Source organism: Rhizobium sp. C1 (assembly GCF_021026335.1).
GTDB lineage: Bacteria > Pseudomonadota > Alphaproteobacteria > Rhizobiales > Rhizobiaceae > Ensifer_A.
In genome coordinates this window covers 56,429-166,601 of sequence record NZ_JAJNCY010000010.1, presented here as the reverse complement: position 1 = coordinate 166,601, position 110,173 = coordinate 56,429, and the positions used below count along the sequence as shown (strand labels likewise).

General features: G+C 61.7%; 114 protein-coding genes, 2 tRNA genes, 2 pseudogenes and 1 riboswitch (2 of these 119 cut by a window edge). Of the genes and pseudogenes, 51 read left to right on the top strand and 67 right to left on the bottom strand.

Features of this window, described 5'->3' with window-relative positions:
* The 3 genes from LQK83_RS18930 to LQK83_RS18920 form a co-directional block, all read left to right on the top strand.
* Positions 1–3,030: the 3' portion of a peptidoglycan-binding protein gene (locus tag LQK83_RS18930; RefSeq protein WP_230838955.1), read on the top strand. The gene continues 561 nt to the left of window position 1, outside the view; 3,030 of the gene's 3,591 nt are visible here — the last part of the coding sequence; its start codon lies off the left edge, out of view; the stop codon is at positions 3,028–3,030.
* A gap of 230 nt (positions 3,031–3,260) precedes the next feature.
* Positions 3,261–4,184 (top strand): sulfite exporter TauE/SafE family protein, encoded by a 924-nt coding sequence (locus LQK83_RS18925; RefSeq protein WP_230838954.1) that lies wholly within the window; start codon positions 3,261–3,263, stop codon positions 4,182–4,184.
* On the top strand, positions 4,181–4,984 hold the full coding sequence (locus LQK83_RS18920) for a TIGR02186 family protein (protein ID WP_269065742.1): 804 nt from the start codon (positions 4,181–4,183) through the stop codon (positions 4,982–4,984). Before LQK83_RS18925 ends, LQK83_RS18920 begins: the two co-directional genes overlap by 4 nt.
* 2 nt (positions 4,985–4,986) lie before the next feature.
* Here LQK83_RS18920 and pdeM read toward each other — a convergent pair whose 3' ends face one another.
* From pdeM to LQK83_RS18885, 7 genes are all read right to left on the bottom strand, one after another.
* Entirely contained in the window at positions 4,987–5,682 is a 696-nt protein-coding gene (pdeM, locus tag LQK83_RS18915; protein ID WP_230838970.1) for a ligase-associated DNA damage response endonuclease PdeM, read from the bottom strand.
* 43 nt (positions 5,683–5,725) lie between these two features.
* Complete coding sequence (locus tag LQK83_RS18910; RefSeq protein WP_230838953.1) at positions 5,726–8,257, bottom strand: ligase-associated DNA damage response DEXH box helicase; 2,532 nt, start codon at positions 8,255–8,257, stop codon at positions 5,726–5,728.
* Between the two features lie 30 nt (positions 8,258–8,287).
* Positions 8,288–8,701: a tellurite resistance TerB family protein gene (locus LQK83_RS18905; RefSeq protein ID WP_230838952.1), complete on the bottom strand. Its 414-nt coding sequence runs from the start codon at positions 8,699–8,701 to the stop codon at positions 8,288–8,290.
* A gap of 118 nt (positions 8,702–8,819) precedes the next feature.
* On the bottom strand, positions 8,820–9,524 hold the full coding sequence (locus tag LQK83_RS18900; RefSeq protein WP_230838951.1) for a thermonuclease family protein: 705 nt from the start codon (positions 9,522–9,524) through the stop codon (positions 8,820–8,822).
* Between the two features lie 11 nt (positions 9,525–9,535).
* Positions 9,536–10,201 carry a S24 family peptidase gene (locus LQK83_RS18895; RefSeq protein WP_230838950.1) on the bottom strand — a complete coding sequence of 222 codons (666 nt, stop codon included), beginning with the start codon at positions 10,199–10,201 and terminating at the stop codon, positions 9,536–9,538.
* Positions 10,202–10,348: 147 nt separating this feature from the next.
* Entirely contained in the window at positions 10,349–11,002 is a 654-nt protein-coding gene (locus LQK83_RS18890) for a response regulator (RefSeq protein WP_230838949.1), read from the bottom strand.
* A gap of 87 nt (positions 11,003–11,089) precedes the next feature.
* Positions 11,090–11,521 carry a hypothetical protein gene (locus LQK83_RS18885; protein WP_230838948.1) on the bottom strand — a complete coding sequence of 144 codons (432 nt, stop codon included), beginning with the start codon at positions 11,519–11,521 and terminating at the stop codon, positions 11,090–11,092.
* 77 nt (positions 11,522–11,598) lie between these two features.
* On the opposite strand from LQK83_RS18885, the gene LQK83_RS18880 reads away from it, so the two are divergent.
* On the top strand, positions 11,599–11,946 hold the full coding sequence (locus LQK83_RS18880) for a DUF952 domain-containing protein (RefSeq protein ID WP_230838947.1): 348 nt from the start codon (positions 11,599–11,601) through the stop codon (positions 11,944–11,946).
* Positions 11,883–13,034 (top strand): quinone-dependent dihydroorotate dehydrogenase, encoded by a 1,152-nt coding sequence (locus tag LQK83_RS18875; protein WP_442966797.1) that lies wholly within the window; start codon positions 11,883–11,885, stop codon positions 13,032–13,034. Before LQK83_RS18880 ends, LQK83_RS18875 begins: the two co-directional genes overlap by 64 nt.
* A gap of 9 nt (positions 13,035–13,043) precedes the next feature.
* On the opposite strand, the gene LQK83_RS18870 is transcribed toward LQK83_RS18875, so the two are convergent.
* Genes LQK83_RS18870 through LQK83_RS18860 form a run of 3 tightly spaced genes read right to left on the bottom strand, consistent with a single transcriptional unit; the run spans position 13,044 to position 15,204 of the window.
* Entirely contained in the window at positions 13,044–14,381 is a 1,338-nt protein-coding gene (locus LQK83_RS18870) for an MATE family efflux transporter (RefSeq protein WP_230838945.1), read from the bottom strand.
* Between the two features lie 53 nt (positions 14,382–14,434).
* Positions 14,435–14,938: a CAP domain-containing protein gene (locus tag LQK83_RS18865; protein ID WP_230838944.1), complete on the bottom strand. Its 504-nt coding sequence runs from the start codon at positions 14,936–14,938 to the stop codon at positions 14,435–14,437.
* Positions 14,938–15,204 (bottom strand): DUF6460 domain-containing protein, encoded by a 267-nt coding sequence (locus LQK83_RS18860; RefSeq protein WP_230838943.1) that lies wholly within the window; start codon positions 15,202–15,204, stop codon positions 14,938–14,940. Before LQK83_RS18860 ends, LQK83_RS18865 begins: the two co-directional genes overlap by 1 nt.
* A gap of 159 nt (positions 15,205–15,363) precedes the next feature.
* Between LQK83_RS18860 and LQK83_RS18855 the strand changes: the two genes are divergently transcribed.
* The 3 genes from LQK83_RS18855 (at position 15,364) to LQK83_RS18845 (ending at position 17,737) form a co-directional block, all read left to right on the top strand.
* Positions 15,364–16,311, top strand: a complete 948-nt coding sequence (locus tag LQK83_RS18855) for a methyltransferase domain-containing protein (RefSeq protein ID WP_230838942.1) — start codon at positions 15,364–15,366, stop codon at positions 16,309–16,311.
* A gap of 120 nt (positions 16,312–16,431) precedes the next feature.
* On the top strand, positions 16,432–17,070 hold the full coding sequence (locus LQK83_RS18850) for a YitT family protein (protein WP_230838941.1): 639 nt from the start codon (positions 16,432–16,434) through the stop codon (positions 17,068–17,070).
* 22 nt (positions 17,071–17,092) lie between these two features.
* On the top strand, positions 17,093–17,737 hold the full coding sequence (locus LQK83_RS18845; protein WP_230838940.1) for a YitT family protein: 645 nt from the start codon (positions 17,093–17,095) through the stop codon (positions 17,735–17,737).
* A 62-nt stretch (positions 17,738–17,799) separates the two neighbouring features.
* Here the strand turns inward: LQK83_RS18845 and LQK83_RS18840 are convergent, their stop codons facing one another.
* Positions 17,800–18,627, bottom strand: a complete 828-nt coding sequence (locus LQK83_RS18840) for a transporter substrate-binding domain-containing protein (RefSeq protein WP_230838939.1) — start codon at positions 18,625–18,627, stop codon at positions 17,800–17,802.
* A 102-nt stretch (positions 18,628–18,729) separates the two neighbouring features.
* Here LQK83_RS18840 and LQK83_RS21785 point away from each other — a divergent pair.
* Positions 18,730–20,364 (top strand): annotated as a pseudogene (locus LQK83_RS21785) (glycosyltransferase family 2 protein); the annotation flags it as partial.
* Between the two features lie 288 nt (positions 20,365–20,652).
* Here LQK83_RS21785 and LQK83_RS18830 read toward each other — a convergent pair.
* Positions 20,653–21,954, bottom strand: coding sequence for an Nramp family divalent metal transporter (locus tag LQK83_RS18830; RefSeq protein ID WP_230838938.1), 1,302 nt, complete (start codon positions 21,952–21,954; stop codon positions 20,653–20,655).
* Positions 21,955–22,118: 164 nt separating this feature from the next.
* On the opposite strand from LQK83_RS18830, the gene mntR reads away from it, so the two are divergent.
* Entirely contained in the window at positions 22,119–22,577 is a 459-nt protein-coding gene (mntR, locus tag LQK83_RS18825; RefSeq protein WP_230838937.1) for a manganese-binding transcriptional regulator MntR, read from the top strand.
* 20 nt (positions 22,578–22,597) lie between these two features.
* On the opposite strand, the gene LQK83_RS18820 is transcribed toward mntR, so the two are convergent.
* Positions 22,598–22,671, bottom strand: a tRNA-Gly gene (locus LQK83_RS18820).
* 413 nt (positions 22,672–23,084) lie between these two features.
* Here LQK83_RS18820 and LQK83_RS18815 point away from each other — a divergent pair.
* Positions 23,085–24,272, top strand: a complete 1,188-nt coding sequence (locus tag LQK83_RS18815) for a GGDEF domain-containing protein (protein WP_230838936.1) — start codon at positions 23,085–23,087, stop codon at positions 24,270–24,272.
* A gap of 177 nt (positions 24,273–24,449) precedes the next feature.
* Here the strand turns inward: LQK83_RS18815 and LQK83_RS18810 are convergent, their stop codons facing one another.
* Genes LQK83_RS18810 through LQK83_RS18800 form a run of 3 tightly spaced genes read right to left on the bottom strand, consistent with a single transcriptional unit; the run spans position 24,450 to position 26,841 of the window.
* Complete coding sequence (locus LQK83_RS18810; protein ID WP_230838935.1) at positions 24,450–25,829, bottom strand: sensor histidine kinase; 1,380 nt, start codon at positions 25,827–25,829, stop codon at positions 24,450–24,452.
* An 8-nt stretch (positions 25,830–25,837) separates the two neighbouring features.
* Entirely contained in the window at positions 25,838–26,512 is a 675-nt protein-coding gene (locus LQK83_RS18805) for a response regulator (protein ID WP_230838969.1), read from the bottom strand.
* Entirely contained in the window at positions 26,512–26,841 is a 330-nt protein-coding gene (locus tag LQK83_RS18800; protein ID WP_230838934.1) for a PepSY domain-containing protein, read from the bottom strand. The genes LQK83_RS18805 and LQK83_RS18800 overlap by 1 nt, the downstream gene beginning before the upstream one ends.
* Before the next feature lie 132 nt (positions 26,842–26,973).
* Here LQK83_RS18800 and LQK83_RS18795 point away from each other — a divergent pair, with 132 nt between their 5' ends.
* The 3 genes from LQK83_RS18795 (at position 26,974) to LQK83_RS18785 (ending at position 28,352) form a co-directional block, all read left to right on the top strand.
* Positions 26,974–27,249, top strand: coding sequence for a PepSY domain-containing protein (locus tag LQK83_RS18795; protein ID WP_230838933.1), 276 nt, complete (start codon positions 26,974–26,976; stop codon positions 27,247–27,249).
* Positions 27,249–27,812: a cytochrome b/b6 domain-containing protein gene (locus tag LQK83_RS18790; RefSeq protein ID WP_230838932.1), complete on the top strand. Its 564-nt coding sequence runs from the start codon at positions 27,249–27,251 to the stop codon at positions 27,810–27,812. Before LQK83_RS18795 ends, LQK83_RS18790 begins: the two co-directional genes overlap by 1 nt.
* Before the next feature lie 171 nt (positions 27,813–27,983).
* Positions 27,984–28,352 carry a DUF4189 domain-containing protein gene (locus LQK83_RS18785; protein ID WP_230838931.1) on the top strand — a complete coding sequence of 123 codons (369 nt, stop codon included), beginning with the start codon at positions 27,984–27,986 and terminating at the stop codon, positions 28,350–28,352.
* A gap of 60 nt (positions 28,353–28,412) precedes the next feature.
* Here LQK83_RS18785 and LQK83_RS18780 read toward each other — a convergent pair whose 3' ends face one another.
* The gene (locus LQK83_RS18780; protein WP_230838930.1) at positions 28,413–28,808 is read right to left on the bottom strand and encodes a DUF805 domain-containing protein; all 396 of its coding nucleotides are present in this window, start codon (positions 28,806–28,808) and stop codon (positions 28,413–28,415) included.
* Between the two features lie 150 nt (positions 28,809–28,958).
* Complete coding sequence (locus LQK83_RS18775; RefSeq protein WP_230838929.1) at positions 28,959–30,053, bottom strand: 2'-deoxycytidine 5'-triphosphate deaminase; 1,095 nt, start codon at positions 30,051–30,053, stop codon at positions 28,959–28,961.
* 69 nt (positions 30,054–30,122) lie between these two features.
* Positions 30,123–30,201: riboswitch (SAM riboswitch) on the top strand.
* A gap of 45 nt (positions 30,202–30,246) precedes the next feature.
* Between LQK83_RS18775 and LQK83_RS18770 the strand changes: the two genes are divergently transcribed.
* Positions 30,247–31,431 (top strand): O-succinylhomoserine sulfhydrylase, encoded by a 1,185-nt coding sequence (locus LQK83_RS18770; RefSeq protein ID WP_230838928.1) that lies wholly within the window; start codon positions 30,247–30,249, stop codon positions 31,429–31,431.
* 199 nt (positions 31,432–31,630) lie between these two features.
* On the opposite strand, the gene LQK83_RS18765 is transcribed toward LQK83_RS18770, so the two are convergent.
* Together LQK83_RS18765 and LQK83_RS18760 are read right to left on the bottom strand one after the other, a co-directional pair.
* On the bottom strand, positions 31,631–32,464 hold the full coding sequence (locus LQK83_RS18765; protein WP_230838927.1) for an FTR1 family iron permease: 834 nt from the start codon (positions 32,462–32,464) through the stop codon (positions 31,631–31,633).
* 43 nt (positions 32,465–32,507) lie between these two features.
* Entirely contained in the window at positions 32,508–32,852 is a 345-nt protein-coding gene (locus LQK83_RS18760; protein WP_230838926.1) for a cupredoxin domain-containing protein, read from the bottom strand.
* A 210-nt stretch (positions 32,853–33,062) separates the two neighbouring features.
* Between LQK83_RS18760 and apaG the strand changes: the two genes are divergently transcribed.
* On the top strand, positions 33,063–33,455 hold the full coding sequence (apaG, locus tag LQK83_RS18755; RefSeq protein WP_112630659.1) for a Co2+/Mg2+ efflux protein ApaG: 393 nt from the start codon (positions 33,063–33,065) through the stop codon (positions 33,453–33,455).
* A 23-nt stretch (positions 33,456–33,478) separates the two neighbouring features.
* On the opposite strand, the gene LQK83_RS18750 is transcribed toward apaG, so the two are convergent.
* From LQK83_RS18750 to ppk2, 4 genes are all read right to left on the bottom strand, one after another.
* Positions 33,479–34,477 carry an Hsp33 family molecular chaperone gene (locus LQK83_RS18750; RefSeq protein ID WP_230838925.1) on the bottom strand — a complete coding sequence of 333 codons (999 nt, stop codon included), beginning with the start codon at positions 34,475–34,477 and terminating at the stop codon, positions 33,479–33,481.
* Positions 34,478–34,607: 130 nt separating this feature from the next.
* Positions 34,608–35,525, bottom strand: coding sequence for an ornithine carbamoyltransferase (gene argF, locus LQK83_RS18745; protein ID WP_230838924.1), 918 nt, complete (start codon positions 35,523–35,525; stop codon positions 34,608–34,610).
* 26 nt (positions 35,526–35,551) lie between these two features.
* Positions 35,552–36,736: an aspartate aminotransferase family protein gene (locus tag LQK83_RS18740; protein WP_230838923.1), complete on the bottom strand. Its 1,185-nt coding sequence runs from the start codon at positions 36,734–36,736 to the stop codon at positions 35,552–35,554.
* Between the two features lie 825 nt (positions 36,737–37,561).
* A complete protein-coding gene (ppk2, locus tag LQK83_RS18735) occupies positions 37,562–38,440 on the bottom strand; it encodes a polyphosphate kinase 2 (RefSeq protein ID WP_230838922.1) in 879 nt (292 codons plus the stop codon).
* Between the two features lie 132 nt (positions 38,441–38,572).
* Here ppk2 and phoR point away from each other — a divergent pair, with 132 nt between their 5' ends.
* The 4 genes from phoR to LQK83_RS18715 all read left to right on the top strand — a co-directional run bounded on the left by phoR (position 38,573) and on the right by LQK83_RS18715 (position 41,800).
* The gene (gene phoR, locus LQK83_RS18730) at positions 38,573–39,832 is read left to right on the top strand and encodes a phosphate regulon sensor histidine kinase PhoR (RefSeq protein ID WP_442966795.1); all 1,260 of its coding nucleotides are present in this window, start codon (positions 38,573–38,575) and stop codon (positions 39,830–39,832) included.
* Positions 39,833–40,033: 201 nt separating this feature from the next.
* A complete protein-coding gene (gene phoU / locus LQK83_RS18725) occupies positions 40,034–40,744 on the top strand; it encodes a phosphate signaling complex protein PhoU (RefSeq protein ID WP_230838921.1) in 711 nt (236 codons plus the stop codon).
* Between the two features lie 15 nt (positions 40,745–40,759).
* A complete protein-coding gene (phoB, locus tag LQK83_RS18720; protein ID WP_230838920.1) occupies positions 40,760–41,443 on the top strand; it encodes a phosphate regulon transcriptional regulator PhoB in 684 nt (227 codons plus the stop codon).
* A 165-nt stretch (positions 41,444–41,608) separates the two neighbouring features.
* Positions 41,609–41,800, top strand: a complete 192-nt coding sequence (locus LQK83_RS18715; RefSeq protein ID WP_230838919.1) for a CsbD family protein — start codon at positions 41,609–41,611, stop codon at positions 41,798–41,800.
* A 101-nt stretch (positions 41,801–41,901) separates the two neighbouring features.
* Here the strand turns inward: LQK83_RS18715 and LQK83_RS18710 are convergent, their stop codons facing one another.
* Entirely contained in the window at positions 41,902–42,429 is a 528-nt protein-coding gene (locus tag LQK83_RS18710; RefSeq protein ID WP_230838967.1) for a GcrA family cell cycle regulator, read from the bottom strand.
* 437 nt (positions 42,430–42,866) lie between these two features.
* Positions 42,867–44,717 carry a hypothetical protein gene (locus LQK83_RS18705; RefSeq protein ID WP_230838918.1) on the bottom strand — a complete coding sequence of 617 codons (1,851 nt, stop codon included), beginning with the start codon at positions 44,715–44,717 and terminating at the stop codon, positions 42,867–42,869.
* Positions 44,718–45,103: 386 nt separating this feature from the next.
* Between LQK83_RS18705 and LQK83_RS18700 the strand changes: the two genes are divergently transcribed.
* The 3 genes from LQK83_RS18700 to LQK83_RS18690 all read left to right on the top strand — a co-directional run bounded on the left by LQK83_RS18700 (position 45,104) and on the right by LQK83_RS18690 (position 47,478).
* Positions 45,104–46,066: an NAD(P)H-dependent flavin oxidoreductase gene (locus tag LQK83_RS18700; protein ID WP_230838917.1), complete on the top strand. Its 963-nt coding sequence runs from the start codon at positions 45,104–45,106 to the stop codon at positions 46,064–46,066.
* A gap of 41 nt (positions 46,067–46,107) precedes the next feature.
* Positions 46,108–47,208, top strand: a complete 1,101-nt coding sequence (locus tag LQK83_RS18695; RefSeq protein WP_230838916.1) for a DUF1176 domain-containing protein — start codon at positions 46,108–46,110, stop codon at positions 47,206–47,208.
* A 194-nt stretch (positions 47,209–47,402) separates the two neighbouring features.
* Positions 47,403–47,478, top strand: a tRNA-Thr gene (locus LQK83_RS18690).
* A 47-nt stretch (positions 47,479–47,525) separates the two neighbouring features.
* On the opposite strand, the gene LQK83_RS18685 is transcribed toward LQK83_RS18690, so the two are convergent.
* The 3 genes from LQK83_RS18685 to LQK83_RS18675 are packed head-to-tail and all read right to left on the bottom strand — an operon-like array spanning position 47,526 to position 50,450.
* Positions 47,526–49,487, bottom strand: a complete 1,962-nt coding sequence (locus LQK83_RS18685) for a pilus assembly protein TadG-related protein (protein ID WP_230838915.1) — start codon at positions 49,485–49,487, stop codon at positions 47,526–47,528.
* A gap of 4 nt (positions 49,488–49,491) precedes the next feature.
* Positions 49,492–49,914 (bottom strand): TadE/TadG family type IV pilus assembly protein, encoded by a 423-nt coding sequence (locus tag LQK83_RS18680; protein ID WP_230838914.1) that lies wholly within the window; start codon positions 49,912–49,914, stop codon positions 49,492–49,494.
* Positions 49,914–50,450 carry a TadE/TadG family type IV pilus assembly protein gene (locus tag LQK83_RS18675; protein ID WP_230838913.1) on the bottom strand — a complete coding sequence of 179 codons (537 nt, stop codon included), beginning with the start codon at positions 50,448–50,450 and terminating at the stop codon, positions 49,914–49,916. The genes LQK83_RS18680 and LQK83_RS18675 overlap by 1 nt, the downstream gene beginning before the upstream one ends.
* A gap of 198 nt (positions 50,451–50,648) precedes the next feature.
* On the opposite strand from LQK83_RS18675, the gene LQK83_RS18670 reads away from it, so the two are divergent.
* The 3 genes from LQK83_RS18670 to LQK83_RS18660 all read left to right on the top strand — a co-directional run bounded on the left by LQK83_RS18670 (position 50,649) and on the right by LQK83_RS18660 (position 52,779).
* Positions 50,649–50,999 (top strand): ArsC family reductase, encoded by a 351-nt coding sequence (locus LQK83_RS18670; protein ID WP_230838912.1) that lies wholly within the window; start codon positions 50,649–50,651, stop codon positions 50,997–50,999.
* Positions 51,000–51,002: 3 nt separating this feature from the next.
* Positions 51,003–51,476: a Cys-tRNA(Pro) deacylase gene (gene ybaK / locus LQK83_RS18665; protein WP_230838911.1), complete on the top strand. Its 474-nt coding sequence runs from the start codon at positions 51,003–51,005 to the stop codon at positions 51,474–51,476.
* A gap of 64 nt (positions 51,477–51,540) precedes the next feature.
* Complete coding sequence (locus LQK83_RS18660; RefSeq protein ID WP_230838910.1) at positions 51,541–52,779, top strand: aminopeptidase; 1,239 nt, start codon at positions 51,541–51,543, stop codon at positions 52,777–52,779.
* Between the two features lie 174 nt (positions 52,780–52,953).
* Here LQK83_RS18660 and LQK83_RS18655 read toward each other — a convergent pair whose 3' ends face one another.
* The 5 genes from LQK83_RS18655 to LQK83_RS18635 form a co-directional block, all read right to left on the bottom strand.
* Positions 52,954–53,829, bottom strand: coding sequence for a GNAT family N-acetyltransferase (locus LQK83_RS18655; RefSeq protein WP_230838909.1), 876 nt, complete (start codon positions 53,827–53,829; stop codon positions 52,954–52,956).
* 216 nt (positions 53,830–54,045) lie between these two features.
* The gene (locus tag LQK83_RS18650) at positions 54,046–55,761 is read right to left on the bottom strand and encodes an ATP-binding response regulator (RefSeq protein ID WP_230838908.1); all 1,716 of its coding nucleotides are present in this window, start codon (positions 55,759–55,761) and stop codon (positions 54,046–54,048) included.
* Between the two features lie 55 nt (positions 55,762–55,816).
* A complete protein-coding gene (gene lspA / locus LQK83_RS18645) occupies positions 55,817–56,308 on the bottom strand; it encodes a signal peptidase II (protein WP_230838907.1) in 492 nt (163 codons plus the stop codon).
* On the bottom strand, positions 56,308–57,162 hold the full coding sequence (locus LQK83_RS18640) for a TrmH family RNA methyltransferase (protein WP_230838906.1): 855 nt from the start codon (positions 57,160–57,162) through the stop codon (positions 56,308–56,310). The genes lspA and LQK83_RS18640 overlap by 1 nt, the downstream gene beginning before the upstream one ends.
* Positions 57,159–58,262 carry a class I SAM-dependent methyltransferase gene (locus LQK83_RS18635; RefSeq protein WP_230838966.1) on the bottom strand — a complete coding sequence of 368 codons (1,104 nt, stop codon included), beginning with the start codon at positions 58,260–58,262 and terminating at the stop codon, positions 57,159–57,161. Before LQK83_RS18635 ends, LQK83_RS18640 begins: the two co-directional genes overlap by 4 nt.
* A 277-nt stretch (positions 58,263–58,539) precedes the next feature.
* Between LQK83_RS18635 and LQK83_RS18630 the strand changes: the two genes are divergently transcribed.
* Positions 58,540–58,983, top strand: coding sequence for an SRPBCC family protein (locus tag LQK83_RS18630; protein WP_230838905.1), 444 nt, complete (start codon positions 58,540–58,542; stop codon positions 58,981–58,983).
* Between the two features lie 13 nt (positions 58,984–58,996).
* On the opposite strand, the gene LQK83_RS18625 is transcribed toward LQK83_RS18630, so the two are convergent.
* The 3 genes from LQK83_RS18625 to sppA form a co-directional block, all read right to left on the bottom strand.
* Complete coding sequence (locus LQK83_RS18625) at positions 58,997–59,344, bottom strand: LapA family protein (protein ID WP_230838904.1); 348 nt, start codon at positions 59,342–59,344, stop codon at positions 58,997–58,999.
* 109 nt (positions 59,345–59,453) lie between these two features.
* The gene (locus LQK83_RS18620) at positions 59,454–59,753 is read right to left on the bottom strand and encodes an integration host factor subunit beta (protein ID WP_109858354.1); all 300 of its coding nucleotides are present in this window, start codon (positions 59,751–59,753) and stop codon (positions 59,454–59,456) included.
* 123 nt (positions 59,754–59,876) lie between these two features.
* Positions 59,877–60,827 (bottom strand): signal peptide peptidase SppA, encoded by a 951-nt coding sequence (gene sppA / locus LQK83_RS18615; RefSeq protein WP_230838903.1) that lies wholly within the window; start codon positions 60,825–60,827, stop codon positions 59,877–59,879.
* A gap of 298 nt (positions 60,828–61,125) precedes the next feature.
* Between sppA and LQK83_RS18610 the strand changes: the two genes are divergently transcribed.
* From LQK83_RS18610 to LQK83_RS18580, 7 genes and pseudogenes are all read left to right on the top strand, one after another.
* On the top strand, positions 61,126–61,776 hold the full coding sequence (locus LQK83_RS18610; RefSeq protein ID WP_230838902.1) for an LPS export ABC transporter periplasmic protein LptC: 651 nt from the start codon (positions 61,126–61,128) through the stop codon (positions 61,774–61,776).
* Positions 61,777–61,779: 3 nt separating this feature from the next.
* Positions 61,780–62,346 (top strand): LptA/OstA family protein, encoded by a 567-nt coding sequence (locus tag LQK83_RS18605; RefSeq protein ID WP_230838901.1) that lies wholly within the window; start codon positions 61,780–61,782, stop codon positions 62,344–62,346.
* Positions 62,347–62,430: 84 nt separating this feature from the next.
* Positions 62,431–63,159, top strand: a pseudogene (gene lptB, locus LQK83_RS18600) (LPS export ABC transporter ATP-binding protein); the annotation flags it as partial.
* Between the two features lie 167 nt (positions 63,160–63,326).
* Complete coding sequence (rpoN, locus tag LQK83_RS18595) at positions 63,327–64,865, top strand: RNA polymerase factor sigma-54 (protein WP_230838900.1); 1,539 nt, start codon at positions 63,327–63,329, stop codon at positions 64,863–64,865.
* 199 nt (positions 64,866–65,064) lie between these two features.
* Positions 65,065–65,637, top strand: a complete 573-nt coding sequence (gene hpf / locus LQK83_RS18590; RefSeq protein WP_230838899.1) for a ribosome hibernation-promoting factor, HPF/YfiA family — start codon at positions 65,065–65,067, stop codon at positions 65,635–65,637.
* 67 nt (positions 65,638–65,704) lie between these two features.
* A complete protein-coding gene (gene ptsN, locus LQK83_RS18585) occupies positions 65,705–66,169 on the top strand; it encodes a PTS IIA-like nitrogen regulatory protein PtsN (RefSeq protein ID WP_230838898.1) in 465 nt (154 codons plus the stop codon).
* Positions 66,169–67,158 carry a zinc-dependent alcohol dehydrogenase family protein gene (locus LQK83_RS18580; RefSeq protein ID WP_230838897.1) on the top strand — a complete coding sequence of 330 codons (990 nt, stop codon included), beginning with the start codon at positions 66,169–66,171 and terminating at the stop codon, positions 67,156–67,158. The genes ptsN and LQK83_RS18580 overlap by 1 nt, the downstream gene beginning before the upstream one ends.
* Positions 67,159–67,220: 62 nt before the next feature.
* On the opposite strand, the gene grpE is transcribed toward LQK83_RS18580, so the two are convergent.
* Both grpE and hrcA read right to left on the bottom strand, forming a co-directional pair.
* Positions 67,221–67,850, bottom strand: a complete 630-nt coding sequence (grpE, locus tag LQK83_RS18575) for a nucleotide exchange factor GrpE (RefSeq protein ID WP_230838896.1) — start codon at positions 67,848–67,850, stop codon at positions 67,221–67,223.
* A 111-nt stretch (positions 67,851–67,961) separates the two neighbouring features.
* On the bottom strand, positions 67,962–69,056 hold the full coding sequence (gene hrcA / locus LQK83_RS18570; protein ID WP_230838895.1) for a heat-inducible transcriptional repressor HrcA: 1,095 nt from the start codon (positions 69,054–69,056) through the stop codon (positions 67,962–67,964).
* Positions 69,057–69,206: 150 nt separating this feature from the next.
* Here hrcA and rph point away from each other — a divergent pair, with 150 nt between their 5' ends.
* The 4 genes from rph to hemW are packed head-to-tail and all read left to right on the top strand — an operon-like array spanning position 69,207 to position 72,185.
* Positions 69,207–69,926 (top strand): ribonuclease PH, encoded by a 720-nt coding sequence (rph, locus tag LQK83_RS18565; protein WP_230838894.1) that lies wholly within the window; start codon positions 69,207–69,209, stop codon positions 69,924–69,926.
* A gap of 8 nt (positions 69,927–69,934) precedes the next feature.
* On the top strand, positions 69,935–70,354 hold the full coding sequence (locus LQK83_RS18560; RefSeq protein WP_230838893.1) for a VOC family protein: 420 nt from the start codon (positions 69,935–69,937) through the stop codon (positions 70,352–70,354).
* A gap of 2 nt (positions 70,355–70,356) precedes the next feature.
* Positions 70,357–71,001, top strand: coding sequence for an RdgB/HAM1 family non-canonical purine NTP pyrophosphatase (gene rdgB / locus LQK83_RS18555; protein ID WP_230838892.1), 645 nt, complete (start codon positions 70,357–70,359; stop codon positions 70,999–71,001).
* Positions 71,001–72,185 carry a radical SAM family heme chaperone HemW gene (hemW, locus tag LQK83_RS18550; protein ID WP_230838891.1) on the top strand — a complete coding sequence of 395 codons (1,185 nt, stop codon included), beginning with the start codon at positions 71,001–71,003 and terminating at the stop codon, positions 72,183–72,185. The genes rdgB and hemW overlap by 1 nt, the downstream gene beginning before the upstream one ends.
* A 9-nt stretch (positions 72,186–72,194) precedes the next feature.
* On the opposite strand, the gene tsaA is transcribed toward hemW, so the two are convergent.
* From tsaA to mutM, 4 genes are all read right to left on the bottom strand, one after another.
* Positions 72,195–72,719 (bottom strand): tRNA (N6-threonylcarbamoyladenosine(37)-N6)-methyltransferase TrmO, encoded by a 525-nt coding sequence (tsaA, locus tag LQK83_RS18545; RefSeq protein WP_230838890.1) that lies wholly within the window; start codon positions 72,717–72,719, stop codon positions 72,195–72,197.
* Positions 72,720–72,826: 107 nt separating this feature from the next.
* Positions 72,827–74,365 (bottom strand): chromosomal replication initiator protein DnaA, encoded by a 1,539-nt coding sequence (gene dnaA, locus LQK83_RS18540; protein ID WP_442966796.1) that lies wholly within the window; start codon positions 74,363–74,365, stop codon positions 72,827–72,829.
* 862 nt (positions 74,366–75,227) lie between these two features.
* Positions 75,228–75,494, bottom strand: a complete 267-nt coding sequence (gene rpsT, locus LQK83_RS18535) for a 30S ribosomal protein S20 (RefSeq protein ID WP_109855996.1) — start codon at positions 75,492–75,494, stop codon at positions 75,228–75,230.
* A 180-nt stretch (positions 75,495–75,674) separates the two neighbouring features.
* Positions 75,675–76,565 carry a bifunctional DNA-formamidopyrimidine glycosylase/DNA-(apurinic or apyrimidinic site) lyase gene (gene mutM, locus LQK83_RS18530; protein ID WP_230838888.1) on the bottom strand — a complete coding sequence of 297 codons (891 nt, stop codon included), beginning with the start codon at positions 76,563–76,565 and terminating at the stop codon, positions 75,675–75,677.
* A 173-nt stretch (positions 76,566–76,738) separates the two neighbouring features.
* Between mutM and ubiE the strand changes: the two genes are divergently transcribed.
* Both ubiE and ubiB read left to right on the top strand, forming a co-directional pair.
* Positions 76,739–77,515 (top strand): bifunctional demethylmenaquinone methyltransferase/2-methoxy-6-polyprenyl-1,4-benzoquinol methylase UbiE, encoded by a 777-nt coding sequence (ubiE, locus tag LQK83_RS18525; RefSeq protein ID WP_230838887.1) that lies wholly within the window; start codon positions 76,739–76,741, stop codon positions 77,513–77,515.
* 4 nt (positions 77,516–77,519) lie between these two features.
* On the top strand, positions 77,520–79,094 hold the full coding sequence (ubiB, locus tag LQK83_RS18520; protein WP_230838886.1) for a 2-polyprenylphenol 6-hydroxylase: 1,575 nt from the start codon (positions 77,520–77,522) through the stop codon (positions 79,092–79,094).
* 232 nt (positions 79,095–79,326) lie between these two features.
* On the opposite strand, the gene rlmN is transcribed toward ubiB, so the two are convergent.
* The 6 genes from rlmN to LQK83_RS18490 form a co-directional block, all read right to left on the bottom strand.
* Complete coding sequence (rlmN, locus tag LQK83_RS18515) at positions 79,327–80,553, bottom strand: 23S rRNA (adenine(2503)-C(2))-methyltransferase RlmN (RefSeq protein ID WP_230838885.1); 1,227 nt, start codon at positions 80,551–80,553, stop codon at positions 79,327–79,329.
* A 173-nt stretch (positions 80,554–80,726) separates the two neighbouring features.
* The gene (locus LQK83_RS18510; protein WP_230838884.1) at positions 80,727–81,317 is read right to left on the bottom strand and encodes an invasion associated locus B family protein; all 591 of its coding nucleotides are present in this window, start codon (positions 81,315–81,317) and stop codon (positions 80,727–80,729) included.
* A 284-nt stretch (positions 81,318–81,601) separates the two neighbouring features.
* Entirely contained in the window at positions 81,602–82,606 is a 1,005-nt protein-coding gene (locus tag LQK83_RS18505) for an alpha/beta hydrolase (RefSeq protein WP_230838883.1), read from the bottom strand.
* Positions 82,607–82,609: 3 nt separating this feature from the next.
* Entirely contained in the window at positions 82,610–83,110 is a 501-nt protein-coding gene (locus LQK83_RS18500; protein ID WP_230838882.1) for a DUF6622 family protein, read from the bottom strand.
* Positions 83,111–83,326: 216 nt separating this feature from the next.
* Positions 83,327–83,704 (bottom strand): YkvA family protein, encoded by a 378-nt coding sequence (locus tag LQK83_RS18495; RefSeq protein WP_230838881.1) that lies wholly within the window; start codon positions 83,702–83,704, stop codon positions 83,327–83,329.
* A 63-nt stretch (positions 83,705–83,767) separates the two neighbouring features.
* The gene (locus tag LQK83_RS18490) at positions 83,768–84,076 is read right to left on the bottom strand and encodes a 4a-hydroxytetrahydrobiopterin dehydratase (protein ID WP_230838880.1); all 309 of its coding nucleotides are present in this window, start codon (positions 84,074–84,076) and stop codon (positions 83,768–83,770) included.
* 39 nt (positions 84,077–84,115) lie between these two features.
* On the opposite strand from LQK83_RS18490, the gene LQK83_RS18485 reads away from it, so the two are divergent.
* On the top strand, positions 84,116–84,577 hold the full coding sequence (locus LQK83_RS18485; RefSeq protein WP_230838879.1) for a low molecular weight protein-tyrosine-phosphatase: 462 nt from the start codon (positions 84,116–84,118) through the stop codon (positions 84,575–84,577).
* Here LQK83_RS18485 and thpR read toward each other — a convergent pair.
* Together thpR and LQK83_RS18475 are read right to left on the bottom strand one after the other, a co-directional pair.
* Positions 84,529–85,122 carry an RNA 2',3'-cyclic phosphodiesterase gene (gene thpR, locus LQK83_RS18480; RefSeq protein ID WP_230838878.1) on the bottom strand — a complete coding sequence of 198 codons (594 nt, stop codon included), beginning with the start codon at positions 85,120–85,122 and terminating at the stop codon, positions 84,529–84,531. The two genes, LQK83_RS18485 and thpR, sit on opposite strands and share 49 nt — an antisense overlap.
* Positions 85,123–85,242: 120 nt before the next feature.
* Entirely contained in the window at positions 85,243–85,875 is a 633-nt protein-coding gene (locus tag LQK83_RS18475; protein ID WP_230838877.1) for an arylesterase, read from the bottom strand.
* A 93-nt stretch (positions 85,876–85,968) separates the two neighbouring features.
* On the opposite strand from LQK83_RS18475, the gene LQK83_RS18470 reads away from it, so the two are divergent.
* From LQK83_RS18470 to LQK83_RS18455, 4 genes are all read left to right on the top strand, one after another.
* A complete protein-coding gene (locus tag LQK83_RS18470) occupies positions 85,969–86,673 on the top strand; it encodes an ABC transporter ATP-binding protein (protein WP_230838876.1) in 705 nt (234 codons plus the stop codon).
* Positions 86,670–89,213, top strand: a complete 2,544-nt coding sequence (locus LQK83_RS18465; RefSeq protein ID WP_230838875.1) for an ABC transporter permease — start codon at positions 86,670–86,672, stop codon at positions 89,211–89,213. The genes LQK83_RS18470 and LQK83_RS18465 overlap by 4 nt, the downstream gene beginning before the upstream one ends.
* Positions 89,214–89,474: 261 nt before the next feature.
* Positions 89,475–90,242, top strand: a complete 768-nt coding sequence (locus tag LQK83_RS18460; protein WP_109855982.1) for a Bax inhibitor-1/YccA family protein — start codon at positions 89,475–89,477, stop codon at positions 90,240–90,242.
* A 129-nt stretch (positions 90,243–90,371) separates the two neighbouring features.
* On the top strand, positions 90,372–90,923 hold the full coding sequence (locus LQK83_RS18455; protein WP_230838874.1) for a GNAT family N-acetyltransferase: 552 nt from the start codon (positions 90,372–90,374) through the stop codon (positions 90,921–90,923).
* 8 nt (positions 90,924–90,931) lie between these two features.
* Here LQK83_RS18455 and LQK83_RS18450 read toward each other — a convergent pair whose 3' ends face one another.
* The 3 genes from LQK83_RS18450 to LQK83_RS18440 all read right to left on the bottom strand — a co-directional run bounded on the left by LQK83_RS18450 (position 90,932) and on the right by LQK83_RS18440 (position 93,220).
* On the bottom strand, positions 90,932–91,327 hold the full coding sequence (locus LQK83_RS18450; protein ID WP_230838873.1) for a DUF2794 domain-containing protein: 396 nt from the start codon (positions 91,325–91,327) through the stop codon (positions 90,932–90,934).
* Between the two features lie 77 nt (positions 91,328–91,404).
* Positions 91,405–92,145, bottom strand: a complete 741-nt coding sequence (locus LQK83_RS18445) for a DUF1223 domain-containing protein (protein ID WP_230838872.1) — start codon at positions 92,143–92,145, stop codon at positions 91,405–91,407.
* Positions 92,146–92,233: 88 nt separating this feature from the next.
* Positions 92,234–93,220, bottom strand: a complete 987-nt coding sequence (locus LQK83_RS18440) for a P1 family peptidase (protein ID WP_230838871.1) — start codon at positions 93,218–93,220, stop codon at positions 92,234–92,236.
* A 132-nt stretch (positions 93,221–93,352) separates the two neighbouring features.
* Here LQK83_RS18440 and LQK83_RS18435 point away from each other — a divergent pair, with 132 nt between their 5' ends.
* On the top strand, positions 93,353–94,051 hold the full coding sequence (locus tag LQK83_RS18435) for an orotate phosphoribosyltransferase (protein ID WP_230838870.1): 699 nt from the start codon (positions 93,353–93,355) through the stop codon (positions 94,049–94,051).
* 83 nt (positions 94,052–94,134) lie between these two features.
* The gene (locus LQK83_RS18430) at positions 94,135–95,061 is read left to right on the top strand and encodes a carbohydrate kinase family protein (RefSeq protein WP_230838869.1); all 927 of its coding nucleotides are present in this window, start codon (positions 94,135–94,137) and stop codon (positions 95,059–95,061) included.
* A gap of 6 nt (positions 95,062–95,067) precedes the next feature.
* Here the strand turns inward: LQK83_RS18430 and LQK83_RS18425 are convergent, their stop codons facing one another.
* Genes LQK83_RS18425 through LQK83_RS18415 form a run of 3 tightly spaced genes read right to left on the bottom strand, consistent with a single transcriptional unit; the run spans position 95,068 to position 96,415 of the window.
* The gene (locus LQK83_RS18425) at positions 95,068–95,433 is read right to left on the bottom strand and encodes a HepT-like ribonuclease domain-containing protein (RefSeq protein ID WP_230838868.1); all 366 of its coding nucleotides are present in this window, start codon (positions 95,431–95,433) and stop codon (positions 95,068–95,070) included.
* Positions 95,430–95,720, bottom strand: a complete 291-nt coding sequence (locus LQK83_RS18420; RefSeq protein WP_230838867.1) for a nucleotidyltransferase family protein — start codon at positions 95,718–95,720, stop codon at positions 95,430–95,432. Before LQK83_RS18420 ends, LQK83_RS18425 begins: the two co-directional genes overlap by 4 nt.
* Before the next feature lie 41 nt (positions 95,721–95,761).
* Positions 95,762–96,415, bottom strand: coding sequence for a glutathione S-transferase (locus LQK83_RS18415; protein ID WP_230838866.1), 654 nt, complete (start codon positions 96,413–96,415; stop codon positions 95,762–95,764).
* 96 nt (positions 96,416–96,511) lie between these two features.
* Here LQK83_RS18415 and LQK83_RS18410 point away from each other — a divergent pair, with 96 nt between their 5' ends.
* Positions 96,512–97,726 (top strand): polyhydroxyalkanoate depolymerase, encoded by a 1,215-nt coding sequence (locus LQK83_RS18410; protein WP_230838865.1) that lies wholly within the window; start codon positions 96,512–96,514, stop codon positions 97,724–97,726.
* A 54-nt stretch (positions 97,727–97,780) separates the two neighbouring features.
* Here the strand turns inward: LQK83_RS18410 and pgi are convergent, their stop codons facing one another.
* From pgi to miaB, 7 genes are all read right to left on the bottom strand, one after another.
* Positions 97,781–99,406 (bottom strand): glucose-6-phosphate isomerase, encoded by a 1,626-nt coding sequence (pgi, locus tag LQK83_RS18405; RefSeq protein ID WP_230838864.1) that lies wholly within the window; start codon positions 99,404–99,406, stop codon positions 97,781–97,783.
* A 190-nt stretch (positions 99,407–99,596) separates the two neighbouring features.
* Positions 99,597–100,016, bottom strand: a complete 420-nt coding sequence (locus LQK83_RS18400) for a helix-turn-helix domain-containing protein (protein ID WP_230838863.1) — start codon at positions 100,014–100,016, stop codon at positions 99,597–99,599.
* A gap of 160 nt (positions 100,017–100,176) precedes the next feature.
* Positions 100,177–101,757 (bottom strand): apolipoprotein N-acyltransferase, encoded by a 1,581-nt coding sequence (gene lnt / locus LQK83_RS18395; RefSeq protein ID WP_230838862.1) that lies wholly within the window; start codon positions 101,755–101,757, stop codon positions 100,177–100,179.
* Between the two features lie 76 nt (positions 101,758–101,833).
* Entirely contained in the window at positions 101,834–102,985 is a 1,152-nt protein-coding gene (locus LQK83_RS18390) for a hemolysin family protein (RefSeq protein ID WP_230838861.1), read from the bottom strand.
* A 12-nt stretch (positions 102,986–102,997) separates the two neighbouring features.
* Entirely contained in the window at positions 102,998–103,507 is a 510-nt protein-coding gene (gene ybeY, locus LQK83_RS18385; RefSeq protein WP_230838964.1) for an rRNA maturation RNase YbeY, read from the bottom strand.
* A complete protein-coding gene (locus LQK83_RS18380; RefSeq protein WP_230838860.1) occupies positions 103,504–104,568 on the bottom strand; it encodes a PhoH family protein in 1,065 nt (354 codons plus the stop codon). Before LQK83_RS18380 ends, ybeY begins: the two co-directional genes overlap by 4 nt.
* A gap of 30 nt (positions 104,569–104,598) precedes the next feature.
* On the bottom strand, positions 104,599–106,032 hold the full coding sequence (gene miaB / locus LQK83_RS18375; RefSeq protein ID WP_230838859.1) for a tRNA (N6-isopentenyl adenosine(37)-C2)-methylthiotransferase MiaB: 1,434 nt from the start codon (positions 106,030–106,032) through the stop codon (positions 104,599–104,601).
* A 165-nt stretch (positions 106,033–106,197) separates the two neighbouring features.
* Here miaB and metK point away from each other — a divergent pair, with 165 nt between their 5' ends.
* Positions 106,198–107,436 carry a methionine adenosyltransferase gene (gene metK, locus LQK83_RS18370; protein ID WP_230838858.1) on the top strand — a complete coding sequence of 413 codons (1,239 nt, stop codon included), beginning with the start codon at positions 106,198–106,200 and terminating at the stop codon, positions 107,434–107,436.
* A 1-nt stretch (position 107,437) separates the two neighbouring features.
* Positions 107,438–108,142 carry a tRNA (guanosine(46)-N7)-methyltransferase TrmB gene (gene trmB / locus LQK83_RS18365; protein WP_230838857.1) on the top strand — a complete coding sequence of 235 codons (705 nt, stop codon included), beginning with the start codon at positions 107,438–107,440 and terminating at the stop codon, positions 108,140–108,142.
* Between the two features lie 31 nt (positions 108,143–108,173).
* Here trmB and LQK83_RS18360 read toward each other — a convergent pair whose 3' ends face one another.
* Both LQK83_RS18360 and LQK83_RS18355 read right to left on the bottom strand, forming a co-directional pair.
* Positions 108,174–108,431 carry a DUF1150 family protein gene (locus tag LQK83_RS18360; protein WP_109856004.1) on the bottom strand — a complete coding sequence of 86 codons (258 nt, stop codon included), beginning with the start codon at positions 108,429–108,431 and terminating at the stop codon, positions 108,174–108,176.
* Between the two features lie 52 nt (positions 108,432–108,483).
* Positions 108,484–108,915 (bottom strand): Hsp20 family protein, encoded by a 432-nt coding sequence (locus LQK83_RS18355; protein WP_230838856.1) that lies wholly within the window; start codon positions 108,913–108,915, stop codon positions 108,484–108,486.
* A gap of 173 nt (positions 108,916–109,088) precedes the next feature.
* Between LQK83_RS18355 and LQK83_RS18350 the strand changes: the two genes are divergently transcribed.
* A complete protein-coding gene (locus LQK83_RS18350; protein ID WP_230838855.1) occupies positions 109,089–110,030 on the top strand; it encodes a nucleoside hydrolase in 942 nt (313 codons plus the stop codon).
* Between the two features lie 39 nt (positions 110,031–110,069).
* Here the strand turns inward: LQK83_RS18350 and LQK83_RS18345 are convergent, their stop codons facing one another.
* Positions 110,070–110,173, bottom strand: the final stretch of a protein-coding gene (locus tag LQK83_RS18345) for an NAD(P)/FAD-dependent oxidoreductase (protein ID WP_230838854.1). It continues 1,207 nt past the right edge of the window; 104 of the gene's 1,311 nt are visible here — the last part of the coding sequence; its start codon lies beyond the right edge, outside the window; it ends in the stop codon at positions 110,070–110,072.

Genomic DNA, 110,173 nt, shown 5'->3' with positions numbered 1-110,173 from the left:
CGCGCCATGGTCGGCGGGATGGCGCGTCAGGACGATCTGGCCGTCATCGTCGAACACTTCGAAGCGCTGCGCCAGGAAATGGCCGAGGCGGACAAGCGCGCCCACAATCACAATCTCGACAGCAAGATCGGCAGCCTTGCCGACGCGATCGAAATGCTCGTGTCGCAGATGTCGAACGCCGACCGCGACGTCAACAGCCAGATGCATGCGCTGGACGAGCGGCTTGCCGACGTCGTGGCTGCCATCGAAGCCAATGCCCAGGCCACGGCCGAACTCTCCGGCGATGCCGGTCTCGGCTCGCTGGAAGCGCGCGTCGCACGTCTCATCCAGGAGATCGACGCAGTCAACCTGCAGCCGCGCGACAATCTCGTCGCCGAGCGCATCGAAGGTCTCGCGACCCGGATGGAAGAGCTTGCCAAGCTGCAGGCGACGGAACATCTCGACCGCCGCTTCGACGAACTGGCCGCACTTCTCGCCCAGGGGAGTGCCGCACCGGCAGGCGAAGACCTGACCGCGATCGTCTCCGATATTTCACGCAAGATCGACGACATGGCGCGCGGCGCGGTGAGCAGCGAGCTGATCAACCGCTTCGACGATCTGGTGCAGCGCATCGACAGCCTGAACATCGCCGGCGCGACGGGCGGCCTGAGCGAGGAAATCCTGACCTGGCTCGAAGAGCGCATGAACGACATCGCTGCCCGCATCGACAGCAATGTCGACGCCAAGGGCAATCCGGCCGCCGATCTCGGCGCACTGGAAGAGCAGATCGCCACGCTGACCAAGCTGCTGAGTGAACCGCGCGTTGCCGAAGACCTCAATGCGGTGACCATGACCAGCCGCATGTCGGCGCTCGAAGACTACATGTCGACGAACGACGAATACATCGTCGAGGCGGCCCGTCAGGCTGCCGAAACCGCGCTGGAAGCCTATGTCCGCAATTTTGCCGGCAAGGGAAGCAGCGAAAGCGTTTCGCAGAGCGACCTGTCGACGATCTCCGATCTTGCCGCCGATCTTCATGCGCTTGAGGAGCTGACGCGGTCCGGCGAGGCGCGCAACCAGCAGACCTTCGAGACATTGCAGCAGACACTGGTGCAGATCGCCGACCGCCTCGACAAGCTGGGCGCGTCCGGCGAAGCAGCCCCTGCGGCCGTTGCCACGAAGGCAGCAGCCGCCAGCCGCCCGCGCCTGCGCACCGGCACGGGCGCCGACGCGGAGATGTTCAGCAGCGATTTCGACGACGACCTGTTCGACGACGACATCATGTTTGAAAACACCACGGCGCGCGAAAACGAGAAGCCGCTCAAAAGCATCCTGTCATCGATCGGCAAGCGCTTCCGTCCCAATGCGCAGGACCAGAAAGCGGAAGAGCCGCGCCGGGCGCTCGAAGCGGCCCCGGCCATCGACGCCGCCGACGACATCAGCCCGGATCTTGCCAACCAGCTGCTCGAGCCAGGTTCGGGCGCGCCGGACATCCGCCAGATTCTGGAAAAGGTCCGCACGGCACAGGACGGCAAGTCGGCCAAGAAGGACGGCGCTGCCACGCGCGAGGAAGACAAGAGCGATTATATCGCCGTTGCCCGCCGCGCTGCCCAGGCTGCTGCTGCCGAGCTCAACCCCGCCGACCATGACGGCCAGGACAGCGAAAGCCCGGCAAGCGTAATCGGCAAATACCGACGTCCGCTGCTGCTCGGCACCGGTCTCGTGCTTCTCTCCGTCATGGCATGGCCGCTGGTCACGACCATGTTCGGCAATTCCGGTACGCCGGCCGCGAAGGATCCCGCCCCGGTCACGCAGCAGACGCCCGCCACCGATGCTGCCGCGACGGACAAGGCCGCGGCTGACAAGGCTGCTGCCGACGCAGCAAGCGCCGACAAGGCCGCTGCCGATAAGGCTGCCGCTGACAAGGCTGCTGCAGACGCCGCGGCATCCGACAAAGCCGCTGCCGACAAGGCTGCTGCAGACGCCAAAACCGCAACGCCTGCTGCAAACGACGTGATCGCCGCACCGGCTGCTCAAGCCACGGCAACGGACGCCACACCGTCCGCCGCAGCGCAGACCGCCAAGCCGGAAGCCGCCGCTGCGACCACGGCACCGGCAGCTGCAGACGCCACCAAGGCAGACGCGAGCGCTCCGCAGGCTGCCAACAACACCGCCGCTCCGGCAGCAGGCACCGCCCTGACGGTTCCGGCCGGCATCGAGCCGCAGGCTCTGGTTGACGCGGCCAATGGCGGCGATGCACTTGCCATCTTCGAAATCGGCAACCGCATTTTCGACGGTCGCGGCGTCGCGGCCAATCCGGCAGCTTCGGTCGCCTGGTACAACAAGGCCGCCTCGCTCGGTTTCGTTCCGGCGGAATATCGTCTCGGCAGCCTCTATGAAAAGGGCGTCGGCGTTAGCATCGATCCCGCCAAGGCCGTCGAGCACTACACGGCCGCCGCCAAGGCCGGCAATATCAGCGCCATGCATAACCTCGCCGTGCTCTATGCAACGGGTACGCTCGGCGCTCCGGACTTCGCCTCCGCCGCCAAGTGGTTCACGGAAGCCGCCAACCATGGCGTTCGCGACAGCCAGTTCAACCTCGCCATCCTTTATGCCAAGGGCAGCGGCGTCGCGCAGGATCTGGTGCAGTCCTACAAGTGGTTCGGCATTGCCGCCAAGGACGGCGACACCGACGCCGCGCTGAAGCGCGACGAGGTGGGCAAGGTTCTCAACGCCGATCAGCTGACCAAGGCCAAGGCCGAGGTTGACGGCTGGAAGGCAACGACCGCTGATGACAAGGCAAATGCCACGATCATCCCGGACGCCTGGGCCGGCAAGGCCCAGAAGACCAACAGCGTCGACATGAAGAAGGCCATCACCTACATCCAGGCGATGCTGAACAAGAACGGCTTCGATGTCGGCCGCCCGGACGGCGTCATGGGTGCCAAGACGGTCGCCGCGATCAAGCAGTTCCAGTCCTCTGTCGGCCAGCAGCCGACAGGCGAAATCAACGACGCGCTGGTCAAGGAACTGATCGCCCGCAGCAAGTAAGTGAATTTGCAGCGCCCTGCCCAAATTGCAGCAGAATGAATTGACACCCTTCGCCCCCGGCGCAAGGGTGTCAATTCGTTTTGAGCCCGCAGTTCCGGCGATACCAGACCGTTGAAAGGCTTCGAGATGCGCGCCGATCCCCGCGCATCCGGAAGAAATAAAATATTCACGAGGCATGGGTTAAAGATACCTATCCAGCCGCAATTCGAGTTCCAGTCCGAGGCCCGTCGGTGACGATCTACCTGCCCATCGCCGAAATGTCGGTGAACATTCTGGTCATCCTGGGGATGGGCGCGGCCGTGGGCTTTCTCTCCGGCATGTTCGGCGTCGGCGGCGGATTTCTGATCACGCCGCTCCTGATCTTCTACAATGTTCCGCCCGGCATCGCGGTGGCGACCGGCGCCTGCCTCGTCGTCGCCTCTTCCGTTTCCGGCGCCATCAGCCATTTCCGGCGCGGAACGCTGGACCTGAAGCTTGGCACTTTGCTGCTTGTCAGCGGACTGCTCGGCTCGACAGCGGGTATCGGCGTCTTTGCAATCCTGCGCAGCCTCGGCCTGCTCGACCTCTTCATTTCGCTGGCCTATGTTCTTCTGCTCGGCACGGTGGGCTCGCTGATGCTGATCGAGAGCCTGCGGGCCATCCGCCGCGTCGCCAAGAACAAGGCTGTCGCGCTGAACCGCCCGGGCCAGCACAATTGGGTGCACCGCCTGCCCTTCAAGGTGCGTTTCAAGAAATCGAAGATCTATCTCAGCGTCCTTCCCGTGATCGCTTTGGGCTTTTCGCTCGGGGTTCTGACATCCGTCATGGGCATCGGCGGTGGCTTCATCATGGTGCCGGCCATGATCTATTTCCTGCGCGTACCGACCGGCGTCGTGATCGGCACATCGCTGTTCCAGATCGTTTTCGTGACGGCCTATACAACGATGATCCAGGCGACGCTGAACCATTCTGTGGACATCATTCTGGCGCTGCAATTGATGATCGCGGGCGTCGTCGGCGCGCAGTATGGCGTGCGCGTCGGCCAGCGGCTGCGCGCCGAGCAATTGCGGGCGTTGCTGGCCCTTCTCGTGCTGGCCGTGGGCGTTCGTCTCGCCGTCGATCTCGTCCTGACGCCGAAGGATATCTATTCCATCGTGACCGGAGGCCGCGCATGAGCCGCCTTCCGTTCGCGCGCGCGCTGTCCGCCCTCGTGATGGGGCTTTCGCTGCTGTCGACCGGCGCCGTTGCCGCCGAAAAGGTGCGCCCGCCGGAAGGCATCGAGATCGGCATGTCGACCAACGAGATCGCGATTACCTCCGATTTCACGGGCGCGGACCTGACGATCTTCGGCACGCTTACCAATGTCGACGACTATCTGCAGCAGATCGGCCAGTACGATATCATCGTGACGCTGGAGGGCCCGCGCGTCGATACCACGATCCGGCGCAAGGCGCGCGTTTTCGGCATCTGGATCAACACCGAACAGATGACCTTTTCCGCCGTGCCGCAGTCCTATTCGATGACCAGCACACGGCTGATCAAGGACATCACATCGCAGCAGGAATTGAGCACGCTGAATATCGGCATCGACCATATCCGACTGTTTGCCGCCAACTATTTCGGCGACATCGCGGTGCTGGACGATTTCCGCAAGGCGTTCCGGCGGCAGATGATCGATAGCGGACTCTATCAGTCGAACCCCGGCGGCATACGCTTCGTCAGCCCCAGCCTCTTCCGCGCCACCGTCAAGCTGCCGGCCAACGTGCCGAACGGCGTGCACATGGTGCATGCCTATCTGTTCAAGAGCGGCGATTTCCTGATGGAAAAGAAGCTGCCGCTGCGCGTCGTCAAGACCGGCATCGAGCAGTCGCTGACCGAGGCAGCCTATGGCAATTCCTTCCTCTACGGCCTCTCCGCCGTCCTCATCGCGCTGACCATCGGCTGGGCTGGATCGGTCATCTTCCGCAAGGATTGAGCTTAACCCTTCAAGCCCTGATAGCTGACCGGATAGACGCGATCCTTGCCGATCATGTGGGCGATCAGGCGTGTGCGGTCAAAGAGGCCGCGGAAGGCGGCGTGAGCAAGATCAAGGCCGCCTGTCATGACGCCGAAGGAGGGCATGATGAGCCGATCGCCATCGGTAGCGAAGCAGGGACGGCGCACGGATTTTTCGCGGCGGCGCAGCGTGGCCGCCGGATGGAGATGGCCGGCGACCTCACCCTTTTCCGCACCCTTGGCCGGTTCGTGGCGGAAGGTGAGACCGGCAAAGGCCATGCTTTCGGCGACCGTGCCGGGAAGCCCGCTCACGCCATCGGGATCGTGATTGCCGGTGATCCAGATCCAGTCGCGGCCCTTGGCCATCTCCACGATCAGCGTCCGGCAATCGTCCGGCATCAGCGCCGAGCCGACGCGGTCGTGGAAATTGTCACCGAGCGAGACGACCAGTTTCGGACGGTAGCGGTCCATGACCCGGGCGAGGATCTTCAACGTGGCATGTGTGTCATAGGGCGGCAGCAACTGGCCGCGCCGGGCAAAGGCGGCACCCTTTTCCAGGTGCAGGTCGGAGACGACGAGCAGCCCGTCGGCCTCGCAATAAAGGGCGCCCATGGGGTCGCAGACGAATTCGACGCCGGCCACCTTCGTCACCGACGCGCCAATGTCTTCATCCCTCATGCCTGCGAGTGCCAGCCTTGCCAATTGCGTTTCCCGTTAATCCTCAAACCTGCATTGCATCGCGGATCAGGTCTTCGGCCGCTTCCGCCAGCAGGCTTTCCGAGGCATTGCCTGCCACAGGCTCCTTGCCGATTTCAAGCAGGACCGGCACGGCGAGCGGCGAGACCCGGTCGAGCGGACGATGCAGGATATGCCCCCTGATTCGGTTCAGCATAGCGCCAAGGCGCTGAATGTCCAAAAGCCCGGCTGCGGCTTCCTGCCGCGTCGCCTGCAGCAGAATATGGTCCGGCTCGTGGCTCCGCAGCACGTCATAGATGAGATCGGCGGAGACAGTCACCTGCCGGCCCGTCTTCTCCTGGCCCGGATGGCGGCGCTCTATCAGGCCGGCAATGACGGCGCAATTGCGGAATGTGCGTTTCAGCAGGAAGCTTTCGTCCAGCCATGCCTCCAGATCGTCACCCAGCATGTCTTCGTCGAAGAGCGTCTGCAGGTCGAGCTTTCGTTTGGCAATCAGATCGCCCATGTCGTCGAGCCCCCAGATGCCGAGCGAATAGTCGGTCGCGACGAAGCCCAGCGGGCGGGCGCCCATGCGGTCGAGCCGGCGGGTGAGCAGCATGCCAAGCGTCTGATGCGCCAGCCGCCCTTCAAACGGATAGGCCACCATGAAGAAGCGGGAGCCGCGCGGGAAGGTCTCGATCAGCATCTGGTCGCGGCGCGGCAGGATGGAAACCTCGCGCTGGATTTCCAGCCAGTCGCGCACCTGATCGGGCAGGCGATGCCATTCGCTGCGATCGGCCAGCAGCCCGCGCACACCTTCCGCCAGATAGGTCGAGAGCGGAAACTTGCCACCGGCATAGGCCGGAACTTTCGGGTCCATCGAAAACGCCTGGCTCGCCAGCGCCTCGTTCTCGCGGATGCCTTCGAAGCGGAGAACCTTGCCGCTGAAAAGAAACGTATCGCCCTGCGACAGGCTTTCGAGAAAATATTCCTCGATCTTGCCGAGCACCGGGCCGCCCGGCCCCAGCGAGCCGAGCTTGTTCTTCCTGACCATGCGCACATTCAGCATGGGACTTTCAACGATGGTCCCGATGTTCAGCCGGTATTGCTGGGCGGTTTGCGGGTTGGAGACGCGCCAGAGCCCATCCGGGCGCTGGCGGATCTTGGCGTAGCGGTCATAGCTTTTCAGCGCATAGCCGCCGGTCGCGGCAAAATCGAGCACACGGTCGAAGGTCTCGCGGGGAAGCTCCGCATAGGGCAGCGCCGAGCGCACTTCTTCATAGAGCGCATCGCCCGAAAAGGGTTCGGCACAGGCCATGCCGAGCACATGCTGAGCAAGCACATCGAGCGCGCCAGCGCCGGACGGCGGCGTGTCCTGCGCATTGATATAATTGGCATCGAGCGCCGCCTGACATTCCAGCACCTCGAAGCGGTTTGCGGGGACCAGAATGGCGCGGCTGGGCTCATCCATGCGGTGATTGGCGCGGCCGATGCGCTGGGCCAGCCTGCTTGCCCCTTTCGGTGCGCCGACATGGATGACAAGATCGACATCGCCCCAGTCGATACCGAGATCGAGGGTCGAGGTCGCGACCACCGCGCGCAGCTTGTTTTCCGCCATGGCCGCTTCCACCTTGCGGCGCTGTCCCGCATCGAGCGAACCGTGATGGAGGGCAATCGGCAGGCTGTCGTCGTTGACGGTCCAGAGCTCCTGAAAGACCAACTCGGCCTGCGAGCGAGTATTGACGAAGATCAGCGTCGTCTTGTGGCGCTTGATTTCCTCGTAGACCGCCGGGATCGCGTAGCGCGCGACATGGCCGGACCAGGGAATGCGGTCCTCGCTTTCGAGAATGGTGATCAGGGGGCGGGCACCACCGGGGGCAACGACGATATCCGCCGCCGCTTCGCCCTCTGCCTGCGGGACCAGCCATTTGCGCAGATCGAGCGGGTCGGCAACCGTCGCCGAAAGGCCGATGGCCTGCATGCCCGGCGCAAGACGGCGCAGCCGCGCAAGGCCGAGCGACAGGAGATGACCGCGCTTGGAGGTCACCAGCGAATGCAGTTCGTCGAAGACGACATAGCGCAGGTCGCCAAAGAAGCGCTCCGCCTCGCCGTTGGCGATCAGCAGCGCCAGCTGCTCGGGCGTCGTCAGCAGAATATCCGGTGGGCTCAATTTCTGGCGCTGGCGCTTGCCTTGCGGCGTGTCGCCGGTGCGGGTCTCGATGGTGAGGGCCAGCCCCATCTCGCCCACCGGCTTCATCAGGTTACGCTCGATATCGACGGCGAGCGCCTTGAGCGGCGAGATATAAAGCGTGTGGACGCCCTGAAACGCGGTGCCAGGCTTCTTGCGCCCGCGCTCGGCCAGTTCGGTTAGCGACGGAATGAAGCCGGCCAGCGTCTTGCCGGCCCCTGTTGGGGCGATCAGGAGGACGGATTTGCCGCCGCGCGCCTTTTCGAGCAAGGAAAGCTGGTGCGCACGCGGCTGCCAGCCCTTTTCCGTAAACCAGCGGCGGAAGGCCGCCGGTAACAGCTCCAGGCCCGAGGGATGGAGATCGCCAGCCGTTTCAGTCGGCGTCTTCATCGGCGTCCCCCTGCTGGCCGCTTCCGCCCGTCAGGCCGTGCGGAAGCGGGCAATCGCGCCGCGTTCGATGGCTGCGCAGGTCAGCTTGTCGAGGCCGAGACGGTCGCGGATGAGAGCGAGAACCCGCAGCTCCTCCGGCGCAACCGCGAGATCGGCAGCGGCGATTTCGACGCAGAGCGCATAGGCCGTGTCATAAAGCTTGTGCGGCAGCGCGTCGCGAATGACTTCCAGAACGATGTCGAGCCCTTCCGGCAGCTGCAGCAGCGCCGAACAATCTCGCGCCACGTCGATCAGCGCCTCTTCCTTGAAGCCCTTGAAAACCGGGAGGAAGTGGGTCAGTCGGCCGATGCGCGCCATTTCGGCGTCGGTCATGTTGCTGTCGGAGGCGGAAACCAGGATCATGCCGTAGATCAGGGCTTCGTGTGCGGTAATCTTCTTGGCCATCAAGTCCTCTTTATCGATCTGTCGAAACGCGGATCGCCGGTCCGCGCTCCCTCATATGTCGCTGATTGTGTAAGATTTCCAGCGACGTTCGGCAAGCGCAAGCTCATGAACGGTCAACTCAGGGCCGCCGGGGATCGGGGCCGAACATGCCGCGCCCGCCGGCCTGTGCTTCGCCGGCCGCCTCTTCATAGGGTGAGCCGGGCTCGGCCCGCGCCCAGCCCTGATCAACCAGCCACGCCGCGATGTCCTCCTTGCCGAGCATGCAGCGGGCCGTCACGGCGCCCTCCCAGGCGGGATCAGAGATATCGCAATTGAGCGACCGGCCCCGCAGGAAACGCCGGAACTGGGTGGCGGCAATCTGTCCGCAGGGCCAGGCGGCGGCACCCGTGCCGCACAGCGCCGAAGGTTCCAAGGGGACTATGCCCTTCAGCGTCACACGGCCGCGCGTCGTCTCCATAATCCCGGCGGCAACAACGGCCGGCTTGGCGACGACCTGAAAGGCCGGGGCAGCTGGTTCCGGATTTCGGTTGGCCGGCGGGGCGGGCTGCTCTGGTGCGGCGGCGCGTGTCTCCGTCTTCGCCTGTGGTGCAGCGGGTTTGGAGGAGGCCGGCGCGGTGGCCGAAGCAGGATCGCCGGACAAGCGCTCCATCGGCGGGGGCGTCGCCGGCGAGGGCAAGGCGGGTGAACCGCCCGGTTTATCCGGCGCAGCGGCCGTGGCGGGCGGAGCCGTCTCGGCGACGATACGGGCCTGCCCCTTCTGCATCAGGATCACGGCGCCGAGAATGCCGGCAATGACCAGAAGCGCGAGGAACAGGAAGCGCAAGGCAAATTTTCCTATTGGCTGGCCCAGATGATCCGCGCCACCCATTCGATGTCGGTGAGATCGAAGGAGCGGTTCGGGTGATCGGGATTGAGCGACATGAGTTCGATATTGCGCGAGGTCTGGCGCTGCAGAACCTTGGCCATGACCTCGCCCTCGCGGGTCTTGACCACGACGCGGTCGCCGCGGCGCACCTGTGCGCCCGGCTCGACGATCAGCACGTCGCCGTCGCGGTAAAGCGGCATCATGCTTTCGCCCTGCACTTCCAGCGCATAGCAGCCAGCCTTGCGATCGGGTGCAGCCGGAAAATCGACCACATCCCAGCCCTGGCCCGCCGGAAACCCGCCATCGTCGAAAAAGCCGCCAGCACCCGCCTGCGCAAAACCCAAAAGCGGGATCGCCGATTGCTGTGGCGGGAACTGGCCCATCGGCATGCCATTGGGGCCGCCGCCCGGATTGAGGAGACCCATGAATTCGTCCAGCGTCGCACCGGTCGCCTCCAGAACCTTGGAGAGCGATTCGGTGGAGGGCCAGCGCAGACGCCCGTCCGGGCTCAGCCGCTTCGACTTGTTGAACGACGTGGGATCAAGCCCCGCCTTGCGCGCAAGGCCGGATGCGGAAAGATCGTATTTTTCAGCCAGGGCGTCGATCGCGCCCCAGATCGCGTCGTGTGAAATCATGGGTCATGCCGCTCGATAATCGCGCGGCCCGCGCGTCGTATACGCCAATGGCCGCAAGGCTTTCGAAAACCTTGCGCGACCTTAGCCAATCCGTACGCGTGAGTAAAGCGAACGAGGAATAAAATCCCATTCCGCTGCCGCAAATTGTCAGACCGGCTGCAATTGCCCCAGCTTCGACAGTTGAATGACAGCCTGGGTGCGGCTGTCGACATTGAGTTTCAGGAGAACGGCGGAGACATGCGCCTTGATGGTAGCCTCGGACACGCCGAGTTCGTAGGCGATCTGCTTGTTGAGCAGCCCTTCCGACAGCATGTTCAGCACCCGCACCTGCTGCGGCGTTAGCGTCTGCAGCCGGCTCAGGAGATCCCTGACATCGGTGTCCGTCTCTGCCCCCCGCGGGTCGTAGCCTTCCGGCTCGGCGATGCCGCCCTCGGCCACCTCGCGCACGGCCTCACGGATCTGATCGGCGCCCGAGGATTTGGGGATGAAGCCGGAGGCCCCGAGTTCGAAGACACGGCGCATGGTCTGCTGGTCTTCGCTGGCCGAACAGACGACAATGGCCAGCCCCGGAAACTCGGCGCGTAGCGACATGAGGCCCGTCAGCCCGTTCATGCCTGGCATGGAAAGGTCGAGCAGCAGCATGTCGATGTCGAGATTTTCCGACGCAGTCTTGCGGGCACTTTCGAAGTCGCCGGCTTCGAGGATTTGCGGCGCCGGCTGCATGCCGGACACAGCCTGCCGCAGCGCGCCGCGAAACAGCGGATGATCGTCCGCAATCAAGATCGTCAACACCGACGTCATTCCCAACCCCTCCCGGGTCATGTTTTCATACAACTCCGCCGCTCTCTCCCCGGCGGGCCGCGTGTTTTAGCAACATTATACACACGTTCAGGTCTTTTGCGGAAGAGCATTCCCCTCTTGGTTTTGATGATCCAGATCCTTGGCAATGCCCATGAAACGGCGCATGAATTTCTCCATGATCGAGAGACTGCGATCGACCTCGGCATCGCTCGGCAGATCACGTCCCTTGTTGCCGGCCTTGTTGCCGGCCGCAACCTGGCGTTCCAGCGCATCGACCCGGGCGTTCAGCGCAGCGATATCGGCGGCCGCTGGCGTATTGGCCGAGGCCGTCGCCGTCGGAGCGCAGGCGAGCTTGCCGACGTCGGGCTTGCACAACGTCATCTCGCCGGTTGCCGTATCGAGCCTGACGACACCGCCTTCGACGGGCTGCAGCTGATAGCGGCCTGCCGGCACATCATCTGCGAAGGTTGCGAACGGCGCGAGCGTGAGAAGGCCTGCGAGCAAAAAACGACTGGTCATGTCAATCTCCCCTTGCCTTTGCGGGTGGCTTCGCGCCAAGAGGTTTTCAACCAACCCGAGCCTTGCGGAAGCGTGTCATGGAAAAAGCAGTCTACAAGATCGTCGCCTCCGAAATATGGCAGGCCGCTCACGAGAAGGGTGTTTTCGAAGGGGCCGGAATCGATCTCAACGACGGCTTCATTCACCTGTCGACCGCCGCACAGTCGGTGAAGACCGCGGAACTTTATTTTGCGGGCCAGAAAGGGCTGACACTGGTCGCCGTCGACACCGCCAAGCTCGGTGACGCGCTGATCTTCGAGGCTTCGCGCGACAATGCGCTCTTCCCGCATCTTTACGGGGTCCTGCCGGTGTCGGCGGTCATCTGGGCGAAGCCGCTTCCGGTCGGCGCGGATGGCAAGCATGTCTTCCCGGAGTTCGTGGCATGAGTTTCCTTTCCCGCATCGGCCAGCAGGCGCTTTTCAGCTTCGACCCAGAAACGGCACATGGGCTTTCCATCACGGCGCTGAAGACGGGGCTCCTTCCCGCCTGCCGGGTCGCGCCGGACGCACGGCTGAGGCAAGTGATCGCGGGGCTCACCTTCGACAATCCGCTCGGCATGGCGGCGGGCTATGACAAGAATGCGGACGTGCCGGCGGAGCTGGTGCGCCTTGGTTTCGGCTTTGCGGAGGTTGGCACGCTGACGCCGCGCCAGCAGGCGGGCAATCCAAAGCCGCGCCTCTTCCGGCTTGTTGCCGACCGCGCCGTCATCAACCGGATGGGCTTCAATAATGAAGGGCATGCGGCGGCGCTCGAACGGCTGAAGCGGCTGCCGAACACGCTGATGGTGGGCGTCAATATCGGCGCGAACAAGGACAGCGAAGACCGCATAGCCGATTATGTGGCGGGCATTCGCAGCTTCTATTCGGTCGCGCGCTATTTCACCGCCAATGTCTCCTCGCCCAACACGCCGGGCCTCAGAAACCTGCAGGACCGGGAAAGCCTTGATGCGCTTCTGACAGCCGTGCTCGCCGCGCGCGACGAAGAGGCGGCGAAGGCGGGCGGCGCGAAAGTGCCGGTCTTCCTGAAGATCGCGCCAGACATGAGCGAGGGCGGGCTGGATGACATTGCCGAGGTGTCGCTCGCGCGCGGGCTCGACGGGCTGATCGTGTCGAATACGACCATTGGCCGCAACGGTCTGACCGACAAGCGCCAGGCCGGCGAGGCCGGCGGGCTTTCCGGCCGGCCGCTCTTTGCGCTTTCCACCGCGGTTCTTGCCAGGATGCGCCAGCGCGTCGGCAAAGGCCTGCCTCTGATCGGGGCCGGCGGCGTCGAGTCGGCCGAAACGACGGCGGAAAAAATCCGCGCGGGTGCCGATCTGGTGCAGCTCTATTCCTGCATGGTCTATGAAGGGCCGGAACTGGCGACCCGCATCGTCAAGGGGTTGTCGAGCCTCTGTGACCGGGAAAAGCTTGGCTCGATCCGCGACCTGCGGGACAGCCGCGTCGCCCATTGGGCGAGCCAGCCGCTCGGTTAATATCCGGCTTCACGCAGCGAACATCTTTCTCGCCTTGCCCGGCAGGATCGCGGCGAGCGTGATGCCGCGCATCAGCAGGAAGAGATTGAGGGCTGCCCAGAGGCCGTGATTACCGAAATAGTGCGGCAGCACGAAGATCGCGACGAGATAGGCCAGAAACGAGATGATCATCATGTTGCGCATCTCCGCCGACCACGCCGTGCCCATGAAGACGCCGTCCATCTGGAAAGCGAGCGCGCCGGTCAAGGCTGTCAGCGCCATCCAGAAAACATAGAGCCCGGCTTCGGCGCGGACATCCGCAGCGCTGGTCAGGAAGGCAATCGCGTGGTTTCCACCGAACAACATCGCCACCGCCAGAAGTGCAGCAAGCCCAAGGGACCAGACGAGCGTCATTCGCACGGCATCGCGGAAAGCCTGCCGATCGCCCGCTCCGAGCGAGCGGCCGCAGATCTGCTCCGCAGCCGCCGCCATGCCGTCGAGGAAGAAGGATGTGACCATGAAGAAGTTCATGAGGATGCCGTTGGCGGCAAGCGTCACGGTGCCGAGTTCCGCGCCGATGCGCGCCATAATCAGGAATGAGCCCGTCAGCAGCAGCGTGCGGATCATGATGTCGCGGTTGACGGCGAAGAGCGCCTTGAGCTTCTCGACCGCGAAGACGGTGCGCCAGTCGGTGCCAAGATCCACGCGGCGAAAGCCGGAAAAGGCGAAGGCGAGACCCACCAGCGCCGTGACGACTTCTGCCGTGAACGTTGCCCAGGCCACGCCCGACACGCCATAGCCGAACCACAGGCCGAGCGTGATCGATAGCAGGATATTGATCCCGTTCAGCAGCGTCTGGAGAAAGAGCCCGACGCCGGCCCTGCCGCGGCCCAGAACGAAACCAAGAAGACAGTCGTTGATGAGGTGCGCGGGCGCGGACAGGATGCGGATGGCGAAATAGGTCGAGGCCACCGTGGCGGCGGCAGGTTCGGGCGAGAGAATGGCAAGGCCGGCGGCGAGGATCGGCGAGGCCAGCGCCAGCAGCAGGAAGCCGGCAACAAGGCTGCTGGCGGCGGCGCGGAAAAAGACCGCCCGCTCTTCCGCCTGATCCATTCGCCCGAAGGCCTGTGCAGTGAGCGCCGTGGTCGCGGTGCGGAAAAAGCCGGTGAAGGAGAAGAGGAAATCGAAAAGCACGGCGGCGATGCCGATACCGGCCAGATCGGCCGCCACACCCGTCTGGCCGACGACCGCCGTATCCGTCAGCCCGAGAAGCGGCGTCGAGACAAAGCCGAGCGTCATCGGCACGGCAATCGAGAGCACAAGGCGATGGGTGACGCGGAAGGCGCGGTCGTGCTGGGCAAGGGTCATGCGGAGGTCCGGCCGTAGGTCGAGAATTACGCGACTCCCGGGACGGAATCGCTTCAGTTCGACAGAACCATGGACCAGAAGGGACGGTTATCGGAAGCGCTATTTTGTGAAACCGCAACGCCGAGGCCTTTGTAAGGGCCGAGCATGTTCTTCAGGTGCTTGGGCGAATGGACCCAGGCCTGGAAGGCACGTTCTGCCGTCTCCTGGCCGGTGGCAATGTTTTCGGCAGCCTGGAGGCGTACGCCCATGCGCTTCATGCGCGAGGTGAAATCATCTTCAGATTTCAGCTCATGATTCATTTCGCCGGCCTTTGCCATGCGGTTTGCCTGATCGGTCGCCGCGGCGATGGCGGCCTTGTCGGCGACCAGAGGTGGCAGTTTCTTCGACGCGCGCAGCTTGTTGATCAACGGCAGAACGGTCTTGGTATAATCGTTGGAATTGCCGGGCTCCGGCTCCAGAACGGTCACCGTCGTGCAGCCGGACAGCAGCGCCAGGCCAAGGCCGGCCACGGCTGCGCGGCGGGTGAGCAGGGGAAGATCAAGACTTTCGGCAGACATCAGCGGCGGTAGCTCATCAGGCGCAGGATAATGAAGGCGGGGATGACGACGACGGCGCCGAGCAGGAAATAATCGCCCACTTCGCCGAAGGCACGGAAACCGGTGCGCCAGAGATTGGTGATGAAATCGCGGATCCAGTGCAGGATATCCATCGGATACCAGCCGAAGGAGCGCATCACGAAGCCGACAATGACGGAAACCACGACCAGCTTGACAATGAGACGGCCGGGGCTGTCGCCCAACATCCGGTTCATGGATTCGCTCATGTGGTCCTCATCCTGTTCGACGGCCCGATGCCGTATTGTCGCGGTTTAGATCAGAGATAGGGTCCGAATCATGGCGGCGGCAAGAGGCTGCGTAAAATTCGCTTGATCGCGCCGGCGCAAAGGCAATATTGCGCGCAAACGCAACCGGAAATGCCCGACATGACTGCCAAGCACCTCACCTCCGGCGACCTCATCGCCGACCGGCGCGCCGACTATGCCCGCATGCTGGCCTCCGGCGGCGATATGCAAGCAGCTGCCGAGCTGATGGAGCAGGCGCTGGAAATTACGCCCCAATGGGGTGCCGGCTGGTTTCTGCTGGGCGAATATCGCGAGAAGGCGGGGCTCACACCCGCCGCCATCGAGGCCTATCGGCAGGTTCTCGAACGCAACAAGGACGATGTGTTCGGCGCAGGCCTCAAGCTCTCCATTCTCGGCGACCGGGCGCAGCCGGCAACGCCGCCGGTCGCCTATGTCGAGCAGCTGTTCGATGATTATGCCGATCGGTTCGAAACGGCGCTTGTCGAGAAGCTCGACTACAAGGTGCCGGGCAGGCTCGCTGCGCTGATTGCGGCCAGGGCGCGCGCGCATTACGCCCGCGCCATCGACCTCGGCTGTGGCACCGGACTGATGGGCGTCGAGTTGCGCGCCCATGTCGATCATCTGGAAGGCTATGACCTCTCCGCCAACATGCTGGCGAAGGCGGAGGAAAAGCGGCTTTACGATCATCTCGATCAGGCCGACCTGTCGCTTGGAACGGGCGAGACGCGGTTGTTCGGGCCGGAGCTTGTCCCCGGCCGCGCCGATCTGGTCGCGGCGGCCGATGTGCTGATGTATCTGGGTGATCTCGCGCCGGTTTTCCGGCTTTCCGCATCCTTGTTGGCCGAGCACGGACACTTCGCCTTCTCGGTCGAACATTGGACCGGCGACGGCGAGGATTTTCGCCTGCAGCCGTCGCTGCGCTACGCCCATTCGCCGGCCTATGTCGAGGGGCTGCTCGCCGCCCATGGCTTTGCGCTTCTGGGCTTGGAGAAACTCGTCATCCGCATGGATGGCGGGGCGCCAGTTCACGGAATTCTGTTCATTGCCGAAAAGCGTGCTCTCGCGTAATTTTGTTGCGTTGCAGCATCGAAATAGGTCAGCAATGCTTACATATTTTCGTTGCGAAATTTTCGCCGTTTGAGACAATCACGCTCGGGAGGATGGGCTTGGTTTTTGCTGGAGAGCGGCGTGGCGAATATTTCCGATGTGTTTTCGCATTTCAGCGGTCGTTCCGACCGTCATTCGCTTTTCGAGGATGCGCAGGGCATTCTGGCCGGGGCGCTGATTGCTTCGCTCGGCCTCTTCTTCATGGGCAAGGCGCATCTGGTGACGAGCGGCATGGCGGGTGCGGCCTTCCTTCTGCATTACGCCTCGGGCCTGTCCTTCGGCCTGCTGTTCTTTCTCATCAATCTGCCCTTTTACATCCTCTCCTTCCTGCGCATGGGGCTTGCCTTCACGCTGAAGAGCTTTGCGGCGGTAGCCATCACCTCGGCGCTGGTCGATGTGCAGAGCCGCTACCTGACGATCGGCGAGATCAATCCCTTCTGGGCGGCTCTCATCGGCGGACTGCTTCTCGGCTTCGGCCTGCTGGCGCTCTATCGCCACCGCGCGAGCCTCGGCGGCATCGGCATTCTGGCGGTCTATGTGCAGGACCGGACCCGCTTTCGCGCCGGTCAGGTGCAGATGGCGTTCGACACGATCGTTCTCGCGCTCGCCTTTCTCGCCGCGCCGCTGGCGATCGTTCTTGCTTCCGTGCTCGGCGCCGTCATATTGAATGTCTTCGTGATGGTGAACCACCGCTCCGACCGCTACAGCGTACTCCGGTGAGCGGACAACGAGCGGACCACACATGACCACGGCAGCACCGGGCAAGACCTTTTCCGACTATCTGAAATCGACGAGCGAAAAGCATTCCCTGCTGGAAGATGCCCAAGGGGTGGCCTCCGGCGCGATGCTCGCTTCGCTGGGTGTGCTTCTACTGTCTTCCGCCGGATTGCTGACCGGCGGCACGGCGGGCGTTGCCTTCCTGCTGCATTATGCCACCGGCTATTCCTTCGGCGTGGTCTTCTTCATCGTCAATCTGCCCTTCTATTATCTCGCCTGGACGCGTCTCGGATGGGCTTTCACGCTGAAGACATTCGCCACGGTGGCGGCGACATCGGCGCTGTCCATCGTTCTGCCGCGGCTCATACCCATCGGTCAGATCGATCCGCTGGCGGGCGCCCTTTTCGGTGGGTTGCTGGTCGGAACGGCGATGCTCGCGCTGTTTCGCCATCGCGCCAGCCTCGGAGGCTTCGGCGTTCTGGCGCTCTATCTGCAGGAAAAGCTGGGCTGGAAGGCGGGTCTGGTGCAGCTCGGTTTCGATTGCTGCGTGCTGTTCTTCTCGTTCTTCGTCGCCACCCCCTTCATCATCGTCTGCTCGATCATCGGGGCCGTGGTTCTGAACATGGTGCTTGCGATCAACCACCGGCGCGACCGTTACATCGCGATGTGAAGGCCCGCTTGCCGGCGCAAATTCCGGACGCGAGACCGGTTTCCACGTGCGCTGCAATTGCTTCAGTAAAGCCCCGGCGGGAAATATTTCACGAATAGCTCGTTGAGCTTGCCGCTTCGGGCGAGTTCGAGAAGCCCGTGGTCGAAAGCGGCGGCCAGGGGCTCGTCCGGACGCGTCATGATCGTCATGCCCTCGCCGAGAAAGTGGCCGGAATAGAAGGGGCCGCCGCGAAAAGCGCAGCAATTGTCCGCCTCGCCGCTGGCCGACCAGAAGGCCAGCGCCAGCCCCTCCCCGAAGACCGTATCCACCTCGCCCGCCTTCAGCGCCTTCAGCATGGCGGCGCGGTCGTCGTAAAGCACCGGGTTCAGATTCGGAAAATAAGCCTTCAGCATGGCCTGATGCGCCGTATCCTTCACGACGCCGACCTTGCCGGCTGCAAGCTTCATCGGCGTGACCGCCTCGCCGGCCGCCTTCTTCATCGACAGGAAGCGCGCGGAAAGCTGGAGATAGGGCCTGGAGAAATCGAATTTCGTCCGCAGGTCCGGCGTCACGGAAATGCCGGCAATGACCGCATCGCCCGCGCGGTTTTCCAGCGCCGTCTGCAACTCGTCGAAGGGCAGAGCCTGGATCTGACATTTGGCCGTCACGCCCAGCGTCTCGCACAGTTCGCGGGCGAGATCGACATTGAAGCCGGAAAGCCGGCCTTCGGCATCGAGAAATTCAAAGGGCGGAAAATCGAGCGTGGTGAGAAAGCGGATGCGCGGCACGTTGCTGATGTCCGGCATGGCGCGGTGCTCGCGCTTGTCAAAGGTCAGCAGCGGGCCGTGGCTATCCGCCGCCCTTGCCGGATCAACATGAATAGCCAGCAATAGAAACAGCAAAAACCCCATGATTCCCATGGATGCAGCGCCTTTGCCATTCGTTACCATACGCTTCAAATTCTCTATGTTTCATCAATTTTCGATAGATACCAAAGGTGGTTTATCAAAGTCATGTGCGCGGGAGAATATTCCAATTCCGGAAATCTGGATAATTCCGCCACACCGCCGGCCTTCACGGCCGATCTTTCCAATCAGGACGCCTCCGGTACGCCACCTTTGCCCGACGAGGCGCGATTTTTTCTGGCATTGGGGATCGGCAAGCCGGCGCTGGTCGCCGCCTTTCTGAAGGCACGGCAGCACGGCACGACGATCGAGCGCGAGCTGATCGCCGAGGGCGTCCTCGATCCGCATATCTTTTACGAGGCGATGGCCGAGTTTCTGGGGCTGCCCTATCTGGACACCATCAATCCCGCCAATGTCTTTCTGACCGAGACGATCGACACGCAGCTTGCCGGCGGGCCGCTGCTGCGCCTGAGCCGCCCTTCCCTGCCGGCCATGCTTGTGATGGCCCCGGAAGCACGGCATGCGCTGACACTGCGCGACCGGATTTCGTCATCGCCCGATATGCGCACGGGGCTTGCCGTTGCCGCGCCGCAAACTATCCGCGACGCCATCTGGCAAGCCAACAGCCACGCGCGGATCGAAGCGGTCAGTTGCCGCCTTTTCGGTGACGCGCCGGCCTTCAGCGCCCGGGTGGTCGTCTCGGGATGGCAGGGCTATGCGCTGGGCGCATTTTCCGTCAGCCTTCCGCTCGCGGTCCTTGCCTGGCCGGAGCTGGCGCTGTTTCTGATGCATATCGGGTTGAGCATGATCTATCTGCTGGCCATCGGGTTTCGCGCAGCGGCCCTTCGGTTCGGGGCGAAGGAGGCCAGCAGGCTGCCCGCCGTTCCGGCGGCACCCCAGGACGCGCCGCTGCCGGTCTATACGGTGCTGGTTGCGGCGTATCACGAGGCGCATATGGCGCCGCAGATCATCGCCGCGCTCGACCGACTGGACTGGCCGAAATCGCTGCTCGACATCAAGATCGTCTGCGAGGCGGATGACCGGGCCACCATTGCGGCCATGCGCGAACATGCGAGGAGCGCGCATTACGAAGTCGTTGAAGTGCCGCCGCAGGGCCCGCGCACCAAGCCAAAGGCGCTCGATTATGCACTTTGCGGCGCGCGCGGCGACTACGTCGTCATTTTCGATGCCGAGGACAGGCCGCATCCGCGGCAATTGCGCGAGGCTCATGCCCGCTTCCTGGCCGGGCCGCAGACTCTCGGCTGCCTGCAGGCCCCTCTCACCATTTCCAATGCGGGTGCGAGCCGGATCGCAGCGCTGTTCGCGCTGGAATATGCCGGCCAGTTTCGCAGCCTTCTGCCGCTACTTGCCCGTCTCGGCCTGCCGATGCCACTGGGCGGCACCTCCAATCATTTCCGCCGCGCCGCGCTGGAAGCCGCCGGCGCATGGGATCCGTTCAACGTCACCGAAGATGCCGATCTGGGCATTCGTCTGCATCGCATGGGCTATCGCTGCGGCGTGCTGCGGCTGGCGACGCTGGAGGATGCACCGACGGAATGGCCGGTCTGGCGGGCGCAGCGCTCACGCTGGTTCAAGGGCTGGCTGCAGACCATGCTGGTCCATTTCCGCGCGCCCTTGAGGCTTTACGCGGAGATCGGCGCAGCCGGCCTCATCGCGCTATTCCTGACGACCGGCGGCATGCTGTTTTCAGCCTTGGCTCATCCGCTGCTTGCGGTCTTCATCCTGCGCTCGATCTGGCTCTTCGCCAGCGGCACCTGGCTCGCCGTGGGACTGGCGGAGCAGGTTCTCTTCGGGATCGATATTGCCAATATCATCGGCAGCTATTGTCTCTTCGCGCTTCTGGGGCGCAAACCGATGAGCGCAGAGGAACGTGCGGCCGTCGGCCGGCCCTGGGTCGAGATCCCGGCTTACTGGATCATGCTGTCGGTAGCGGCGTGGAAAGCCATGTTTGAAGTGTCGTCCAATCCGTTCCTTTGGCGAAAAACCCCGCACACACCCTCCGTCGCCTCGTCAAAAGAGGCCGGCAACCTGCGCCAGCAGGAGGAAATTGAGGCAAAGAACAACGGTCGCACCGACCGCGCCCAACACACGAATGGACATTCCGTTCACATAGTCACCCATGATGCTGCGCTTTGAGGTGAAGTGCAGCAGCGCCAGCATGGGGATCGGCAGGGCGATCGACAGGATGACCTGACTGACCACCAGCGCCTTGGTCGAATCCACACCCATCAACACGACGGCGAAGGCCGGAACCATGGTGACGAGACGGCGCACCAGAAGCGGAATGCGGAAGCCGACAAAGCCCTGCATGATCACCTGCCCCGCCATGGTTCCGACGACCGAGGACGAAACGCCCGAGGCAATCAGCGACACGAGGAAGACCGAGGCCGCGGCACCGCCGAGAAGCGGCGTCAGCGTGTGATAGGCTGTCTCGATCTCGGCGACTTCCGAATGACCGAGATGGAAAGCGGCCGCAGCCATGATCACCATCGCCATGTTGACGAGGCCGGCGGCGGCGAGCGCAATCACCACTTCCCTGTTCGAAAAACGGACCAGCATGCGCCGTTCGCGGTCGTTCGCCGGGCGGATGCGGTCCTGCGTCAGCCCCGAATGCAGAAACACCGCATGCGGCATCACCGTGGCGCCGACGATGCCGACGGCAATCATCAGGGCATTGGTGTCCGGGAGCCTGGGTGTCGTAAGCCCCTGGGCGACACTGCCCCACTCGACCGGGGCGATCAGCATTTCAATGAGATAGCTGAGGCTGATGACGGCCACGAAGGCGCCGATGAGGATTTCCATGCGGCGGAAACCGCCCTGTTCCATGATGAGGATCAGATAGGTTATGATGGCCGTCACCACCATGCCGGCCAGAAGCGGCATGCCGAAGATCAGCGAAAGGCCGATCGCGCCGCCCAGAAATTCGGCCAGATCCGTCGCCATGGCCGCGATCTCGCTGACGGCCCACATCGCATAGACCATCGGCTTCGGATATTGCTCGCGGCACATTTCGGCAAGGTTCATGCCGGTGACGATGCCGAGCTTGGCGGAGAGCGCCTGAAACAGCATGGCAATGAGGTTTGCCGCCAGCAGCACCCAGAGCAGTGCATAGCCGTAACCTGCCCCCGCCTGGATATTCGTGGCGAAATTGCCGGGGTCCATATAGGCGATCGAAGCAATGACCGCCGGGCCGAAAAAGGGGAGAAAGGCCCGTATCCCGGTCCTGCGGCCATCCAGCGCATCGCGCATGGCTTGCTCGTGCCGCGAGGCCATCGTGGAGCCGCTTGCCATCTGCATTTCATCGCGCAACATACCGTCGTTCCAATATTTATAGCAGGTGCTATAATAATTAGCTTATGACAAGTTGCTGTCAATAAGGCTTGCCTACAAAATTTCCGCTTGCCGCCGACGCGCAACGCGTTCAGAAAGCCCGCAGTCGCTGCACATCATGGCAGGCGGGTACGGCTAGGCGGGGCATGGCAAAACGCAAATCGACAGAGACGGAAGACACGCTGGCAACGCCCGGAACGCGCGCTGCGGCCTTTCAGCAGGCGCGCGATGCCCGGCGCTCGGAGCTTCTGGAAGATTATGTCGAGCTGATCGATGAGCTGGTGCGCGCCACCGGCGAGGCCAGACAGGTCGACATCGCCGCCTATCTGGGCGTGGCACAACCCACCGTCGCGCGTATGCTGAACCGCCTTTCCGACGCCGGCCTCATCGAAAAGCGTCCCTATCGCGGCATTTTTCTGAGCGAAGCGGGAATGAAGCTTGCCGAGGAGGGCCGCGAGCGCCACGCCATCGTCGAGACATTCCTCATCGATATCGGCATCGATCCCGAGATCGCCAGCTGCGACGCCGAAGGCATCGAGCATCACGTGAGCCGCGAAACGCTCGCAGCCTTCAAGGCCTATTCCACGGCCAAGCGCGAAAAATAATCAGCGAAATCAGAAGAAGCTGGAGCGGGTGAAGGGAATCGAACCCTCGTATTCAGCTTGGGAAGCTGCTGCTCTACCATTGAGCTACACCCGCTTGTGAGACCATCCGGCCACGCCCGCACAAATCCAACACTCGGCCTCTTTTGTCAAGCGAAGCCTGGACAGGCAAATGTGGGTTCGAAGCACGATTTGGACACTTGCGCACCGATGACCGTCGAACGGGACACAAGGCCTGCACGGGCTCGACTGGGCTGATCTGGGGCAGATGCCTGGTCTTCGGACCGACCCGAACTTAATTCAAATAATTCTTAAATAAGATTTCTAATAGATAATCTTAGATTTTGATGTGATCTTGAACCCGTTTCTTCCCAGGGATGTCACTATGTTTCATTTCATGACCAATTGCGGAGAAACCACATTGCCTTCGCACACGCTCCGGCTCTATATGGCGAACCTTGAAAACTTCTGATCATCATCAACTTTCCAATCCGGATTCGGCCGACCGCCATGGCCAACGCGACCTATCTTCTTGCCGTGAATTTTTCCATTGGCTTGGCATTTTCGCTTGCATTTGTAGGCATTGCCCGGTCGCAACGCGTCTCCATGGGATATTGGTGCGCCTCCGGCTTCCTCTTCGCCTCCTCGGCCGCCAGCGTTGAAACGCTGGCCCCGCACACCGCAATGCCGGCGCTGATCTCCTTCCTGTCGTTTTCCTGCCTCCTCACGGCATTGACCATGGTGACGGCTGGGTTGTTGCGGAACTTCACGGCGTCTTCGCTGTGGCCGTTACTTGGGCTCTACTTGAGCTTGGAAGTGGCGTTCCCTTTCGTTGTGACAGGTGCCAAAAGAGACTCCCTTTTTCATGCCTTTTCCTATCAGACGCCCTTTGCGATCATGACGGCACTGGGCGGCGCGGCGATCCTGTCCGGAAAAAAGTCGCGCAAGACGATTCCCGAGCGGTTTCTCGCCGCCGTGCTGTTCCTGACGTCGGCACAGTTTCTCTTCAAGGCCTGCCTTGCGCATGCGATTGGCACCGGCAGCAGCGTGCAAACCTATGCGTTCAGCAGCTACGCCCAGTATTCGCAGACAATTTCTGCCATCCTGTCCATTCTGCTCGGCGTCAGCCTGATGATGGTCGTGATGGAGGAGAGCAATTCGCGTACCCGCCATACGCTGCTGCGGGACCATCTCTCGGGCCTCTGGACCCGCCGCGCCTTTTTCGAACACAGCGAGGCCGCGTTGAAACGCAAGACGGGAACAGGAACCCCCGTCGTCATCCTGTGCGATCTTGATCATTTCAAACGGATCAACGACACCTATGGCCATGCGGTGGGCGACGAGGTCATCAGCGTCTTTGCCGCCTGTCTGGAAGCTGCCGGCGGCGACGTGTGCGGACGGCTCGGTGGCGAGGAGTTCGCGGCGCTCAGCCTGAACAGCAACGCTTCGCTCGCCCAGCTTCATGTCGAAGCGGTGCGCGCCCGATTGCTGAATGCGGAGTTCCGGCAAGAGCAACTGAGGCCCACGGCTAGCTTCGGCATTGCCGTGATGGAGCCCGGCGAAACCCTGTCCGAGGCGATCAACCGGGCCGACGCCGCCCTTTACGAAGCCAAGTCGCGCGGTCGCAACACATTTGTCTTTTCGAGGAACGAGAAGGACATCGCCTCCATCCTGCGCGAGGCGCTGCTGCGCCGCTAGGATATTTCAGGCGCAACCGGAATCACCTGAAACCATCTATCCATTTGTTTTCAAATAATTTTTGACGGAAAAACCGTTACACGCTTTCCTCAAATTGCTTTGCGGTCAAGACACGGTTTGTGGGATTGTCTGCAGGACTTGCTTCCTCTCCGGGCGTCAGAAAGGCATGCGAATACTCTATCGTTTGGCCGCAACCGTCACCTGCGCACAAAGCCCGCCCAGCGCTTCGTCGTTCTGCAATGTGAATTCCATGCCGTAGACGGTTGCGATTTCGCGCACGATGGAGAGGCCGAGGCCTGCGCCGGGTTTTGCGCCCGGCTTGGCGCTGTCCAGCCGCCAGCCGCGCCGGGTCAGATTGGCAATTTCTGCGGGCGGCACACCCGGACCGTCATCGGCGACGCGCAACCATATCGCCGCCTCGTCCCTCCCCCATTCGACCACAACGCGGGACTTTGCCCATTTCGCAGCGTTTTCGATCAGATTGCCGGCGATCTCGCGGAAATCGCCCGGATCGACGGGAGCCGTGAGCGTCACGGCGCCCTCGACGGCGAATGCGATGCCCTCGCCCGCCGGTGTCCGGCTCACCGTGCGGATCACATCGCCCACGAGTTTCGCGATGTGGCTGTCACCACCGCGAAGATCCGGGCTCGCGGCAATGCGGGCGAGCGCCAGTTCGCGCTCGACATGGGCACGCATGGTTGCGGCGAGATGATCGAGCTCATCGGCCAGCGCCGTTTCGCCTCGCTCACGCAGGGTCAGCGCGTCGTTCGACAGAACCGTCAGCGGGGTTCGAAGACCGTGCGCCAGATCGGCGGCGCGGCGGCGGGCCTTCTCGATCATCGAGCCTTGCGTTTCGAGAAGCTGGTTCATCGCCGTCACGGTCGACTGGAACTCGGCCGGATAATCGCCCGTAAGCCGTGTATCGCGGCGTTCGCGGATGCGGTCTATGCCTTCGTTGAGCGATGACAGCGGGCGCAGGCCGAAGGCGAGCTGAGCGATCGAGGCCCCGACGAGAAAGAGCCCGAGCGCGGCCAAGGCCGGCGCAATGTCGCGGACGAACCCGTTGCGAGCTTCCTCCAGGGCGCGGCCATTGATGGCGACGGCGATGCGGATCGCCCGCTGGCCGTCGGGCGCGGCGACTCGGACCTGCCTTTCGAGCACGATCAGCGTCAGATTTTCAGGTCCTGGCAGGAGGTAGTGATGCACCGTGCCATCCGTATGCGTGTCCGCCGGCAGATCGAGCGCCGTATCGAAGAGCGAGACGGAGCGCAGCGTCTGGCCGTTTGCGTCATCGACGATCTGCCAGTAGAGGCCGCCATAAGGCACGGCGAAGCGCGGATCGAGAGGGCCCGACGGGCGGTTCAGCCGGCCTGCGACATCGAAGTTCAATGCGCCGGCGAGCGTATTGATCTGGTTCGTCAGCTCCAGATCGATGCGCTTGCGGATGTTGCTGGAAAACAGCGAGACGAGCAGCGCCGCCGTCAGCGCCAGCGCCAGGCCGACTGTCAGCGCGGAAAGCACGAGGAAGCGGCCGCGGATGGAGGTCAGCCATTTCATCCGCCGCCTCATGACGCATTGGCCTCGGCGGGCGCGATGCGATAGCCGTAGCCGCGCCGTGTTTCGATGAGGTCGCGGCCAAGCTTGCGGCGCAGCCTTCCGATCAGCACCTCGACCGAATTGCTCTCGCGCTCGAAATCCTGCGCATAGAGCTGCTCGGTCAGTTCCAGCTGGGTGACGTGGCGATCGCGGTTTTGCAGGAGATGGTGCAGGCAGCGGTATTCGAGCGGCGTCAGATCGACCGGCAGGCCGGCAAGCGTGACCTGCCTCGTGCGCGGATCGAGCGAAACCTCGCCAACACTCAGGACAGGATTGGCCTGACCGGCAGAGCGGCGCAGGATCGCGCGCAGTCGCGCCAGAACTTCGGCCACCTGGAAGGGCTTGGCGAGATAGTCGTCGGCGCCGGCATCGATGCCCTCGACCCGCTCTTCCCAGTTTCCGCGCGCCGTCAGGATCAGCACGGGCAGCGCCCTGCCCGCCTTGCGCCATCGCTTCAGGATCGTCATGCCGTCCATCAGCGGCAGGCCGAGATCGAGAATGGCGGCGGCGAAGTCCTCGCTGTCGCCGGCATACCAGCCGGATTCGCCGTCGCGCTCATGCGAAACCACATAGCCGGCGCGTTCCAGATGGGCGATCAGGTCACGGGCAATCAGCGGATCGTCTTCGACGAGAAGAATGCGCATCATTCGTTCTCGGTCTTGAGAACACGGCCGGTGGCGGCGTCCATGTCGATTTCGACAAGGCGGCCGTCAGACTGGAGCACCTTGAACTCATAAGTGAACGACCCGTGCTTCAGATGCGGCTCAATGCGGACGATATCGCCGGGAAAGCGGCGGCTGACGATCGCCTTCAGGTCGGAAAGCGGCTTGATCTCGCCGGCCTCGACCGCGCGATGGATGGCATTCAGCGTGTCGTCGTCGTCGCTGTCACGATCGCCATCGGCAAGCGCCTGCATGCCGCCAAGGGCGAGCGCAAGGATGACGGAGAGAAGGACGGGGACAGGGTGACGCATGTTTGGAAACTAGCATGGGGAAGCTGAAATTTCGCTGACATTTTCCGTCAGCCATCGCTCAGGTCGTGGGCAGTAGTGTTGCTCTCAACGGTCGGACACAGGGTCCTGACCGGAACACAGGAGCAAGACACCATGAAGAAACTCATCCTCGCCGCCACTCTACTTTCCGCACTCGCCGGCGTTGCGCATGCCGAAAGCGAAAACACGAAGTGCGACGTGCCGAAGGACAAGTGGATGAGCGAAGACGCCATGAAGGCCAAGGCGAAGGAACTCGGCCTCGACGTCCGCAAGATCAAGGTCGAGAACGGCTGCTACGAAGTTTACGCCATCGACGCCAAGGGCAAGAAGGTCGAGCAGATCTTCAACCCGGAAACTGGCGCACAGGTCGGCGCGGAAGGCAACAACTGATGGCGGAGGTCTCGCTTGAAGGCCGGGAGATCATTCCCGGCCAACGCGGCGAAAGGATCAAGGTGTGGGATCCGCTAGTGCGGATCTTCCACTGGTCGCTCGTCGCGCTCTTCACCTTTTCCTTCTTCACGGGTGACGAATGGAAATATGCCCATATCCGCTCGGGCTATGCGATCGGCATTCTGCTGGCGATCCGCATCCTCTGGGGTATTGTTGGAACCCATCATGCCCGGTTCGTCAGCTTCATCTATGCGCCGCGCACGATCCTGACTTTCCTGAAGGACAGCCTGTCGATGAAGGCAAAGCGCTATGTGGGTCACAATCCCGCCGGCGGCGCCATGGTTCTATTGCTGATCCTGATGATCTCCGGCATCGTGACCACCGGCTATATGATGACCACGGACACGTTCTGGGGCATCGAATGGGTTGAGGATGTGCACAAGACGCTAGTCTATTCGACGCTCGGCCTCATTGTCCTGCATGTCGCCGGTGTCGCCCTGGCGAGCCTTGAACATCGCGAAAATCTCGTTCGCGCCATGATCACCGGCTGGAAGCGGCGATAAGGTCGCGAAGCGGGATTTCCTGCGAGCCCGGACGGGCTCGCTGCATGCTTTCCTCGCCGTCCATCGTCGCAGAAATGTTTCCGCCGGCGGCGTTGAAGGCACTCACACATTGTCTATGACATATGCGTTTTCAACGCCCACGAAGGGCCCGTTTGGAGGACGCATAAGCTCATGAAACAGATCGTCGAAATCGGACTTCTCGCCGCTCTCGCCGCCACGTCCATCGCCGGTAGCGCGCTGGCAGGCGACAAGTGGGGCGCTTTTGCCGTCGATACCGCAGACAAGACAAAGGCGCCCTATTACGGTGTCGGCGGCGGCGACACGGAAAAGGAAGCCTCCGAATATGCCATGAAATTCTGCAAGGAAGCCGGCGGCAAGGAATGCACGCTCGCCGTGACCTACGAACAGTGCGGCGCTCTTTCGTCAAACGGCAAGTCGCTCTGGTGGGGCAAGGCGCCGAGCCAGAAGGAGGCCGAAGCCCAGGCGCTTCAGGGCTGCAATGGCAGCGACTGCAAGATCGTCTCCTCCGACTGCAACTGATGATCAAAACAGAAGCGGCGCCCGTTCGATCCGGCGCCGCTTTCGGGGTGGCTGTCTCGCTCAGGCCTCGAGCGGATCTTCGCCGAAACGGTTCGGGCCCGTCGTGCCCTTCAGGAAATAGGCTTCGATCAAAAACCAGATCGGGCCGATCAGCGGGATCAGCTGAATCAGGATGAACCAGCCGGACCGGTCGCGGTCATGCACGCGCTTGACGGCAACGGCCAGACCCGACCAAACGGCAAAGACCAGATAGCCAAAACCGACGACGAGATAGGGGATGGATGCCGCGCCTTCGACATGAAAGGTTCCGTCCTCGCCCACCGAGCCGGGAATGATCTGCCAGAGGATCGTCATGACGATGCCGACAGCCGCAGCGGCCAGCAGATGAATCAAAAATGCGAACCAGATCTTCTTGCGATTGATGCGTCCCTGAAATGAAAAAAGAAGCTCTTTCATAGTCCCTCTCCGTTGAAAAAGTTTCCGAATCCCTAATACGGGACCGACGATTGTCAACGAAGCGGAGACAATCGTCTTAGAAATGTTCCCATTTGGAGAGCAAGTGAGCAGGCCGCATGACACGGCTTGGGCAGGCGCCCAAGCGTCCGGTCAACTCCTGAAATGCTTCGAAAGCTTCAGGCCCTGCGCCTGATAATTGGAACCGACGCCCGAGCCATAGAGCGCCTGAGGTTGCTCAAGCATATGCTCATAGACAAGGCGACCGACGATCTGGCCGTGTTCGAGGATGAAGGGCACCTCGTGGCTGCGCACTTCGAGCACCGCGCGCGAGCCCTTGCCACCGGCGGCAGCATGGCCAAAACCGGGATCGAAAAAACCGGCATAGTGGACGCGGAACTCGCCGACCAGCGGATCGAAAGGCGTCATTTCGGCCGCATAGAGCGGCGGGACATGGACGGCCTCGCGGGAGACAAGAATGTAGAACTCATCCGGATCGAGGATCAGCTCGTTACGGCCGCGCCCATAGATCGGCTCCCAGAAATCATGCAGGTCGTGCGCACCCTTGCGGTCGACATCGACGACAGCGGTGTGATGCTTGCCGCGATAGCCGATCAGGCCGTCCGGGCCGGTGCCTTCGAGATCGATGGAGAGCGCGATGCCGGCACCTGAGACATTCGGTTCCGTGGCGGCCACGAGGCCTTCGCTCGCATGCAGGCTCTTGACCTCCTGCTCGGTGAGCAGCGCATTCCCGATGCGGAAGCGGATTTGCGACAGGCGCGAACCGCGGCGAACGACGATCGGGAAGGTGCGCGGCGAGATTTCGAGATAGAGCGGGCCATTATAGCCGGCGGGGATCTTGTCGAACTCCTGGGCGCGATCGGTAATCACGCGGGTGAAGATGTCGAGGCGGCCGGTCGAGCTTTTCGGGTTGGCGGAGGCCGACATGCCGGGATCGAGGGCCAGGCTCTCCATCAGCGGCACGATATAGACACAGCCGGTTTCGAGCACCGCGCCTTCGGTCAGGTCCACGACATGCAGCTTCAGCCGGTCGAGCTTGTCGGCGACGAGATGATGCGGGCCGGGCAGGAAGCTGGCGCGGACGCGAAACGCCTTCGCGCCGAGCCTCAGATCAAGGCTGGCGGGCTGGATCTGATCATGATCGAGCGCTGCCTCGCTCTTGAGCTTGCCGGCATTGAAAAGAGCCTTGAGCGCCTTGTCGGCCAGAATTCCGGTGGTGCGGGTCATTTTTGAAATCCTTTGGCGGACAAAACCAAAATCGAAAGATTGACGCAAGCGCCCTTGAGGCGTATGGGCTTTTTATCCCGTGGTGATTTGGCCGGTCGGCTTGCAGCCACGTTAAACAAGTGGCTAAAAGGACCGGGTGTGAAACCGGTCCGCTTTTGCGACCGGTTTTTTTGTTATGCAAAGGTGCATACTTATGACCAGGAATTGGAAACCCGCAACCAAACTCGTACACGGCGGATCGCTGCGCTCGCAATTCGGCGAGATGTCGGAAGCCATCTTCCTCACCCAAGGGTTCCTCTACGAGACGTCGGCGGCCGCCGAAGCCCGCTTCAAGGGCGAAGACGACGGCTTCATCTATGCCCGCTACGGCTCGCCAACGAACGACATGTTCGAGAAGCGCATGTGCATGCTGGAAGGCGCCGAAGACGCCCGCGCCACGGCCTCCGGCATGGCTGCGATCTCGTCCGCCATTCTCTGCCAGCTGAAGGCCGGGGATCATATCGTCGCGGCCCGCGCCCTTTTCGGCTCCTGCCGCTACATCGTCGAGACACTGGCGCCGCGCTACGGCATCGGCTGCACGCTGATCGACGGTCGCGATCTCGCCAACTGGGAAAAGGCAATCCAGCCGAACACCAAGGTCATGTTCCTGGAAAGCCCGACCAACCCGACGCTGGAAGTTATCGATATTGCCGGTGTCGCCAAGCTCGCCAACCAGATCGGCGCGAAGCTCGTCGTCGACAACGTGTTTGCGACCCCGCTCTTCCAGAAGCCGCTGGAACTCGGCGCGCATGTCGTCGTCTATTCCGCCACCAAGCATATCGACGGCCAGGGCCGCTGCCTCGGCGGCATCATCCTGTCGTCTAAGGACTGGATCGACGAGAACCTGCACGACTATTTCCGCCACACCGGCCCTGCCATGTCGCCGTTCAATGCCTGGACGCTGCTGAAGGGTCTCGAAACCCTGCCGTTGCGCGTCAAGCAGCAGACGGAAAATGCCGCCCGCGTCGCCGATTTCCTCGCGGATCAGAAGGCGATCGCCAAGGTCATCTATCCGGGCCGCGCCGATCACCCGCAGGCCGACATCATCGCCAAGCAGATGACCGGCGGCTCGACGCTCGTTGCCTTTGAACTCAAGGGCGGCAAGGAAGCGGCCTTCGCGCTTCAGGACGCGCTGGACGTGATCTGCATTTCCAACAATCTCGGCGACGCCAAGAGCCTGATCACCCATCCGGCCACGACAACGCACAAGAACCTGAAGGAAGACGCCCGCGCCGAACTCGGCTTGACCGACGGCACCGTGCGCCTGTCGCTCGGCATTGAGGACGGCGATGATCTGATCGCGGATCTCGAACAGGCGCTGGCGAAGATCAAGGCTTGAGAAGAGAGGCGGCGGAGCACCAGCATCCGCCGTCATCCTCGCCCTTGTTGCGAGGATCTGCTGACGAACTTGAGAGTCCGACGGTCCAGCAGACGCGCATCGTTTACAGCAATCTCGAATATCAGCTGCACAAAAGCGTCCGCATCAGCGGAGCAGATGGTCGGCACAGGGCCGACCATGACGGCGTCCTAACAGCAGCTTACCGCCCCGCCGCCGCAGCGCGCGGCGCGTGGCTCGGCGAAAGCGCCTTGGTCAGCGCGACGACGCCGACGAGTGTGACGACGTAGACCAGAACCTGAAGCTCGCTCGGGCTTTGGGCGTAGCCGATAAGTGTGTGCAGCAGGCGACCGAGAATGCTGCCTTCATCGATCAGCCAGGAGGTGTCCCAAGCGGTGGCGGAAAGGACATTCACCTTGCCGGAGGCCAGCAGGAAGGCGGCGCATTGGGAAGCCATGCTGGCGGCCAGCAGTGTGATGAGACCGGACGTGACGGAGAAGAGATAGCGTGTCGGGATTTTCACGAGGCCGAGATAGGTGAGCGCCGAGACGCCGCCGCCAAGAACCAAGCCCAGCACGGAGCCGAGCGCCAGCGACGACCAGCTGTCACCGCCGGCGAGCACGATGCCATACATGAAGAGCGCGATTTCGGCGCCCTCGCGCAGCACTGCGACGCCGACAACGACGGCAAGGGCCGCAAGCGGACGGCTGCCTTCGCTGACGGCCTGACCGGCAGCGGTCAGTTCAGCCGCGAGTTCGCGGCCGTGGCGGGCCATCCAGAGATTATGCCAGATCAGCATGCACACAGCGATGGCGAGCACACCGGCATTGAAAAGCTCCTGCCCGAAACCGTTCGCCCATTGCGATACGACTTCCGCAAACATCGCCAGAAGCGCGCTGCCTGCAATGCCGCCCAGAACCCCGCCCGCAATCCACCAGCGACTGCCGGCGACCAGACGGGTCGCGGCAAGCACGATGCCGATGACGAGGCCGGCTTCGAAAACTTCGCGGAAAACGATGATGAGCGCACCGAGCATGCGCAGCCCTCCCGATCTGGTTGGGGTTACTTCACAATGACAATCACTTCACAATGACCCGGCCGGTCGTTTCCTTCGGGTGGAAGTCGTCGAAGAAGGTATAGGTGCCCGGCGTCTGAGCGCGGACATTGACCAGGATGTCGGAAAATCCGGCGGCGACCTTTTCGAAGCCGAGCTTGGACGATTCGAGTTCGACCGGCATCGCATTGGCGTTCGTCATCTTGATGCGGAAGGGCTCGCCCGCCTTGACCGTGATCTCATTCGGCGTAAAGACCTTGTCCTTGACCGTGATCTCGTAGGTCTTCATCTCATCGGCGCTGGACGCGGCCGGCACGAGGGCCATCACGGCGAGAGCCGACAGGGCGGCGATGAACTGAAGCTTCCGCATTTTCATAATGCTCCGTAAACACACCAAACGGGACCACCCGATCCGGTAACCCGCGCTTTCCCGAAAGCCATAATATCATGATATTCGGAGTCAAGAAAATTGTGTCGCAGGCCTATCAGCAATGTCTCACATGCTCCCGGAAGATCACGGGCAACTTGACGCAAGCGCTTTGGTGTACAATACCTAAGTGCATGGTTTTGCAGGTGTGGCATGTATAGGGCGGTAACCCGGGACATCGAAGTGACGGTTGAGCCGTTCTATCTTCCGGAACAATCGGATCCGGAAGATAGCCGCTATGTATGGGGCTACCGGATTGTCATCGCCAACTGGTCGAAGACACCGGTCAGGCTCATGCATCGCTATTGGCATATTACCGATCAGAACGGTCAGGTAGACGAGGTGACGGGACCGGGCGTGATCGGCGAACAGCCGCGGCTGGCGCCGGGCGACACCTACGAGTATTCTTCCGGCTGCCCGCTGGACACGCCCTCCGGCATGATGTTCGGCCGCTATCAAATGGAGACGGACGACGGCGAAAAATTCGACGTCGCGATTCCTGCCTTCTCGCTGGATTCACCGGGGCTGGCGCGGACGTTGAACTGACGTCAGCGTCCCGCCTTTGAAAGTCACGCCTCGGCGCGTACCGTTTCCACTTCTTCCGCCGTGTAGCGATAGACCTGCGAACAGAACTCGCAGGTGACCGTGATGACGCCATCCTCGAAACCTTGTTCGACCTCCTCGGCTTCAAGACCGCGCAGCACGCCGGCGATCTTGTCGCGCGAGCAGGAGCAGCGGTCATAAACCTTTTGCGGATCAAAGACGCGAACGCCGCGCTCGTGGAAGAGACGATAAAGCAGACGTTCTGCGCCGACCTGCGGGTCGGTGAGTTCGTCCGCGTCGATCGTGGCCACAAGGCTGCGGGCCTCGGTCCAGTTATCGTCCTCCTCGATCTCGTGGCCTTCGTCGCCGTCGCCGCCGGGCAGGTCGGCCTGGCGCATGCGCTCGGGCGCCTCGGGGAGGAACTGTGCGATGAGGCCGCCGGCCCGCCAGCGATGGCGCGGCTTGCCTGCCTCGTCACGGTCGAGCAGTTCGGCGACGCTCAGGCGGACCGCCGTCGGGATCTGCTCCGACTGGCGGAAATAGACCATGGCGATGTCTTCCAGGCTCGAACCATCCATCTGCACGATGCCCTGATAGCGGCCCATATGCGTGCCCTGATCAATGGTGAAGGCAAGAATGCCGCTGCCCAGCAGATCGGGCGGCGACGTCAGGCCTTCGTCCATGGCTTCCTGCAGGCGCTCCTCATCATAGCGGGCATAGGCGCGCAGGCTGTCGGGCGTCGAGAAATCGGCAACCAGAAGGTCGACCGGCCCGTCACCTTGCGTCTGCACGATGAACTTGCCCTCAAATTTCAGTGAGGTGCCGAGCAGAACGGTCAGCGCCACGGCTTCGGCCAGGAGGCGCGCGACTGGCAGCGGATAATCGTGACGGGCAAGAATGGTGTCGAGCATCGGCCCGAGCTGCACGGCGCGGCCGCGCACATCGAGGCCCTCGACCTGGAACGGAACGACATTGTCGTCTCCGGCGAAATCGAATTCGCCGAGATTGGCGGTCATGGCTGACATCGGTTTTCTCCCGGCCGGGCCCAATATTGCGGGCGGCCGTCTCTCAAGCTTGATACAGGGGTGAGGCGGACTGAACAATCGATCTTCATCGTTTCCAGCCCTCGGAATTTCCCCTTACATAATAACTGAATCAGATGACGCCAAGGCACCAGGCGAGAATGGATTTCTGCGCATGCAGACGGTTCTCCGCCTCATCGAATACCACGGACTGCGGACCGTCGATGACCTCATCCGTGACCTCCTCGCCGCGATGCGCCGGCAGGCAATGCATGAACAACGCTTCACTGTCCGCTTTCGCCATCAGTTCGCTGTTGACCTGATAGGGCATGAAGACATTGTGGCCACGGGCCTTGTGCTCCTGGTTCATCGACACCCAGGTGTCGGTGACGATGCAGTCGGCACCGGAAACGGCGCGGTCGGCGTCATGGGTCAGCATCAACTCGGCACCCTTGTTGCGCGCCCAATTAAGGAAGCGGTCGTCCGGCTCGGAGCCCATGGGCACGGCCATGTTCATGCGGTAGCCGAACTGCGCTGCCCCCTCGACGAAGGAATGCAGCACGTTGTTGCCGTCGCCGGTCCAGGCGATCGTCTTGCCCTTCACCGGGCCGCGATGCTCCTCGAAGGTCATGATGTCGGCCATGATCTGGCAGGGATGCGTGTCATCCGTCAGCGCATTGATAACCGGGACCGTTGCGTGTTCGGCCAGCTCCAGCAGGCGCGAATGAGCCGTCGTGCGGATCATGATGGCATCGACGAAACGCGAGAGCACCTTGGCGGTGTCGCCGATCGTCTCGGCGCGGCCGAGCTGCATTTCGGTGCCCGACAGGAACAGCGTCTCGCCGCCCAGCTGGCGCATGCCGACATCGAAGGACACGCGGGTTCGCGTCGAGGGCTTCTCGAAGATCATCGCCAGCATCTTGCCTTTCAGCGGCTGATCGGCGGTGCCGGCCTTCGTCGCCTTCTTGCGGGACAGCGCATCATTCATGATGACGCGCAACTCGCCGGCGGAAACGGCGGAAAGATCGAGGAAATGCTTCGGAGAGGCCATGTCTATGTCCTGGAGTATCGCGCTGCTTATGCCGCAGCCTTGAGATGGTCGAGCGCCCGTTCGATGCGGGCCAGACCTTCACGGATTTCGTCTGCCGTGACGGTCAGCGGCGGAACGAGGCGCATGACATTGTCGCCCGCACCGACGCCAAGCATCTTTTCAGCGCGCACTGCCTTGATCAGATCGGCAACCGGACGCCTGGCCTTGATGCCGAGCAGAAGGCCCTGACCGCGGACTTCAACGATTTCGTCCGGATAGCGGTCCTTGAGCGATTCCAGGCCCTGACGGAAGACGAGGCTCATGTCGTTGACATGTTCCAGAAAGCCATCGCCCAGAACGACGTCGAGAACTGCATTGCCGACCGCCATGGCGAGCGGGTTGCCGCCATAGGTCGAGCCATGCGTGCCGGCGACCATGCCGGAAGCGGCTTCGTCCGTGGCCAGGCAGGCGCCGAAGGGGAAGCCGCCGCCAATGCCCTTGGCGATGCCCATGATGTCGGGCGTGATGCCCGCCCATTCATGCGCGAAGAGGCGGCCTGTACGGCCAACGCCGCTCTGGACCTCGTCGAGGATCAGCAGCAGGCCGTGATCGTCGCAGATGGTGCGCAGTGCGCGAAGGAATTCCGGATCCACCGGACGCACGCCGCCCTCGCCCTGCACGGGCTCGATGAGAATGCCGGCGGTTGCCTCGGTGATGGCAGCCTTGACGGCGTCGAGATCGCCAAAGGCCACCTTGTCGAAACCCGGGGCCTTGGGGCCGAAGCCTTCGATATATTTCTCATTGCCACCGGCGGCGATCGTCGCCGTCGTGCGGCCATGGAAGGCGCCGTCGAAGGTGATGATGTGGAACTTTTCCGGATGGCCCTTGTGAAAGTGATAGCGGCGCGCCGTCTTGATGGCGCATTCGATCGCTTCGGCACCCGAATTGGTGAAGAAGACCTTGTCGGCAAAGGTGTTGGCGACGAGGCGGCTGGCCAGCCGCTCCTGGCCGGGAGCCTCATAGAGGTTCGACGTATGCCAGAGCTTTTCAGCCTGCGCCTTCAGCGTCTCGACCAGATGCGGATGCGAATGACCCAGCGAATTGACCGCTACGCCGGCTGCGAAATCGAGATATCGCTCGCCATTTTCCGCAATGAGCCAGACGCCCTCGCCGCGCTCGAAACGGAGCGGCGCACGGGAATAACTGTCATAAAGCGGCGTGGCTTCGGCCATGGCGCGGTCTCCTTTGGGCCTGTCATCGACGGGAATAAAAAATGCCGCTTCGACAGCGGCGCGGTTACTATCGCGATTTCGCCCGTCATTGTCAACAAATGCAGGCGCTTGGCGGTCGCACCAAAACCCCGGCAGGCCAACACCTCCGGGTTACGCCTCATTCTCATGATCCTCTTGTCCAGAAGATCGGCCGGGGCGTCTGCAACACCTCGTAATGGTATAAATAAATGGCGTCCCAGACGCCCCGTTTCAGTCCTTGTCACGTGACGAACTTGGATCTCAACGCCCGGTCCGTCCTCACGGGTCTCCACCCAGGAAGTGAGGCTACTGGCAGTGGACCGCGATTGCTTATGCTGGCCAGGCCAGCGCTTCGGGTGCGGCCTGCCTCCGCTTGCCCTCCGGGTCACCGTCTCTCGTCACGCGCCGGCAAATATCCGATCTGACAACCGAACCCTTCATCCACCGCCCTTGCGGGGGCGAATATCCGAGAGCTTGCGTCTGACCCTCGAACCCGGAACCGGCCCCACCTCGCCGCAGCGCCCTGCGGTGTATCCGTGATGGGACGGGACTATGATGAGGCAAGCTTGGGGAGCGGGGGAATTGGGGGATGAAAATTCATCGGAGAGACCCCCTCTCTTGGAATTTCTAGCACTTAGCGTTCCGCTAAGATGCTGAAATTCCGTTCTCCCCCACCAGGGGGGAGATGGGCGCAAGCGGCAACGTCATCCTCCAATCTCCCCACTTGTGGGGGAGAAAGCGATTTCGATGGCTTAGCCGAAGGCTAAACATCAGAAATCGCAAGAGAGGGGGATTGGGCCGAGGACTTCAGTCCTTCAGCAATTCCGGCCCGTCGAGGATCTCGTTGTCGATCGCGCCGATCGCCTGCTTCTCCTTGCCGTCGTAATCCAGCGAATGGAGGATGTGTCGGATGAGGTTGAGGCGGGCGCGACGCTTGTCGTTGGCGCGGATGACCGTCCAGGGGGCGTGCTTGGTGCGGGTGTCCTTCAGCATCTTGTCGCGCGCCTTGGAATAGTCGTCCCACTTGGTGAGTGCGGCGATGTCCATGTCGGAAAGTTTCCAGACCTTCAGCGGATCATGGCGGCGGTCGTGGAAACGCTTCAGCTGCATTTCGCGACCGATATTGAGCCAGAACTTGAAGAGATAGGTGCCGTCATTGACGATCAGGCGTTCGAAATCCGGGGTTGCCTTGAGGAAGTCCTTGTATTCGCCCTCCGTGCAAAAGCCCATGACGGGCTCGACGCCGGCGCGGTTATACCAGGAGCGGTCGAAGGCGACGAATTCCCCGGCGGTCGGAAAATGGCTGACATAGCGCTGGAAATACCACTGGCCACGTTCGGTTTCCGTCGGCTTGGTCAGTGCCACGACACGAGCGGAGCGCGGGTTCATGTAGGCGAGCGTTGCGGCAATCGAGCCGCCCTTGCCGGCGGCGTCCCGGCCCTCGAAAACGGCGATCACGCGCTTGCCCGTCCTCTGCAGCCAGAACTGGACCTTCACCAGCTCCTTCTGCAGCGCATAGAGTTCGATCTGGTAGTCCTCCTCCTTGAGTTTCTTCTTGTAAGGATAACCGCCGGAATCGAGAGCGGCCTCCTCGATCCACTCGGGAAGATGCGGATCGTCAACGTCGAACACCCGCTTCTTGCCGTCAAATTCGAGTTCGACGGCCCTGCTCTTCTGGTCTGCCATGCCTTCAGTTTCCTCCGATTTTCTTCCTGTCACATTAATTCATCATAGCTTGGATGCGGACGAAGAAAAACATGTCACAATAGAAGCGTAACAACGTCTGATCATTGACGATTCGGCGTGGGGGAGGAAGGCGTGGCATTGACGGACGATGACGGCAAAATCAGATTGCGCCATAGCCCCTATTCGCTGCTGGCTGGCCTGCTGATCCTTGGTGCGGCGCTCGCGGCCGGGCTGCATCTGGTCGGCCTGTCGGTTGCCCTGTCCATTGTCGCCGTGGCCATTCTGGCCTATCAGCCGACCCGCAGCCCCAGCGCAGGCCTTGCGCCCGCAGGCGTTGTCGGAGAGCCGCCGCAGAGCGTCGATGCGCCGCGCGACAATATCGCAACCACCAGCGCCGCCCTTTCCGCCATCGATATCCCGCTCTATCTGATCGACCACCGCGAGAACATCATCTTCCAGAATGCCGCGGCCGCGCAGTCCTTCGGCGGGATCGAGCCGAATGCGCATATCACGACGCGGCTGCGCTCTCCCGCCATTCTCGACTGCGTACGCGAGACGATCGCGAAGGGGAATGTCAACACGGTGGAATATACCGAGCGGCATCCCTCGACGCGGGTGTACCTGGTGCGAGTGGCACCCGTGGTGACGGGAACCGGACGACCCACGCATTTCGTCCTCTCCTTCCGCGACATTTCGGAATCGCGCGTGGTGGAGCGGATGCGTTCGGATTTCGTGGCGAATGCCAGCCATGAATTGCGCACTCCGCTGGCCTCGCTGCAGGGCTTCATCGAGACGCTGCAGGGGCCTGCCAAAAATGACCCGAAGGCGGGCGAACGGTTTCTCGGCATCATGCTCGAGCAGGTGCAGCGCATGAACCGGCTGGTGGACGACCTGTTGTCGCTGTCACGGTTGGAACTGAAGGCGCATATCGCACCCTCGGACCGGGTGGACCTTCTGCCGCTTCTCGGCCATGTACGCGACGCGCTGCAGCCGCTGGCGGCATCGCTCGATGTCGAGGTGGTGCTGAACCTGCCGACGGAAGCGGTCTTTGTGGCCGGTGACCGTGACGAACTGATTCAGGTCTTCGAAAATCTGGTTCAGAATGCCTGCAAATACGGGCAGGAAGGCAAGCGCGTCGAGGTCACACTGAATCCCACCGAGGGCGGGCACGGCGCTGAAGTCTCGATCCGTGATTTCGGGCCCGGCATTGCCGAAGAACATATTCCGCGCCTGACCGAGCGTTTCTATCGCGTCAATGTCGAGGCCAGCCGGTCGAAGAAGGGCACGGGACTGGGCCTTGCCATTGTCAAACACATCCTGACGCGGCATCGCGCGCGACTGATCGTGAAGTCGGAAATCGGCAAGGGATCCGTGTTTACCGTGAGATTCTGACGCAGACCGCGGCCAAAGCCGTTCATGCTTTTGAAATAATCAAATGAATTCAGCTCTATAATTTGTCACAAATCTTTTGCCAAAGTGTCATAAAAGCATTGGCGGGTGACGCTAGGAAAGCGCATCCCTAATGAATGCGTCGCGCCATTTTCATGGTGCGGCCGAGCATGAACGCGCAACGGCTGATCGAAGAGGCCCGACATGACCCAATCCCACATTATGACCGCCTATGACGAGGAACTGCGTTTTCTCACCCGCCGTATTGCGGAAATGGGTGGCATGGCCGAACAGATGGCAAGCGACGCCGTCCGCGCGCTGGTCAATGCGGATGCGGCACTTGCGCAGCGCGTGATCTCGGATGACGCCATTCTCGACGCCGCCGAGCGCGAAATCACAGACAAGGCTATCCTGACGATTGCCCGCCGCCAGCCGGTCGCCAACGACCTGCGCGAAATCATGGGCTCGATCCGCATCGCCTCCGATCTGGAGCGCGTCGGCGACCTCGGCAAGAACACCGCCAAGCGCGTCATTGCAGTCCAGCAGAGCGGCGTTCCGCGTGCGCTGGCCCGTGGCATGGAGCACCTCTCTGAACTGGCCCTTGCCCAGCTCAAGGACGTTCTTGACGTGTATACCACGCGTTCGGCCGAGAAGGCGCAGGCCATCCGCGACCGCGACGAGGAAATCGACGCGATGTACACGTCGCTGTTCCGCGAACTCCTGACCTACATGATGGAAGATCCGCGCAACATCACGTCCTGCACGCATCTCCTGTTCTGCGCCAAGAACATCGAGCGCATCGGCGACCACGCCACCAACATTGCCGAGACGATCTACTACATGACGACCGGTACGCAGCCTGACGGCGAGCGCCCGAAGGACGACAACACCGCCACGATGACGGTTCAGGGCTGAAGGCAGTAGAACGTCATGCAGCCTAAGATTACGGTGGTCGAAGACGAGGAGGCGCTGAGCGTTCTCCTCCGATACAATCTCGAAGCGGAAGGCTACGAGGTCGAAACGATCCTGCGTGGCGACGAGGCGGATATCCGCCTGCAGGAGCATGTTCCGGATCTCGTGATCCTCGACTGGATGCTGCCAGGCGTTCCGGGCATCGAATTGTGCCGCCGCCTGCGGGCGCGCCCGACAACGGAGCGACTGCCGATCATCATGCTGACGGCCCGCGGCGAGGAAAGCGAGCGCATTCGCGGTCTTTCGACCGGCGCGGACGACTATGTCGTGAAGCCCTTCTCGACACCGGAACTGATGGCGCGCGTGAAAGCCATGCTTCGCCGCGCCAAGCCGGAAGTGGTATCTTCGCAGCTGAAATGCGGGGATATCGAACTCGATCGGGACAGCCATCGCGTTCATCGACGCTCTCGCGAAGTGCGTCTCGGGCCGACGGAATTCCGCCTGCTGGAATTCTTCATGTCATCGCCCGGCCGCGTCTTCTCGCGCTCGCAGCTTCTCGACGGCGTCTGGGGCCACGATATCTATGTGGATGAGCGCACGGTCGATGTTCACATCGGCCGGCTGCGCAAGGCGCTGAACTTCTCCAACATGCCGGATGTCATCCGCACCGTTCGCGGCGCGGGCTATTCGATGGAAGGCTGAGACCTGAAATCAAAGCGCGACCGCGCCCTGAAAAGGGCGCGGTCGCGCTTTGCGTTTCCACGATCTCATATCGCTATTTCTGGATATAGCGGGAACCCGATCGGCACTGGAGCGTTCCTTGGGGGCAAACGGAATGTGTTTGTTCCGGAAAAAGGAGAAACGCTCATGAGCAGCACGACTGACAAGATTTCGGGCAAGGCCAACGAACTCGCCGGCAAGGCCAAACAGGCTGTCGGCAAGGCGACCGGCGACGACGCACTGCGCGCCAAGGGCGCCGCTCAGGAGGTCAAGGGCAAGGTCCAGACCGCCAAGGGCAATGCCAAGGACGCCGTCAAGAGCGTGACCGATCGTCTCTGATCGCTCGCGTCCGATCGAGAAACATCCCGTTCCCATCCCTCCCCAAAACGCAACGGGCCCCTTTCGGGGCCCGTTTCATTTCATGCTATCTGTCTTCGAGATCAGCGGCCGGCGCGTCGGCGCTCGGCAGATGGCTGATAGGCGAGCCGTGCGTGATAGGTGCAATAGGGCGAGCCATCCGCGCTGTCATTGCCGCAGAAGTGGAAGTCGTCCTTCATCGGATCGCCGACCGGCCACTTGCAGGTGCGCTCCGTCAGTTCCGTCAGCGTGAGGCGACGCGAAATCGGCACGACCACGTTGGATGCGGGCTGCACCTCCGTTTCGTAATAGACTTCCGTCTCAACCTCTTCCTTCAGCATCGTCGCGCCCTGGGCGCGGGTTACGGTCCGCGTGACCGTGCGCGGCATGAAAGACTGAGAACGCGGCGCTGCAGCGGCAGCCTGGCGCTTGGCCGGACGCGCAGTGGCTGCACCGCCCGCCTTGGCGCGACCCGGAAGGCACAGGCGATGAACCTTGCCGATCACAGCGTTGCGGCTGACGCCACCAAGCTGCGCGGCAATCTGGCTGGCGCTCAAGCCTTCGGACCACAATTTCTTCAGTCTTTCGACGCGCTCGTCTGTCCAGCCCATCGTCATCGTCAAATTCGCTCCTTGTGCCTTACAGAATCCACCACCGAGGCCGCGGACGGGGTCCGCTGCCGGGATACGCGCTTACAGTGTGGTGACTAGTTCCGCCGCATGCGATCTAGTAATTATTTGTTAACCTAAAGGGTGGGTGACTCTGTGGCAAGAGTCGGCGGAATCCGCGAGAATCACTTTCTATGCTTTTCCCCAACTTGATGGGATTTTGGCAACACTCCCGTCTGATGCACAGTCGGCTGTCTATTTTTCAACTATTTGATAAAAAATGATATATTTAAATATTTCGGTTGACTTTCCGACGGATCAACCTGCCCTTACGGAAGGCAAATGACGCTGAGTCAGACGGAAAAAAATCTGGGCGCCGAAACAAAAAAATCCCGCCGTCAAGCGGGATTTTCGAAATTCGATGCGCAATCAGCGGTCGATCAACCGCCCGGCAGCACGTGGATCGAGAAGAGCTTGACGCTGTTTCCCTCACCGCCGGCGTCGGCATTGATGATGAGCCGGCCCGGCCCATCGGGGGGCGTACCATCCTTCACAGTCACGTCGAACATCAGATCACTCTTGTTCTGCGTCAGCAGGAAGCGGTGCCGGCCGCAATTGCCCAGCCCGCCGAATTCGCATTCCACAGTGACCTGAACCGGCTTGCTGTCGGCGCCTTCCAGCATCAGCGAGATGTTGGAGGTCTTTCCCTGCAGCGATGCAATGACGGATTGCGGCAATTCGATCGCGACGGAGCCATCAATGCCCGGCGCATTCGAGGTGACGGCCAGATAGGGGCCCGAACCGCTTTGTTCGACCTTGGCGGTCGCCTGCGCCCCGGCCGTTGCCGTCTTGGTCTTGCCAGCCTCGAAGAGCTTCGTCCACTCGTCGCCATAGCCGCCCTGACGCGACAGCGACTTCAGCTGCTTGGCACCGTCGAAATCGTCTTCCTTGACGGTCGGTGGCGGATTGGGGACACTCCCATCGCGCACGGCCTTCGGCAGGCTGAGGCCCGTGCTTTCCACCCACCACCATCCGGCAGCACCAAAGGCGGCCAGCGTGACCAGCGCGAAGGCGCGGGCTTTCCAGCGGCTCTTGCGGCGCGGCTTGATGGCGCGCTCGGGCGGAAGATGGATAACCGCCGGCTGCGGCTCCGGCTCATCCGCATAGGCGGCCGAATGCGCAGGCTCCGGCGCTTCGATGTCAAAGGCCGGGGCACGCCGCTCTTCACGATGGGCGACCTCCGGCACGATATCGAAAACAGGCTCCCGAGGGCCATGCTCCGGCTCGCTCGACAGCATGTCGTCGATGGAGGGGGCCTTGTCCCCGGCAGGGGCATCCTCGTGGCGCACCATGCCGCCAATGGCGGAAGCGGCAATGGCGACCTCGCGACGGCGCGCCTCCTCAGCCGCCCGCGCCTCTGCTTGACGCAGGCGTTCGGCCTCAGCCGCGCGCTGTGTTGCCTCTTCGGCGGCGCGCGCTTCGGCCTGACGTGCGCGCTCTTCTTCGGCCGCGCGCTCTTCAGCGGCGAGGCGTTCCTCTTCCTCGCGGGCAAGCCGCTCGCGCTCCTGTGCCTGACGTTCGCGCTCGGCGGCCTGGCGTTCAGCCAGTTCGCGGGCCGCTTGCTCGCGGGCGAGACGCTCACGTTCCGCCTGCTGGCGCACCGCCTCTTCGCGCTCGGCCTGCTCTTCAAGCGCACGGCGGCGGGCTTCCGCCTCGCGCGCGGCCTGCTCCTGCGCCTGCCGGCGGGCCTCTTCGGCCTGGCGGCGCGCTTCGTCTTCCTGACGTTCGGCAGCCAGCATCTGCTCGCGCTCCTGCAGGGCGCGCTCGCGGGCCGCCTGTTCGCGGGCCGCTATGCGGTCGCGCAGCGCCCTTTGCGCTGCCTCGTATTCCAGTTCGCGGGCGATGCGCTCACGGTCGATCTCCTCGCGGCGGCGGCGCATTTCGGCGTCGCGCTCGACCTGTTCGCGCGCCTGCTCGGCCTGAACCCTGGCCTGCTCCGCCCGCTCGATCTCCATCTTGCGGCGCTGCTCGCGCTCGGCCTCCTCGCGCGCGGCGCGCTGCTTGGCCTCGTGCTCCATGTAATCGAGCTTGGCGTCGCGCTCGACGCGGTTGATGGCGGCTTCCAGCTGCCGGCGCTGCTCGGTGGCGGTCGCGACATCGGTGACGTTCTGCTGCCGCAGCCCGTTTTCCAGCGCCATGCGGGCGGACTGGTAAACGCGGGCGCGTTGTTCAGGGTCCGCGCCGGGGCCTACCCGCTCGAGAGCCTTTCTGATGGCCGTTTCCAGACTCAAATGCTTCTGCTCCTGAGCGCATCCCAATCCATACGGACCGTTTCACGCTTCACTTGTTTTGCGCATGCCTTGCCGAAAATTTCAGCAAAGCCCGCATGAGATGAGAGGCAGCCCCCGCCCGCCCGAAAAATCCATAGCGGAGAATGCAGTCCTGATCCAACCGCCTTCCCGTTGACACAGCCTCGAGCGCATGCCGAAGGCTGCTCCAATCCGGAAGCTCTACTAAACAACGCCCCGCGGCGAAAATAGCAAGTGACATCTTATCCACTACCGCAGCGCTGGCGAAGCCTCGACAGGGTCGCATATTTCAATTTTCATCCGGCCTGAAAGCTGTTAAGCAATTGACGTTTGCGTAAACGTCACAATTGCACAAGCCGGGAGGAACCATGGCTCTGCCGCCGATCTTGAAAGACAACCTGCGCCTGCCGGTGGTCGCATCGCCGCTTTTCATCATTTCGCATCCCGATCTGACGCTCGCCCAATGCAAGGCCGGCGTGGTCGGTTCGTTTCCGGCGCTGAACGCGCGTCCGGAGGCCCAGCTTGACGAATGGCTGGCCAAGATCACCGAGGAACTGGCCGATTACAACGCGAAAAACCCTGAGCGTCCGGCCGCGCCCTTTGCCGTCAACCAGATCGTCCACACCTCGAACAAGCGTCTCGAGCACGATCTGATGATGTGCGTCAAATACAAGGTGCCGATCGTCATCTCCTCGCTCGGCGCCGTGCCGGAGGTCAACCAGGCGATTCAGTCCTATGGCGGCATCGTGCTGCACGACGTGATCAACAACCGGCATGCCAATTCCGCCATCCGAAAGGGCGCAAACGGCCTCATTGCCGTGGCGACGGGCGCCGGCGGCCATGCCGGCAAGCTTTCGCCCTTCGCGCTGATCCAGGAAATCCGTCAATGGTTCGATGGGCCGCTGCTGCTTTCCGGCGCGATCGCCAATGGCGGCGCGATCCTGGCCGCCCAGGCAATGGGCGCAGACATGGCCTATATCGGCTCGCCCTTCATCGCCACCCATGAGGCGCGCGCGATCGACGCCTACAAGGAAATGATCGTCGCCTCGAATGCCGACGACATTGTCTATTCCAACTATTTCACCGGCGTACACGGCAACTACCTGAAGCCTTCCATCGTGGCAGCGGGCATGGATCCGGATCACCTGCCGGAGGCCGATCCGTCGAAGATGGATTTCAGCCAGGCTGCAACCGGCGGCGCGAAGGCGTGGAAGGACATCTGGGGCTGCGGCCAGGGCATTGGCGCGGTCAAGGAAATCACGTCCACCGCCGGCCTCGTCAATCGGCTGGAACGCGAGTATATCGCAGCCCGGAAGTCCATTTGCGGCTGAGGCTACGCCTGCTATGCTGCCGCCCGAAACGGGAGAAGACCATGCGGTATTGCACTTCGGCGGCTCTTTCGGCAGCCGGTATCCTGCTGGGCGCTGCGCTTGTTGCCGCCCCTTTTTCAACCGCCCTTGCCGGAGCCTACAAAAGCTTCGGCAAATGGGAGGTGTCCTGCACCAACGGGCGCAATTGCGAGCTTCGTTTCTTCGACCGTGACAACAAGGCGGGCGCGAATGCCTTCGTGGTGCGCGATGCAGGGCCCTCGACCCCGGCTTTCCTGCAATTCACCATTCCGGGTGATGTTTTCGGCGAGGAGGCGAAGGATCTGACGCTTGCCATCTCCGTCGATGGCGGGGCGGAGCAGACATTCGGGCGGGACAAGCTCTCCTATGACGACACCGACGCCGCCTGGAGAATCACGTCCGATCTAGCGGCGAGCGGACTTCTGGATACGCTGCGCAAGGGCAAGGTGATCGCGCTGACGGCCAGCGCCGATGGCCAGACCGTGAAGGCGAGCATCCCGCTCGAAGGCATGGCCGCGAGCCTGCTCTTCCTCGACGACACGCAGAACCGCGTCGGTCACATCGATGCGCTGGTGTCGAAGGGCGACAAGCCGCCGAGCCCGCTGCCGGCAATGACCGACATCCGGAGTTTCGCCGACCTGCCCGAGGCGATCCGCAGCAATTTCACCGACGACAACGCGACCTGCGGCGGCGTGGAAGAAGACACACTTGCCGGACTCGGCGGTTTCGTGCGCCGTTATACCGACAAGGAAGCGCTTTACGTCGTGCCCTGCGGCAGCCCCGGCGCGTACAATGTGCCCTTCGTCATCTATTACCGGCTGGAAACGATGTGGGAACAGGTGCAGTTTCCCGTCATGGCGAAGGAGGGCCCGAGCGTCTCCACAACCGGCTACAATCTCGACTATGACGAAAAGAGCGACACGATGACCTCGTTCTTCAAGGGGCGCGGGCTCGGCGACTGCGGCTCCTTCTACAAATGGAAGATCTCCGAGGGCGGATCGGGCCGCGCGCTGGTCCTCATGCAGGAAACCGACAAGGGCGACTGCAACGGCAAGTATGGAAACGGGCCTGAAAGCTGGCCGCAGACCTGGCCTGTCGGACAGAAAGCCAAGCCTCCGCGCTGACCGCCTGAAAGGCCGGCTCCTGCCGCCCGACGGACCCGGCATCCCTGCTTTCGCGGCAGCGCCAGCTCCCACCCTTTTTCCCACCTGCACGAATTTTCTCGCCGCGGCCCAAAAACCGGCTTGAAATTGCAAGGCGTTGCCTGTATCAGCGCGTCACGAAACGCCGGAAGCGACCTGCCTTCCCGGCCTGGAATGCCGCTTTAGCTCAGTCGGTAGAGCACATCATTCGTAATGATGGGGTCACGTGTTCGAGTCACGTAAGCGGCACCATTCTCCGAGACTCCAGTTCACCTTTGATACGAAGCTTTGGCGCGCGCTTAATTCGCCATCACGGCTTGTGTGTTCACCGCGCCGGAGCCGCAGGCTCTCAGGGCCGCGTTTGAGCTGTTGTAGATGCTGATATAGGCGGCGATGATGGCGAAGCAGCCGCCTTGCGGGATGGTGCTTGTCTGCTGGCCGAACAGGTTCACGTCATTGCCGGGATTATAGACGAGGCCGGAGAGGCTGTCGGTGGCGTTGCCCTGATAGATGTTGAAGCTCGAGCCGTAAACATAAGCCATCACGTTCTGATAGCCGTAGGTGGGACTGGGCGTGGTCGGCGCAGTGATCGTGGCGGTGCTGGAGCTTGAAAGCGTGAAGCTGCCATACCAGAAACCGAGGGACACGCCGTTGGCGGTGAACTTGCCCGAGGCGATCTGGAGGCCCGACCAGTAGAAGAACATGGAGCTTGCGCCGTTGACCGCATCGCCGCTGCCGCCGAGCGTGAACTCGGCGCCGCTGAGATAGAGCGGCGTCGAATACAGGTCCATATTGCCCTTGCCGAAGGTGGTTTTCGAGCTGTTGAACGTCGACAGGCTGGTTCCGTAAAACTCGAAATCGCCGGTTCCCAGCGTCACGACGCCATTCGAATTCAGGAGCGAGCAGTAATAGAAGTAGAAGGGGCCGTTGCCGAAGGTGATCGTGCCGGTCGAGCCGTTGTTGACCGAACCGGTATTGAAATAGAAAGGCCCGTTGCCGAAGGTGACATTGCCGGTCGTGTTGTAGACGCCGCCGCCGAGATAGAACGGGCCATTGCCGAAGCTGACGTTGCCGCCATTGCCATTGTTGACGATGCCCACGGCGGAGAACAGCATGTCGCCGAAAGTGATCGTGCCGGTGCCGTTATAAAGATATTGCTGCAGGGCCAGCGTCACATTAGCGCCGCTCGCGCCCCGGATGCTGACGGTGGCGCCGTTGGAGACGGAGAACACGCCGCGGATTGCATAACAGCCGCTGCCAAGAAGGATGGTCGTGTTGCCGGAAAGGGTGACGCCGCCGGTGATCGTCACGGGATTGGCGCAGGTGGGGTCGGCGACGCCGGTGCCGGTGAAGGTAACCGTCGAGTTCTGGGCGGTCAGCGAGGCGAATTTCGTCCCGGAGACGGTGACGGTCGTGTTGGAATAATTCAGGTTCGATCCCCCGAAGACGATCGCAGTCGTCAGGGGCGACTTGAACGAGCTGCCATAGGGCCAGTTTGACATGGCCTGAAGCCGCTTCTTCATGGCCGCGATCCGGCTGTCCGAGAGGAGCGGGTCGACGCTGGTCTTGTTGAAGGTGAAGCTGCTGAGGCTCGGCTTCAGCGGGGCGTTGTAGCAGATGCTGAACTGTTCGAGCGACTGCGGATAACCGACCTCGACCGACGACACCGTGCTGGCGGCATTGCTGCAGTAATAGAGATAGGTCGCGGCGGCCGCCGTGCAGCCGGTTCCGGACACGGAGGCGCTGCTGAAGATGTTCAGCGCGCCGGCCAGTGTGCGCAGACAGTCGCCGCTGGTTGCGCCAGAGACGACGGAGGCGCTGGAAAGCGCGCTGACGGCAACCGAGCCTGTCTTGGTGAAGATCTGTCCGAGCGTGAGCGAAACGGGGTCGACGACGGTCGTGGTGAGCAATTGTCCCTGGTTCGCCGATGTCGTGACAGTGGTGGTGAGGATATTGGCGGGGTAGCCGTTGATCGCCGCGACCTGCTGGGCGGTGGCGACCGCCTGGGCGCTGGGTCCGCCATTCACGATCGCGCCGTTCGTGTCCGCGGCGGCCAGGTTGGCGAGGTCGGCAATGCGCTGCATGTCGCCCTTCTTGACGTAAAGAAGCGAGGCTTCGAGCGCCAGCCCCGACATGGCGATCAGGATGACGATCGAGAAGGCGCCGAGAATTCCCATCGCGCCCTCACGCGCTTCGGCCAGCCGGGCGAGTTCCTGCGACAATCTCGCGGTCAGCCTAGCCAGCCTGCCTGCTCTGATCATGACGTTACCCGTTCGGAAATTGCGCGGTGGCGCTGAGGGAGAAACTGTAGCCGGCAAGGCTCATGGGATAGGTGATCTGGACGCGGGTGAAGCCTGCCGTCCCGACGAGATAATTGGCATTGATCGTCAACTGGCTGGCCTTGACGCCGGACAGGCCCTGCTTGGCGGCGAGCTGCTCTATATAACATTGCGCTGTCGTGTCCGAACAATTGGGGATCGGCGTCGTGCAGGGTGCGCCGGAAATGGCGAGGCAGCGCGCGGCCTGCGTTGCCACGGCCTGAAGTGCATTCAGATCGAGCATCGCCATGCCGAAGCCAAGACCGCCGAAAAGGACAAGCGCAAACAGCGGGAAAACGACGGCGAATTCGACGGCGGCGGCACCGTCCCGCCTCTTCAGGAATGCCTTGATGCTCCGGCGCGGGTGCATCAGATGACCCTCGCGATGACGGAACGGTCCAGCCCGTAGACGCTGGCCAGAAAGCCCGGCGGAAGGATCAGCGGCTTCAGCTGTTCGGTGACCCGGATGGTGACGAACTTGCCAGAGGTCAGATTTCCCGAGCAGCCGCTCTGGCTTGTTCCCGTGCTGGAATAAGCGGGCGGATAGCCGGTGACGCAGAAATAGTTCGAGGCGTCGGCAGCGTTGGTGGAATTGTTGATGAGAACCGTGACGGTAATGTCGGTCGACAGTCCGAGCGTGCTGCGAATGATACCTTGCAGCGTCGTGCGCATGGCGTCGGCAGTGCCGCTGTTGAGGCTGCTGCCGTTTCGCACGGCGTAATAGGCCGCCGCCGAAATGGCCGAGCCGATGCGCGATTTCTGATAATAGGCAAAACCGAGGTCAACCGTGGCGGCAAAAATCACCAGCATCAACGGAAAAACGACCGCGAACTCCACGGCCGCGGCCCCTGCCCGCTGACGGCGAAAGCGGGAAACAATACTGTCGTATTTCGAAACGCTCATCATGCGCGAAGACCGAACTGCGGATAACATCCCGCAAAACCCATTGTGGCTTATTTAACAGTGATTTCTAAAAATAGTGTTATTTTTGATTGTGCTACCGGGACATGCGCTGCCTTTGAGCCGGTCCGGAGCGGCATGTTTCGCCCTTGACGCTGTGCGGCAGATGGCCGACTTATACGGTCCCATCCCGGAGCGGACAGCATGACAACCATCATTTACGGCATCAAGAATTGCGACACCATGAAGAAGGCCTTCGACTGGCTGAAGGCGCATGGCGTGGCGTATGATTTCCATGACTACAAGACATCCGGCATCGATGAAGCCTCGCTGAAAACCTGGTGTTCGGCGCTTGGCTGGGACAAGGTGTTGAACCGCGCCGGCACCACGTTCAAGAAGCTTGACGAGGCCGAGAAAGCAGATCTGGACGAGGCCAAGGCGATCCGACTCATGCTTTCGCAGCCTTCGATGATCAAGCGGCCGGTTCTTGACCAGGACGGCAAGCTGATGCTCGGCTTCAAGCCGGAACATTATTCGGATTTCTTCGGAGCCTGACGGATGGCGAAGACGACGCGAGCCACACAGGCGCTCGACAGGGCGAAGGTCGCCTATGAGGTGGTCTCCTACGATTACGATCCGGACGCCGACCGCATCGGCATGGCGGCAGCGGAGGCGATCGGCGAACCGCCCTCGCGGGTGCTCAAGACGCTGATGGCGGAGGTGGACGGCAAGGCGGTCTGCGTCGTGCTTCCCTCCAACCACGAGGTTTCCATGAAGAAGCTGGCGGCGGCCTTTGGCGGCAAGTCGGCCAACATGATGAAGCCGACGGCGGCGGAAAAGCATACCGGCTACGTGGTCGGCGGCATTTCGCCCTTCGGCCAGCGCAAGGCCGTGCCGACTGTGATCGAAGAAAGCGCGATGGCGGAGCCTTATGTGTTCATGAATGGCGGACAGAGGGGGCTTCAGGTGAGGCTCGCCCCCGCAGATGCGTTGACGGCCATCGGAGCAAAGGCCGCGCCCGTCATCGCCTGACATTTTCAAGCCGCCGTTGCCGGCCGGCGCAACCCAATGAAGTGCAACATCGAAAGACATGACCATGACTGAGACGCCCATCGACCCGATCAAACTGGAAAAGCTGGCTGAAGTCGCCGTGAAGGTCGGCCTGCAACTGCAGGAGAACCAGGATCTGGTTATCACCGCGCCGTTTGCGGCAGCACCGCTGGTTCGCCTCATTATCAAGCATGCCTATCTGGTCGGCGGCGGGCTCGTTTCGGCCTTCTATAATGACGAGGAGGCAACGCTGGCGCGCTATCGCTACGGCAGTGACAAGAATTTCGACAAGGCGGCGACCTGGCTCTACGAGGGCATGGCCAAGGCCTATGAGGCAGGGACTGCCCGACTTGCCATTTCGGGCGACAACCCGATGCTACTGGCCAACGAGGATACGGCCAAGGTCGCACGCGCCAACCGCGCCATGTCGGTTGCCTACAAGCCGGCGCTGGAGAAGATCTCCAACTTCGACATCAACTGGAACATCGTCTCCTATCCGAACCCGTCCTGGGCCAAGCAGATGTTTCCCGGTCTGCCGGAAGACGAAGCCGTGAAGAAGCTGGCGGACGCGATCTTTGCCGCCTCGCGCGTCGATCGCGACGATCCGGTCGCGGCCTGGAAGGAGCATAACGCGAACCTCGCCAAACGCTCGAAGTGGCTGAATGACATGCGCTTCTCGGCGCTGCACTTCACCGGGCCGGGCACCGACCTGACGGTGGGGCTTGCCGACGGCCATGAATGGCATGGCGGCGCATCGACCGCCAAGAATGGCGTGACCTGCAATCCGAATATCCCGACGGAAGAGGTGTTCACCACGCCGCATGCGCGCAAGGTGGACGGTTACGTCCGCTCGACCAAGCCGCTCAGCCATCAGGGCACGCTGATCGACAATATCGAGGTTCGTTTCGAACAGGGCCGCATCGTAGAGGCGAAGGCGACGAAGGGCGAGGCTGTGCTTCTCAAAGTGCTCGACACCGACGAGGGCGCGCGGCGCATTGGCGAAGTGGCGCTGGTGCCGCATTCCTCGCCGATCTCGGCGTCGGGCCTGCTCTTCTACAACACGCTGTTCGACGAAAACGCCGCCTGCCATATCGCGCTCGGCCAGTGCTATTCGAAGTGCTTCGTCGACGGCGCGAACCTCACGCCGGACCAGATCAAGGCGCAGGGCGGCAACTCCTCGCTCATCCATATCGACTGGATGATCGGCTCCGGCGAGATCGACATCGACGGCATCGCGGCGGATGGTTCCAAGGTGCCGGTATTCCGGAAGGGTGAGTGGGCTTAAGGGAAGCGGCCACTCCTCTCCCTCCCCCTTGTGGGGAGTGTTGGGGAGGGCTCTTTCTATTCGCTTGAACAACGTTTGCGGCCAAGCCCCCTCTGGCTGCCGCCATCTCCCCCACAAGGGGGGAGACGGATGTGGCCGCATCGCTGCGGCCAACGGTCCAATAAGAACCGCGACTCAGCCGGCAAATCGTCCGGCGTCGTTGCCGTAATAATTCCGGTAACGCTCGGAAATCGTGTGGATCGGCAACACGATCAGAACATCGGTGGTGCGGAAGGCGCGGTCGACGACAGCGCCCTCGCCGACCATCGCGCCGAGGCGCAGATAGCCCTTGATGAGCGGCGGCAGAGCGGCGAGCGCCTTGCGCGGATTGATCGCTTCGGCCGGCATCAGGTCCATGGAATGTTCGAGTTCCGGCAGCGCCTCGACCCGCCAGCGTCCCTTTGCGAGCGCGTTGTGGTGCAGATAGGACAGAGCCAATGCATGCTCTTCCGGAACAGCCCCGGCGAAGGAGGCGCAGCCGAACATCACATCGATGCGATGCTTGAGCGCGTAAGCCCAGTTACCCTGCCAGAGAAGCTCCACCGTGCGCTTGGTGCGATATTGCGGCAGTACGCAAGAGCGGCCAAGTTCCATGAAGCGCTTGTCCGGATGGCGGGCGACGAGATCGGCCACCTCAAACTCGGAGGAGGAATAGAAGCCGCCATTGGTCATGGCCACGTCCTGACGCAACAGGCGATAGGTGCCGACGATCTGGTCTTCGGCATCGCCTTCGATGGCCGTATCGAGAACGAGAAGATGATCGCAGATAGCATCCCAGGCGTCGATGTCTCGACGTTTGCGCGCCGATTCCGGCGGCACCTGCGCATGCATTTCCTCAACGAAAACGCGATAGCGGATCGCCTGCGCGGCATCGATTTCCGAGGCGGTGCGGGCAATGCGGGTTTCCAGAGTGCCGATGCGGCCGAGAACGCCGCTATTGTCGGCGGTCAGGCGTGCCAGCGTCGCGTCCTGTCCGGCAAGGATATCCGGGTTGAGCGTTTCTGTCGTCATCGCGATTCATGCCTCTTTCAGTTGAGGGCGATTAACCACGCTTATACGACATAGCGGTGACATTAATAGGACAGAAACGTGTCCCTGCACTTACTTTAGCAGGATTATCCACGAGCCTGGGTAAATATAATCGCCTGCAGTATTCACGTTTCTTGCGTTGCAGACAGTTCCGTTTTCCCTTTGCGTCCGGAATATTCCGGACGGAGGAAGCACATATCAGCCGGCGCGGCGCGCGGCATAAGAGGCGAGGAGATCGGCCAGCGTCGCCGGATCGGCTGGCTTGACGAAAAGCTCCGTCGCCCCGGCGTCAATGGCGGCCTTCCTCGTATCGGCGCCGGCAGAACCGGTGACAACGATGAGCGGAATTTCAGCCAGGCGATTGGCGCGCTCGAAATCGCGGATGGCGGCGAGTGCATCGAGCCCATTACCGCCCGGCATGGAAAGATCCGTCACGACTGCGCCCGGCCGGCCGGACGACCGCGCCGCCGCAGCGATGAGATCGCGGAAGGTCTCGACCTCGGTCACGCGGTGGCCGCTCTTCTTGAGCACCGTCTTCAAAAGCAGCCGGTTGACGGGATCGTCTTCGGCCAGCAGCACATCCAGCCCGCTGCCTTCGGCATGCGTCCAGCGCGAATTGTTGCCGTTGTCATTGATCGGGTCACGCAGCTCGATGCCCTTCATGCGGCCCTGCAGGACGCCGATCAGCGAGCGCTCGCGAAGCGGGCGCACCAGCCAGGAATCATAGCCTGCGCCAAAGAAGCGGGAACCGCTTCTGCTTTCCGGATCGATGAGAAGGATGCGGCGGGTGGCCGGATTGCGAAAGACGGGGTGCCTGCGCAGATCGTCCGACAGAAGATCAGCCAGCCGACGGTCGACCACGATGTCGGTCAGGGCATCGGCGGAAACGGCATCGAGACTTGCCGCGACCTCGGCGGGCGTAGCGGCCAGCATGACCCTGCCGCCCAGGCTCGTGACGGTGGCGGCCAGCGCCTCGCGGCAGGCGCCATCGGGGGCGATGACGAGCATATGCGTGCTCGACAGCATGGTGGCGCGCGCCTGGCGCAGACGGATATCGGATGGCTGTCCCACCGGCATGCGCAGGATGAATGTGCTGCCGATCCCGAGCCGGCTTTCAACATCAACGCTGCCGCCTGCCTCGAGCAGAATGCGGCGGGAAATGGCAAGGCCGAGGCCAGAGCCGCCGACCTTGTTTTTCTCCTCGCCCACCTGCTCGAATTCGCGGAAGAGTTTCTCCTGCTCGCGCGCCGTCATACCGGGGCCGGTGTCGCGGACGCGGATTTCCAGCTCGCCCTCAACCATACAGGCCGAGACAAGAACGCCCCCTTCGCTGGTGAATTTCACTGCATTGCCGACGAGATTGAAAAGAACCTGACGCAGCCGCTCCGGATCGAAAGAGAGCAGGCCCGGCACATCGGCGGCGACAAAGCTGGCAATCTCGATGCCCTTTTCGTGGGCGCGATGGGCCAGCATTTCGACGACGCTTTCGATCAACTGACGCAGATCGTCATCGCGCAGATGAAGATGGAAGCGGCCGGCCTCGATGGCCGAGAAGTCCAGGAGGTCGTCGACCAGTTGCGAAAGCGCGCGGACCGACTGGCCGATGCCGGAGAGATAATTCGCCTGTTCGGGCGTCAGCCGCGTCTGGCCGAGCAGATGGCTCATGCCGGCAATGCCGGAAAGCGGGGTGCGGATATCGTGGCTGACGGTGGCCAGAATCCGGCTTTTCATCGCGCTTTCGCGCTCGGCGCGGGCCAGCGCCTCACGGGTGAGGTTCAGCCCGGCAACATGATCCTGTTGCTGTGGCCGTGTTGTTGAAAACAGCCGACGAAACCATGCGGCAAGCGGCTTCGCGCCGCGCCGGGCAACAGGAGACTGTTCGATATGGAAGTCCGGTTCGTCAAAATCTCGCATATGGAAGTGCTAACATGCGAAAGCTTCAGAAGTGTTTCCGGGCTTCGTTAATCCTTCATTGCGATTTTTCGGTGCTTCCGAAGATTTCATCAAAACCGATCAAAACGGCCCCCACGGTGATGAAGCTGTCGGCGAGATTGAAGACGGCGAAGGACCACGATGTGCCGATGTGGAAGAGCACGAAATCGATGACATGGCCGTAGAGAAACCGGTCGATGAGATTGCCGAAGGCGCCCGCAATGACCAGAGCGAAGCCGAGATGGGCGATCCAGCGCGAGGTCGGGGTCTTCAGCCAGAGCCAGGTGACGAAGGCGACGATGGCAAGGCGCAGACCGACAATCAGATAGCCCGGCATCTCATCGAACATCGAGAAGGCGACGCCGGTATTGTAGGTCCGGTAAAGCGCAAGAACCGGCAGAAGATGAACCGGCTCCTGCAGCGGCAGATAATGATCCACCGCGATTTTTGTGATCTGATCGACGATCAGCAGCGCGACGATGAACAGGACTGCCGGCACGGCGCGGGAAAAAAGCGAGACCTTTTCCATCACCGCGGCTCCAACGTCAGCAGATGCCGTCGCGCCTCGAAAAGCATCACGGCGGTGGCGACAGCCAGATTGAGCGAATCGGCAAGACCCGCCTGCGGAATGCGCGCCAGCTGATCGGCCTCTTTGGCCAGCTGATCCGGCAGCCCCTGCTGCTCGTTGCCCATGAGGACGACGACCGGTTTCTTCTTGTAATCCACGGTGCGGTAATCGACTGCGCCGGCGAGATGCGTGGCGACGACAGAGACGCCCGCTCCCTTTTTCCAGGCGAGGAATTCTTCCGGCGTGGCGCGGGTCACGGGCAGCGCGAAGACCGAGCCCATGGTGGCGCGCACGGTTTCCAGCGAGAAAGGATCGGTGCATTCGCCGACGAGGATCACACCCGAGGCGCCCGCCGCATCGGCAGTTCGAATGATCGTGCCGAGATTGCCGGGATCACGCACGCGGTCGAGCGCGATATAGGTCTCGTTGGCGGAGGGACGGATATCAGAGAGCGAGCGCCACTTCGTCTTGAAGACGCCCACCACCATCTGCGGATTGTCGCGGCGGGTGATGGCGGAGAGAACCTTCTCACTCACCTCCAGCACGAGACCGCCGGCGGCCACCGTGCGGGCGGCAACCTTGGTGACGAGCGGCTTGTCCTTGGCGTTCTTGGCATAGATCAGCGTATTGATCGCCCAGCCCAGTTCCAGCGCGTCGATGACGAGCTTCAGGCCTTCGGCCATGAAGGTTCCGGTTTCCTCGCGGCCCTTCTTCTGGGAGAGCGCCTTGATATCCTTGATGATCGGATTGGCAAGGCTTGTCACTTCCTTGACCTGTCCGACGCGGCCGGGGCCGCCCTTCGTGGCGTCGCTCATGCGGGCACCCAACGCGAAAAGAGGGAAGTGGAAAGCGCCCTGCCCTTTTCAGAGCCATCGAGACCGCTTTCACGGATGATGAGTTCGCCGGATTCGACGACGCCGCCGGCGCCGCGCATCGTCTCGCGCATCAACTCATGGATCGAATAGAAGCTGGCGCGGATCGAATAGGCGGTCAGGACGAAGCCGAGCGCCTTGTCACTCAGGAGTTCCCGGCCGATGTCGAGCATCAGCGGCAGATGGTCGAAGAGGTGCCAGACTTCGCCATTCGGACCACGGCCGAATTTCGGCGGGTCGGTGAGGATGATGTCGTAACGATTGCCGCGGCGCTCTTCGCGCGCGATGAATTTCATCGCATCATCGCAGATCCAGCGGATCGGGGCCTTGTCAAGACGGGCGAGCGCCTGGTTCTCGCGGCCCCAGCCGATGGCCTTCTTGGACGCATCGACATGGGTCACTTCAGCACCGGCGGCGGCGGCAATCAGGGATGCGACGCCGGTATAGCCGAAGAGGTTCAGCACCTTGACCGGGCGCTTGGCCTTTTCGATCTCCTGTCGCATCCAGTCCCAGTGAACCTGCTGTTCCGGGAAGACGCCGACATGGCGGAAGCTCGTAAAGCGGCCGTGGAAATCGACGTCGAGAAGCTGCATAGGCCAGGTTTCGCCCAGCGCGCCCTTTGGGAAGCGCCAGCGACCCATGCCGTCCTCGTCGGTGTCGCCGGTGAAGACGGCGTCGACATGCTCCCAGTGTCTGGCTGGAAGCGAACGCTGCCAGAGCGCCTGGGCTTCAGGGCGGACGACACGATAATCGCCATATTGCTCGAGCTTCTCGCCGGCACCGCTGTCGATCAGCCGGAAGCCGGCGGAGGACTGATTTTCGAGAATGACCGGTATGCGCTCGGCGGGCGTGTCGCCGGTGCGGGTCATCAATGGGCGCTCGGGCGCGGCAGGCGCTGCGCGCTCCTGCTTCAGCGGGGCATTCCTCTCGGCCACTGCCTTGGGTCGCGCATCCTTGGCCGGCACAGGCGCCTGGCGCGGACGCTCGCGCTTTTCCACCCGGCCGGATGCCGGACCAGAACCCGGAGGGCCGCCGCGTCGCATCTTTGTCGTCTTCGTCAAAATTCACACTTTCCTAGCTTCCAACCGGATCGGGCCGAAATCTAGCTTCTTTTGTTTCCGTTTGTCCTTCCGGGAAAACAGAGCTCCGCTTTTCCCTGACAAACCTGGGGCCAAAAATCGCGACTGTCGCAAATTCGGCTCTATCGGCACGAAATAACATTAAGTGCTCTCTTGGCAAAGACTTATCCCTCAAGTGATATTATAGCATTCATCAAGAACGGCTCGCATTCGAGCCACGCATTTGGGAGGAGCGATCACGATGGATATGAGCGGCGAAGAGCGCATTGCAGCCAAACGCGAAGTCGTCTGGGCGGCGCTGAACAATCCCGAAATCCTGAAGGCCTGCATTCCGGGCTGTCAGAGCCTGGAGATGGCCTCACCAACCGAAATGTCGGCCACCGTCAAGATCAAGATCGGGCCGGTTTCCGCAACCTTTTCGGGCGAGGTCACGCTCTCCGACCTCAACCCGCCGGCCGGCTACAAGATTTCCGGTGAAGGCAAGGGCGGCATTGCGGGCTTTGCCAAGGGCGGCGCGGAAGTGACGCTGACGGAAGACGGCGACGAGACGATCCTCGCCTATACGGTGGACGCGCAGATCGGCGGCAAGCTGGCTCAGCTCGGCTCGCGCCTGATCGATTCCTCCGCCAAGAAGCTGGCCGGCCAGTTCTTTGCGGACTTCAACAAGGCGGTCAGCGGAAGCTGATCTGATTCCCGGTTTACTTCGAAGCCGAGACCGGCAGGAGAACCTGCTGGGCGAGTTCTTCGGCGCGCTTCTGATTGCGCCGAGCCTCGCCCTGCCAGCGGGCGGCTTCCTGCGTCTGCCGGCGAGCCTGCTTGCGGTGCTTGCCCTGCGAGAACCACGTGAGGCTAGAACCGATCAGCGCGCCAAGAATAACGGCCAGAAAGAGATAGACGAAAAACGGCGCAGTCAGCGACAGGACCGGGTCAGATGGCTCGAACGGGTTGAGCGACAGCGTGACCGCGTGACGATTGGCGACCGACAGCACGATGAGGATGATGGCGATCGGCAGGAGGATCACCAGATTGATCAGCTTCTTCGTCATGCGCAGGCTCCAGCAGGCACAATTTGACACACCGGAAGATATCTTCCGATCCGTCTCCTAAGATAAAGGGATATGCGGCGCTTTCAAGCCGGCACGGCAGCCGAAAGGCTCAATCGTCCTCGTCGGCCTGACCCGGGTTCAGACGCTCGCGAAGTTCCTTGCCGGTCTTGAAGAAGGGAACCCACTTCTCCTCGACGAAAACCGCGTCGCCCGTGCGCGGATTGCGGCCGGAGCGGGAGGGGCGATTCTTAACCGAAAAGGCGCCGAAGCCGCGAAGCTCGACGCGATTGCCGCCAGCCAGCGCATCCGTGATCTCATCGAGTACGGCATTGACGATGTTTTCCACATCGCGGTGATAGAGATGTGGATTGCGCGCAGCAACGATCTGCACCAATTCGGACTTTATCACGTCTTCCCCCTCGATCATTTCCGTTTTCCGGCTGACGCCGGCATTCGAACATTGCCGAAGCCGGTACGCCGGAGCGAAATCTTTGCACTCTGTTTTTGCCAAGGCGCATGGCGCCTCGGGTCTTTAGTCGCGATCAACCTGCCAAACGGAAACAAGGCCGTCAAGGAACAAGTGCTGTATACCTAGCATTTTCAATGCGCTTGCCGGAAAATCGGCAGTGAGACCGGAGCGTTCGGCGGCCTGCATCAGGGCTCCGGGCAACATCGCCGCCCAGCCTTGCGGAACCGGCTTCCAGTCGATGACCGGCAGGTTGGGATCGACGGAGCGGGTCTTCAGATAGGCCTTGATCTCCGGCATGCCGCCAAGCTCGTCGACCAGCCCGTTCTTCAGGGCCTGCCGTCCGGTGAAGATCGCGCCGTCGGAGACGGCCATGGCCTGATCATGCGTCATCTTGCGACGCTCGGCCACCAGATCCACGAACCACTGGAAACTGTCCTGGACCATGGCATTGATCATCGCCTTGGTCTGATCGCTCGGCGGATTGAAGGGCGACGGCTCGGCCTTCATCGGCGCCGACTTGATCGATTCCAGCGAGACGCCGATCTTGTCGAGCAATTCCTTGGCCTGCGGATACTGGAAGAGCACACCGATCGAGCCGGTGATCGACATGTCGCCGGCAACGATCCGGTCGCCCGCCAGCGCGATCATGTAGCCGGCCGAGGCCGCCAGCGTCCGGATGTCGGACACGACAGGCTTCTTTTCAGCCACGCGGCGCAGCGCCTTGTAGATGGTTTCGCCGCCAAAGGTCGTGCCGCCGGGGGAGGAAATGTCGACGATCAGCGCCTTGACATTGTCGGCCCTGGCGATGCGGTCCAGCCGGGCCGTCAGATCCTGATCGTCCTGAATGAGGCCGGTGATCGAGATGCGGGCGATCTGGTTCACCGCCGGACTGTCGACGCCGGGCCAACGGAACCAGACGGCCGCCAGCACCACGACCAGAACGACGATGGCAAGGCTGCGCCAGAAGGTGACCTTGCGGCGAAGCGCGCGGCGATCGGCAATTCCATTGTCCATGCGGCATTTCCTTCACGAAACGGGCCCGGTGGCGACCGGCCCGATGGCCGCTTTCGTTCCGGACAAGAGCGATTGGCATAGCCATAAAGGCTTCGCGGCAAATCCGGAAGCCGCCAGATGCCGTAAAACTGCCTCAAGAGCCGGTCAGATCATGCGTCCCGGACAAAATTATAAGGCAGCCGATGTTTTTTGGCACTCTCGCGATTGTTTACGGCGCGAAAATAACCATATTCCGCGTCTAGCGCTTCGGCTATTGTGACATCCACTTCAACACAGGGACGAGATGGCGAGCTTGGAGATGAACAGCATGGGAGGCAGCGAGCTTGATGCCCGCCGTGCGGCCTATTCTCAGGCTGTGCGCCATTCCCAGCGCGTACGGCGGCTGAAGATTCTGCTGCCGGCTTCGGCCGTCGCGATTTCGCTGATCTTTGTCGCGGTATCGATCGTTAGAAGCCTGTTGCCCGAAAATATCGAGGTGAAGGGCGCAACGATCGAGAACGGCCAGATCGTGATGGAAAAACCTGCGATTTCCGGGCGCAATGCCGATGGCATCTTCTATTCGATGACCGCCGCGCGCGCCCTGCAGAGCATCGCATCGCCCAATATCATGACACTGGAAAACATTGCGGCCCAGATGCCGGTCAATGACCAGATCATTGCCAAGGTGAATGCGAAGGGCGGCATCTATGATCGCAGCGCAAACACGCTCGACATGACGCAACCCTTCTCGCTGCACCTTTCGAGCGGGCTGATCGCCAACTTCCGCTCCGCCAAGCTCGACGTCAAGAACGGCACGATGACTTCGAAAGACACCGTGTCCATCACGGCGCCCAAGGCAACCGTAGTTGCGCAAAGCATCAATATCGAAGATAAGGGCCAGACGATCGTCTTCGATGGCGGGGTGCAGGTGAACATGCATGCCGACGTCATTCATGAAAAAGGCAATTAATTCATGCCCGCCAAAGCCAATCTCACGTTTTGCCTGGTGATTGCTGCGCTCGCCATTGCGCCCGCCAACGCCTATTCCCAGGCGACAGCCAGCAAGATGGACGGGATTGCGCTGTCCAACGACAAGCCGATCCATATCGAAAGCGACAAGCTGGAGATCAAGGACAAGGAAAACCGGGCCGATTTTACCGGCAACGTGGTCGCCACTCAGGGCACGACGATGCTGAAGTCGAAGACGATGACGGTCTATTACAAGTCTTCGAGCAAGGATGGCGCGCCTGCGGCCGGCGGGGCGATGACCAATGCCGGTAATGGCGACATCGACCGCATTCTCGTCAATGGCGGCGTGGTTCTGAATTCCGACAAGCAGACCGCAACCGCCGACAGCGGCCATTTCGAAATGGCCAAGCAGCTGATCGTGCTAGAGGGCAAGCAGGTGGTGCTCTCCGACGGCAACAACGTTTTCACGGGCTGCCGGCTGACCGTGCACATGGATACGGGACAGGCCCAGCTCGACAGCTGCGGCGGCCGCGTCCAGATTCAGCTCGACCCCAAATCGCGCAGCAAATAAACGGTGATCTCCTTGCTGAACAGGAACGCCCAGACGGGTCCGGCGAAAGGTGCCGGCGAGCATGAGAGCGACAGCCATGCCACACGCTACGAAGGCACGCTGGTCGCGCGCGAGCTGACTAAGACCTATAGCTCGCGGCGCGTCGTCAACGGCGTTTCACTGATCCTGAAGCGCGGCGAGGCCGTCGGCCTTCTCGGGCCGAACGGGGCCGGCAAGACGACCTGTTTCTACATGATCACCGGGCTTGTTCCTGTCGATTCGGGCACGATCGAGCTTGATGGCCATGACGTCACCTCCATGCCGATGTACCGCCGCGCGCGTCTCGGCGTCGGTTATCTGCCGCAGGAAGCCTCGATCTTCCGCGGGCTGACGGTCGAGGAAAACATCCGGGCCGTTCTCGAGGTGCGCGAGAAGAACAAAGCCAAGCGCGAGAGCAAGATCACCGAGCTTCTGGAGGAATTCTCCATCGAGCATCTGCGCAAGTCGCCGGCGGTCGCGCTTTCGGGTGGCGAACGGCGGCGTCTCGAAATTGCCCGCGCGCTGGCCACCGAGCCCGCATTCATGCTGCTCGACGAGCCCTTTGCCGGCGTCGACCCGATCTCTGTGTCTGAAATCCAGAATCTGGTGCGGCACCTGACCCGCCGCGGCATCGGCGTTCTCATCACTGACCACAATGTGCGCGAGACGCTCGGCCTCATCGACCGGGCCTATATCATCCATGCCGGGGAAGTGCTGACCCATGGTCGCGCGGACGATATCGTCAACAATGCCGATGTGCGCCGGCTCTATCTCGGCGACAATTTCAGCCTCTGAGGCGATTTTTCAGCCTCGGGTCGCACAACTGATCCTGATTTTAACCGAATCCGTGTTTGGCTCTTGACCGCGAAAGGGAAACCAAGCAATTTTCGGGCCAGACAGATACTGCCCGCCGGGAGAGCGCAGATCCTGTCGAATGCAAAGTCGGGAGTTCTGCGTTCATCATGGCCATGTCAGCCAGCCTTCACTTGAAGCAATCGCAATCGCTCGTGATGACGCCGCAGCTCATGCAGTCGATCCAGCTTTTGCAGATGACGCATTTCGAGCTAACCCAATTCATCGAACAGGAAGTCCAGAAGAACCCGCTCCTGGAAATTTCACCATCCGATGGTGCACCAGCCCCCGTGAGCGACGACGGGCCGGACATGTCGTCCGACGCTGCCATGGCGCCGCGCAGCGACAGCGACTGGTTCGAGACCGCCAATACCGGCCAGGCCGAGCGGCTGACCAAGGAGCTTGATGCCAATTTCGAGCCGGATTTCGACACCGATCAGGCTGAACGCAGGCCGGATTCGCCCGAACTTGTCGGCCAATGGAAGTCGATGCCGGGCGGACAGGGCGACGACGGCAATGATTTCGACATGGACGATTTCGCTGCCGCCGGCCTGTCGCTCCGCGAATTCGTCAACCAGCAGATCCCCTTTGCCGTCTCGGGCGCGGCCGATCGCCTGATTGCCCAGCATCTGGTCGATCTTCTGGACGACAGCGGCTATATCCTGCCGGAACTGGAAAGCGTGGCGGAACGCATCGGCCGGCCTGTCGGCGATGTGGAACGCGTCCTGTCGATCCTGCAGACGCTGGAACCGGCAGGCATCTTCGCCCGCTCCTTGAGCGAATGCCTGGCCATCCAGCTGCGTCAGAAGAACCGGCTCGATCCGGCCATGTCGGCTTTTGTCAGCCATCTCGAACTGCTGGCACGGCGCGATTTCCAGTCGCTGAAAAAGCTGTGCGGGGTCGACGAGGACGACCTTCTCGACATGCTCGCCGAAATCCGCCGGCTCGATCCGAAGCCCGGGAGCGCCTTCACGCGCTCGGCATCCGAAACCATCGTTCCCGATATCGTCGTGAACCCGGCGGCCGATGGCGGCTGGAACGTGGAACTGAACCCGGACACGCTGCCGCGTGTGCTCGTCAATCAGTCCTATTATGCGGAAGTCTCCCGGCATGCGCCGCGGGACAGCGCGGATCAGGCTTTCCTCAGCGAATGCATGCAGAACGCCAACTGGCTGACGCGCAGCCTTGACCAACGGGCGCGCACGATCCTGAAAGTGGCGAGCGAAATCGTGCGCCGGCAGGACGGATTTCTGCGCAGGGGCGTCGACGGGCTGAAGCCGCTCAACCTGAAGACGGTGGCCGATGCCATCAAGATGCATGAATCGACCGTCAGCCGCGTGACCTCGAACAAGTTCATGATGACGCCCCGCGGCGTCTACGAACTGAAATATTTCTTCACCGTTTCGATCTCTTCTGCCGAAGGCGGCGACGGTCATTCAGCCGAAGCGGTGCGCAATCGGATCCGCGCGATGATCAACGAAGAAACCGCCGATACCGTGCTTTCTGACGACGACATTGTCGATATCCTCAAGGCGGCCGGTATCGATCTTGCGCGGCGGACGGTCGCCAAATATCGCGACGCGATGAACATTCCCTCCTCCGTCCAGCGCCGGCGGGAGAAGAAGGCGATGGCCCGCATCGCCTCCTGACACCAGGCCTGAAATTCTTGCCTAACAATCCGTGGGGAACTGTCGGCCACCCGTTCCGCGTGTTGACTTGCTCCGAGCCCCGGAGTAGAAGCGCGCCGCACCCCATGGAAGGCCGAAAGTATTGTCGGAATCGCTTGGATGCGAAGGCAGCTTGGAATAGACTGTTTCTCGCAAATCAATACACAAGAAGGGTAAAACCATGAGTGTGCGAGTTTCCGGAAAACATATGGAAGTCGGTGAAACGTTCCGCCAGCGGATCGAGAGCCATGTCGGAGACGCGGTGGGGAAATATTTCGATGGAGGCTATTCCGGCCAGGTGACGGTGGAAAAGTCGGGTTCGTCGCGTTATGCGGCGGATTGCAAGATTCACCTCGATACGGGCGTCGTGTTTCACGCGGCCGGCGAGGCGAACGATCCCCAGGCGGCCTATGATGCGGCAGCCGAGCGGATCGAGAAGCGACTTCGGCGCTACAAGCGCCGCCTGCGCGACCACCATGCCGGAAATGGGCAACACACCGAAATGCCCTATTCCGTCATCGATTCGATCTCGGAAGAGGTCGAGGAAGTGCCGGAAGACTATGCACCGGCCATCATCGCAGAGAGCACGAAACGGCTCAGAACCATGACTGTCGCCGGCGCCGTAATGGCGCTCGACATGACCGACGAACCGGTTTTCGTGTTCCGCAATGCGGGTAACGAACAACTGAACATTGTGTATCGCCGCCACGACGGCAACATCGGCTGGATCGATCCGGCCGGTGTCAAGGGCTGATAAAGCGGGCGGGCGCGCCAAAGCCGCGCGCCCGCCTTTCTTTCAGCTTCAGAACGGGGAACATCGAATGGCATTGGCAGATCTGCTGCAACAGGATGCGATTATTCCGGCTCTGAAGGCCAATTCCAAAAAGCAGTTGCTTCAGGAACTCGCGGAAAAGGCAGCAGCCGTGACCGGGCTGCCGGAGCGAGAAATTTTCGATGTCATCCTGCAGCGCGAGCGTCTCGGCTCGACCGGCGTCGGCAACGGCATCGCCATTCCCCACGGCAAACTCAATTCCATCAAGAAGATCGCCGGCGTCTTTGCGCGTCTGGACACGCCCGTGGCCTTTGAGGCGCTGGACGACCAGCCTGTCGATCTCGTCTTCCTGCTTCTGGCACCGGAAGGTGCCGGCGCCGATCACCTCAAGGCGCTGTCGCGCGTCGCCCGCGTTCTGCGCGACCAGGACCTGACAGCACGGCTGCGCGCCTGCGACACCGCGCCCGCCATCTTCGCCTGCCTCAATCAGGACGCGGGAACGAACGCAGCTTGATGGTTGACGCGAGGCGCGCCATCGTCCGCGAATTCGGGCGCGCATCCGGCGTTGTCAAAATGGAAACCGTCAGCCTTCCGCCGCTGGATGACGACAAGGTGCGCATTCGCCTGACGGCGCGCTCCATCAATCCTTCCGATCTGATCACGATATCCGGCGCCTATCCGTCGCGCACATCTCTGCCCTTCGTGCCGGGTTTCGAGGCGGCCGGGATCGTTGAGGACATCGGCGCCGCCGTCCGGAACATCAAGTGCGGAATGCGGGTTTTGCCCGTTGGCACCGCTGGCGGCTGGCAAGACTTCAAAGACACCACGCCGGACTGGTGCCTTCCCCTGCCAGATGCGCTATCCGACGAACAGGCGGCGTGCAGCTATGTGAATCCCATGACGGCATGGCTGATGATGACTGAGGTGGCGGGGCTCAAGCCCGGTGACCGGATTGCGATCACGGCCGCGGGTTCCGCCATCGGGCGGATGCTGGTCGCCATAGCAAATGCAAGAGGAATTCGGCCCTTCGCACTGGTTCGCAGTTCAGAGGCCGAGGCGGGTCTTTCCGGGCTGGACGCTGTCGTGCTTCGCGGGCAACATGATCGGTCTGCGGCGATGATGCTCCTGGAGCATTCAGGCCCGAAGAGCCTCAACACGATCTTCGACTGCGTGGGCGGACCGGAAGCGCAAGCGCTCGCCGCATGCCTGAAGCCCGCCGGACAGTTCATCCACTACGGCCTGCTCTCAGGCCAGCCAATCCCGGCAGAGGCCTGGAACGATCACCCCGATATGCGCTTCCATCTTTTTCATCTGCGGCAATGGGTGCATACGGCACCGCGCGAACGTCTCCACGCCGCCTATGCCGAGGTGACAAGTTTGATCGCTTCGGGGCGGTTGACCACGGCCGTGCGGAGCCGCCATGGCCTTGCGAACATTTCGGCAGCACTTGCGGATGCGGAAACGCTTTCAGCATGCGGCAAGGTTTTGCTCATCGACCGCTGACCGAGGCTCCAAAGAAAAACGGGCGGCCAGGCCGCCCGTCACTTCCGATCGAATGCGAAGGATTATTTCGCTTCATCAGCCGTTTCAGGCGCCACCACCTTCGGACCGCCCTTCGAGACGCCCACCATGGCCGGACGCAGCATGCGTTCACCGATGACGTAGCCGGCCTGGACGACCTGGAGAACCGTGTTGTTCGGGACTTCGGTGTTGGGAATTTCGAACATGGCCTGATGGAAGTTCGGGTCGAACTTCTGGCCTTCCGGCTCCAGCTTCTTCACGCCGTGGCGTTCCATGGCGGCGAGCATCGAGCGTTCGGTGAGTTCCACGCCTTCAATCAGCGCCATGAGGCCTGCTTCGCCTGCTTCCTTTGCTTCAGCCGGGATGGCATCCAGCGCGCGGCGCAGATTGTCGGAAACGCCGAGCATGTCGCGGGCGAAACCGGCGATCGCATAGGACTTGGCGTCCTTCACGTCGCGTTCGGTGCGGCGGCGCAGATTGTCCATTTCGGCGGCGAGGCGCAGATAGCGGTCGCGCAGGTCGGCATTCTCGGTCTTCAAGACGTCTATCGGATCCGGTTCCTGTTCCGCAGTCTGCGCACCGGCTTCAGCGGCTTCGGCATTCACGGCTTCGGCGGCTGCACCGAGGTCATTTGCCGCTTCGTCAGGTCCGTTCTTCTTCGTGTCGTCGGTCATGACGGTCTCCAGATTGTGGTTCTTGAGGGGTTGCGCCCGATATCGATGTTCGAGCTTGAAAAATCAAGGCTTGAAAGCCCAGTTGTTGACAATCCGGGCGTTTGTTCGCTGTCAGCCGGGAGAACTCAGCTTTGATATGAGCTGCGCGGTGTAGTCCACCATCGGTACGATGCGCGCATAGTTGAGCCGTGTCGGGCCGATGACGCCGACGGCGCCGACGATCTTCTGCTCGCTGTCGCGATAGGGCGCGACGATCAGCGAGGAGCCGGAGAGCGAGAAGAGCTTGTTTTCCGAGCCGATGAAGATGCGAACCCCCGGCCCCGTTTCGGCGAGGTTCAGCAGATCGATCAGGCTTTCCTTCCGCTCCAGATCGTCAAAGAGCATGCGCAGCCGGTCGATATCGGCCTGATCGTCCAGCCCTTCGATGAGGTTGGACTGGCCGCGCACGATGAGCTGCGATGTCTGCTCCAACTCGCTTGTGCCCGACCAGACGGCCAGCCCGCGCTCAACCAGATCCTGCGACAGTGTGTCCAGCTCAGCCTTGATCGTCCGGCGAATGACTTCCGTCTGATTGCGGATTTCCGCCAGCGTATGGCCGGAGAGATGAGCGTTGAGGAAATTGGCAGCTTCCGTGAGCTGCGAACTCGTGGTCCCCGCCGGCAATTCGATGATCCGGTTTTCGACCTCGTCATGCTCGCCTACCAAAACGGCCAGCGCCTTGGTCGGACCGAGCCGGACAAATTCGACGTGACGGAGGACCGGATCGTTCTTGGTCGTCACGACAAGGCCCGCGCCGCGCGACATGCCGGAGAGCATGCGGCTCGCCTCGCTGAGCAGATTATCCGTTTGCTGACCGCGCTCGGCGGAGCGCATCTGCGCCTCGATCGAGGTCCGCTCTTCCGGCGACAGATCGCCCACCTGCATGAAGGCATCGACGAAGAAGCGCAGGCCCAGCTGCGTCGGAAGACGGCCTGCGCTGATATGAGGCGAATAGATGAGGCCCAATTCCTCAAGATCGCTCATCACGTTGCGCACGGAGGCGGGCGACAGCGACATGGGCAGAAGACGCGAGAGATTGCGCGAGCCCAGCGGCTCGCCATTCTGCAGATAGGTTTCCACGATGCGCCGGAAAATCTCGCCCGAGCGCTCATCCAGCGTGCGGCCCGTATCCAGCGTTTGACCGATCCGTCTATCCCAACCGATCATGTGCCCTGCATGCTCTCCATCATCATTCTCCCTGAAATATAGACATGGACGCCGGTCAAGCAAACAGGATTTGAAAACCAGAGTTCCGTTTTTCTTTGCAAAAGGCGGTAGCGGGTCTTAGAAGAGCGCAAAACAAACAAGGAGAGATCGATGAGGCCTTCGGGACGCAAGACCGACCAGATGCGCAAGGTGACGTTCGAGCGCGGCGTGTCCAAGCACGCGGAAGGCTCCTGCCTCGTCAAGTTCGGCGACACGCATGTACTGTGCACGGCAAGCCTTGAAGACAAGACGCCGCCGTGGCTGCGCAATTCCGGCAAGGGCTGGGTGACGGCCGAATACGGCATGCTGCCCCGCGCCACGGGCGACCGCATGAAGCGCGAAGCCGCGAGCGGCAAGCAGGGCGGCCGCACGCTGGAAATCCAGCGCCTCATCGGGCGTTCCTTGCGGGCTGTGGTCGACCTCGAAGCGCTGGGCGAACGCCAGATCACCGTCGACTGCGATGTCATCCAGGCCGATGGCGGCACACGCACGGCCTCGATCACCGGCGGTTGGATTGCATTGCGCGACTGCCTGAAATGGATGGAAACGCGCGGCATGATCAAGATGGACCGTGTACTCAAGGATCACGTTGCAGCCATTTCCTGCGGCATCTTTGCGAACCAGCCGGTCATCGACCTCGACTATCTCGAAGATTCCTCCGCCGAAACCGACGCCAATTTCGTGATGACGGGTGCCGGTGGCATTGTCGAAATCCAGGGCACGGCTGAAGGCAAGCCTTTCTCGGAAGAGGAGTTTGCCACGCTGATGGGTCTGGCCAAGGCCGGCATCGCCGATCTCGTAACCCTGCAGAAGGAAGCCGTCTCGGCTTGAGGGAGAGCATGGCCGGCGCCGCACGCATCGAAGGGGTCCTGGAAACGGCGCTTTACGCCGCTGACCTTCATGCTGCGGCGGATTTCTATGGCCGGGTTCTTGGCCTTGCCGAAATCACTCATGTCGAGGGGCGGCATATCTTCTTCCGTTGCGGCCAGGGCGTTCTGCTGATCTTCAATCCGGATGCGACGGAACTGCCGCCGCATAATCCCGACATGCCGGTGCCGCCGCATGGCGCGCGCGGAGCCGGCCACGCCTGTTTCCGCGTTGCAGGCGAAGAGATGGGTGCCATGTGCGTCCGTCTCGAGGCGGAAGGCGTGGCAATCGAAGCGGATTTCCGCTGGCCGAACGGCGCGCGGTCCCTCTATTTTCGTGATCCGGCCGGCAACAGCCTGGAATGCGCCGAAGCCAAACTCTGGAACCTTTGATTATGCGCAAGCTCGAGACCCGAAAGATCGTCGTCGCCAGCCACAATGCCGGCAAGATTCGTGAGATCAACGACCTGATCGGCCCTATGGGCTTTACTGCCACATCTGCGGCCGAACTGAACTTCGCCGTTCCTGACGAGACCGGCACGACGTTTGAAGAAAACGCCGCGATCAAGGCGCTCGCCTCTGCCAAGGCTGCGGGCATCCCCGCCCTGTCCGACGATTCCGGGCTTGTCGTCGATGCGCTCGATGGCGCGCCGGGCGTCTATACGGCCGACTGGGCGGAGACGGGCGACGGCACGCGCGATTTCCAGATGGCGATGCAGAAGGTCGAGACCGCTTTGCAGGAAAAGGGTGCGACGATCCCGGAAAAGCGGACCTGCCGCTTCGTGTCGGTGCTGTGCCTAGCCTGGCCAGACGGCCATACGGAAATGTTCCGTGGCGAGGTGGAAGGCACGTTCGTCTGGCCGCCGCGCGGCACGGCAGGCTTCGGCTACGATCCGATCTTCAAGCCGGAAGGCTATGGCGTGACGTTCGGCGAAATGTCGGCGGAAGAAAAGCATGGCTGGAAGCCGGGTGACGCAGCAGCCCTTTCGCATCGCGCCCGCGCGTTCAAGCTTTTCGTCGAAACCTGCCTTGAGGCGTGATGATGCTACACGCGGACGGCCAAATTCTCCCCGATACGGGCGATCCCGGCTTCGGCGTCTATCTGCATTGGCCCTTCTGCGCGGCCAAATGCCCCTATTGCGACTTCAACAGCCATGTGCGCCATCAGCCGGTCGACCAACCGCGCTTTGTCGAGGCTTTCCTGAAAGAGATGGCCGCCGCGCGCGAGCTCTCCGGCCCACGCACCGTCACCTCCATCTTCATCGGCGGCGGCACGCCCTCGCTGATGCAGCCGGCGACCGTCGAGGCGATCCTGAACGGCGTTGCCAATACGTGGCATGTGCCGGCGGGCATCGAGATCACCTTGGAAGCCAACCCATCGAGCGTCGAGGCCGAGCGTTTCCGTGGTTATCGCGCCGCCGGTGTCAACCGCGTCTCGATGGGCGTGCAGGCGCTGAACGATCGGGATCTGAAGTTCCTCGGCCGCCTCCATAATGTCGAAGAGGCGCTGACCGCCATCAGGCTGGCGCGCGAGATCTTCCCGCGCATGTCCTTCGACCTGATCTATGCCCGGCCCGGTCAGACGGTCGAAGCGTGGAACAAGGAACTGGTCGAGGCGATCAATCTGGCCGTCGATCACCTCTCGCTCTATCAACTGACGATCGAGGAAGGGACCCCCTTCTTCGGGCTGCACAAGGCGGGCAAGTTTACCGTGCCCGATGGCGATCAATCGGCGGCTCTCTACGAGGCAACGCAGGAGATCACCGCGCGCCACGGCATGCCGGCCTATGAGGTGTCGAACCACGCCGTTCCGGGCTCCGAAAGCCGGCACAATCTCACCTATTGGCGCTATGGCGATTATGCCGGCATCGGTCCCGGCGCACATGGCCGTATTTCGCGGGGCCGACAGAAAATTGCGACCGCCACGGAGCGGAACCCGGAGGCCTGGCTTTCGCTCGTAGAAGCCCGCGGCCACGGCATGATTGATCATGAGCTGCTGGATTCGGAAGAACAGGCCGATGAACTGCTGCTGATGGGCCTGCGCCTGCGCGAAGGTGTCGACCTTGCCCGCTGGCAGGCGCTTTCCGGCCGCGACCCCGATCCGAAGCGTGAGCAGTTGCTGCTCGACCATGGCTTCATCGAGCGGCTCGGCAATTCGCGCCTGCGCTGCACGCCCTCGGGCATGCTGATCCTCGACAGCGTGGTGGCTGATCTCGCCTGCTGAGACCTTGTCTCACGCCTTCTGGCAATAATGCACGCCCCCAGCCTCACCCGTCTGGAAATCGCCCGGTTGCGGCGGTGCGATGGGCTTGAAGAGCGTGCGATCCGGTTTCAGATCGAGAAGCGGCGTGCCGTCGAGGCAATCGAGGCCGCGGACGAAGAGACGGCTGCCTTCGATCTTTTCCAGCACCACGATGGACGTTCCGATCGGGTTAGGCCGCACGGGTGTGCGCAGCGAAAAGGTGCCATGCACCGTGCCATTGGAGGCCGGGCTTTGCAGCACGAGATCGCGGCGGGAGCGATCAAGCCAATAGAGCACTTCCAACCGCTCGAACTTGGCAACACCTTCAAGCGCCCGATCCCATGGCGCAAAGACCTCGATTACGCAAACCGGGCCATCATGACGCCCTTGGCGCGGCGTTTCCATGCGCGACGTCCAGGGCGTCGAGATGCGGCCGATGAATTCCAAGCCCGCATCCTGCGCGGCAGGCGGGTTGACGGAGACTTCGTTCTCACGGATTTCGTTTTCGCGGACCATACCCCCTCCAGCGTTATATCAAACGGAATATAGCGCGGGATGAGGCCCAAACAAACGAAAAAAGGCCGGCATCGCTACCGGCCTTTTTAAATAGATAGCCTAACCGACTATTCGTTGATCAGGCGCTTCAGCAGCTCGATTTCGTGGTTGAGCTTCGTATCACCGGCGATCAGTTCCTCGATCTTGCGCACGGCATGCAGAACCGTGGTGTGATCGCGCCCGCCGAAACGGCGTCCGATTTCCGGGAAGGAGCGCGGCGTCAGCGTCTTCGACAGATACATGGCGATCTGGCGCGGCTTGACGATCACGCGGGTGCGACGGTTGGAGACGAGCTCCTGGCGCGACACGTTATAGTGACGGGCGACGACGCGCTGGATGTCCTCGATGCGGACGCGGCGGGGTTCGCCGGCGCCGACCAGATGGGCCAGGAGTTCATCCACGCGTTCCATCGACAGATCCGGCTCGAAGGAGCGGCGGAACAGAAGCTGGTTGAACGCGCCTTCCAGTTCGCGGCCGCTGGCCGTGACGCGACGGGCGACGTGGTCGAGAACGCCTTCGGCAATATCGAGCGACGGATCGTCGGCACGCGCGACCTCGAGGCGGCGCTTGAGGATTTCGAGGCGCATTTCATAGTCCGGCGCTTCCATTTCGATGGCAACGCCACCCTGGAGGCGCGAACGGACGCGCGGATCGAGCGATTCCAGTTCCCACGGCGCACGGTCGGCAGCAACGACGACCTGACGGGCGCTGTCGAGCAGCGTATTGAGGAGATGGCAGAACTCGTTCTGGATCGACTTGCCCTGCAGGAACTGCATGTCATCAATGATCAGAAGGTCGATATTGCGCAGCGATTCCTTCAGCGACAGCGCATCGTTGTCGCGGATGGCGGCAGCAAAGCGCCACATGAAATATTCAGCGGTCAGATAGACAACACGCGGATTGCGCGGGCTGTTGATCGCGGCAGCGGCAATGGCCTGCAGAAGATGCGTCTTCCCGAGGCCCACGCTCGAATGAACGAAGAGCGGGTTGAAGCGCACGGCGCCGGCACCGGCTTCGGCAATCGTCTTGGCGGCGGCAAGCGCCACGCGGTTGGAACTGCCCTCGACAAAGGATGCAAAGGTATAGCGCGCATCGAGCGGCGAGCCGAAAAGCGGCGTCGCGGCGCTGGCCTGCCAGGACGACGGCGCAACGGAGGATGCGATCTGCGCGATCGGCTGCGCGGACATCCGGCGAGCGCTCTGCGGCTGAGCCGCCTGAGCGGGCGGGGCATCTGCGACGTCGTCGTCGGCTGTGACCTTGGACGCACGGGCCGCCGTACGAACCAGGATTTCAACCTTCATGATTTCGGCATCCTCTTCCTTGAAGAGCGCCGTAATCAGATCGAGATAGCGATTGTTGATCCAGGACTTCAGGAATGTCGTCGGAACGGTCAGTCTGACAACGCTCTTCGAAACGGAATGCAGCTTCAGTCTGCCAAACCAGCTTGCATAGACGTCAGCACCAACCTTGGCTTTGAGCCGGGCGCTGAAACGCTCGAACAAAGCGTTATTTCCCATTGTCTGATTGTTCCCCGCCGCTTGAATTTCGGACGAACCGATCACTGGCGCTGCGCCGCTTTCGCGTGCGCGCACCGATGCTTGTGCCATCGTCATGAGCCGCCTCTCTAACTTCTCTTATCCACACCGACCAGAGCCTCGTATCTCTCTTGGCCGGGCTGTCATTCCAAAAAATCGATCCGCTCCGCCCCGAACAGACCGACTACGCATTTCACTCGTTACGCACCTACCCTTTCGGGTTTCAGCCCAGCTTCGCACAAGTTTCGCCGCCTATTCCGGCAGCAAGAAGGCTTGCGCTTTCGCCAAGGCCGGGTCAGGCAACCCGCCTCGTCTTCCTTCACGTCACCGGCGCCCCCTCATGCGCCAGTCTGCGCTGGACACACGTAGAGAGCAGGCCCGAAACCATGGGCCAGGTTTCCATGCGCGACCAACCGTGAAAACGCGGAACCCAAAAGGGTCCGCTACAGAGCACTCAACCGTTTCGTAAGCAGGAAGTCCCCATACGCAGCGATCATTTTGTCCGGCGTTGTCCGCCCTCTGTTGGACGCATTTACGCAGGATCGTTTCCAAAGATCAATCGCGTTTTTTACGCAATTTTAACCCGCGACCATTGACTCCAAGACCGATTTTCTGTCCCCGCAAAGCCCTGAAAAAAGAATCGCTTTTGAATCAAGGAGATTCGTTTTGAAGGGGTCTGGCGGGCCTCAAAATGCAAAAAAATTATTTTTTTCCTTGACTCAGAAGCCGCCCAACCTCCCGTAAAGTGAGGTTGCAAGCGCCACGACCACCTTCCCCAAATGCTTGAAAAATAAAAACTTTTCCTGTCAGCGTCCCGTCATGAAGATACAAGCACCATGACAGGGAGATGGCGGAATGATGACGAGGCAGCAGAAACGACAAAAAGCCCGGTCAAACGACCAGGCTTTTTAAAACACGAAATTCGATCAGATGATCAGGCAGAAAGTGCCTTCACGCGGCTCGCCAGACGCGAGACCTTGCGCGATGCCGTGTTGGCATGAACCACGCCGCGACCGGCAGCGCGCATCAGCTCAGGCTGTGCAGCGCGGAGCGCTTCCTGAGCGAGCTTTGCATCGCCGGAAGCGATTGCTTCTTCAACCTTGCGGAGGAAGGAACGGACGCGCGAACGACGAGCCTTGTTGACGTCGGTACGGCGAGCAATCTTGCGGGTCGCCTTCTTCGCCGAAGCTGTATTGGCCATATGTGCCTCTCTTACGAACTCGATATGCTGCCACCCTGCCGCGCTCGGTCGCCAGACCATTCGTCAGAACTCAAGTGGAAGCGTTTGACGGAAAGCACCAGAACGGCGGCTTTCCAAACGGTTGGCGGGCATATAACGGGAAAGCGGCCATCCGTCAACGCGCAAAATGCGAAGCTGCGCCTATTTCTGGCAAGCGGCGCAGAAGAATGTCGAGCGGCCCGACTGCACGATGCGCTCGACCGGCCGCCCGCAGCCGGGATTGGGGCAAGCCTCGCCTTCGCGGTCATAGACACGGAACTTGTGCTGGAAATAGCCCAGCGAGCCATCCGTCTGGATGTGGTCGCGCAGCGACGAGCCGCCGGCGACGATGGCTTCGGCAATGACATCGCGGACACATTCGGCGAGAAGCCCAAGCTGCGGCTTTGCCCTGCCCTTCTTATCAACCAGCGTTCCCGCCGCCCGTTTCGGCGAGAGACCCGAGCGGTGAAGCGCCTCGCAGACATAGATATTGCCGAGGCCGGCGATGATCGTCTGGTCGAGCAGCGCTGCCTTGAGCGGCGCCTTCTTCTCCGCGAAGGCTGCGGCCAGAACCTCGGCACTCAGGCTGTTGCCGGTGGGCTCGGGGCCGAGGCTTGCGAGAAATGGATTATCGGACAGCCGGGCCGTCTCTTCCAGCAGAAGGAAGCCGAAGCGGCGCGGATCGTTATAGATCACGCGGGACGCTTCGCCGGCGCGCATGAGGCGGAAGACGACGTGATCGTGCTTCTCGTCCTTCGAGCGGGCGTAATGGAAGTCTCCGGGCGTGGCAGGTTCTCCGCCCGCTTCGATCCGGAACGATCCGGACATGCCGAGATGGGCAATTGCGGTGAGCCCGCCCTCGAAATGGATCAGCAGGTATTTTGCCCTGCGGCTCAGGCTTTCGATCTGCCGGCCGGCGAGTGCATCCGCCATACCCGGCGTGAAGGGAAAGCGCAGGTCAGGCCGGCGCAGCTCCAGCCGCGTGAGCCGCGCGCCTTCCATCGTCGGCGCAAGGCCGCGCCGCACGGTTTCCACTTCGGGCAGTTCGGGCACGGTAACCTCTTTCGTTCAATTCTGTTTCTTGGCGCGGCAATCTGGTCTATAGACGCCGCATCACGTTGCGGTGCAAAACCCGCATGTCCATATATAGGTGTGCCAGCGAATAGCGCCCAAGAGGCCGTTGCGCCAGAGCTTTCGCCTTGAACCAAAAACCGGAGCCCGAACCCATGAACGAGAGCCGCACCTCTGCCAATGGTGGCATGGAAACGTCCTATGGTTTTCGTGAGGTCGCAGACGGCGAAAAGCAGGGCCTCGTCAACGACGTGTTCCACAAGGTGGCCAAGCGCTATGACATCATGAACGACGTCATGTCGGCAGGCCTGCACCGCGCCTGGAAGGAAGCCATGGTGGCAGCTCTCAATCCGCGCCGCGATCCGACCTATCGCTCGCTGGACGTGGCCGGCGGCACAGGCGACATCGCGTTTCGCATTGTGGAAGCCTCGGGCCGCCAAGCGCATGTCACCGTTCTCGACATCAACGGCTCGATGCTGGGTGTCGGTGCAGAACGCGCCGAGAAGAAGGGGCTGACGTCCAATCTCGATTTCGTCGAGGCCAATGCAGAAAGCCTGCCGTTTGAGGCCAATTCCTTCGACGCCTACACGATCGCCTTCGGCATCCGCAACGTGCCGCATATCGATGTGGCGCTGAAAGAAGCCTATCGCGTGCTGAAGCGTGGCGGGCGCCTGCTCGTGCTGGAATTTTCCGAAGTCGAGATGCCGTTGCTTGATACGTTCTACGATCAGTGGTCGTTCAAGGCGATCCCGCAATTCGGCAAGATGATCACCGGCGACGCCGAGCCTTACCGTTATCTGGTGGAATCGATCCGCAAGTTCCCCAACCAGCGCGACTTCGCCACGATGATCTCTCAGGCCGGTTTCAGCCGAGTGAATTTCACCAATTACACGGGCGGCATTGCCGCTCTTCATTCCGGCTGGAAGCTCTGATCGCATGGCCGGTTTGACAGCTTATGGCCGGCTGGCCCGGGTCGGCTGGGTTCTGGTTCGCGAAGGCGTCGTCGGCGCGTTTCCGTCGGAAGGCCTGCCCGCGCCGGTTCGCACGGCGAAGGCGTTTCTGGAGCTTTTTGCGCGTAACCGCGCCCGCGGCAGCGCCCGTTCCGACAATCTCGCCCGCGCCGTCGAGCGGCTGGGCCCGTCCTATGTGAAAATGGGGCAGTTTCTGGCCACCCGTCCGGACGTGATCGGGCAGGAATTTGCCGCCGATCTCGCGCTCCTGCAGGACCGCATGGCGACCTTCCCGATGGAGCAGTCGGTCGCGCAGATCGAGGGCTCGCTCGGCCGCACGGCGGACGATCTCTTCGCGCATCTCTATAATCCGGTGGCCGCCGCATCCGTGGCGCAAGTCCATCCGGCCGAAATCGTCGTCGACGGTGTCGAGCGCAAGGTCGCGGTCAAGGTTATCCGCCCCGGCGTTCGCCAGCGCTTCGCGGCCGATCTGGAGGCGATGTATCTCGTGGCCGAGATGCAGGAGCGGTTTCTGCCGAAATCGAAGCGGTTGCGCCCCGTCGAGGTCACCCGGACGCTCGAACAGACGACGCGGATCGAGATGGATCTGCGGCTCGAAGCGGCAGCCCTGTCCGAGATTGCGGAGAATACCAAGGGTGATCCGGGATTTCGCGTGCCTGCGGTCGACTGGGAGCGCACGGGGCGCGATGTCGTCACCATGGAATGGATCGACGGTGTCAAGATGTCCGACGTCGCGGGCCTGCGCGCCGCCGGCCACGATCTCGAAAAGCTGGCCGACACGCTGATCCAGTCGTTCCTGCGCCACACGCTGCGCGACGGCTTCTTCCATGCCGACATGCACCAGGGCAATCTCTTCGTCGAAGCCGACGGGACCATCGTCGCCGTCGATTTCGGCATCACGGGCCGTCTGGGGCGGAAGGAACGTCGTTTCCTCGCCGAAATCCTTTATGGCTTCATCACCCGCGATTACATGCGCGTCGCCGACGTGCATTTCGAGGCGGGCTATGTACCCTCGCATCACGACCATGCGAGCTTTGCCCAGGCGATCCGCGCCATCGGCGAGCCAATCCACGGCCAATCGGCCGAGACGATTTCGATGGCCAAGCTGCTGACGCTGCTCTTCGAAGTCACCGAACTTTTCGACATGGAAACGCGGCCGGAACTGCTGATGCTGCAGAAGACCATGGTCGTGGTCGAAGGCGTCGCCCGCACGCTGAACCCGCGCTTCAACATGTGGAAGGCTTCGGAAGAGGTTGTCGGCGGCTGGATCCGCGACAATCTCGGGCCGAAGCGCATCGTTGGCGACGTCAAGGAAGCGGTTGGCGCCGCGATCCGCCTGGCCGAGGCGCTGCCGGAGATTGCCGCCAAGACGGAGAAGTTCCACGCCGAGGTCATGCACATGACCGAGAACGGCTTGCGGTTCGACAAGAGCACGGCGGAAGAGATCGGCAAGTCCGAGGCGAAACATTCACGCTGGGGCCGTGTGGCGCTATGGGTGATTGCCGCTGCGAGCGTTTATATTGCGTGGAAGGTTTCGTAAGCCCCTAACCGCTAGGCGGGGTTGGTCGCGAGCGTCACTAATTCCTCCGTCATCCCGGACTTGATCCGGGATCCAGTGCGCGATGTCCATCGCGCGAAAGAATCATTGTGACCGTTCTTTTGATTGAAGAGTCCTCTCAGCCCGCGGACGCGGGCTGGCTGGATCCCGGATCAAGTCCGGGATGACGGGAGAGAAAGTGGCCTTCCTCTGCCGCAAGGGGAGAGGACGAACCTCAATCATCCTCGCCGTGATTGGCGATCATCATGGCCTGCAGGGCAAGCCGTTCCGTCTTGCGCATGCGCTCCGATTCCGACTTCAGCTGGCCGCAGGCGGCGAGGATGTCGCGGCCGCGCGGCGTGCGGATGGGGGAGGCATAGCCGGCGGCGTTGACGAAATCGGCAAAGGCCTCGATCGTTTCCCAGTCGGAACAGTCGTATTTTGTGCCCGGCCAGGGATTGAACGGGATAAGGTTGATCTTGGCGGGGACGCCTTTCAGAAGCTTCACCAGGTCGCGGGCGTCTTCCAGACTGTCGTTGACGCCCTTCAGCATCACATATTCGAAGGTGATGCGGCGGGCATTCGACAGGCCAGGATAGGCGCGGCAGGCCGCCATCAGTTCCTTCAGCGGGTATTTCTTGTTGATCGGCACGAGTTCGTCGCGCAGCGTATCGTTGGTGGCATGCAGCGAAATCGCCAGCATGACGCCGATTTCCTCGCCCGTGCGGTAGATTTCCGGCACGACACCGGAGGTGGACAGCGTGACACGGCGGCGCGACAGCGACAGGCCATCGCCATCGGTGGCGATCAGCAGCGCCTTTTTCACCTCATCGAAATTGTAGAGCGGCTCGCCCATGCCCATCATGACGATATTGGTGATCTTGCGATCGGACGACGGCAGGATGCCACCCTGCGGCGTTTCGCGGTCCGGGAAATCGCCGAGGCGATCGCGGGCGAGCAGAAGCTGGGAGAGAATTTCTTCCGCCGTCAGGTTGCGCACGAGGCGCTGCGTGCCGGTGTGGCAGAAGGAGCAGGTGAGCGTGCAGCCGACCTGCGAGGAGATGCAGAGCGTGCCGCGGCCTTCTTCCGGAATATAGACCGTTTCCACCTCGACCGGGCGGCCCGCGCCGCGCGCCGGGAAGCGCAGCAGCCACTTGCGGGTGCCGTCGTTGGAAATCTGCTCTTCAGCGATTTCCGGGCGCTGGATGGTGAAATGCTGCTTCAGCAACGCGCGCAGATCCTTCGCGACATTCGTCATATCGTCGAAATCGGAAATGCCGCGAATGTAGAGCCAGTGCCAGATCTGGCTGACACGCATCTTGACCTGACGCTCGGCCACGCCCTTTTCGATAAGGGCGGCGGCGAGCTCTTCGCGCGACAGGCCGATCAGCGAGGGCTTTTCGGACAATTCAAAAACGGGCTTCGCCGGGGCTGCCGGCGCGGCAAGATCGAGACTGACCATAAGAGACTTTTCCTTGGGCGCGGCACGACGAGGAGGCCTGCGCGTCATTTGTGCGGCTCTCTATCATCATTTTGCCGCCACGTCAGCCCCTCCAGGCTAAAACGGCAGGGGCGCTGAAAACGACAAAGCCGGCGCGAAGGCCGGCTTTGAAAGCATGGATCCGAAGACGAGGCTTACTTGCAGGTTTCGATCTGCTTCAGCGCTGCCGAAATGCCGGAAAGCGAATAGGTGTAGGAGGTCGGCGTGCCGCGCGCGGAGACGGCATCGACCTTGAGGCTGTGGCCGGACTTGAGCGCAGCGACCAGCGCCGGTTCTTCAGCGGCGTTTTCAAGCCAGGCGGACTTGTCCTTGATGAACATCGTGTAGGACTTGGTATCGACCGTGACCTTGACCTTGGAGCCGGCCTTCAGCGCATAGCCGACCATGACCTGAGGCTCATAGGAAATGTTCTGGCCCGGGCGCTGCGTCACCAGGAAGAAATTGTCGCCATGGTCGAGCTTGGCCGGCGACTTTTCAGCCGGAACGGAGAGCACGTAGCAGACCTTGTTGCCGCCGGATGTATAGGAATAGGCGCCCCAGGCGTTGAACTGCTGGATCCGGGTCGGACCGGACGGAGCTGCGGCTTCCTTCTTTTCGGTGGTCTTGGCCTTGGCGTGCTTTTCAGTCTCCTTGGACTTTGCCTCTACCGAGGTCGCAAAAAGCGTGACGGCCGATGCGGATGCCAGGATGATGGAAAGAGCGAGTGCTGTTTTGCCTGAGAACATAACTTCCTACCGATTGTTTCCGTCCATGCGAAAAAGCCGAACAAAGCCGGCCGTTTATGACGATTTGAATTAATTTAGCTTAATTCGGGTTACCAAACCGTCAACAAGGGACTGCTTTGCGGCAAAACGGTCGAGAGCGGCTATTCCACACGTCTGATCCTGCCGGAATGGCGCGAAGCGCTTCCCTTGCGCTGATGAATGGCCTTTGAAATCGGGCGACATTGGGGCGGTCTCTCAGCCCCTGTCTGTTTTGCGAGAAAATGGCCCTCACCGGCCTTCCGCCTTTACCGCACGATCTGCCGGAGGACATAGCCTCGGACAAGGTCTGCCGTGGCCTGCGTGTTGACCAGGCCCAGATGGTCGACGCCGTCGAGAATATGATATTCGCCCTTCGGATTCGCCATGGACAGAACGGGCTGGAACTGGTCGGCGCGGAAGGCTTCATCCTGCTTTCCGGCCACCAGCAGAAAGGGCGGGAGCTTTGCGACGTCGCCGAGATAGTCGCGGCGTGGCGCATAGGAGAGGTTCAGCCGCCAGGAATAGACAGTCGTCGCAGTTTTGCCTTGAGGGCTTTCCAGAACGGCGCGCGGGAAATGGAAACTGACGATGGGCAGCCCATCCAGCGCATGAATACCGAGGCCGTTGAGAATGGAAAGGCCGATGGCGCGGCGAACCAGAGCTTCAGACCAGCCCCCGGCATTATCGCGCATGGTGGGCGCGTCGTAGCGGAGATAGGGCGACAGAAGGACGGCACCGCTCAGCATATTGCCGTACTTGCCGCCGGCAAAGCGGATGACGAAGCCGCCTCCGCTGGAATGGCCGGCGAGGATCAGCTTCTGGCCGGGCTTCAGGAGCTGCCTGGCCAGCGCCGCGACATCGTCTTCCAATTGACCGATATAGTCGACATCGCCGCGCCGTTCGGGCGACGGCCCGTGGCCGCGCAGATCGGGAATGGCCACCGCAATATCGCCGTTTCCGGCAATCTGCCGGGCGAGCCACTGATAGCTGCCGCCATGCCAGCCCGAGCCGTGGACGAGAATGACGAGCGGGGCAGTCTTCGATTTGGCCGGGATGTAGCGATAGCCGAGCCTCGCCCCGTCGTCCGACATATAGGCGATCAACGGAAGCTCGACCGTCTCCGGGGGCAGGACGGAGGAGAAGGTGAGCGTCTTGCCGTTGTCGCTGGCGTCAGCGGAGGGAGACTGGCTGCAAACAAGCGCCAGCGCAGCAAGCGGGATCGCAGCCAGGACGGCGAACGCGAGGGCGAGAAGACGGATGGTGAGCTTCATCGCTCAAGCCGCCTTCGCATTGAGATAGGCATAGGCGCGGCCGATCATGAAGCCGGCGGAGGTGGCATTCACGAAGCCATAGAGGAAGCGCAGGTTGTCGCTACTCGCGAGATCGGGGTTGATCGCGGAGACGACGGCGATGCCGTAGTTGACGCTGAAGATTGCCAGGATCAGGCCGAGCGAGAACCATTCGCCCTCGATCACCACAGTACCGGCATCCGTGCGGCGGGCGCGGCGGCCGGGCTTGACGAGCATCAGCAGACCGAAGGCCACAACGAGGCCGGCAGAGGTGCCGAGAAGAGCCGGTTCGGCGAAGCGCCCGAGGGCGAGGCGCGAGATCGCGACGAGGCCGAACAGGGCTGCGGGAATGACGATGCGGGATGCTGAAAGCTCGCGGGTGTTGGTGCGCTGCAGGCCGAGATAGACAAGGCCGGCGAGAATGAGCCAGACCCAGAGGGGCGTGTGGGTGACAATGCCGAGGGCATATTGAGTAGCATATTCCATGACGATGGTCCGTTTGTGAGCGTGGATCGAGCCGCAGCCAATCTGCGTTGACCACAGTCATCGTCGAACTGCGGTTATCCCTCAAACGGACATGAATGAAGCGACGGAAGTCTTTCGCCAGTGGCAGCAAACGTCAATTCGCGAAGCGCGAATTGCGCCACGGCTCAGGTCAGGCCGCTGTCGCAAAAGCGCTGCACCCTTTTTGCGCGACATGTTCTAGCTTTTCTTGCTGTCTTCCAGCGCGTCGCGTGCCTTGTCGTAATGTTCGGGCTTCATATGTGCCCGGACCGAACTGATCGCCATGGTCAGGACCGCAAGGTCATCGGAGAAGCCGATGACGGCAATGAAATCCGGCACGAGATCGATCGGCGAGACAAAATAGGCGAGCGCGGCCAGCAGAATGCCGCGAACGCGCGTCGGCGTCTCGGGATCGAGGACGCAATAATAGGCCGCCACCACGTCTTCGCCGAAGGGCAGGACGCGCACGGCGCGCTTGAACACCGGCCAGAAGCCCTTACGGACCTTTTCCGACTGCTTTTCCTGCGTGTCCGGATCGCCCGGCATCAGGATTTCACCATATTTGATGTCGTCCATGCGAAGCCTCTTGCCGCCCGCAAAGCGCGGGCATCCAGAATGTAATGATCGTCGGGCGCGGTTTCAAATCCGATAGTGCGACTCCGCGCGGTCCATCTCCAGCGCGAGCTGGAAATCCAGTTCCGTGAGGCCGCCGGCGGAATGGGTGGAGATTGATACCTCTACGGTTGCGTAGGAATTCTTCCAGTCCGGATGATGATCGAGCTTTTCGGCGACGAGCGCACATTCCGTCATGAAGGCGAAGGCCTCGCGGAAGCTTGAGAAACCGAAGGTCTTGGAGATGGCCTTGCCGCCCTCCTCCAGATGCCATCCACCATGGGATTTCAGCTTCTCTTGCAACTCGCTCTCGTTGAGCTTAACGCGATCTACCATCTTTGGCTCCTGGCTTTCACTGATTTCGGGGATAACGGCATGAACGATGTTTCGGTTCTTTTTGTGTGTCTCGGCAATATCTGCCGGTCCCCGCTGGCCGAGGGGGTCTTCCGCCACATCGTCGAGCAGAAGGGCCTCGGCGCCCGCGTCACGACGGATTCGGCGGGCACTGGCGGCTGGCACACGGGAGAAGCGCCCGACCGGCGTTCCATCGCGGTCGCGGCCCGCTACGGCATCGACCTTACGACGTTGAAGGCGCGCCAGATCAACAAGCGCGACTTCTCAACCTTCGATCTCATCGTCGGCATGGATGCCTCGAACGTCACCAATATCCGCCGTGTCGCGCCGCAAGAGGCGCACGAGCGTGTTCATCTCTTCTCCGCGCTCACGCTTGGAGAAACCTGGGATGTGCCGGACCCCTATTATGGCGACGCCTCGGATTTCGAGCGTGTCTACCACATGATCTCGGAAGGCTGCATGTCCTTCGCCGAAAGGCTGTAATCGTCCGACATGTCGGCCAGCGGGAACACTTCCTCGGTCAGGTAAGGACCGCCGCCCACGGAATCGCGCGACGAAAGCAGCACGAAGCGTGGAACGATAAAGGGCGCGGTGTAGAAGTTCCCGCGCCCTGACAGATAGTGTACGACATCATCGACCCGTGACGAGCGAAGCCTCGCCAATGTCACATGCGGCGTGAACTTGCGCGGGTCCGGCGGAAGACCGATGCGCTGGCAGATCCGCTCGATTTCGCCTTGCAGAGCCGTCATCTCCTCGTTGGGAGAAACGCCTGCATAGACGGAATGCGGCTTCTTCGATCCGAAGGAACCTATGCCGGACAGCTGGAGGGAGAATTCGGGGCGGTCGATGCGGTCGAGGCGATCGACGATTTCATCTGCAGTGCGGTTATCGACATCCCCGATGAAGCGTAAGGTGATGTGATAGTTCTCGACGTCTATCCATCTGGCTCCGGGGAGACCACCGCGCAACAATGAGAGGCTCATGGCCGCATTGCGCGGAATTTCGAGGGCGGTAAACAGTCTGGGCATGACGAGCTCCCCGAATCTATTACTCGAACAATCCTAGCGAATCACGCAATTGCGAAATGCGCAAGACAAAAGGGAAATGCTCTGTGGAACGAATAGTTTCACGCAAGCGACATATTTGACTTACTTAGCCGAAATCGACTTCAGAAAGGCCTCCGCAGCGGGCAAGAATGCTGCAACTGCGGCATCCACACCCTTGGCATTCGGATGCATGCCGTCATCCAGTTTCAGTTCGGGTTTGAGCACGTAAGCCTCGACGAACAGGGGGTAGAGCGGCGCGTCATAAGCCTTGGCAAGATCGGGGAAGATCGGGTTGAAGCGGGCGGCATAATCCGGCCCGAGATTCGGCGGGGCTTGAATGCCGGCGACGAGAACGGGGATCTTGCGCTCCTTCAGCCGGGCAAGGATGGCATCGAGATTTTTCCTCGTGTCTTCCGGGGCAAGGCCACGCAGCGCGTCGTTTGCGCCGAGCTCCAGGATGACGCCATCGGTTCCGTCGGGGATCGACCAGTCGGCACGGGCAAGGCCGTCGCCGGTCGTGTCGCCGGAGACTGAGGCGTTGGCGATGGCGACATCATAACCCTTGGCCTTCAACGCGGCTTCCAGCTTGGCCGGAAAGGCGTCCGACGCCGGCAATTGATAGCCGGCCATCAGGCTGTCGCCGAAGGCAACGAGCTGGACGGTCTTTGCTGCCGCCTCAGAGGCCCAGAGCAGCGAGGCTGCGAGCAATATTCCCATCGACGCTTTAAAACGCATCCCTGTCACCCTAAATTGCGTATTGCTTTCCGACCGGCAGCATGCCGACCCGTTTCCGCAAGACTACGTCGCATTGATATAGGGCAGATTTTCGTGACCGAAACCATTATCCGCCTGAAAAAGGCCGACCTGACACTCGGGCTCTCGGCCGCTTCGGTCCATGTGCTGAAGGACGTCGACCTTGAGATCGCCCGCGGCCGCTCGGTCGGCATTGTTGGGCCTTCGGGGTCCGGCAAGTCGACGCTGCTCATGGTGATGGCGGGGCTGGAGCGGGTGGACAGCGGCGAGGTGGTGATTGATGGTGCTCCGTTCCACCAGATGAGCGAGGACCAGACGGCAGCGTTTCGGGGCCGCAATATCGGCATCGTGTTCCAGTCCTTCCACCTGATCCCCAACATGACGGCGCTGGAAAATGTCGCCGTGCCGCTGGAGCTGGCCGGCGAGGCACAGGCCTTCGACATTGCCCGCAAGGAGCTTGATGCCGTGGGCCTTGGCGCCCGCATGGCACATTATCCGGGCCAGTTGTCCGGCGGCGAGCAGCAGCGCGTGGCGATTGCCCGCGCGCTCGCCCCCTCGCCCGCGCTTCTCATCGCCGACGAGCCGACGGGCAATCTCGATGGCGAGACCGGACGGCAGATCGCCGATCTGCTCTTCGCGAAACAGGCCGAACGCGGCATGACGATGCTGCTCGTCACGCACGATCCGTCGCTGGCCGCGCGCTGCACCGAGCAGGTGCGCATGCGCTCCGGCAAGATCGAGGGTGCTGTCGCAGCGCCCCGCGAAACGGTGCAGGCATGAGCGCCGTTGCGCGCTTCCGCCTGTCTCTGAGGCTGGCCTTGCGCGAAATGCGCGGCGGCTTGAGCGGCTTCTACATCTTCCTCGCCTGTATTGCGCTAGGGACCGGTGCGATTGCCGCCGTCAATTCGGTGGCGGGTTCGGTGACCGGAGCGATGGCCGAGCAGGGACAGACCATTCTTGCCGGCGATATCCGCTTCCAGATCAACAATCGCGACGTAACGCCTGAAGAAGAGGCCTATTTCAAAAGCTTCGGGGAGGTCTCGCGCTCTGATACCATCCGCTCCATGGCCCGCAAAGCCGATGGCAGCGACCAGACGCTTTCGGAAGTGAAGGCGGTCGATGGCGCCTATCCGCTTTACGGCACGCTGCAGTTCGAGCCGCAGACGAGCCCGGCCGATGCCCTGGCGCAGACGAATGGCGCTTACGGCGCGATTGCCGCGCCCGATCTTCTCGATCGGCTGAAGCTGAAGGTCGGAGACGAGTTGCTGGCGGGCAATGCAAAGCTTCGGATCACCGGTTCGCTCGTCAAGGAGCCAGACGCGCTTTCGGAAGGTTTCGCCTTCGCCCCGCGCCTGATCGTCAGCCGCGACGCGCTTGCTGCCGCGGGTCTGGTGCAGACCGGGAGCCTGATCGAACATGTCTTCCGGGTGAAACTGCCGGCCGGCACACCGATGCCGGCGGACCTGAAGAAGAAGACGGATGCCGCCTTCCCCAATTCCGGCATTCGCATCGCGACCAGCAAGAATGCCGCACCCGCGCTCAATGACACGATCAGCAGGTTCACCGAATTCCTGACGCTGGTCGGTCTCACCGCGCTCATTGTCGGCGGCTCGGGCGTGGCCAATGCCGTGCGCGCCTATCTCGATTCCAAGCGCGGTGTCATTGCCACGTTCAAGTGCCTTGGCGCGCCGGCATCGACGGTGACGCTGATCTATATGCTGCAGATACTGATGATCGCGGCGGTGGGCATTCTCGCCGGTCTGGTTCTGGGGGCGGTTGCGCCGATGATCGCTAATCGCTTCCTTGCCGAATATCTCCCCGTCGATCCGACGCCGACGCTGTTTCCGGGCGCGCTGCTGATCGCCGCCCTCTTCGGCCTGCTGACGGCAGCGGGCTTTGCCATTTTGCCACTCGGCCGCGCCCGCGAGGTGCCGGCGACCGCGCTTTTCCGCGAACAGGGTTTCGAGCCGACGCGCTGGCCGGCGCGGCCGTTTGCGATTGCGGCGGGCGTCGTCTTCCTTGCGATTGCGGGTCTCGCCGTCTTCACCGCGCAGGACCGGCGCATCGCGCTCTATTTCCTTGGCGCGATCATCGTCGCCTTTGTCGTCCTCCGGCTGGTCGGCGTCGGCATTGCAGCACTTGCCCGCCGCAGTCCGTCTTTCCGTTCGCCGGTGGTGCGGTTGGCGCTGGGCAATATCCATCGTCCCGGCGCACTGACCGGTCCTGTCGTTCTCTCGCTCGGTCTTGGCCTGATGCTGCTGGTCACGCTGGCGCTGATCGATGGCAACATGCGCCGCGAACTGCAGGGCAGCATGGCGGTGCGCGCGCCGGATTACTTCTTCATCGACATCCAGAGCCGCGATCTCGCCGGCTTCGAGGATGTGGTGAAGAAGAGCGCTCCCAATGCCAAACTGGTCGAGGCGCCGATGCTGCGCGGGCGGTTGACGGCGCTCAACGGCACCGATGTTTCGCAGATCAAGGCGGCGGAAAGCGTGCGCTGGGTGCTGAACGGCGATCGCGGCATCACCTATTCCGATAGTGTGCCGGAAAACGCGACTGTGACCCAAGGCGCCTGGTGGCCAAAGGATTATACCGGCGAGCCGCTCGTCTCCTTCTCCGAGGAGGAAGGCAAGGAACTGGGCCTCAAGGTCGGAGATACCGTCACCGTCAATGTGCTCGGTCGTCAGATCACGGCCAAGATCGCCAACATGCGCAAGGTCGACTGGCGCTCGATGGGGATCAATTTCGTGATGGTCTTCACGCCCTCGACCGTCAAGGGCGCGCCGCATGCCTGGCTGGCGACCTTGACCGGATCCGAGGCCGACCGGAAGGCGGAAAACTCGGTCGTTCATGCCGTGACGAACGCCTATCCGGGCGTGACGACGATCAACATCAAGGATGCCATCGACACCGTCACGAAGCTGACCGGGCAGATCGCGCTGGCCATTCGCGTCGCGGCGAGCGTCGCGCTGATCTCCTCCGTACTGGTTCTCGCCGGCGCACTGGCTGCCGGAAACCGCGCCAGAATCCATGACGCGGTTGTTCTCAAGACGCTGGGGGCGACGCGGCGGACGCTGATCGCCGCCTTCGGGCTCGAATATGCGCTTCTCGGCCTTGCGACGGCGCTCTTTGCTTTGATCGTCGGTGCCGCAGCCTCCTATGGCGTCGTGCATCTGATCATGACGCTGCCGTGGCGTTTCGACCCGATGACGGCCGTGCTGACCGCCGTTCTCTCGCTTGTCGTCACCGTCGGCGTGGGGCTCATCGGGACCTGGCGCGTCCTGGGACAGAAGGCCGCACCAATCTTGAGAGAATTATAGTAAATATTGCTAAGTCTACAAAAGTAACAGGAATTTTAGATTCTTAAGTCTTGCGGAACTTGAGCTTGCACCTCATATTCAGCGCATCGGTGTGAGGATCGTTTGAGATTTTCATACATACGATGCGCAGATTGGAGAATTAGGGCGTCCTTTGCGCATCCTTCGGATGCACCGCGCTCTAAATCAACATGGCGGGATTGCGCCTCAAAATGCTCTTTCCGACATGCAAATCGGGCACTACGCCCCCTTTGAGAGGAAACAATGGCTGAACTTCGCAACTTCCAGACCGGCACACAGTCCGGCGTGATGGTTGATCAGGGCCTTCGCAGCTACATGCTGAAGGTCTACAATCTCATGATGTTCGGCGTCGGCATCACGGGCGTCGCCGCCTACGTGACCACGCTCCTGACCACGACGAACGATCCGTCGCAGGCCGCTGCGACGATGCGCGGCGGTGTAATGCTGACGCAGCTTGGCGTGGCGCTCTACACATCGCCCCTGCAGTGGGTCGTCATGCTGGCTCCGCTGGCGCTCGTCTTCTTCCTGAGCTTCCGCATTCACAAGATGAGTGTTTCGGCTGCACAGGGCACGTTCTGGGCCTATGCCGCCCTTCTCGGCGTCTCGCTGTCGTCGATCCTGCTCGTCTACACGGCAGCCAGCATCACGCAGACCTTCTTCGTGACCGCGGCTTCCTTCGGCGCGCTTTCGCTCTACGGCTACACGACGAAGCGTGACCTGTCGGGCATGGGCTCGTTCCTGGTGATGGGCCTCTTCGGCATCATCCTCGCCTCGATCGTCAACATCTTCCTGAAGTCGTCGGGCCTTGAATTCGCGATCTCGATCATCGGCGTTCTGGTCTTTGCCGGCCTGACCGCCTGGGATACGCAGAAGATCAAGGAAATGTATTTCGATGCGGACGATGAAGTGACGTATGGCCGCAAGGCTGTGATGGGCGCGCTGACGCTCTATCTCGACTTCATCAACCTGTTCCTGTTCCTGCTGCGCTTCCTCGGCAACAACCGCAATTGATCGCGAGCGGACTTGAGCTATAACGAAAGGCGGTCTCCGGACCGCCTTTTTTTTTGTTGCCGTGTGTTTCCTTTTCCGCGCCACACCGGACGCGAAACCGGTTCTCACTTTTCGCTGGAGTTGCCTTGAATGCCCTTCCAAATCCGTGACGCCGAGGCGCGCGATCTTCCCGCCATTACAGAGATTTATCGCGAGTCCGTCCTCAACGGCACGGCGACCTATGAGCTCGATCCACCGGATCAGGCCGAAATGACGACGCGCTTCGAGACGATCACCGGGCGGGGCTATCCTTACGTCGTTGCGGTCGGCGAAGATGGGGCCATTCTAGGCTATGCCTATGCCTCCGCCTTCCGCACCCGCCCTGCCTATAACTGGCTGGTCGAAGACTCGATCTATCTGGCTCCAGCCGCCCGCGGGCAGGGTATCGGCAGGGCATTGGTCGACGAACTCGTGACCCGCTGCACGGCGCTCGGCTTCCGCCAGATGGTCGCCGTGATCGGCGGCTCAAGCCCGGCTTCGATCGGCGTTCACCGCGCCGCTGGTTTCGAAATGTGCGGCACGCTGAATGCGACCGGCTTCAAGCTGGGCCAATGGCTCGACACCGTGTTCATGCAGATTGCGCTTGGGGAAGGCGCCGAGACACCTCCGGATGTGGCAGCGTATCCGGGGACGTTGAAGTAGGGAGGCGCTTAGGTCTCGACCAGCTTCAAAACCTTGTCGAAGACCTTCAGCACCTGCTTCAGGTCCTGACCGCGCTTCAGCACCTTGCCGGCGGTGTTTACCACACTGAAGGCGCCCTGCTTGTTGGCAAGCCGGGGATCCTTGATAATCTGATAGAGCGGCAGTTCGCCCGAGCGCTTGAAGACGGAGAAGACCGCCACGTCGCGCATGTGATCCAGCGCGTAATCCTTCCACTCGCCCTCGCCGACCATACGGCCGTAGATCCAGAGGATCATGTCAAGTTCACGGCGATGAAAGGTAACGGGAAGCGGGTCCTTCGCGAATTTATATTCACGAAGGTCAATCACGTCGGCCGAATTCGTTGGCCTTGCTCGGTCCCGCTGCAAATCGGGTTGATCGTCCAAGGGCGCGCTCCGCATCATGACATTTCCATGTCAGTTTGCCTGACTTGCATCAAAATGCAAGCGCGAAGGATGGGCCCTTATTGCGTCCAGGCCATGACGCCGGCGGCACCAAGGATCGGGCCCGGCTCGCCATTGGGGCCGGTCTGTTGGAGCAAGACGGCGCAACCGTCATATTCGCGGACATCCATCACCGACATGGGCAGCTTCAGCTGCAGCGCCTCGCCCTTCCACATGCCGACCGTTTCGACGTCGGTGACGCTGTTGATGTAGGTGATCGTCTTGCCGCTATTTTCGCCGCGCGTGATCGGCACGGTCTGGCTGCGCTTGAAATAGGCAATCACGACATCGCCGGACCCTTTGCCCGCGCCGACCGAAATATCCATTTCCTTGCCGTTGACGGAAGCCCGAACAGGAATGGAAAGGCCCTGACCGAGCCCTTCCAGCTTCTTCAGCCCGTTTTCGATGGCATTCTGGTCCGCGCCGTTGACGTCGGTCCGACCGTTGAGCACGGCCTGCGGCGTGTAGACATTCGACCGTGTCATGGTGGCGGCATAACCATACTGGCGGCCGGTATTCTGCTTGGAGGCGAGCGTGTCTGCCCAGCCGAGATAATTCCAGTAATCGACGTGATAGGAGAGCGCCAGCAGATCGCCGCGGCGAACCAGTTGCCCCAGAACCGCATCCGCCGGCGGGCAGGAACTGCAGCCTTGCGAAGTGAAGAGCTCGACCACACCCCTGGGTGCAGCGGGCTCTTCCGCCCGCGCAGGGGCGAGCGAAACAAGCAAGGCAGCGATCAGCAGGGCAAACCGGTTCATCAAAAGGCTCTCGGGGCACGTTCTGTCGCCCAGACACCTTATGCCATCAGCCGCCTTTCAACGCAAAATCACATTGGGGTGAATGCCCGCATCACCCGAAGCGATCCCGCCAAGCCGGCTGGGTTCCAGCCTGCGGAAGCGCGGTTGCCGCGTGGACGCCGCGCGCGACGGCACGGGCCATGACGAGGGTCGCCAGATGGCAAAGCTCGAAATAATCGCCGGCGCTCGCCATCTGCTTTTCGCCGGTTGCCGCCGAGAAGACCGTATCGCCATCGGCAGGCAAATGGGCCGGCAGAATGGCGCGGGCGAGCCCGTCATGCGCCATGATGGAGAGACGATGGGTCTGCGCCTTGGTGAGTTGGGCATTGGTCGCCACCAGGCCGATGGTCGTGGAGGTAAGGTTCAGCCCCTTGATGCGCATGGCATAATCGCTTTCGGAGAAGCTCGCCGGCAGGCCGAGGCCGCCGAATTCCTGCTCACTCTCGAAGGGTGCCGCCCAGAAATGCGGCCCCTCGCCCACAACCGCCGAGCCCAGCGCGTTGACAGCGACGATCGCGCCGATCGTCAGCCCGCTCTTCGTCGTGGCAGACGCCGACCCGAGGCCGCCTTTCAAGGTACCCGTCGTCGCGCCCGTACCCGCGCCGACCGTGCCGAGATCGAAACTGCCCGATCTGGCTGCCTTGTAGGCATCATAACCCATGTCGCGATAGGGCGATTGCAGGCCCCAGTCCTTGTTGCCGCCGTTGAGCAGGTCCATGAGGATCGCCTGCGGAACGATGGGCACACGGACATTGCCCACCTCGAAGCCGCGCCCGTCGGCGCGAAGCCCGGCCTGCACGCCGCCCGCTGCATCGAGCCCGAAGGCCGAGCCGCCGGAGAGCACGAAGGCATCCACCTGCTCGACCATCATCGACGGATCGAGCAGCGCGGTGTCTCGTCCCCCCGGTGCGCCGCCGAGGACCGTGCCCGAGGCGGTGGCCGGCTTGTCGAAGACGATCGCCGTCACGCCTGAGCCAAGTTCGAGATCGGTCGCGTGGCCGATGGAAATTCCGGCGATGTCGGTGATGAGATTGAGCATGGCGGCCTCCTGATTTGGGCCGAATAAGATCACGACCAAAGCCGGTTCGAAAGGGCGAAAACGGTGGCATCGGACTGGAAATCGCCCGGCTTGCCTGCTATGCGCGTCAAAGTTCAGGCAGGAGAGCGCACGATGTTCCAGAACACCTTCCCCGACAAGACCGTTATGGCCGATCTCATGGCGAAAATGCTGTGGGAGTGCAAGGCCGTGCATTTCCGCCCCGAACAGCCCTACAAGCTGGCGTCCGGCCTGCACAGCCCGGTCTATATCGATTGCCGCAAGCTGCTCTCCTATCCGCGCATCCGTTCGGCCATCATGGATTTTGCCGCTGCCACCCTGCTTTCCGAAGTTGGCTTCGAGCAGTTTGACTGCATCGCCGGGGGCGAGACGGCGGGCATTCCCTTTGCCGCACTTCTGGCCGACCGGTTGGCGCTGCCGATGATCTATGTGCGCAAGCAGCCGAAAGGTCATGGCCGCGGCGCTCAGATCGAGGGCGTGATGCCGGAAGGTGCGCGCGTGCTGGTCATCGAAGACCTGACCTCGGCCGGGACCTCGATCTTCACCTTCATCAATGCCGTGCGCGCTGCCGGTGGGGTGGTCGATCACGGCATGGCGCTGTTCTTCTATGGCATTTTCCCGGAAGCCGAAGCCCGCTTCGTCAACGGCAAGATCCAGATGCACCACATCGCCACCTGGCGGAACGTGCTGAAGATCGCGCGCGAGCAGAAGCTGTTCGATGACGAGAAACTGGCCTCGGTCGAGGAATTCCTCAACGCGCCGGTCAAGTGGTCGGCGGCGCATGGCGGCGTTTCGGAACTGCCAACCGCCTGATTTCATCCGGATTTAATGTTGCAGGTCTTGGCTTCCGACCGACCCTGCATTAAATCGATTAAAGAACATATCGGGAGAGATACATGATCCTTTGCTGTGGCGAAGCGCTGATCGACATGCTGCCGCGCACGACGACGCTCGGTGAGAATGCCTATGCCCCTTACGCAGGCGGCGCGATCTTCAACACGGCCATTGCGCTCGGCCGTCTCGGTGTGCCGACGGCCTTCTTTACCGGTCTTTCGGACGACGTGCTGGGCGATGTGCTGCGCGAGACGCTGACTGCCTCCGGCGTCGACTATTCGCCCGCCGCGATCTCGTCTCGTCCGACCACGGTCGCCTTCGTCAAGCTGGTCAACGGGTCAGCGACCTATGCCTTCTATGACGAGAACACGGCCGGCCGCATGATCACGCGCGCCGATCTGCCGACGCTCGGCGACGATTGCGAGGCGATGCATTTCGGCGCGATCAGCCTCATCCCCGATCCGTGCGGCGACGCCTACGAGGCGCTGCTGACGCGCGAAGCGAACAGGCGCGTTATCTCTCTCGACCCCAACATCCGCCCCGGCTTCATCAAGGACAAGCCTGCGCATATGGCGCGGATCAAGCGCATGGCGGCGCTATCCGACATCGTAAAATTCTCCGACGAGGATCTGGAATGGTTCGGCATGGGCCATGACCATGCGAGCCTCGCCGCCCATTGGCTGAACCACGGCGCCAAACTGGTGATCATCACGCGCGGTGCCGATGGCGCGGATGGCTATACGCAGAATTTCAAGGTCACCGTGCCAAGCGAAAAGGTCACTGTCGTCGACACGGTCGGTGCGGGCGACACGTTCGACGCCGGCGTTCTCGCCTCGTTGAAGATGAAGGGCCTGCTGACCAAGGCGGATGTTGCCGCGCTCGGCCAAGGCGATGTGCATGACGCGCTGGCGCTCGCGGCGAAGGTGGCTGCGGTGACGGTTTCGCGTGCAGGCGCAAACCCGCCATGGGCGAAGGAAGTCGGGCTTTAGGCGCGGTTACTCAGAGCGCAGAAGATTTACTTTTGCGCGCGAGACCTGCTCATGAAGATCTGGCAAGTCATCCTTGATCGTCTTCCAGACGATTTGCAGGTCTACCTTGTCATAGCCATGTGCCACACGATTTCGCATGGTGTAGAGAACCAGCCAACGGATATCACTGTGTTGCGCTGCAAATTCCGGAGCGTTGCGCAGGATGTTGTTCGAGGCTTCGCCGATGATCTCGATATTGCGGATCACCGCGTCCTGCACCAGTTCGCTTTTCAGGAATGAAGTCTCATCGAGTTTATTCGTGTAGCGGTTGATCCGCTGAATGGCGTTCAGAATATGATCCAGATATTCCAAAACGCGCAGCGCTTTGGTCATACCGGCTCGGCTTCTTCCAGAACCCGGCTCCGGAACGCTTCCGGCAGAGCGCGAGGTGTGAGTACATCGACCGTTACGCCTAGAAGGTCCTGCAGTTCAACCTGGATGGCGGCGACATCCATAAGTGTGGTTTCCGGCGTCGGGTCCACGAGAATGTCGAGATCGCTGCCATCCGTATCCCGACCCCGCAAAACGGATCCGAACACGCGCGCATTGCAAGCGCGATGTGCTTCGACCACCCGCCTGATCGCGGCACGGTTGGATTCCAAGGCTTCTGAAGGCTTCATCTCTTCATCTCCCAGGATGAAATTCCGGATGTCCCCTTATATCAGAACTCGACCTCGAGTTCGACCATCTCTGCCGGTTCGGCTTCGGCGCCGGCGATCCATTCCTGCATCAGCGGCCATGCGAAGATGTGGTCGCAATAGGCCTTGAGCTTCGGATCGAGTTCAACGGCGTAGGTGACGAAGCGGGAGCAGACGGGGGCGAACATGGCGTCCGCGATGGTGGGCGTCTGGCCAAAGAGCCAGGGGCCGCCATAGGTGTCGAGGCACTCTGTCCAGATTTCCTTGACGCGCTCGACATCGGGGCGTGCGCCGGAGAAAATCTTGAAGCTCTGGTAGCGCGTGCGGATGTTCATCGGGAGCGCCGAGCGCATGTTCTGGAAGCCGGAATGCATTTCCCCGGAGACCGCGCGGCAGATGGCGCGCGCAGCCTGATCGTAAGGCAAGAGCCCCGCCTGCGGGTTCCACTCGTGCATGTACTCGGCAATCGCCAGCGTATCCCAGACCGTGACAACGCCATGGGTCAGGCGCGGCACGAGAACCGAGGGAGAGAGGAGAAGCAATTCCTTGCGGTTCTTTTCATCTGGGGGCGCCATGACCTCGTTAAATTCCAGACCCGCCATCTTGCAGAGCAGCCAGCCGCGCAGCGACCACGAAGAGTAGTTCTTGGACGAAATGGTCAATTCGGCTGAGAGCATGATTTCCACCCCACGAGACACATAGCAATATCTTCTGGCAACAGGCTCAAAAATGCACTAGCTTTTTGCATTGCACAAGAAGGAGATTGCCCGCTTATGCTTTATCAGGCCTACCAGTTTCAGGACGATTTGATCGGTCCCTTCCGCAAGGCGGCGAAATTCTGGATGCGCATGGGCAATTGGGGCTTCGGGCCGCTGACGCGCGAGGCTAACCAGCAGTTCCTGGCAGCGCTCGAAATGGTGTCGCGTTTCGAGCTGACCCATACGCGCCCCGACTTCGGCATCACCGAAGTCTCGACCGGCAATCAGGTCGCGCCCGTGCGCGAGGAGGTGGCGCTGGAGCTGCCCTTTGGCAAGCTTCTACATTTCGTCAAGGACATCGATGTGCTGCAGCCGCGTGTGCTGGTCGTTGCCCCTCTCTCCGGCCATTTCTCGACGCTGCTCGCCGGCACGGTGAAGACGCTGCTGCAGGACCATGACGTCTACATCACAGACTGGGCCAATGCGCGCGACGTGCCGCTGACCGAGGGCCATTTCGGCGTCGAGGACTATATCACCTACCTCATCCGCTTTCTGGAGGAGATTGGTCCGGGCGCGCATATTCTCGCCGTCTGCCAGCCCTGCGTGCAGGCGCTTTGCGCCGTCTCGGTCATGTCGGAAGAAAACCATCCGGCGACGCCGAAGACGATGACGCTGATGGCCGGACCGATCGATCCGCGCGAAAGCCCGACCGAAGTCAACGAACTGGCCGTGAAGAAGTCGCTGGAATGGTTCGAGAATTCGATGATCTCCACCGTCCCGTTCCGCTATTCGGGCGGCGGACGCCGCGTCTATCCGGGCTTCCTGCAGCTGATTGCCTTCATGTCGATGAACATGGAGCGCCACAAGAAGGCGCATGCCAAGCTCTATGACCACCTCGCCAAGGGCGAGGTGAAGGAAGCCGAGAAGATCAAGACCTTCTACGACGAGTATTTCTCGGTGCTGGATCTCACGGAAGAGTTCTACATCGAGACCATCGACCGCATCTTCCAGAAGGCGGAGCTCGCCACCGGCGACTTCACCTATATGGGCCGGCCGGTCAATCCGGGCGCGATCCGCAAGACGGCGCTGCTGACCGTCGAGGGCGGTCGCGACGATATCTGCGCACTCGGCCAGACAGCGGCGGCGCATGATCTGTGCAATTCGCTACGCCCGCATCTGAAGCGGCATCATCTGCAGGCCAATGTCGGCCACTATGGCGTCTTCAACGGACGGCACTGGAACAACGAGATCTATCCGGTCGTGCGGAACCATATTCTGATGATGGAGTGAGGCTCCAGTCAATCTCCCCCGCTTCAAGGGGGGAGATTGACGTGGGAGCGAGCCTTACTCCGCTCGACCCTTCAGCGCCGCAACCAGCCCAGCCGTGGACGAATCCAGCCCTTCGGTCCCCTTCGTCCCCTGCACGACCGGCAGCAGGCCTGTCGCCAGTTCCTTGCCGAGCTCGACGCCCCACTGATCGAACGAATTGATGCCGAACATGACGCCCTCGACGAAGACGCGGTGTTCGTAGAGCGCGATGAGACGGCCGAGCGCGAAGGGGGTCAATTTGTCATAGACCATCGTGACGGACGGGCGGTTGCCAGTGAAGATGCGGTGGGGGGCGACCTTCTCGGCTTCGTCCTCGGCCCATTTCTGGGCGAGAAGCTGCGCTTTCGCTTCCGTCTTTGTGCGGCCCTTGAGAAGCGCCTGAGACTGCGCGAGGCAGTTCGACATCAGGAGTTCGTGCTGATAGCGCAGCTCCGGCTCGAAGCCGTTGGCGGCAATCATGAATTCGACCGGAATGATATCCGTGCCCTGGTGCAGGAGCTGGAAGAAGGCGTGCTGGCCGTTGGTGCCGGGCTCGCCCCAGACAACGGGGCCAGAGGAACCATCGACCGGCGACCCGTCGATGACGACGCCCTTGCCGTTCGATTCCATGTCGAGCTGCTGCAGATAGGCGGCGAAGCGTGACAGGCGCTGGTCATAGGGGATGACGGCGCGGGAGGTATAGCCCAACACGTTGCGCTGATACCAGCCGACCATGCCGAGAACCATCGGCAGGTTTTTCTCGAACGGGGCAGAGCGGAAATGCGTGTCCACGGCATAAGCGCCATCGAGGAAGGCGCCGAAATTCTCCGGGCCAACGGAGATCATCAGCGGCAGGCCGATGGCCGACCAGATGGAATAGCGTCCGCCAACCCAGTCCCAGAAGCCGAAGACGCGGGCACTGTCGATGCCGAAGGCCGCGACCTTGTCGAGCGCGGTGGAGACGGCGGCGAAGTGATGGCCGACGGCCGCCTCGCCGAGCTTGTCGGCGATGAAGGCGCGGGCCGACTTCGCATTGGTCATCGTCTCGATCGTGGTAAAGGTCTTGGAGGCGATGATGAAGAGCGTTGTTTCCGGGTCGAGCAGCTTCAGCGTATCGGCGATATGGGCGGGATCCACGTTCGAAACGTAATGGGCGCGCGGGCCGTCATGATAGGGCGCCAATGCCAGCGTCGTCATGGCGGGACCAAGATCGGAACCGCCGATGCCGATATTGACGATGTCGGTGAATTTCTTGCCGGTCGCACCGGCGATCTTGCCGGAACGGATGCCGTCCGAAAACGCGCCCATGGCCGCAAGAACCGCATTGACGTCGGGCATGACATCCGCACCGTCAACGATGACCGGGGTGTTGGCGCGATTGCGCAGCGCGGTGTGCAGGACGGCACGCTTTTCCGTGAGATTGATCTTTTCGCCGGCGAACATCGCCTCGCGCTTGGCGGCGACGCCGGCCTTTTCGGCAGCCTCGGCCAGCAGCGTCATGATCTTCGGATTGACGGCAGTCTTGGAGAAATCGAGGAGAAGATCGCCAAGACCGATGCTGTAGCGGGAGAAACGGTCCGGATCGGCAGCAAAGGCTGCGCGAATATCGGTTGCGGTGGTTTCGGCGACAGCGTTGTGCAGGGCTCTGACGATGGATTGCATGACTTCCTCTCCTCGGACCGCAGCCAGCGATGCCGGCGCAGACGTTTGACCTTCGGGGCAGAGTCTTAAGCCACCAATCGATTTAAAGAAAGGCGGTCACGCATTCCGCCAGCCTTTTTGGACGGCAAAAAGAAAAGCCCCGGACGCGGCGCGGCGGGGCTTTTTCATGCACAAAAATACAACCGGAGCGTCAGTCTACGTCTGCTTCAGCGGCCAGCGCCTTGACGAGTTCGACGATCTTGCGACGAACCTTGGCATCGCTGATCTTCACGAAAGCACGATTGAGTTGCAGGCCTTCGGACGAGGAAAGGAAATCGACGACATAATTGGAGCTGGAAGCTTCCGCCATGCCGGACTGACCGGACGACGTATCGCCAGGCGCATCTTCGAAGAAGAAGGAGACCGGAACATTCAGAATGTTGGAAATGTTCTGGAGGCGGCTGGCGCCCACGCGGTTGGTGCCCTTCTCGTATTTCTGGATCTGCTGAAAGGTGATCCCGAGGCTCTCACCCAGCTTCTCCTGACTCATGCCCAGCATGGTCCGGCGAAGGCGGATGCGGCTGCCGACATGAATGTCGATCGGGTTGGGTTTTTTCTTATTAACGACCATTAATTTGCCCTGACTTGACTTAGCTTCGGAGTAACCCCGACTGCAGAGTTTCATAACTTTGAGGCAACAGTTCGCCCGCTGGTTACGCCCCCACCTTTGCGCACCTCGAGCCCGTTGCCATCGCGGCGCACTATGCATTTTAAGGGGTTTCCGGTCAATTCTAACGGAAAATAAAACTAACGCGAGAAAAAGCCGCAATCAGGAAAATTAGCACGGTCAACAACCAAAAGTTCGTAGATCGCGCAGAACTGTTCAATGATGAGACAGATTTTAACGTAAAGGTTGTATCCACTACACCAGAGGTATAAATATTTGCCCCTGAAATTATTTGCCCGTCAGCCGCAATAATTGCAGAAATACCGCTGTTTGCACTGCGTATCATGGGCAAACCGAGCTCGACGGCGGTCACCTGGGCTTGATGAAAGTGCTGATATGGACCCGGCGTGCGACCGAACCATATGTCATTTGTCAAGTTGATCAAGGCCGAGGCCTTGGCGGCGACCGGGCCGATTTCATCCGGGAAAATCGCCTCGTAGCAGATCAGAGGATAGAGCTGGCGGCCGCCTGGAAGCGTCAGCAGGCTCGGGCTGACGGCTGCGCTGTAGCCGCCCGGAAGCGCGGCGATTGTGTCCACGCCCCAGGAGCGCAGGAGACTGGCAAAGGGCATGTACTCGCCAAAGGGCACCAGATGCACCTTGTCGGCGGCGGAGACGATCTGGCCCTCGCTGTCGAAGACATAGGCAGAGTTGTAATAGCGACGCGGCGAGCCTGCGCCGCCGTCTTCGGCGCGCACCGTGCCGGCAATCAGCGTCTGCTTGTCGTCGAGCATTTCCGCGATGCGCGTGAAGGCTTCCTGCTTTTCGGTCAGGATGAAGGGGATGGCCGTTTCGGGCCAGACGATAAGATCGGGCTTCTTGCCACCTTCGGTCGGCAGCTTGCTGAGCTTGAGCAGTCTGTCGAAAATGGCGTTGCGGCTCTCATCCGTGTCGCCTTCATCGAGCCCGGTCACCGGCTGGACAAGCCGGATGCTCATTTCGCTTTTGCCCGGGCGCGCGGCGAAACGGTGCATCGCGTAGTAGCCGTAGCCGAAATCGGCTGCGAGAAGCAGGGCTGCCGCCAGAATGCCGATGCGCGCCCCCTTGCCCGTGCCCAGTAGGGCAGGCACGGCATAGACGAAGACGGCCAGCAGCGTCATGCCCTCGACACCGATGAGGCGCACGGGCTGCATCATGATCGGCACCGGCATGGCCGTGTAACCGATGGCATTCCAGGGAAAGCCGGTCAGCACGAAACTGCGGAGCCATTCCAGAATGGCGAAGGAGACCGCCAGCATGGCGATCCGACCGAGCCCGTCCGGCCAGAGCTGACGGGCCAGCGCAGCGGCAAGCCCATAGAAGATGGCGAGGAAGGCGGGCAGGCCGGCGACAGCGAGCGGTACGGCCCATTTGAACTCAGGGTCGGCCAGCAGAGGGCTTGCCAGCCACCAGAGCCCGGCGACGAAATAGCCGAAGCCAAAAAGCCAGCCGATGCCGAAGGCGGGCAGTATCCGCCCGAAGAAGCCGCTCTCGGGTGAACCGGCGGCACCGTCGATGAGCCAGACCAGCAGCGTGAAAGCAACGAACATGGCGGCGAAAACATTGAGTGGCGGCAGCGCCAGCGCCCCGATGGCGCCTGCGGCAAGCGCAATCAGCGCCCGCTTCCACCCCCAGCTCAAGATGACGCCGTTTGCCAGTCTTTCCATGCTTCACGCCCGAATTAGTGCAAGACCGCGCCGTTCCGGCCCCGTCTAAAGGGCCGAAACCGCCACGAAATTGCGCTCAATCTAGGGCGGGAGGCTTGCCCGGGCCTGCCGACTGGACCGCCATGGGCTCCAGTTCCTGCTCGCCCTTGGCCTGCACACGGCGACGCGGGGCGACACGTTTGCGGGTGATGCGGACCTTCTTGATGCGGCGCGGATCGGCCTCGAGAACATGAAATTCGAAGCCGGGAAGGGCCTGCACCACCTCGCCGCGCACCGGAATGCGGCCGAGCGAAGAGAAGATCAGGCCACCGATCGTGTCGACATCTTCCAGCTGTTCGCGAATGTCGAAATCCGGGCCGATGAGTTCAGCGATCTCTTCGAGTTCGGCGCGGGCGTCCGCAATGAAGACATCGTCGGAGGTCTTGCGGATCATGACTTCGTCGTCGTCATGCTCGTCCTCGATATCGCCGACAACCATTTCAACGATATCCTCCAGCGAGACGAGACCGTCGGTGCCGCCATATTCGTCGATGACAAGGGCCATCTGGATGCGCGAGGCTTGCATGCGCGCCATGAGATCCGAGGCAAGCATGGAGGGCGGGACGAACAGTACCTGACGCACGATGCCGGTTTCTGACAGCGGCTTGCTGATGTCGATGCGGCCGAGGTCGAATGCGGGCTTGGGCGCGCGGGACGCCGGCTTTACTTCCGCTTCGGCAGCCACCGCTGCCGCCCTTGCGGCAGACGCGGCGCGGGCCGAGGTGCGGCGCTTGTTGCGCGCCTGCTTCATGATCCAGGACAGAAGATCGCGGATATGAATCATGCCGCGCGGGTCGTCCAGATTGTCGCAATAGACCGGCATGCGCGAACGGCCAGATTCCTCGAAGAGGACCATCAGATCGCCAACGGAAATGCTTTGGTCCACCGCCTCGATATCGACGCGCGGCACCATGACATCCTCGACTCGAACCTCCCGGAAACGCAGGATATTGTGCAGCATGGCCCTTTCGCTGGGGGAAAAGGCCGCATTGCTGTCCGGGTCGGCCAGAAGCGCGTCGGCAATGTTCTCGCGCAGGCTCGATCCGTTGGACGGCTTGAAAAGGCGCGCGGCCCAGCTCCTGATCGGATTGCCGTTCTTCAGCGCGCCGGAGGGACTGCCGCCCTCCTCGGAAACTGACGAGCCATTTTCATCGCTCGCCGCTCGTGTCGTGTCAGATATGTCGCTCATTGTCTCCAGGGATCATGTCAGCTCGGTTCCCGCGTAAGGATCAGATAGGCCGAGGCCTAAAAGAATGCGAGTCTCGAGACCTTCCATGATCGTCGCTTCTCCGTCGTTCATGTGATCATAGCCGAAAAGATGCAGAAAACCATGCACTAGCAGATGGCTCAGATGCGCCTCGAACGGCTTTTCCAGTTCAGCCGCCTCGCGGGCGACCGTCTCATGGGCGAAAATGATGTCGCCCAGCATCGGCCCCGGCATGCCACCGGGAGCAAGCGGATAGGCCGGGAAGGAAAGAACGTTGGTCGGCTTGTCCTTGTCGCGCCATTCCGCATTGATCTCGCGGATCGAAGCATCATCGGTAAAGAGCAGCGAAAGCTCGACTGGATGTTTCGGGAAGGGCTGCTTCTCGAACCTTGCCAGATGATCGCCTGCCGCCTTCAGCACCGGCGCGCATAAAGCAAGAAGACCGGCCTCGTCGGGCCAGTCCCCTTCCTCAATAGAAATCTGTATGTCGAGCGTGTCGGTCAGTTTGTACTCCCCGCCGCATCCGCAGCGGGCTCCGGCTTTTCGTATTCGGCGTCGTAAGCCTTGACGATGCGCCCGACAAGGGGGTGGCGCACGACATCGATATCGCGGAAGCGAATGATCGACACGCCTTCGACCTCTTTCAGGATGCGCAGGGCCTCGACCAGACCGGACTTGACGCCGCGCGGCAGGTCGATCTGGCTCGGGTCGCCGGTCACGATCATGCGGGCATTTTCGCCGAGACGGGTCAGGAACATCTTCATCTGCATGGATGTCGTGTTCTGCGCCTCGTCGAGGATCACGGCGGCATTGGACAGCGTGCGGCCGCGCATGAAGGCGAGCGGGGCGATTTCGATGACGCCGGCGGTAATGGCGCGTTCGACCTTGTCGCCCGGCATCATGTCATAGAGCGCGTCATAGAGAGGCCGCAGATAGGGATCGACCTTTTCCTTCATATCGCCGGGCAGGAAGCCGAGGCGTTCGCCGGCTTCGACGGCCGGGCGCGAGAGAATGATCTTGTCGACCGCGCCGCGCTCCAGAAGCTGGGCAGCATGCGCCACCGCGAGATAGGTCTTGCCCGTACCGGCGGGGCCGGTGCCGAAGACGAGTTCGGACCGTTCCAGCGCGCGGATATAGGCATCCTGCGTGGGGGTGCGGGCGACAATCGTCTTCTTACGGGTGGAAATCTGCGCCATGGTCAGCTTGGCCTTGCGCTCGAGCGTCGGCAAAGTCAACTGGTCGTCGGCGGCGACCGCCATGCGGATCGCACCTTCAACATCGGACGTTTCGACCGAAGCGCCCTTCTGCAGACGGTCGTAAAGATAATCAAGCGCCCGGCGCGCCTGGTTGGTTGCCTGAATTTCACCGGTGATGGCAACCGAATTGCCCCGGGCGCGGGCATCGACCTTCAACCGCTCCTCGATGAGCTTCAGATGCTCATCGAACTGGCCAAACAGTTCGCTGGCGTATCGGTTGTTTTCAAACGTGAGCACGAAATGATTGGCATCCGTGACGGACGAGCGGGATTGACGCGAAGATTGCGGCACCATTTCGTGTGTGTTCAAGCGGTCGGGCTCCATGTTGGTCCCGGACCTTCAGCCTTGCGCCACCTCGGCAAACAAGCTGTTTGGACCGGCTTCGGTGATTCTTACTTTTATAATGTCACCGATTTTTAACTTGTCACCGCTTTTCGTCGTTTGGGCGTCGATAATTACCGGCTGCAGCCACGGCGACCGCCCCACGAGCTGGCCGGGCATGCGCCCTTCCTTCTCCAAAAGCAGGTCGATCACCTTACCGACACAGGCGCGCGCAAAGTCACGCTGCTGCTGGAAAAGCAGGGTTTGCAGGCGGTCCAGCCGCTCCGACTTCACCTCTTCCGGCACATGGTCGGGAAGGTCGGCGCCGGGCGTGCCGGGACGCGGCGAATATTTGAACGAGAAGGCCTGTGCATAACCGACTTCTTCGATCAGCCGCATCGTGGCCTCGAAGTCTTCGTCCGTCTCGCCGGGGAAGCCGACGATGAAATCGCCGGACAGAGCCAGTTCCGGATTAACGGCCCGGATGCGCTTGACGAGCGCAAGATAGTCCGCCGCCGTGTGCTTGCGGTTCATGGCTTTCAGGATGCGATTCGACCCGGACTGAACGGGAAGATGTAAGTAGGGCATGAGCTTGGGCTGCGTGGCGTGGGCCTCGATCAGCCGGTTGTCCATGTCGCGCGGGTGGCTGGTCGTGTAGCGCAGCCGGTCGAGGCCTTCGATTTCGGCAATCGCTGCAATGAGTTCGCCGAGGCCGATGGCGTTTCCATCCGCATCGGTCCCGTGCCAAGCATTGACGTTCTGCCCGAGAAGCGTCAGCTCGCGCACACCGGCTTCGGCAAGCTTCTTCGCTTCCTCCACGATCTGTGCCAGAGGCCGCGAGACTTCGGAACCGCGCGTGTAGGGCACGACGCAGAAGGTGCAGAACTTGTCGCAACCTTCCTGAACGGTCAGAAACGCCGTCGGGCCGCGCGACTTCGTGACCGCCTTTTCAGGCGACGGGAGATGCTCGAACTTGTCTTCCAGCGCATAGTCCGTTTCGACGGCCTTGCGGCCTTCGCGGACATCTTTCAGCACCTGCGGCAAGCGATGATAGGTCTGCGGACCTACCACGAGATCGACCGCCGGCGCGCGGCGCAGGATTTCCTTGCCCTCGGCCTGAGCGACGCAGCCCGTCACGCCGATGACGAATTCGCGGCCTTCGGCATTCTTCGCCTTCTTCATGTCGCGCAGGCGGCCAAGCTCGGAATAGACCTTTTCAGCTGCCTTTTCACGGATATGGCAGGTGTTGAGAAGGACGAGATCGGCCTCCTCCAGCACGGTTGTTTCCGCATAGCCATCGGCGGCCAGCGCATCCGTCATGCGGGCGCTGTCATAGACATTCATCTGGCAACCGTAAGTCTTGACGAACACCTTGCGGGTATTCGTGTTGACGGCCCCTTCGGCGGAGGCCTCGGCTGCGGTGTCGGCAGGGTGGAGCGATTGTTCGTTCATGGGCGCCTCATACTGCATTGAAAGCCCGAAATGAAGCCCAAAACCCGCATAAATAAGGGATCTGGTAATCACATAAAGATATATTTATGTCGTTGTACGCTTGTTTTCCGGTAGCGAAATGGCTACAGAAGCAACGGTATTTCTTCCAGAGGGGATCAAGCCCAGATGCGCGCCAACTATCTTTTCACCAGTGAATCCGTGTCCGAAGGTCATCCGGACAAGGTCTGCGACCGCATTTCCGATGAGATCGTGGATCTCGTCTATCGCGAAGCCGCCAAGACCGGCGTCAATCCCTGGGGCGTGCGCATCGCCTGCGAAACGCTGGCGACGACCAACCGAGTCGTCATTGCCGGCGAAGTTCGCCTGCCGCCGAGCCTGATGAAGAAGGACAAGAACGGCAACGACGTCATCAACCCGGCGAAGTTCAAGACCGCAGCGCGCCGGGCCATCAAGGACATCGGCTACGAGCAGGACGGCTTCCACTGGAAGACGGCGAAGATTGATGTTCTTCTGCACTCGCAGTCGGCCGACATCGCGCAGGGCGTGGACAACGCCGCCGACCAGCAGGGCAATGAAGGCGCCGGCGACCAGGGCATCATGTTCGGTTACGCCTGCAAGGAAACGCCGGACCTGATGCCGGCGCCGATCTATTATTCGCACAAGATCCTGCAGCTTCTCTCCGCCGCCCGCCGCAAGGGCGAAGGCGATGCCGGCAAACTCGGCCCCGACGCCAAGAGCCAGGTTACGGTTCGCTATGAAGACGGCAAGCCGGTCGAGGCCGTTTCGATCGTTCTCTCCACGCAGCATCTCGATGCCAGCTGGGATTCGAAGAAGGTTCGCGCTGTTGTCGAACCCTATATCCGCGAAGCCCTCGGCGATCTGAAGATTGCCGATGATTGCACGTGGTACATCAACCCGACCGGCAAGTTCGTCATCGGCGGCCCGGACGGCGACGCAGGCCTCACCGGCCGGAAGATCATCGTTGACACCTATGGTGGCGCGGCTCCGCATGGCGGCGGCGCATTCTCCGGCAAGGACACGACGAAGGTTGACCGTTCGGCCGCTTATGCTGCCCGCTACCTCGCCAAGAACGTCGTGGCCGCCGGCCTTGCCGACAAGTGCACGATCCAGCTTTCCTACGCCATCGGCGTTGCCCAGCCGCTGTCGATCTATGTCGACCTGCACGGCACCGGCAAGGTCACGGAAGACCAGGTCGAAGCGGCCATCCGCAAGACCATGGATCTTTCGCCGACCGGCATCCGTCGCCACCTCGACCTGAACAAGCCGATCTATGCCAAGACCTCCGCCTATGGCCATTTCGGCCGCAAGGCTGGCCGTGACGGTTCGTTCTCCTGGGAGAAGACCGATCTCGTGAAGGCGCTGAAAGACGCCATCAAGGGCTGAAATGACGGATCACGACGATCATCCGACCCGCGCGTCCGAAGCCTTCTTCGGACGCCGGAAGGGCAAGGCGTTGCGTGCCAACCACGCGCGCCTGATGGAGACGCTGCTCAGCGAGCGGCTCGTTGATCTCTCCATGCCCGCGCCGGCGGATCTTCGTGATCTCTTTCCCGTACCCGTGAGCCGGCTTCGCCTCGAAATCGGCTTTGGCGGCGGCGAGCATCTGATCCACCGCGCGACCACCGAGCCGGACACCGGCTTTATCGGCGTGGAGCCCTTCATCAATTCGATGGCGAAACTGCTCTCGAGCGTCGAGCAGACGGGCGCGCAGAATATCCGCGTTTACAATGACGATGCGGCAGAGCTTCTCGACTGGCTGCCGGCAGAATCGCTAGACCAGATCGACCTGCTCTATCCCGATCCGTGGCCGAAGAAGAAGCACTGGAAGCGGCGTTTCGTCAGTCAGGTCAACCTTACGCGGTTTCATCGGGTGCTGAAGCCCGGCGGGCTCTTCTGCTTCGCGTCCGACATCGATACTTATGTGAACTGGACGCTGCAGAATTGCCGCGATCATGGCGGCTTTGAATGGACGGCGGAAAACGCCTCCGACTGGCTGACGCCCTTTGCCAGCTGGCCAAGCACGCGCTACGAGGCCAAGGCCAAGCGCGAAGGGCGATCCTCCGCCTATCTGACTTTCAGGAAAGTCTGACACCGTCCGCTTTGCGACGGACGGTCTTCTGTCAGTGAACCGTAACGGTTTTCAACTGGTCTTCTGCAGCCTTGAAGAAGGTCGAGGAGCGATTGTCCGTCAGCAGAATCGGCGTGCCGTCGGCGCCAAAGAGTGCCCAGAGATCGATATCCGGATCCAGATCCGGCGCTTCGGGGAAACAGCGAACCACATCGGTCGCCGAAATCTTGCGGATATAGGCGACTTCGCCATCACCGAGGTGTGCAAGGTCACTGAGCGACAGGGCCGCGGGCACTTGCTTCATCTGCATTTCAGAGCCTCCTTGGAAAAGAGAAGCAGAACGGGCGCGTTTGCCCGTGTTCTTACTCTGAAACGGAAATGTTAATTTTCCTTACCAGCCGCTCGGGTTCCGGCCTCATGATATCTACGGAGAGAAGGCCGTTCTTCAACACCGCTGCCTGGACCTGCATGCCCTCGGCCAGCACGAACATGCGCTGGAACTGGCGGGCGGCAATGCCGCGATGCAGATAGTCGCGCTCGCCCTGCTCGGTCTGGCGGCCGCGAATGATCAGCTGGTTTTCCTCGGTCGTCACATCGAGCTCTTCTTCGGAGAAGCCGGCGACCGCAAGTGTGATCCTCAAGCCGCCCACAAAATTGCGGGACGGATCGGGCGCGAGGCGTTCGATATTGTAGGGGGGGTAGCCATCGTTCGCCTTGGCAATTCGCTCCAGCGTCTTTTCCATGGCGTCAAAGCCCAGAAGGAGCGGGCTTGCAAAGGTCGTCATTCTTGTCATCGTCCAAAGTCCTTGGGGTAAGCGACTTGAGGCGGACCCGGCGAACCAGCATCCCGCGTGCCTCCAATATGGTATGTCGTTTTCTGCAGTGCAAGGTGGCAGAAAAAGTCGATTGAGAATTGAATGCAAAGCGTTAATGTCGCCGGCATATCAGACGGCAGACAGGACAGGACATGAGCGCGCGCAAGATCATCATCGACACCGATCCGGGGCAGGATGATGCCTGTGCCATTCTGCTGGCACTCGGCAGCCCGGAAGATCTCGACATTCTCGGCATCACCACGGTTGCGGGCAACGTCCCGCTGGCACTGACATCGAAGAATGCCCGCATCGTCTGCGAAGTGGCCGGCAAGACGGATATCAAGGTCTATGAAGGCTGCGACCGCCCCATTTCGCGCCCTCTGGTCACGGCAGAATATGTTCATGGCGCCACCGGTCTCGACGGTCCGGAGCTCTTCGAGCCCACCATGCCCGTCCAGACGCAGAATGGCGTCGACTTCATCATCGAGACCCTGCGCAACGAACCTGAAGGCACCGTGACGCTCTGCACGCTTGGCGCACTAACCAATGTCGCGACGGCGCTGACCCGCGCACCGGATATCGGACCGCGCGTGAAGGAACTTGTCATGATGGGCGGCGGTTTTTTCGAGGGCGGCAACATTACGCCTGCGGCCGAGTTCAACATCTATGTCGACCCGGAAGCCGCCTATATCGTCATGAAGTCGGGCATTCCGATCGTCATGATGCCGCTCGATGTCACGCACAAGGTTCTGACGCTGAAGCGCCGCGTCGAGAAGATCGGCGCGCTTGGAACGAAGGTTTCGAAATTCATCGTCGACATGCTCGGCTTCTTCGAGCGCTTCGATGTCGAGAAATACGGCTCCGACGGCGGCCCGCTGCACGACCCGACGGTGATCGCCTATCTCCTGAAGCCCGAACTCTTCTCCGGCCGCATGTGCAATGTGGAGATCGAAACTGCGTCTGAGCTGACCGTCGGCATGACCGTGGTCGACTGGTGGCAGGTCACCAAGCGTCCGCACAATGCGATGGTGATGAAGGATGTGGACGCCGAAGGGTTCTTCGACCTGCTGACGGAGCGCGTGGGGCGGCTTTAGGCGAATAAAGACAAAGGGGGCTCGCGCCCCCTTTTAATTTCAAAGCCCGTATTTGTCCTTGAACGCGTACCACCACGAACCGATCGTGGAGTACTGCGCGCGGAACATGCGGCCGCCCGGGAAGGGATACCAGGGCATGGCGG

What these genes read in the sequence shown, in the direction of transcription:
- LQK83_RS18920 (WP_269065742.1), top strand. Translation starts at nt 4,181, where the DNA reads ATGAGCCGCCTTCCGTTCGCGCGCGCGCTGTCCGCCCTCGTGATGGGG.
- pdeM (WP_230838970.1), bottom strand. Translation starts at nt 5,682, where the DNA reads ATGAGGGATGAAGACATTGGCGCGTCGGTGACGAAGGTGGCCGGCGTC.
- LQK83_RS18910 (WP_230838953.1), bottom strand. Translation starts at nt 8,257, where the DNA reads ATGAAGACGCCGACTGAAACGGCTGGCGATCTCCATCCCTCGGGCCTG.
- LQK83_RS18905 (WP_230838952.1), bottom strand. Translation starts at nt 8,701, where the DNA reads ATGGCCAAGAAGATTACCGCACACGAAGCCCTGATCTACGGCATGATC.
- LQK83_RS18895 (WP_230838950.1), bottom strand. Translation starts at nt 10,201, where the DNA reads ATGATTTCACACGACGCGATCTGGGGCGCGATCGACGCCCTGGCTGAA.
- LQK83_RS18890 (WP_230838949.1), bottom strand. Translation starts at nt 11,002, where the DNA reads ATGACGTCGGTGTTGACGATCTTGATTGCGGACGATCATCCGCTGTTT.
- LQK83_RS18885 (WP_230838948.1), bottom strand. Translation starts at nt 11,521, where the DNA reads ATGACCAGTCGTTTTTTGCTCGCAGGCCTTCTCACGCTCGCGCCGTTC.
- LQK83_RS18880 (WP_230838947.1), top strand. Translation starts at nt 11,599, where the DNA reads ATGGAAAAAGCAGTCTACAAGATCGTCGCCTCCGAAATATGGCAGGCC.
- LQK83_RS18870 (WP_230838945.1), bottom strand. Translation starts at nt 14,381, where the DNA reads ATGACCCTTGCCCAGCACGACCGCGCCTTCCGCGTCACCCATCGCCTT.
- LQK83_RS18865 (WP_230838944.1), bottom strand. Translation starts at nt 14,938, where the DNA reads ATGTCTGCCGAAAGTCTTGATCTTCCCCTGCTCACCCGCCGCGCAGCC.
- LQK83_RS18860 (WP_230838943.1), bottom strand. Translation starts at nt 15,204, where the DNA reads ATGAGCGAATCCATGAACCGGATGTTGGGCGACAGCCCCGGCCGTCTC.
- LQK83_RS18855 (WP_230838942.1), top strand. Translation starts at nt 15,364, where the DNA reads ATGACTGCCAAGCACCTCACCTCCGGCGACCTCATCGCCGACCGGCGC.
- LQK83_RS18845 (WP_230838940.1), top strand. Translation starts at nt 17,093, where the DNA reads ATGACCACGGCAGCACCGGGCAAGACCTTTTCCGACTATCTGAAATCG.
- LQK83_RS18840 (WP_230838939.1), bottom strand. Translation starts at nt 18,627, where the DNA reads ATGGGGTTTTTGCTGTTTCTATTGCTGGCTATTCATGTTGATCCGGCA.
- LQK83_RS18830 (WP_230838938.1), bottom strand. Translation starts at nt 21,954, where the DNA reads ATGTTGCGCGATGAAATGCAGATGGCAAGCGGCTCCACGATGGCCTCG.
- mntR (WP_230838937.1), top strand. Translation starts at nt 22,119, where the DNA reads ATGGCAAAACGCAAATCGACAGAGACGGAAGACACGCTGGCAACGCCC.
- LQK83_RS18815 (WP_230838936.1), top strand. Translation starts at nt 23,085, where the DNA reads ATGGCCAACGCGACCTATCTTCTTGCCGTGAATTTTTCCATTGGCTTG.
- LQK83_RS18810 (WP_230838935.1), bottom strand. Translation starts at nt 25,829, where the DNA reads ATGAAATGGCTGACCTCCATCCGCGGCCGCTTCCTCGTGCTTTCCGCG.
- LQK83_RS18805 (WP_230838969.1), bottom strand. Translation starts at nt 26,512, where the DNA reads ATGCGCATTCTTCTCGTCGAAGACGATCCGCTGATTGCCCGTGACCTG.
- LQK83_RS18800 (WP_230838934.1), bottom strand. Translation starts at nt 26,841, where the DNA reads ATGCGTCACCCTGTCCCCGTCCTTCTCTCCGTCATCCTTGCGCTCGCC.
- LQK83_RS18795 (WP_230838933.1), top strand. Translation starts at nt 26,974, where the DNA reads ATGAAGAAACTCATCCTCGCCGCCACTCTACTTTCCGCACTCGCCGGC.
- LQK83_RS18790 (WP_230838932.1), top strand. Translation starts at nt 27,249, where the DNA reads ATGGCGGAGGTCTCGCTTGAAGGCCGGGAGATCATTCCCGGCCAACGC.
- LQK83_RS18785 (WP_230838931.1), top strand. Translation starts at nt 27,984, where the DNA reads ATGAAACAGATCGTCGAAATCGGACTTCTCGCCGCTCTCGCCGCCACG.
- LQK83_RS18780 (WP_230838930.1), bottom strand. Translation starts at nt 28,808, where the DNA reads ATGAAAGAGCTTCTTTTTTCATTTCAGGGACGCATCAATCGCAAGAAG.
- LQK83_RS18775 (WP_230838929.1), bottom strand. Translation starts at nt 30,053, where the DNA reads ATGACCCGCACCACCGGAATTCTGGCCGACAAGGCGCTCAAGGCTCTT.
- LQK83_RS18770 (WP_230838928.1), top strand. Translation starts at nt 30,247, where the DNA reads ATGACCAGGAATTGGAAACCCGCAACCAAACTCGTACACGGCGGATCG.
- LQK83_RS18765 (WP_230838927.1), bottom strand. Translation starts at nt 32,464, where the DNA reads ATGCTCGGTGCGCTCATCATCGTTTTCCGCGAAGTTTTCGAAGCCGGC.
- LQK83_RS18760 (WP_230838926.1), bottom strand. Translation starts at nt 32,852, where the DNA reads ATGCGGAAGCTTCAGTTCATCGCCGCCCTGTCGGCTCTCGCCGTGATG.
- apaG (WP_112630659.1), top strand. Translation starts at nt 33,063, where the DNA reads ATGTATAGGGCGGTAACCCGGGACATCGAAGTGACGGTTGAGCCGTTC.
- LQK83_RS18750 (WP_230838925.1), bottom strand. Translation starts at nt 34,477, where the DNA reads ATGTCAGCCATGACCGCCAATCTCGGCGAATTCGATTTCGCCGGAGAC.
- argF (WP_230838924.1), bottom strand. Translation starts at nt 35,525, where the DNA reads ATGGCCTCTCCGAAGCATTTCCTCGATCTTTCCGCCGTTTCCGCCGGC.
- LQK83_RS18740 (WP_230838923.1), bottom strand. Translation starts at nt 36,736, where the DNA reads ATGGCCGAAGCCACGCCGCTTTATGACAGTTATTCCCGTGCGCCGCTC.
- ppk2 (WP_230838922.1), bottom strand. Translation starts at nt 38,440, where the DNA reads ATGGCAGACCAGAAGAGCAGGGCCGTCGAACTCGAATTTGACGGCAAG.
- phoU (WP_230838921.1), top strand. Translation starts at nt 40,034, where the DNA reads ATGACCCAATCCCACATTATGACCGCCTATGACGAGGAACTGCGTTTT.
- phoB (WP_230838920.1), top strand. Translation starts at nt 40,760, where the DNA reads ATGCAGCCTAAGATTACGGTGGTCGAAGACGAGGAGGCGCTGAGCGTT.
- LQK83_RS18715 (WP_230838919.1), top strand. Translation starts at nt 41,609, where the DNA reads ATGAGCAGCACGACTGACAAGATTTCGGGCAAGGCCAACGAACTCGCC.
- LQK83_RS18710 (WP_230838967.1), bottom strand. Translation starts at nt 42,429, where the DNA reads ATGGGCTGGACAGACGAGCGCGTCGAAAGACTGAAGAAATTGTGGTCC.
- LQK83_RS18700 (WP_230838917.1), top strand. Translation starts at nt 45,104, where the DNA reads ATGGCTCTGCCGCCGATCTTGAAAGACAACCTGCGCCTGCCGGTGGTC.
- LQK83_RS18695 (WP_230838916.1), top strand. Translation starts at nt 46,108, where the DNA reads ATGCGGTATTGCACTTCGGCGGCTCTTTCGGCAGCCGGTATCCTGCTG.
- LQK83_RS18685 (WP_230838915.1), bottom strand. Translation starts at nt 49,487, where the DNA reads ATGATCAGAGCAGGCAGGCTGGCTAGGCTGACCGCGAGATTGTCGCAG.
- LQK83_RS18680 (WP_230838914.1), bottom strand. Translation starts at nt 49,914, where the DNA reads ATGCACCCGCGCCGGAGCATCAAGGCATTCCTGAAGAGGCGGGACGGT.
- LQK83_RS18675 (WP_230838913.1), bottom strand. Translation starts at nt 50,450, where the DNA reads ATGATGAGCGTTTCGAAATACGACAGTATTGTTTCCCGCTTTCGCCGT.
- LQK83_RS18670 (WP_230838912.1), top strand. Translation starts at nt 50,649, where the DNA reads ATGACAACCATCATTTACGGCATCAAGAATTGCGACACCATGAAGAAG.
- ybaK (WP_230838911.1), top strand. Translation starts at nt 51,003, where the DNA reads ATGGCGAAGACGACGCGAGCCACACAGGCGCTCGACAGGGCGAAGGTC.
- LQK83_RS18660 (WP_230838910.1), top strand. Translation starts at nt 51,541, where the DNA reads ATGACTGAGACGCCCATCGACCCGATCAAACTGGAAAAGCTGGCTGAA.
- LQK83_RS18655 (WP_230838909.1), bottom strand. Translation starts at nt 53,829, where the DNA reads ATGACGACAGAAACGCTCAACCCGGATATCCTTGCCGGACAGGACGCG.
- LQK83_RS18650 (WP_230838908.1), bottom strand. Translation starts at nt 55,761, where the DNA reads ATGCGAGATTTTGACGAACCGGACTTCCATATCGAACAGTCTCCTGTT.
- lspA (WP_230838907.1), bottom strand. Translation starts at nt 56,308, where the DNA reads ATGGAAAAGGTCTCGCTTTTTTCCCGCGCCGTGCCGGCAGTCCTGTTC.
- LQK83_RS18640 (WP_230838906.1), bottom strand. Translation starts at nt 57,162, where the DNA reads ATGAGCGACGCCACGAAGGGCGGCCCCGGCCGCGTCGGACAGGTCAAG.
- LQK83_RS18635 (WP_230838966.1), bottom strand. Translation starts at nt 58,262, where the DNA reads ATGCGACGCGGCGGCCCTCCGGGTTCTGGTCCGGCATCCGGCCGGGTG.
- LQK83_RS18630 (WP_230838905.1), top strand. Translation starts at nt 58,540, where the DNA reads ATGGATATGAGCGGCGAAGAGCGCATTGCAGCCAAACGCGAAGTCGTC.
- LQK83_RS18625 (WP_230838904.1), bottom strand. Translation starts at nt 59,344, where the DNA reads ATGACGAAGAAGCTGATCAATCTGGTGATCCTCCTGCCGATCGCCATC.
- sppA (WP_230838903.1), bottom strand. Translation starts at nt 60,827, where the DNA reads ATGGACAATGGAATTGCCGATCGCCGCGCGCTTCGCCGCAAGGTCACC.
- LQK83_RS18610 (WP_230838902.1), top strand. Translation starts at nt 61,126, where the DNA reads ATGAACAGCATGGGAGGCAGCGAGCTTGATGCCCGCCGTGCGGCCTAT.
- LQK83_RS18605 (WP_230838901.1), top strand. Translation starts at nt 61,780, where the DNA reads ATGCCCGCCAAAGCCAATCTCACGTTTTGCCTGGTGATTGCTGCGCTC.
- rpoN (WP_230838900.1), top strand. Translation starts at nt 63,327, where the DNA reads ATGGCCATGTCAGCCAGCCTTCACTTGAAGCAATCGCAATCGCTCGTG.
- hpf (WP_230838899.1), top strand. Translation starts at nt 65,065, where the DNA reads ATGAGTGTGCGAGTTTCCGGAAAACATATGGAAGTCGGTGAAACGTTC.
- ptsN (WP_230838898.1), top strand. Translation starts at nt 65,705, where the DNA reads ATGGCATTGGCAGATCTGCTGCAACAGGATGCGATTATTCCGGCTCTG.
- LQK83_RS18580 (WP_230838897.1), top strand. Translation starts at nt 66,169, where the DNA reads ATGGTTGACGCGAGGCGCGCCATCGTCCGCGAATTCGGGCGCGCATCC.
- grpE (WP_230838896.1), bottom strand. Translation starts at nt 67,850, where the DNA reads ATGACCGACGACACGAAGAAGAACGGACCTGACGAAGCGGCAAATGAC.
- hrcA (WP_230838895.1), bottom strand. Translation starts at nt 69,056, where the DNA reads ATGATCGGTTGGGATAGACGGATCGGTCAAACGCTGGATACGGGCCGC.
- rph (WP_230838894.1), top strand. Translation starts at nt 69,207, where the DNA reads ATGAGGCCTTCGGGACGCAAGACCGACCAGATGCGCAAGGTGACGTTC.
- LQK83_RS18560 (WP_230838893.1), top strand. Translation starts at nt 69,935, where the DNA reads ATGGCCGGCGCCGCACGCATCGAAGGGGTCCTGGAAACGGCGCTTTAC.
- rdgB (WP_230838892.1), top strand. Translation starts at nt 70,357, where the DNA reads ATGCGCAAGCTCGAGACCCGAAAGATCGTCGTCGCCAGCCACAATGCC.
- hemW (WP_230838891.1), top strand. Translation starts at nt 71,001, where the DNA reads ATGATGCTACACGCGGACGGCCAAATTCTCCCCGATACGGGCGATCCC.
- tsaA (WP_230838890.1), bottom strand. Translation starts at nt 72,719, where the DNA reads ATGGTCCGCGAAAACGAAATCCGTGAGAACGAAGTCTCCGTCAACCCG.
- dnaA (WP_442966796.1), bottom strand. Translation starts at nt 74,365, where the DNA reads ATGGCACAAGCATCGGTGCGCGCACGCGAAAGCGGCGCAGCGCCAGTG.
- rpsT (WP_109855996.1), bottom strand. Translation starts at nt 75,494, where the DNA reads ATGGCCAATACAGCTTCGGCGAAGAAGGCGACCCGCAAGATTGCTCGC.
- ubiE (WP_230838887.1), top strand. Translation starts at nt 76,739, where the DNA reads ATGAACGAGAGCCGCACCTCTGCCAATGGTGGCATGGAAACGTCCTAT.
- ubiB (WP_230838886.1), top strand. Translation starts at nt 77,520, where the DNA reads ATGGCCGGTTTGACAGCTTATGGCCGGCTGGCCCGGGTCGGCTGGGTT.
- rlmN (WP_230838885.1), bottom strand. Translation starts at nt 80,553, where the DNA reads ATGGTCAGTCTCGATCTTGCCGCGCCGGCAGCCCCGGCGAAGCCCGTT.
- LQK83_RS18510 (WP_230838884.1), bottom strand. Translation starts at nt 81,317, where the DNA reads ATGTTCTCAGGCAAAACAGCACTCGCTCTTTCCATCATCCTGGCATCC.
- LQK83_RS18505 (WP_230838883.1), bottom strand. Translation starts at nt 82,606, where the DNA reads ATGAAGCTCACCATCCGTCTTCTCGCCCTCGCGTTCGCCGTCCTGGCT.
- LQK83_RS18500 (WP_230838882.1), bottom strand. Translation starts at nt 83,110, where the DNA reads ATGGAATATGCTACTCAATATGCCCTCGGCATTGTCACCCACACGCCC.
- LQK83_RS18495 (WP_230838881.1), bottom strand. Translation starts at nt 83,704, where the DNA reads ATGGACGACATCAAATATGGTGAAATCCTGATGCCGGGCGATCCGGAC.
- LQK83_RS18490 (WP_230838880.1), bottom strand. Translation starts at nt 84,076, where the DNA reads ATGGTAGATCGCGTTAAGCTCAACGAGAGCGAGTTGCAAGAGAAGCTG.
- LQK83_RS18485 (WP_230838879.1), top strand. Translation starts at nt 84,116, where the DNA reads ATGAACGATGTTTCGGTTCTTTTTGTGTGTCTCGGCAATATCTGCCGG.
- thpR (WP_230838878.1), bottom strand. Translation starts at nt 85,122, where the DNA reads ATGCCCAGACTGTTTACCGCCCTCGAAATTCCGCGCAATGCGGCCATG.
- LQK83_RS18475 (WP_230838877.1), bottom strand. Translation starts at nt 85,875, where the DNA reads ATGCGTTTTAAAGCGTCGATGGGAATATTGCTCGCAGCCTCGCTGCTC.
- LQK83_RS18465 (WP_230838875.1), top strand. Translation starts at nt 86,670, where the DNA reads ATGAGCGCCGTTGCGCGCTTCCGCCTGTCTCTGAGGCTGGCCTTGCGC.
- LQK83_RS18460 (WP_109855982.1), top strand. Translation starts at nt 89,475, where the DNA reads ATGGCTGAACTTCGCAACTTCCAGACCGGCACACAGTCCGGCGTGATG.
- LQK83_RS18455 (WP_230838874.1), top strand. Translation starts at nt 90,372, where the DNA reads ATGCCCTTCCAAATCCGTGACGCCGAGGCGCGCGATCTTCCCGCCATT.
- LQK83_RS18440 (WP_230838871.1), bottom strand. Translation starts at nt 93,220, where the DNA reads ATGCTCAATCTCATCACCGACATCGCCGGAATTTCCATCGGCCACGCG.
- LQK83_RS18435 (WP_230838870.1), top strand. Translation starts at nt 93,353, where the DNA reads ATGTTCCAGAACACCTTCCCCGACAAGACCGTTATGGCCGATCTCATG.
- LQK83_RS18430 (WP_230838869.1), top strand. Translation starts at nt 94,135, where the DNA reads ATGATCCTTTGCTGTGGCGAAGCGCTGATCGACATGCTGCCGCGCACG.
- LQK83_RS18425 (WP_230838868.1), bottom strand. Translation starts at nt 95,433, where the DNA reads ATGACCAAAGCGCTGCGCGTTTTGGAATATCTGGATCATATTCTGAAC.
- LQK83_RS18420 (WP_230838867.1), bottom strand. Translation starts at nt 95,720, where the DNA reads ATGAAGCCTTCAGAAGCCTTGGAATCCAACCGTGCCGCGATCAGGCGG.
- LQK83_RS18415 (WP_230838866.1), bottom strand. Translation starts at nt 96,415, where the DNA reads ATGCTCTCAGCCGAATTGACCATTTCGTCCAAGAACTACTCTTCGTGG.
- LQK83_RS18410 (WP_230838865.1), top strand. Translation starts at nt 96,512, where the DNA reads ATGCTTTATCAGGCCTACCAGTTTCAGGACGATTTGATCGGTCCCTTC.
- pgi (WP_230838864.1), bottom strand. Translation starts at nt 99,406, where the DNA reads ATGCAATCCATCGTCAGAGCCCTGCACAACGCTGTCGCCGAAACCACC.
- LQK83_RS18400 (WP_230838863.1), bottom strand. Translation starts at nt 100,016, where the DNA reads ATGGTCGTTAATAAGAAAAAACCCAACCCGATCGACATTCATGTCGGC.
- lnt (WP_230838862.1), bottom strand. Translation starts at nt 101,757, where the DNA reads ATGGAAAGACTGGCAAACGGCGTCATCTTGAGCTGGGGGTGGAAGCGG.
- LQK83_RS18390 (WP_230838861.1), bottom strand. Translation starts at nt 102,985, where the DNA reads ATGAGCGACATATCTGACACGACACGAGCGGCGAGCGATGAAAATGGC.
- miaB (WP_230838859.1), bottom strand. Translation starts at nt 106,032, where the DNA reads ATGAACGAACAATCGCTCCACCCTGCCGACACCGCAGCCGAGGCCTCC.
- metK (WP_230838858.1), top strand. Translation starts at nt 106,198, where the DNA reads ATGCGCGCCAACTATCTTTTCACCAGTGAATCCGTGTCCGAAGGTCAT.
- trmB (WP_230838857.1), top strand. Translation starts at nt 107,438, where the DNA reads ATGACGGATCACGACGATCATCCGACCCGCGCGTCCGAAGCCTTCTTC.
- LQK83_RS18360 (WP_109856004.1), bottom strand. Translation starts at nt 108,431, where the DNA reads ATGCAGATGAAGCAAGTGCCCGCGGCCCTGTCGCTCAGTGACCTTGCA.
- LQK83_RS18355 (WP_230838856.1), bottom strand. Translation starts at nt 108,915, where the DNA reads ATGACAAGAATGACGACCTTTGCAAGCCCGCTCCTTCTGGGCTTTGAC.
- LQK83_RS18350 (WP_230838855.1), top strand. Translation starts at nt 109,089, where the DNA reads ATGAGCGCGCGCAAGATCATCATCGACACCGATCCGGGGCAGGATGAT.